The sequence below is a fragment of the Rhodococcus sp. GQ147 genome (assembly GCF_059759155.1).
Map to the genome: position 1 here is coordinate 56,366 of NZ_JCAXDU010000008.1, position 115,343 is coordinate 171,708.

Annotated in this window: 103 protein-coding genes, 1 tRNA gene and 2 pseudogenes (2 of these 106 running past the window's edge); 56 read left to right on the top strand and 50 right to left on the bottom strand. The window is 68.4% G+C overall.

The genetic code is table 11. The annotated features are described in order from the left end of the window. Both AC6CID_RS11390 and AC6CID_RS11395 read right to left on the bottom strand, forming a co-directional pair. A protein-coding gene (locus AC6CID_RS11390) for a sugar transferase (protein ID WP_019290937.1) crosses the window boundary here: on the bottom strand, positions 1-432 show its beginning. The gene continues 1,089 nt to the left of window position 1, outside the view; the window shows 432 of its 1,521 coding nt (coding positions 1-432); it begins with the start codon at positions 430-432; its stop codon lies beyond the left edge, outside the window. Positions 433-789: 357 nt separating this feature from the next. After that, on the bottom strand, positions 790-1,905 hold the full coding sequence (locus AC6CID_RS11395) for a glycosyltransferase (RefSeq protein WP_498353973.1): 1,116 nt from the start codon (positions 1,903-1,905) through the stop codon (positions 790-792). 177 nt (positions 1,906-2,082) lie between these two features. Here AC6CID_RS11395 and AC6CID_RS11400 point away from each other — a divergent pair, with 177 nt between their 5' ends. Genes AC6CID_RS11400 through AC6CID_RS11420 form a run of 5 tightly spaced genes read left to right on the top strand, consistent with a single transcriptional unit; the run spans position 2,083 to position 8,900 of the window. After that, the gene (locus AC6CID_RS11400) at positions 2,083-3,864 is read left to right on the top strand and encodes an alpha/beta fold hydrolase (RefSeq protein ID WP_498353974.1); all 1,782 of its coding nucleotides are present in this window, start codon (positions 2,083-2,085) and stop codon (positions 3,862-3,864) included. Next, positions 3,861-5,258 (top strand): O-antigen ligase family protein, encoded by a 1,398-nt coding sequence (locus AC6CID_RS11405; protein ID WP_139192937.1) that lies wholly within the window; start codon positions 3,861-3,863, stop codon positions 5,256-5,258. Before AC6CID_RS11400 ends, AC6CID_RS11405 begins: the two co-directional genes overlap by 4 nt. Further along, a complete protein-coding gene (locus AC6CID_RS11410; RefSeq protein ID WP_498353975.1) occupies positions 5,141-6,223 on the top strand; it encodes a glycosyltransferase family 4 protein in 1,083 nt (360 codons plus the stop codon). Before AC6CID_RS11405 ends, AC6CID_RS11410 begins: the two co-directional genes overlap by 118 nt. A gap of 12 nt (positions 6,224-6,235) precedes the next feature. After that, on the top strand, positions 6,236-7,783 hold the full coding sequence (locus AC6CID_RS11415; RefSeq protein ID WP_498353976.1) for a flippase: 1,548 nt from the start codon (positions 6,236-6,238) through the stop codon (positions 7,781-7,783). Between the two features lie 7 nt (positions 7,784-7,790). Then, entirely contained in the window at positions 7,791-8,900 is a 1,110-nt protein-coding gene (locus AC6CID_RS11420; RefSeq protein ID WP_498353977.1) for a GH39 family glycosyl hydrolase, read from the top strand. On the opposite strand, the gene AC6CID_RS11425 is transcribed toward AC6CID_RS11420, so the two are convergent. Continuing rightward, positions 8,901-9,983: a GNAT family N-acetyltransferase gene (locus AC6CID_RS11425; RefSeq protein ID WP_498353978.1), complete on the bottom strand. Its 1,083-nt coding sequence runs from the start codon at positions 9,981-9,983 to the stop codon at positions 8,901-8,903. Positions 9,984-10,148: 165 nt separating this feature from the next. Here AC6CID_RS11425 and AC6CID_RS11430 point away from each other — a divergent pair, with 165 nt between their 5' ends. After that, complete coding sequence (locus AC6CID_RS11430; RefSeq protein ID WP_498353979.1) at positions 10,149-11,270, top strand: GH39 family glycosyl hydrolase; 1,122 nt, start codon at positions 10,149-10,151, stop codon at positions 11,268-11,270. 16 nt (positions 11,271-11,286) lie between these two features. Here the strand turns inward: AC6CID_RS11430 and AC6CID_RS11435 are convergent, their stop codons facing one another. The 9 genes from AC6CID_RS11435 to AC6CID_RS11475 all read right to left on the bottom strand — a co-directional run bounded on the left by AC6CID_RS11435 (position 11,287) and on the right by AC6CID_RS11475 (position 18,733). Beyond that, a complete protein-coding gene (locus AC6CID_RS11435) occupies positions 11,287-12,486 on the bottom strand; it encodes a MalY/PatB family protein (protein WP_387396991.1) in 1,200 nt (399 codons plus the stop codon). A 42-nt stretch (positions 12,487-12,528) separates the two neighbouring features. Continuing rightward, on the bottom strand, positions 12,529-13,176 hold the full coding sequence (locus tag AC6CID_RS11440) for a phosphate signaling complex PhoU family protein (protein ID WP_006552625.1): 648 nt from the start codon (positions 13,174-13,176) through the stop codon (positions 12,529-12,531). Positions 13,177-13,249: 73 nt separating this feature from the next. Next, the gene (locus AC6CID_RS11445; protein ID WP_153811627.1) at positions 13,250-13,408 is read right to left on the bottom strand and encodes a hypothetical protein; all 159 of its coding nucleotides are present in this window, start codon (positions 13,406-13,408) and stop codon (positions 13,250-13,252) included. Between the two features lie 118 nt (positions 13,409-13,526). Further along, entirely contained in the window at positions 13,527-15,035 is a 1,509-nt protein-coding gene (locus tag AC6CID_RS11450) for a hypothetical protein (RefSeq protein ID WP_498353980.1), read from the bottom strand. Positions 15,036-15,127: 92 nt separating this feature from the next. Further along, complete coding sequence (locus AC6CID_RS11455; RefSeq protein ID WP_006552627.1) at positions 15,128-15,922, bottom strand: hypothetical protein; 795 nt, start codon at positions 15,920-15,922, stop codon at positions 15,128-15,130. 129 nt (positions 15,923-16,051) lie between these two features. After that, positions 16,052-16,708 carry a hypothetical protein gene (locus AC6CID_RS11460; RefSeq protein ID WP_039584983.1) on the bottom strand — a complete coding sequence of 219 codons (657 nt, stop codon included), beginning with the start codon at positions 16,706-16,708 and terminating at the stop codon, positions 16,052-16,054. 108 nt (positions 16,709-16,816) lie between these two features. Beyond that, entirely contained in the window at positions 16,817-17,143 is a 327-nt protein-coding gene (locus AC6CID_RS11465) for an Rdx family protein (protein ID WP_450150995.1), read from the bottom strand. Between the two features lie 217 nt (positions 17,144-17,360). Beyond that, on the bottom strand, positions 17,361-17,522 hold the full coding sequence (locus AC6CID_RS11470) for a hypothetical protein (RefSeq protein ID WP_019290926.1): 162 nt from the start codon (positions 17,520-17,522) through the stop codon (positions 17,361-17,363). An 83-nt stretch (positions 17,523-17,605) separates the two neighbouring features. Then, on the bottom strand, positions 17,606-18,733 hold the full coding sequence (locus tag AC6CID_RS11475; RefSeq protein ID WP_498353981.1) for a glycosyltransferase family 4 protein: 1,128 nt from the start codon (positions 18,731-18,733) through the stop codon (positions 17,606-17,608). 176 nt (positions 18,734-18,909) lie between these two features. On the opposite strand from AC6CID_RS11475, the gene AC6CID_RS11480 reads away from it, so the two are divergent. From AC6CID_RS11480 to AC6CID_RS11495, 4 genes are read left to right on the top strand one after another with little or no spacing between them, the layout of a single operon-like run. Then, entirely contained in the window at positions 18,910-20,901 is a 1,992-nt protein-coding gene (locus AC6CID_RS11480) for a hypothetical protein (RefSeq protein ID WP_498353982.1), read from the top strand. A gap of 5 nt (positions 20,902-20,906) precedes the next feature. Further along, positions 20,907-22,391 carry a hypothetical protein gene (locus tag AC6CID_RS11485; protein WP_498353983.1) on the top strand — a complete coding sequence of 495 codons (1,485 nt, stop codon included), beginning with the start codon at positions 20,907-20,909 and terminating at the stop codon, positions 22,389-22,391. Further along, the gene (locus AC6CID_RS11490; RefSeq protein WP_033096294.1) at positions 22,376-23,851 is read left to right on the top strand and encodes a glycosyltransferase; all 1,476 of its coding nucleotides are present in this window, start codon (positions 22,376-22,378) and stop codon (positions 23,849-23,851) included. Before AC6CID_RS11485 ends, AC6CID_RS11490 begins: the two co-directional genes overlap by 16 nt. Next, positions 23,848-25,494 (top strand): glycosyltransferase family protein, encoded by a 1,647-nt coding sequence (locus tag AC6CID_RS11495; protein ID WP_217579471.1) that lies wholly within the window; start codon positions 23,848-23,850, stop codon positions 25,492-25,494. The genes AC6CID_RS11490 and AC6CID_RS11495 overlap by 4 nt, the downstream gene beginning before the upstream one ends. Here the strand turns inward: AC6CID_RS11495 and AC6CID_RS11500 are convergent. The 3 genes from AC6CID_RS11500 to AC6CID_RS11510 form a co-directional block, all read right to left on the bottom strand. After that, the gene (locus tag AC6CID_RS11500; RefSeq protein ID WP_498353984.1) at positions 25,486-26,550 is read right to left on the bottom strand and encodes a beta-mannosidase; all 1,065 of its coding nucleotides are present in this window, start codon (positions 26,548-26,550) and stop codon (positions 25,486-25,488) included. The genes AC6CID_RS11495 and AC6CID_RS11500 overlap by 9 nt on opposite strands. Before the next feature lie 87 nt (positions 26,551-26,637). Then, positions 26,638-27,228 (bottom strand): dCTP deaminase, encoded by a 591-nt coding sequence (gene dcd / locus AC6CID_RS11505; protein WP_016696219.1) that lies wholly within the window; start codon positions 27,226-27,228, stop codon positions 26,638-26,640. 34 nt (positions 27,229-27,262) lie between these two features. After that, on the bottom strand, positions 27,263-27,898 hold the full coding sequence (locus tag AC6CID_RS11510) for a TetR/AcrR family transcriptional regulator (protein WP_006552639.1): 636 nt from the start codon (positions 27,896-27,898) through the stop codon (positions 27,263-27,265). A gap of 78 nt (positions 27,899-27,976) precedes the next feature. Between AC6CID_RS11510 and AC6CID_RS11515 the strand changes: the two genes are divergently transcribed. Next, positions 27,977-28,123: an oxygenase MpaB family protein gene (locus tag AC6CID_RS11515; RefSeq protein ID WP_465863238.1), complete on the top strand. Its 147-nt coding sequence runs from the start codon at positions 27,977-27,979 to the stop codon at positions 28,121-28,123. Positions 28,124-28,308: 185 nt separating this feature from the next. Then, a tRNA-Gly gene (locus AC6CID_RS11520) sits at positions 28,309-28,379 on the top strand. Between the two features lie 161 nt (positions 28,380-28,540). Here the strand turns inward: AC6CID_RS11520 and AC6CID_RS11525 are convergent. From AC6CID_RS11525 to ahpC, 3 genes are all read right to left on the bottom strand, one after another. Continuing rightward, the gene (locus tag AC6CID_RS11525) at positions 28,541-29,428 is read right to left on the bottom strand and encodes a hypothetical protein (protein WP_064060410.1); all 888 of its coding nucleotides are present in this window, start codon (positions 29,426-29,428) and stop codon (positions 28,541-28,543) included. 206 nt (positions 29,429-29,634) lie between these two features. Next, positions 29,635-31,230 carry an alkyl hydroperoxide reductase subunit F gene (gene ahpF, locus AC6CID_RS11530; RefSeq protein WP_033096297.1) on the bottom strand — a complete coding sequence of 532 codons (1,596 nt, stop codon included), beginning with the start codon at positions 31,228-31,230 and terminating at the stop codon, positions 29,635-29,637. Positions 31,231-31,376: 146 nt separating this feature from the next. Beyond that, positions 31,377-31,940 carry an alkyl hydroperoxide reductase subunit C gene (ahpC, locus tag AC6CID_RS11535; protein ID WP_006552642.1) on the bottom strand — a complete coding sequence of 188 codons (564 nt, stop codon included), beginning with the start codon at positions 31,938-31,940 and terminating at the stop codon, positions 31,377-31,379. 205 nt (positions 31,941-32,145) lie between these two features. Here ahpC and AC6CID_RS11540 point away from each other — a divergent pair. Further along, a pseudogene (locus AC6CID_RS11540) lies at positions 32,146-32,319 on the top strand (alpha/beta fold hydrolase); the annotation flags it as partial. A 27-nt stretch (positions 32,320-32,346) separates the two neighbouring features. On the opposite strand, the gene AC6CID_RS11545 reads toward AC6CID_RS11540, so the two are convergent. Beyond that, positions 32,347-32,589 carry a DUF2630 family protein gene (locus tag AC6CID_RS11545; RefSeq protein ID WP_217579469.1) on the bottom strand — a complete coding sequence of 81 codons (243 nt, stop codon included), beginning with the start codon at positions 32,587-32,589 and terminating at the stop codon, positions 32,347-32,349. 100 nt (positions 32,590-32,689) lie between these two features. Here AC6CID_RS11545 and AC6CID_RS11550 point away from each other — a divergent pair, with 100 nt between their 5' ends. Continuing rightward, positions 32,690-33,112 (top strand): hypothetical protein, encoded by a 423-nt coding sequence (locus AC6CID_RS11550; RefSeq protein WP_039584992.1) that lies wholly within the window; start codon positions 32,690-32,692, stop codon positions 33,110-33,112. Positions 33,113-33,204: 92 nt separating this feature from the next. Here AC6CID_RS11550 and AC6CID_RS11555 read toward each other — a convergent pair whose 3' ends face one another. Beyond that, positions 33,205-33,711, bottom strand: a complete 507-nt coding sequence (locus AC6CID_RS11555) for a VOC family protein (RefSeq protein WP_006552646.1) — start codon at positions 33,709-33,711, stop codon at positions 33,205-33,207. Positions 33,712-33,947: 236 nt separating this feature from the next. On the opposite strand from AC6CID_RS11555, the gene AC6CID_RS11560 reads away from it, so the two are divergent. Further along, on the top strand, positions 33,948-34,376 hold the full coding sequence (locus AC6CID_RS11560) for a hypothetical protein (protein WP_006552647.1): 429 nt from the start codon (positions 33,948-33,950) through the stop codon (positions 34,374-34,376). A 3-nt stretch (positions 34,377-34,379) separates the two neighbouring features. Here the strand turns inward: AC6CID_RS11560 and AC6CID_RS11565 are convergent, their stop codons facing one another. Beyond that, the gene (locus tag AC6CID_RS11565) at positions 34,380-35,165 is read right to left on the bottom strand and encodes a DUF1206 domain-containing protein (protein ID WP_498354001.1); all 786 of its coding nucleotides are present in this window, start codon (positions 35,163-35,165) and stop codon (positions 34,380-34,382) included. A gap of 180 nt (positions 35,166-35,345) precedes the next feature. Here AC6CID_RS11565 and AC6CID_RS11570 point away from each other — a divergent pair, with 180 nt between their 5' ends. Both AC6CID_RS11570 and AC6CID_RS11575 read left to right on the top strand, forming a co-directional pair. After that, on the top strand, positions 35,346-38,657 hold the full coding sequence (locus AC6CID_RS11570) for a bifunctional proline dehydrogenase/L-glutamate gamma-semialdehyde dehydrogenase (RefSeq protein ID WP_039584993.1): 3,312 nt from the start codon (positions 35,346-35,348) through the stop codon (positions 38,655-38,657). A gap of 66 nt (positions 38,658-38,723) precedes the next feature. Next, positions 38,724-39,104: a hypothetical protein gene (locus AC6CID_RS11575; protein WP_016696235.1), complete on the top strand. Its 381-nt coding sequence runs from the start codon at positions 38,724-38,726 to the stop codon at positions 39,102-39,104. A 4-nt stretch (positions 39,105-39,108) separates the two neighbouring features. Here the strand turns inward: AC6CID_RS11575 and AC6CID_RS11580 are convergent, their stop codons facing one another. Then, the gene (locus tag AC6CID_RS11580) at positions 39,109-40,683 is read right to left on the bottom strand and encodes an SGNH/GDSL hydrolase family protein (RefSeq protein WP_498353985.1); all 1,575 of its coding nucleotides are present in this window, start codon (positions 40,681-40,683) and stop codon (positions 39,109-39,111) included. 110 nt (positions 40,684-40,793) lie between these two features. Here AC6CID_RS11580 and AC6CID_RS11585 point away from each other — a divergent pair, with 110 nt between their 5' ends. The 3 genes from AC6CID_RS11585 to aroD all read left to right on the top strand — a co-directional run bounded on the left by AC6CID_RS11585 (position 40,794) and on the right by aroD (position 43,691). Then, positions 40,794-41,117, top strand: a complete 324-nt coding sequence (locus AC6CID_RS11585; RefSeq protein ID WP_064062075.1) for a hypothetical protein — start codon at positions 40,794-40,796, stop codon at positions 41,115-41,117. A gap of 117 nt (positions 41,118-41,234) precedes the next feature. Then, positions 41,235-42,878, top strand: coding sequence for an MDR family MFS transporter (locus AC6CID_RS11590; RefSeq protein WP_019290902.1), 1,644 nt, complete (start codon positions 41,235-41,237; stop codon positions 42,876-42,878). Between the two features lie 42 nt (positions 42,879-42,920). Next, on the top strand, positions 42,921-43,691 hold the full coding sequence (gene aroD / locus AC6CID_RS11595) for a type I 3-dehydroquinate dehydratase (protein WP_039584995.1): 771 nt from the start codon (positions 42,921-42,923) through the stop codon (positions 43,689-43,691). On the opposite strand, the gene crcB is transcribed toward aroD, so the two are convergent. From crcB to AC6CID_RS11610, 3 genes are read right to left on the bottom strand one after another with little or no spacing between them, the layout of a single operon-like run. Further along, on the bottom strand, positions 43,692-44,060 hold the full coding sequence (crcB, locus tag AC6CID_RS11600; RefSeq protein WP_064256207.1) for a fluoride efflux transporter CrcB: 369 nt from the start codon (positions 44,058-44,060) through the stop codon (positions 43,692-43,694). It abuts the gene before it with no gap. Next, the gene (locus AC6CID_RS11605; protein WP_019290899.1) at positions 44,057-44,518 is read right to left on the bottom strand and encodes a fluoride efflux transporter FluC; all 462 of its coding nucleotides are present in this window, start codon (positions 44,516-44,518) and stop codon (positions 44,057-44,059) included. Before AC6CID_RS11605 ends, crcB begins: the two co-directional genes overlap by 4 nt. Then, entirely contained in the window at positions 44,503-45,402 is a 900-nt protein-coding gene (locus AC6CID_RS11610; RefSeq protein ID WP_006552657.1) for an alpha/beta fold hydrolase, read from the bottom strand. The genes AC6CID_RS11605 and AC6CID_RS11610 overlap by 16 nt, the downstream gene beginning before the upstream one ends. Before the next feature lie 85 nt (positions 45,403-45,487). Between AC6CID_RS11610 and AC6CID_RS11615 the strand changes: the two are divergent. After that, positions 45,488-45,754, top strand: a pseudogene (locus AC6CID_RS11615) (cytochrome P450); the annotation flags it as partial. Continuing rightward, the gene (locus AC6CID_RS11620) at positions 45,751-47,871 is read left to right on the top strand and encodes a thiamine pyrophosphate-dependent enzyme (RefSeq protein WP_498353986.1); all 2,121 of its coding nucleotides are present in this window, start codon (positions 45,751-45,753) and stop codon (positions 47,869-47,871) included. The pseudogene AC6CID_RS11615 and the gene AC6CID_RS11620, both read left to right, overlap by 4 nt. Positions 47,872-47,887: 16 nt before the next feature. Here the strand turns inward: AC6CID_RS11620 and AC6CID_RS11625 are convergent, their stop codons facing one another. Beyond that, positions 47,888-48,595 (bottom strand): HNH endonuclease family protein, encoded by a 708-nt coding sequence (locus AC6CID_RS11625; protein ID WP_006552660.1) that lies wholly within the window; start codon positions 48,593-48,595, stop codon positions 47,888-47,890. Between the two features lie 41 nt (positions 48,596-48,636). Next, the gene (locus AC6CID_RS11630; RefSeq protein ID WP_006552661.1) at positions 48,637-49,659 is read right to left on the bottom strand and encodes a beta-ketoacyl-ACP synthase III; all 1,023 of its coding nucleotides are present in this window, start codon (positions 49,657-49,659) and stop codon (positions 48,637-48,639) included. A 163-nt stretch (positions 49,660-49,822) separates the two neighbouring features. On the opposite strand from AC6CID_RS11630, the gene AC6CID_RS11635 reads away from it, so the two are divergent. Next, a complete protein-coding gene (locus AC6CID_RS11635; protein WP_064062073.1) occupies positions 49,823-50,431 on the top strand; it encodes a class I SAM-dependent methyltransferase in 609 nt (202 codons plus the stop codon). 97 nt (positions 50,432-50,528) lie between these two features. After that, positions 50,529-52,364 (top strand): acyl-CoA dehydrogenase, encoded by a 1,836-nt coding sequence (locus tag AC6CID_RS11640; protein WP_006552663.1) that lies wholly within the window; start codon positions 50,529-50,531, stop codon positions 52,362-52,364. Positions 52,365-52,595: 231 nt separating this feature from the next. On the opposite strand, the gene AC6CID_RS11645 is transcribed toward AC6CID_RS11640, so the two are convergent. Then, on the bottom strand, positions 52,596-55,127 hold the full coding sequence (locus AC6CID_RS11645) for a VanW family protein (RefSeq protein WP_498353987.1): 2,532 nt from the start codon (positions 55,125-55,127) through the stop codon (positions 52,596-52,598). 230 nt (positions 55,128-55,357) lie between these two features. After that, positions 55,358-56,671 (bottom strand): acetyl-CoA C-acetyltransferase, encoded by a 1,314-nt coding sequence (locus AC6CID_RS11650; protein ID WP_006552665.1) that lies wholly within the window; start codon positions 56,669-56,671, stop codon positions 55,358-55,360. A 124-nt stretch (positions 56,672-56,795) separates the two neighbouring features. On the opposite strand from AC6CID_RS11650, the gene AC6CID_RS11655 reads away from it, so the two are divergent. Further along, on the top strand, positions 56,796-58,142 hold the full coding sequence (locus AC6CID_RS11655; protein WP_019290889.1) for a 3-oxoacyl-ACP reductase: 1,347 nt from the start codon (positions 56,796-56,798) through the stop codon (positions 58,140-58,142). Continuing rightward, positions 58,143-59,000, top strand: coding sequence for a MaoC/PaaZ C-terminal domain-containing protein (locus AC6CID_RS11660; protein ID WP_006552667.1), 858 nt, complete (start codon positions 58,143-58,145; stop codon positions 58,998-59,000). It begins immediately after the preceding gene. A 114-nt stretch (positions 59,001-59,114) separates the two neighbouring features. On the opposite strand, the gene AC6CID_RS11665 is transcribed toward AC6CID_RS11660, so the two are convergent. Next, positions 59,115-59,723 carry a TetR/AcrR family transcriptional regulator gene (locus AC6CID_RS11665; protein WP_006552668.1) on the bottom strand — a complete coding sequence of 203 codons (609 nt, stop codon included), beginning with the start codon at positions 59,721-59,723 and terminating at the stop codon, positions 59,115-59,117. A gap of 75 nt (positions 59,724-59,798) precedes the next feature. After that, positions 59,799-60,977 carry a glycoside hydrolase family 3 N-terminal domain-containing protein gene (locus AC6CID_RS11670; RefSeq protein WP_024102046.1) on the bottom strand — a complete coding sequence of 393 codons (1,179 nt, stop codon included), beginning with the start codon at positions 60,975-60,977 and terminating at the stop codon, positions 59,799-59,801. Between the two features lie 113 nt (positions 60,978-61,090). Here AC6CID_RS11670 and AC6CID_RS11675 point away from each other — a divergent pair, with 113 nt between their 5' ends. The 4 genes from AC6CID_RS11675 to AC6CID_RS11690 all read left to right on the top strand — a co-directional run bounded on the left by AC6CID_RS11675 (position 61,091) and on the right by AC6CID_RS11690 (position 67,277). Beyond that, positions 61,091-61,558 (top strand): universal stress protein, encoded by a 468-nt coding sequence (locus tag AC6CID_RS11675; protein WP_019290888.1) that lies wholly within the window; start codon positions 61,091-61,093, stop codon positions 61,556-61,558. 55 nt (positions 61,559-61,613) lie between these two features. Next, positions 61,614-62,696 (top strand): isochorismate synthase, encoded by a 1,083-nt coding sequence (locus AC6CID_RS11680; RefSeq protein WP_064061924.1) that lies wholly within the window; start codon positions 61,614-61,616, stop codon positions 62,694-62,696. A 140-nt stretch (positions 62,697-62,836) separates the two neighbouring features. Then, complete coding sequence (locus AC6CID_RS11685; protein ID WP_006552672.1) at positions 62,837-63,010, top strand: DUF2613 domain-containing protein; 174 nt, start codon at positions 62,837-62,839, stop codon at positions 63,008-63,010. After that, entirely contained in the window at positions 62,991-67,277 is a 4,287-nt protein-coding gene (locus AC6CID_RS11690; protein ID WP_498353988.1) for an alpha-(1->3)-arabinofuranosyltransferase, read from the top strand. Before AC6CID_RS11685 ends, AC6CID_RS11690 begins: the two co-directional genes overlap by 20 nt. On the opposite strand, the gene AC6CID_RS11695 is transcribed toward AC6CID_RS11690, so the two are convergent. After that, positions 67,166-68,338, bottom strand: coding sequence for an acyltransferase family protein (locus tag AC6CID_RS11695; RefSeq protein ID WP_397518082.1), 1,173 nt, complete (start codon positions 68,336-68,338; stop codon positions 67,166-67,168). The two genes, AC6CID_RS11690 and AC6CID_RS11695, sit on opposite strands and share 112 nt — an antisense overlap. A 246-nt stretch (positions 68,339-68,584) precedes the next feature. Between AC6CID_RS11695 and pgfA the strand changes: the two genes are divergently transcribed. Further along, positions 68,585-69,820 carry a cell envelope lipid trafficking protein PgfA gene (gene pgfA, locus AC6CID_RS11700; RefSeq protein WP_072740554.1) on the top strand — a complete coding sequence of 412 codons (1,236 nt, stop codon included), beginning with the start codon at positions 68,585-68,587 and terminating at the stop codon, positions 69,818-69,820. A 28-nt stretch (positions 69,821-69,848) separates the two neighbouring features. Here pgfA and AC6CID_RS11705 read toward each other — a convergent pair whose 3' ends face one another. After that, the gene (locus AC6CID_RS11705; RefSeq protein ID WP_019290885.1) at positions 69,849-71,150 is read right to left on the bottom strand and encodes a lipopolysaccharide biosynthesis protein; all 1,302 of its coding nucleotides are present in this window, start codon (positions 71,148-71,150) and stop codon (positions 69,849-69,851) included. Positions 71,151-71,192: 42 nt separating this feature from the next. Between AC6CID_RS11705 and AC6CID_RS11710 the strand changes: the two genes are divergently transcribed. Next, a complete protein-coding gene (locus AC6CID_RS11710; protein WP_039585005.1) occupies positions 71,193-72,944 on the top strand; it encodes an MmpA family trehalose lipid delivery protein in 1,752 nt (583 codons plus the stop codon). Here the strand turns inward: AC6CID_RS11710 and AC6CID_RS11715 are convergent. Further along, positions 72,855-74,084: a glycosyltransferase family 4 protein gene (locus AC6CID_RS11715; RefSeq protein ID WP_064061927.1), complete on the bottom strand. Its 1,230-nt coding sequence runs from the start codon at positions 74,082-74,084 to the stop codon at positions 72,855-72,857. The genes AC6CID_RS11710 and AC6CID_RS11715 overlap by 90 nt on opposite strands. Positions 74,085-74,249: 165 nt before the next feature. Between AC6CID_RS11715 and AC6CID_RS11720 the strand changes: the two genes are divergently transcribed. From AC6CID_RS11720 to AC6CID_RS11730, 3 genes are all read left to right on the top strand, one after another. Continuing rightward, positions 74,250-75,005 (top strand): class I SAM-dependent methyltransferase, encoded by a 756-nt coding sequence (locus AC6CID_RS11720; RefSeq protein ID WP_006552681.1) that lies wholly within the window; start codon positions 74,250-74,252, stop codon positions 75,003-75,005. 22 nt (positions 75,006-75,027) lie between these two features. Then, on the top strand, positions 75,028-75,930 hold the full coding sequence (locus AC6CID_RS11725) for an ROK family protein (RefSeq protein WP_006552682.1): 903 nt from the start codon (positions 75,028-75,030) through the stop codon (positions 75,928-75,930). Positions 75,931-76,036: 106 nt separating this feature from the next. Further along, entirely contained in the window at positions 76,037-76,468 is a 432-nt protein-coding gene (locus tag AC6CID_RS11730; RefSeq protein ID WP_024102052.1) for a CBS domain-containing protein, read from the top strand. A 6-nt stretch (positions 76,469-76,474) separates the two neighbouring features. Here the strand turns inward: AC6CID_RS11730 and AC6CID_RS11735 are convergent, their stop codons facing one another. Continuing rightward, positions 76,475-76,891 carry an Rv0313 family protein gene (locus AC6CID_RS11735; protein ID WP_006552684.1) on the bottom strand — a complete coding sequence of 139 codons (417 nt, stop codon included), beginning with the start codon at positions 76,889-76,891 and terminating at the stop codon, positions 76,475-76,477. Positions 76,892-77,001: 110 nt separating this feature from the next. On the opposite strand from AC6CID_RS11735, the gene AC6CID_RS11740 reads away from it, so the two are divergent. Together AC6CID_RS11740 and AC6CID_RS11745 are read left to right on the top strand one after the other, a co-directional pair. Further along, complete coding sequence (locus AC6CID_RS11740) at positions 77,002-77,523, top strand: nucleoside deaminase (protein WP_498353989.1); 522 nt, start codon at positions 77,002-77,004, stop codon at positions 77,521-77,523. A gap of 73 nt (positions 77,524-77,596) precedes the next feature. Next, the gene (locus tag AC6CID_RS11745; RefSeq protein ID WP_006552686.1) at positions 77,597-79,045 is read left to right on the top strand and encodes an aldehyde dehydrogenase; all 1,449 of its coding nucleotides are present in this window, start codon (positions 77,597-77,599) and stop codon (positions 79,043-79,045) included. An 86-nt stretch (positions 79,046-79,131) separates the two neighbouring features. Here AC6CID_RS11745 and epsC read toward each other — a convergent pair whose 3' ends face one another. Together epsC and cysK are read right to left on the bottom strand one after the other, a co-directional pair. After that, positions 79,132-79,710: a serine O-acetyltransferase EpsC gene (gene epsC / locus AC6CID_RS11750; RefSeq protein WP_006552687.1), complete on the bottom strand. Its 579-nt coding sequence runs from the start codon at positions 79,708-79,710 to the stop codon at positions 79,132-79,134. An 8-nt stretch (positions 79,711-79,718) separates the two neighbouring features. Continuing rightward, complete coding sequence (gene cysK / locus AC6CID_RS11755) at positions 79,719-80,654, bottom strand: cysteine synthase A (RefSeq protein WP_024102055.1); 936 nt, start codon at positions 80,652-80,654, stop codon at positions 79,719-79,721. Between the two features lie 469 nt (positions 80,655-81,123). On the opposite strand from cysK, the gene AC6CID_RS11760 reads away from it, so the two are divergent. The 3 genes from AC6CID_RS11760 to AC6CID_RS11770 are packed head-to-tail and all read left to right on the top strand — an operon-like array spanning position 81,124 to position 83,395. After that, on the top strand, positions 81,124-81,690 hold the full coding sequence (locus tag AC6CID_RS11760; protein WP_006552689.1) for an SRPBCC family protein: 567 nt from the start codon (positions 81,124-81,126) through the stop codon (positions 81,688-81,690). Continuing rightward, positions 81,690-82,859, top strand: coding sequence for a zinc-dependent alcohol dehydrogenase (locus AC6CID_RS11765; protein ID WP_498354002.1), 1,170 nt, complete (start codon positions 81,690-81,692; stop codon positions 82,857-82,859). Before AC6CID_RS11760 ends, AC6CID_RS11765 begins: the two co-directional genes overlap by 1 nt. A 59-nt stretch (positions 82,860-82,918) precedes the next feature. Next, positions 82,919-83,395 carry a VOC family protein gene (locus AC6CID_RS11770; RefSeq protein WP_039585008.1) on the top strand — a complete coding sequence of 159 codons (477 nt, stop codon included), beginning with the start codon at positions 82,919-82,921 and terminating at the stop codon, positions 83,393-83,395. A gap of 420 nt (positions 83,396-83,815) precedes the next feature. Here the strand turns inward: AC6CID_RS11770 and AC6CID_RS11775 are convergent, their stop codons facing one another. The 4 genes from AC6CID_RS11775 to AC6CID_RS11790 all read right to left on the bottom strand — a co-directional run bounded on the left by AC6CID_RS11775 (position 83,816) and on the right by AC6CID_RS11790 (position 88,371). After that, positions 83,816-85,648: a phosphoenolpyruvate carboxykinase (GTP) gene (locus AC6CID_RS11775; protein ID WP_006552694.1), complete on the bottom strand. Its 1,833-nt coding sequence runs from the start codon at positions 85,646-85,648 to the stop codon at positions 83,816-83,818. Between the two features lie 280 nt (positions 85,649-85,928). After that, the gene (locus AC6CID_RS11780; protein ID WP_006552695.1) at positions 85,929-86,306 is read right to left on the bottom strand and encodes a DUF6802 family protein; all 378 of its coding nucleotides are present in this window, start codon (positions 86,304-86,306) and stop codon (positions 85,929-85,931) included. 38 nt (positions 86,307-86,344) lie between these two features. After that, positions 86,345-87,730, bottom strand: a complete 1,386-nt coding sequence (locus AC6CID_RS11785; protein ID WP_064256134.1) for a hypothetical protein — start codon at positions 87,728-87,730, stop codon at positions 86,345-86,347. After that, complete coding sequence (locus AC6CID_RS11790; RefSeq protein WP_024102059.1) at positions 87,727-88,371, bottom strand: hypothetical protein; 645 nt, start codon at positions 88,369-88,371, stop codon at positions 87,727-87,729. Before AC6CID_RS11790 ends, AC6CID_RS11785 begins: the two co-directional genes overlap by 4 nt. 135 nt (positions 88,372-88,506) lie before the next feature. On the opposite strand from AC6CID_RS11790, the gene trmB reads away from it, so the two are divergent. The 3 genes from trmB to AC6CID_RS11805 are packed head-to-tail and all read left to right on the top strand — an operon-like array spanning position 88,507 to position 93,308. Next, complete coding sequence (gene trmB, locus AC6CID_RS11795; protein WP_006552698.1) at positions 88,507-89,253, top strand: tRNA (guanosine(46)-N7)-methyltransferase TrmB; 747 nt, start codon at positions 88,507-88,509, stop codon at positions 89,251-89,253. Beyond that, a complete protein-coding gene (locus AC6CID_RS11800) occupies positions 89,250-89,942 on the top strand; it encodes an NYN domain-containing protein (protein ID WP_006552699.1) in 693 nt (230 codons plus the stop codon). Before trmB ends, AC6CID_RS11800 begins: the two co-directional genes overlap by 4 nt. A 9-nt stretch (positions 89,943-89,951) precedes the next feature. Then, positions 89,952-93,308 carry an MMPL family transporter gene (locus AC6CID_RS11805; RefSeq protein WP_033096321.1) on the top strand — a complete coding sequence of 1,119 codons (3,357 nt, stop codon included), beginning with the start codon at positions 89,952-89,954 and terminating at the stop codon, positions 93,306-93,308. Positions 93,309-93,365: 57 nt separating this feature from the next. On the opposite strand, the gene AC6CID_RS11810 is transcribed toward AC6CID_RS11805, so the two are convergent. The 3 genes from AC6CID_RS11810 to macS form a co-directional block, all read right to left on the bottom strand. Further along, positions 93,366-94,040, bottom strand: a complete 675-nt coding sequence (locus tag AC6CID_RS11810; RefSeq protein WP_006552701.1) for a DUF1707 SHOCT-like domain-containing protein — start codon at positions 94,038-94,040, stop codon at positions 93,366-93,368. A 62-nt stretch (positions 94,041-94,102) separates the two neighbouring features. Next, positions 94,103-94,729 (bottom strand): response regulator, encoded by a 627-nt coding sequence (locus tag AC6CID_RS11815; RefSeq protein WP_006552702.1) that lies wholly within the window; start codon positions 94,727-94,729, stop codon positions 94,103-94,105. After that, positions 94,729-95,931 (bottom strand): MacS family sensor histidine kinase, encoded by a 1,203-nt coding sequence (gene macS, locus AC6CID_RS11820; protein ID WP_006552703.1) that lies wholly within the window; start codon positions 95,929-95,931, stop codon positions 94,729-94,731. The genes AC6CID_RS11815 and macS overlap by 1 nt, the downstream gene beginning before the upstream one ends. A gap of 174 nt (positions 95,932-96,105) precedes the next feature. Here macS and AC6CID_RS11825 point away from each other — a divergent pair, with 174 nt between their 5' ends. The 5 genes from AC6CID_RS11825 (at position 96,106) to AC6CID_RS11845 (ending at position 101,572) form a co-directional block, all read left to right on the top strand. Beyond that, a complete protein-coding gene (locus AC6CID_RS11825; protein ID WP_039585012.1) occupies positions 96,106-97,605 on the top strand; it encodes an adenylate/guanylate cyclase domain-containing protein in 1,500 nt (499 codons plus the stop codon). A gap of 84 nt (positions 97,606-97,689) precedes the next feature. Further along, positions 97,690-98,811 (top strand): lysylphosphatidylglycerol synthase transmembrane domain-containing protein, encoded by a 1,122-nt coding sequence (locus AC6CID_RS11830; RefSeq protein ID WP_498353990.1) that lies wholly within the window; start codon positions 97,690-97,692, stop codon positions 98,809-98,811. 89 nt (positions 98,812-98,900) lie between these two features. After that, positions 98,901-99,455, top strand: a complete 555-nt coding sequence (locus tag AC6CID_RS11835) for a YceI family protein (RefSeq protein WP_039585015.1) — start codon at positions 98,901-98,903, stop codon at positions 99,453-99,455. A 134-nt stretch (positions 99,456-99,589) separates the two neighbouring features. Continuing rightward, complete coding sequence (locus tag AC6CID_RS11840; RefSeq protein WP_006552707.1) at positions 99,590-99,970, top strand: DUF3054 domain-containing protein; 381 nt, start codon at positions 99,590-99,592, stop codon at positions 99,968-99,970. A 129-nt stretch (positions 99,971-100,099) separates the two neighbouring features. Next, positions 100,100-101,572, top strand: coding sequence for a peptide MFS transporter (locus AC6CID_RS11845; protein WP_033096407.1), 1,473 nt, complete (start codon positions 100,100-100,102; stop codon positions 101,570-101,572). A gap of 21 nt (positions 101,573-101,593) precedes the next feature. Here the strand turns inward: AC6CID_RS11845 and AC6CID_RS11850 are convergent, their stop codons facing one another. The 3 genes from AC6CID_RS11850 to AC6CID_RS11860 all read right to left on the bottom strand — a co-directional run bounded on the left by AC6CID_RS11850 (position 101,594) and on the right by AC6CID_RS11860 (position 105,993). Next, entirely contained in the window at positions 101,594-102,331 is a 738-nt protein-coding gene (locus AC6CID_RS11850) for a sulfite exporter TauE/SafE family protein (RefSeq protein WP_006552709.1), read from the bottom strand. 134 nt (positions 102,332-102,465) lie between these two features. Beyond that, positions 102,466-104,145, bottom strand: coding sequence for an NTF2-like N-terminal transpeptidase domain-containing protein (locus AC6CID_RS11855; protein WP_072740553.1), 1,680 nt, complete (start codon positions 104,143-104,145; stop codon positions 102,466-102,468). A 78-nt stretch (positions 104,146-104,223) separates the two neighbouring features. Further along, positions 104,224-105,993 (bottom strand): penicillin-binding transpeptidase domain-containing protein, encoded by a 1,770-nt coding sequence (locus tag AC6CID_RS11860; protein ID WP_064060500.1) that lies wholly within the window; start codon positions 105,991-105,993, stop codon positions 104,224-104,226. Between the two features lie 193 nt (positions 105,994-106,186). On the opposite strand from AC6CID_RS11860, the gene AC6CID_RS11865 reads away from it, so the two are divergent. Together AC6CID_RS11865 and AC6CID_RS11870 are read left to right on the top strand one after the other, a co-directional pair. Then, complete coding sequence (locus AC6CID_RS11865) at positions 106,187-107,722, top strand: ABC-F family ATP-binding cassette domain-containing protein (protein ID WP_039585018.1); 1,536 nt, start codon at positions 106,187-106,189, stop codon at positions 107,720-107,722. Between the two features lie 22 nt (positions 107,723-107,744). Further along, a complete protein-coding gene (locus AC6CID_RS11870) occupies positions 107,745-108,557 on the top strand; it encodes an alpha/beta fold hydrolase (RefSeq protein ID WP_064060499.1) in 813 nt (270 codons plus the stop codon). Between the two features lie 16 nt (positions 108,558-108,573). Here AC6CID_RS11870 and AC6CID_RS11875 read toward each other — a convergent pair whose 3' ends face one another. Beyond that, a complete protein-coding gene (locus tag AC6CID_RS11875; protein WP_041803855.1) occupies positions 108,574-109,164 on the bottom strand; it encodes a hypothetical protein in 591 nt (196 codons plus the stop codon). A 328-nt stretch (positions 109,165-109,492) separates the two neighbouring features. Beyond that, positions 109,493-110,719: an acyl-CoA dehydrogenase family protein gene (locus AC6CID_RS11880; RefSeq protein ID WP_033096324.1), complete on the bottom strand. Its 1,227-nt coding sequence runs from the start codon at positions 110,717-110,719 to the stop codon at positions 109,493-109,495. A gap of 134 nt (positions 110,720-110,853) precedes the next feature. Between AC6CID_RS11880 and AC6CID_RS11885 the strand changes: the two genes are divergently transcribed. Continuing rightward, on the top strand, positions 110,854-111,972 hold the full coding sequence (locus AC6CID_RS11885) for an energy-coupling factor ABC transporter permease (RefSeq protein ID WP_220666567.1): 1,119 nt from the start codon (positions 110,854-110,856) through the stop codon (positions 111,970-111,972). A gap of 26 nt (positions 111,973-111,998) precedes the next feature. Here the strand turns inward: AC6CID_RS11885 and AC6CID_RS11890 are convergent, their stop codons facing one another. After that, complete coding sequence (locus tag AC6CID_RS11890) at positions 111,999-112,634, bottom strand: TetR/AcrR family transcriptional regulator (protein WP_498353991.1); 636 nt, start codon at positions 112,632-112,634, stop codon at positions 111,999-112,001. A gap of 96 nt (positions 112,635-112,730) precedes the next feature. On the opposite strand from AC6CID_RS11890, the gene AC6CID_RS11895 reads away from it, so the two are divergent. The 5 genes from AC6CID_RS11895 to AC6CID_RS11915 all read left to right on the top strand — a co-directional run. After that, entirely contained in the window at positions 112,731-112,781 is a 51-nt protein-coding gene (locus tag AC6CID_RS11895) for a hypothetical protein (protein WP_367880875.1), read from the top strand. A 114-nt stretch (positions 112,782-112,895) separates the two neighbouring features. Next, entirely contained in the window at positions 112,896-113,411 is a 516-nt protein-coding gene (locus AC6CID_RS11900) for a DUF4242 domain-containing protein (protein WP_016694511.1), read from the top strand. Positions 113,412-113,418: 7 nt separating this feature from the next. Beyond that, on the top strand, positions 113,419-114,468 hold the full coding sequence (locus tag AC6CID_RS11905) for an acyl-CoA dehydrogenase family protein (protein WP_006553696.1): 1,050 nt from the start codon (positions 113,419-113,421) through the stop codon (positions 114,466-114,468). Beyond that, on the top strand, positions 114,444-115,184 hold the full coding sequence (locus AC6CID_RS11910) for an ABC transporter ATP-binding protein (RefSeq protein WP_039585024.1): 741 nt from the start codon (positions 114,444-114,446) through the stop codon (positions 115,182-115,184). Before AC6CID_RS11905 ends, AC6CID_RS11910 begins: the two co-directional genes overlap by 25 nt. Beyond that, positions 115,181-115,343: the start of an ABC transporter substrate-binding protein gene (locus AC6CID_RS11915; protein WP_006553698.1), read on the top strand. Its footprint extends 1,010 nt past the window's final position; only the first 163 of its 1,173 coding nucleotides appear in the window; it begins with the start codon at positions 115,181-115,183; its stop codon lies off the right edge, out of view. The genes AC6CID_RS11910 and AC6CID_RS11915 overlap by 4 nt, the downstream gene beginning before the upstream one ends.

Sequence of the window (115,343 nt, forward strand, 5' to 3'; positions counted from 1 at the left end):
CATGGCCAGCAACACGTAAACCCGGATCGTGTCGAGGTCGGTGGCGAACGAGTCGACGAGGAACGAGGCGATCGCGAGCAGACCGAAGGTCTGCAGGGTCGCCCTCGTGACGAGCCGGTACTCCTCCTCGCCGCTGCCCACGATCGGCTTCTTGCGAGTTCCGTTGAGTGCCAGAATCGCAAGCCACAGGCCGGCCACCACGATCGCCGAGGCGAGTCCCCGGGTCACCGAGGACCCCGGGTCGACCGGTCCACCGATCATCGTCCCGGCCCCCTGCGCCAGGACGACGGTCGTGACGACGATCGTCGTGTCGGTGATCGCCAGCGACCGGAGATAGGTGCGCTGCCATTGTCTGCGCGGGACACTTCCGTGACCGTCGCTCGTGTCGTGGGTCGGCGCGTTGCGGCGCGCCAACTCGGGTCCGATCCCCATACTTCTCCTGCTTGCCTACTCCACGCGAAGTGGCCCCGACAGCCAGATGAACGATTCGGTGATTATGTCCGTTTTCTCGAAGGAACGCGAATCCTGTTTCAGTGCAACGGATCACAGTGACGCGGGTGATTCCACCCTGAAGCGAAGAAGCTACGCGTAACTCGAATTACTTGTGCGCGTAGTTACTTCAGCAAAGAACACATTCATGAAGCGGCGACGAACGCAGCTCGGCCGGCGGCAGTGAGCCATGACGATCCCCCATCGAACCCCATCAGCAGGCCCCCGACCCGGGAGAAAGGTACAACAGAGACGAACCGGCGACAAGAGTTCGCCTACTCGTCGGTAGTATGATGTGAGTCACGCCGTTCCGATCCCCTCCCCGACCCAGTCGCGGATGTGCTGCCGGAAGTTTTCCGAGGACAGCGCGGCGACGGCCTCGTTACGGCCCTTCGGCACACCGTCGATCGCGGCGATGCACTCGGCGACCGCCTCCACCCTGTCCTCGCGGAAACACAACCCGTCGACCCCCTCGGCAACCGTCTCACCAGCACCTCCGAGCGCGTTGACGACCACACGCGCCCCTGCCGCACGTGCCTCGACGGGCATGATCCCGAAGTCCTCCACCGCAGGAAAGACGTAGACGTGGGCCTGCTGGTAGAGCGCGTAGAGCAGGGCGTCCGACGGTCGAGCGAGCACGTGGACCGGCACCGTCGCCTCGTCGGCGAGCTGCCGCAGCCGGCCCTCCTCCGGCCCCGATCCCGCGATCACCGCCGGCACCCCGGCGAGGTCGGCTGCCCGGATCACCCAATCCAGTCGCTTGTACGGCACGAACCTCGACGCCCCCAGCACGAAGGTCTCCGGAAGCCCCTCCAGCAGGGCGGATTCGGCGGCGGACAGTTCGTCACGCCAGTCGGGCACCGACGAGATGCGGGCCGTCTCGACGGGAGGGAAGATCACACGCGCCTCGACACCCCAGGCCTGCTCGATGCGGCGACGCACGAAATCGCTGTTCGCGGCGAAGTGTGCACCCTCCCGCGCGCGACGCCGATCGAGGGCACGCAACGGAGGTGCCGCGCACCGCACCGCGGCCGAGGCACCCCGATCGTCGAGTTCCGGATTCCACAGGTAGCGCGCCGGAGTGTGTACGTAGACGAACTTCTCGAATCCGCTCGGTGCGCCCCGGAAGGTCACGTGGTGGGCGAAACAATGCGAGCTGACCAGGGCGAAGTCGTACGAACCGGGTCGGCGACGCCAGACGTACGGCATGGCCGACAACGCCAGCGCCTTGCTCCTACGCAGGGGTGTGCGTGCCAGACCGCTCTCGTGCACCGTCCGCCCCGGATACCGGTCGGCGTCGTCCCACAGGCACAGGACGTCGGCGTCGGGAAAGGTGCGGACGAACTCGTCGAGAACCTTCTCCGAACCTCCGTCGCGTGCGATCCATTCGTGCACCAAGATTCCAGGCACAGCCATCCCTCCGAAGACCCCGAGCCGATCGGGAGGGTACTTTATGACCCTGCCGGCGCCGAGAGGTAACGGGTCGGCACAATCCCTCGATACGAATGCGTCCGAACGGCAAGACGATTCAGGGTCCGAGACGGGGCGGGAAATCACCCCCTCTTTCACCCCCTCGACAGTGGAGGTCACGGAGTGGATGTGCGACACGCGTCGTGGTTCGGCGACCCTGCGTCCCCGATCCTCGGGCACGTCCACCTTCCTGCCGACCGCCGCGCGCGCGGCGCGGTGGTGCTGTGCCCACCCCTCGGCAAGGAACACCTCGACACCTATCGAGGCGTCAAGGCTCTCGCCGAGCAACTCGCCGAGCGGGGACTGGCGGCAGTGCGCTTCGACTACACGGGCACCGGAGACTCGGCCGGCGATCAGGATTCGCCCGACGCGGTCGCGGCATGGCAGCGCAGCGTCGTCACCGCAGTGGAGACGGCCCGCGCGAGCGGCGCCGAGCACATCACCGTCGTCGGACTGCGCACCGGCGCACTGATCGCGGCGACGGCACTGCCCGAGTGCGGACCGGCCGACGCCGTCGTGCTGTGGGATCCGATCGTCTCGGGCCGAGCTATGTTGCGCGAACAACGCGCCCTCTACCGTCTCGCCCTCGGCGCCGACGATCCCGAAGACCCCCGGGTTTCGATCGTCGGCGGGGTTCTCGCCCCCGAAGCTGCCGACGCGCTCGGCGCCCTGAAGATCGATCCGAGGTCGCTGAACGGCACACGAACCCTGCTCGCGACCCGACCCACAGCCCGCGAGACCGCCGCGGTGTCGGCGCTCGCCACCGCACTCGGCGGTGACGAGCTCTCCCTCGACGCCCACGAATCCTTCGTCACCCCCAGCACACTCCACTCCGCGATCCCGACCGAGCAGCTCACCCGGATCGCCGATTGGGTAGTTGCGGGCGCGTCGGCCGCCACCCGCGAGGTCCACTTCCCCGAGTGCGGCCGCGCGGTCGTCGCGACCACCGACTCCGGGCTCCCGATCCACGAGAGCGTCGAATATCTCGGCCCGAACGAGATGTTCGCGCTGCGCACGCACGGGGTCGCCCCCGAATGGTTCGACACCGAGGGGTTCGGCACCGAGGGGTTCGGCACCGACAGGTTCGGCGCCCCGCGCCGGTCCATCCCGACGGTGTTGTTCTTCGGCACCGCCTACGAGCACCGACTCGGCCCGAGTCGTCTCTGGGTCGAGCTCGCACGCGAGTTCGCCGCGCACGGCATCTCCACTATCCGGTTCGACCGGACCGGGGTCGGCGATACCGGCACGGCACACGGGGCGACGCCCACGCCGCTGTACTCCGACGACTCCGACCGCGACGCCCTCGATGCTGTCGCCGCCCTCGGCATCGATCCGCAGGACCTCGTGGTGATCGGCCTGTGTTCGGGTGCGTGGTACTCGTCGTGGGTCACCCTCCGGGGTGCAGCACACTCCGCCGTGCTCGTGAACGTGATCCTGTGGTGCACCCACCGCCGGAAGTCGTTGCGCGCAGATCTCGGTCCGAACGCACCCGATGTTCCGGCGATCGCAACCCCGGCGGAACCGCAGACGATCTCCCTGCGAGCCCGCATCAAACCGTGGGCGCAGAAGTACCTGCCCTATCCATTGTGGCTGCTGCTGGGCCGAATCGGCGTGACCCAGGTTCCCGAGGTCGGGTTGGAGGCACTGCGTCGCGCGGGTGTGTCGACCACGGTCGTGCTGTCCGCCGAGGACCACCGGTGGTTCCTGACCCAGCGCGGAGAAGAAGGACTTCGCCGCCTGCGCCGACGGGGCTTCACCGGGGACATCCTCACCAGCGAGGTCGGTGAGCACAGCGGTCGGCAGCGGGACGGGCGCGAGTTCCTCCGCACGGCGGTCACCTCGACCGTGCTCTCCCGTTTCGGGTCCCGCACCGCGGATCCCGCTGCAGACGAGTACGTCTCATGACTCCTGTGCTGATACTCGCCGTTCCGGTCGTGCTCGTGCTGGGAGTGTTGCTCTGGCGACGACCCCAACGCGGGTTGCTGGCGATCGCCGCGCTCACGCCGTTCCACGGCCTGCTCGCGATCGTCCCCGGCGGTGAATCACTGTCGCCGTGGAAGGAGGGGCTGCTGCTCCTCACCCTCGCCGCGACCTTCGTCAGCCCCCACCGACGGCGGCTGCCGGCACCGTCCTATCCGTGGTGGCCGGCCGTGGTCGCATGGGTGGCAATCGGAGTCCTGTCGGCGTTGCTCGTCTCGGGGCTCGCCGGCATCATCGCCATCAAGATTACCTACTTCTACCTCGTCATCCCGGTGATCCTGTGGCGTGCACCGTTCGACGCCCGCGACCGCGACCACCTGGTGACGATCCTCATGGGCACGACGGCCGTCACCGCCGTCGTCGGACTCGCACAACAGGTGATCGGCGGTGAGCGACTCGCCGAACTCGGCTACCGCTGGGACGAGCATCTGCGCATCAGCGGCGGAATCCTGCGCAGTTTCAGCACGTTCACGACACCCTTCGCCTTCGGCCTGTTCGTGATGATCGGACTGATCGTGGGGTGCTCGGTCTCCTTCGCCGATCCGCACCGGCTCCGCAACAGACTGTTCCTGTGCGCGACACCGATCATGGTGCTGGGCATGGGTGTGACGATCGTGCGCGCCAGCTACATCGGTCTCGCCGTCGCATTGTTGTGGCTGGCGGTCCACCGCTACCGCACCCTGCTCCTCGGTTTCGGCGCCACCGCGGCGCTCGCACCGCTCGTCCTCTTCGCCGTGCCGAGTTCGATTCTCGCTCCACTGTTCTCCTCGTCGAGCCTCGGTGAGCGCGGGGACGGCTGGTCGCAGACCCTGTCGTCGCTGTGGGTGCACCCCTTCGGTCAGGGTCTCGGCGCGACCGGCTCGGCTGCCGCCGACACGGTGGCCCAGAGCAACCCGATGCTGTCGGAACTGTCGTACACGGCGGCCGTGCAGTTCGGGTTCATGCCCTATCAGCCCGACAACTACTACATGAAGCTCGCCGTGGAACTCGGCCCGATCGGCGTGTGGCTGTTCGTCCTCGTACTCGTGTGCGCCGCGGTCTCGACGCTGCGTGCATCCCGGGTGCTGAGCGGGCAGGACGCCGCACTCGCACTCGGGGTGAGCGGCACGATCGTCGCGGCGGCGGTCGCCTCCACCGTGGCGACCTATCTCGAGATCTTCCCTCTCGACGTCTATTTCTGGCTACTGTTAGGAACTGTCGGATGCGCACTGACGCAACACTGGTCACCTCACCGAAGCTCGCTCACCGCATCGGATTCGGCGCCCTCGCACTCCGTCCGTCCGGCAGTGGAGTCCAGACCTACGTCCGCGAGCTGCTGACCGCGCTCGACCCGTTGTTCCCCTCGGCTGCGCTGCGCGCGACGGTGCAGTGCGATGCCGTGGGTGAACTGCCCCCTCGCGTGACCCCGTCGGTACGACCGGTCGCCGACGGGGTGCGGCGGATGCTGTACGCCAAGATGCCCGTCCGCGGGGTCGACCTGTTCCACAGCCTCGACGTCGACCTGCCCGTCCTGTGTTCCGGTGTCACCGTCTCGACGTTCCACGATCTCGCCGTCTTCGACACCCCGTGGGCGTTCAGCAAGTACCGCGCCGCCGGTGAGCGCGCACTGCTGCGCGATGCCATGCGACGGGCCGACGTGCTCGTCGCGGTCTCGAACTTCACCGCCGAACGTCTCCACGCGCTGTGCGGCCGCGACGCGGCGGTCACCCCGCTCGCCCCCGCGGCGTGGGCGAAACCTCCCACTCCCGAGGAGATGCGGGACATCCACCGGGTCTACCGGCTGCCCGAACTGTTCGTCCTGCAGGTCGGCACCGTCGAACCCCGCAAGGACGTCGCGCTCGTCGCCGACGCGTGCCGTATCCTCGACGTCCCGCTGGTGCTCGCCGGAGCCGGATCCACCGGACCCCACGCACCGGCCGGTTCGATCGGTCTCGGTTACGTTCCCACCGCACACCTTCCCGCGCTGTACGCCGCAGCGACCGCCGTCGCATACGCCTCACGCTACGAGGGTTTCGGGTTACCGCCGCTCGAGGCGATGGCGTGTGGTGGGGCGGTGGTGACGAGCGCTGTCGGTGCACTGCCCGACGTCGTCGACGACGGAGCGCTGCTCGTCACCGAACACACCGTGACCTCGTGGACCGCGGCCCTGCGCGTCGTCGTCCACGACCGTGATACCGCGGATGCGCTGCGTACCCGTGGACGCGAGGTCGCCGCGACCTCGACATGGACGCGCACCGCCCAGCTCACGCGCGATGCCTACCGCTCCGCGGGCCTGAGAATCTGACGAGGCCGTCGCGTGGGTAGACATTCGCTGGCCGACCGGATGGCCGAAACCGTCGTGATGGAGCGGATCGTCGCGGCGCACGACCCCGGCGGTACTCTCCACGAACCGCAGACCCCGGAGCTCGACGGGCGGGCCGCGCGACGCAACACCGTCGTGATGCTCGGCAGCCGGTTGGCCGTCGCCTCGATGGGCTGGGCCGGTTCGATGATCGTCGCCCGCGCGTTGGCACCGGACGACTTCGGCAAGTTCTCCTTCGTCTTCGGCCTGCTCGGGTTGCTGTCCGTCGTCACCGATCTCGGCGTGGGCCGAGTGGTGCTCGCCAAGCTCGTCGAGTGCAATCCGTGGGAGGTCTCCTACGTCACCACCGCGTTCATCGCGTTGCGCGGTGTGCTCGGTCTGCTCGGGTACGCGCTGGCCATCGGGTACATGCTGCTGCTCGGATACTCGTCCGATGTCGTCTGGGCGACGGTGATCGCCGGTCTCGTCGTGGTGATCGCGACGCCCAACAACGCCCTGTCGGTGATGTACCAGAGTCGACTACGCATGGCGTCGGTCGCGGTCGCCGAGACCTTCGGCCAGCTCGCGCAGCTGATCGCCACCATCGCCGCGGTGCTGTGGAATCCGGTGCTGCTCGTGCTCGTCGTGCCGGCCGTGATCAACGAGGTCGTCGGCGCAGGCATCCTCGTGCGCGGCGTGCGAGCGGGCAAGGCCGGTCCCCTGCCCGCCGCACGTGCCCAGTTGTGGCGGTGGCGCGAGATGCTCGTCGAGGCCATCCCCCTCAGCATCGGTTTCGCTCTGCTCACCCTGCTGTCGAAGATCGACGTGCTGATGCTCGGGCGGATGGACACTTTCGACTCGGTAGGTCTCTACACCGTCGGATACAAGTTCGCCGACCTCCTGTCGATGGTGTCGTCGACCGTCGTGGGTCCGGTGACCACGCTGCTGGTCGCCACCTGGCCGGCGCAGAGCGAGATGTTCCGGCAGCGCACGCGGGAAGCGGCGATGCTCCTCGCGGTACTGGGCGCGACCGCTACCGCGGCCTTCTGGTCGTCGGCTGACGGCGTGCTGTCCCTCCTCTACGGCGAGCGGTTCGCCGAGGCGGCCGGCGCCTCGCGCATGCTGGTGCTCGGCAGCGCTCTGTCGATGCTCACCGAACTCGGTCTCATGGTGCTCATCGCGACCGGACGCCACCGCGTCTACCCGTGGGTGGCACTGGCCGCGCTCGCCGGGAACATCGGTGCGAACCTCGTCCTCATCCCCCGCATGTCGTTCGACGGGGCGGCGCTGGCGACGGTGCTCACCGAGGCTGCGATGCTCGTCGCGATCTGGATCGTGGTGGTCCGGAGCGTCCGGATCAGGGGTCTGTTCCCCTTCACCCAGACCATGGCGATCGCGATGCTGGGTGTTTCGGTGGCCGTGTGGATGTCGCTCTTCGCGGAACGCTACGATCTTCCCTGGCCCGTCACCGCTGTCCTCTCGGCTGTCTGTGTTCTGGCCGGAACCCATGTCCTTCCCATCACCGGCGGGCTCGGCCTCGCCGGTCTCGTCAAGTCCCGTTGAGGTTGCAGTGTCCCTTTCGCGGTCGATGCCGCGTCGCGTGTCGCGGTCCATGCCGCTCCGCGCCGTTCTCACCCTTGTCGGTGTGTTCGCTCTGTCGTGTACCCAGAGCACCGAGGCACGCGACTGCCGAACAGATCTGACCGCCGACAGTCTCGGGGTCGCGACGGGAGCCGGTCTCGACTCCCTCGACGCCGACGACCTCGACGCGTACATGTCGAAGGTCGCCGACAGCGGCGCCGGCTGGATCCGGTTCGACATGGACTGGTCGATCATCGAACCCGCGCGCGGACGCTTCGACTGGAGGGGCACCGACCGGGTCGTCGCCGCGGCCGACGCGCACGACCTGCAGGTGCTGGGCCTGCTCACCCACACTCCGCGCTGGGCGCGGACGTCGGAGGCCGACCCCGGCGATCCGCACGGGATGCCTGCCGACCCCGGCGAATTCGGGCGCTTCGCAGGCGACGTCGCCGATCGCTACTCGGACAGAGTCACGCACTGGGAGATCTGGAACGAGCCGAACCTGACGGCCTTCTTCACCCCGCAACCCGACGTCGGCGCGTACGCCGACCTGCTCGTGGCGGCGTCGGAGGCGATCCGCAACGTCGACCCCGGGGCGGTGGTGATCACCGGCGGCCTGTCCCCCGGCACCGACAACGGCTCCGATATCGCCCCGACGACCTTCCTCACGGAGTTGTACGATCAGGGCGTGTCGCCGGCCTTCGACGTGGTGGGCATGCATCCCTACAGCTATCCCGCTCTCCCGTCCGACGCCTCGACCTCCGACTGGAACTCCTTCTACCGCATGCGCGAGATGCGCACCGTCATGGTCGAGCACGGGGATTCCGACAAGCCCATCTGGGCAACGGAGTTCGGGGCACCGACGGGCACGGACACCGACGCGGTCGGGCCCACGGAGCAGGCCGACATCCTGCGCGACGGGATCACCGAGCAACGCGCGTTGGGCTTCGTCGACAAGCTGTTCGTCTACAGCCTCCTCGACCGGGGCACCGAGGTGGCCGATCGCGAACAGAACTTCGGGGTCCTCACACACGACGGGTCGCCCAAGCCGGCCTGGGACGTGCTGCGCACGGCCGCGGTCATTCCCGGCTGCCTCTGATCAGCAGCGGTTCGACGTGAGAGCATCGCGCGCCGCCAGGCGCAGGGGACGGACGAGGTCGGCTCCGAGATCCGCGGCGCGGAGGGTCCATCGGTGGTGCGGTCGCGAGGTGGGGACGGCGACGATCCGCCCCACCCGGTAGTCACCGTTCGACCACTGCTCCTTGAATTCCGATGTGCCGAGCAGATAGTCGAAGCGGTCGATGCCCAGCTCGTCGTGGCGGTCGGCGAGGTGGCGCTGCAGCAACTGGCCGGGCTGGTAGCGGCGTACCTCGGGATGGAAGCGGCTCAACCACATCTCGGCCGTGGTCCCGGTGCGGAACATGATCTCATGTGCCGTCCATCGGTCGCCGACGAGCAGGCCCACGATGAGCAGCCGGCCGGCGCGGGCCTCGGCGTCGAGCAGCGGCCGGGTGAACGCGGTGAACGGCGGCGCACAGAAGTTGTCGCGCCCGCTGTGTGCGTCGGCGGCCGCGGCGATCGCGGCGATATCGCGCCACCTCTGCGCGAGATGGTCCGGATCGCGCACCACTTCGACGGAGACCGGGGTGCCTTCGCGTTCCAGCGAGCGTTCGAGCCGAGACAGTGTTCTCAGTGTGCGCCGACCACGCAGCGATTCGGCGCCGGCACCGGTGGCGACATCGACGGTCAGGCACCGCTCGGTTCCGGCGATGTCGATGCTCCAGCGAGGCGAGGCATGCAGCATCTCGACGAGAGGGTCGGTGAGATCGACGTGGTCGAGTTGCAGTGCCATGTTCCGATCGGCGATGCCGTCGAGCAGGTCGGCGAGCGCGGCCTCGTCGGTCGCGAGGAAGGTTCCTATCGTGGCGAGGCCGTGAGCCGGGAGTCGTAGAGCGGTGACCCCGAGACGGGTGCGGGCGTGCAGGGGCGCGAGTCCGACGAGGCGCCCGTCGCGCCGGACGGTGCACACGGCCGATCGGCCGCGCCCCATCCGATTCCAGGCCAGTACGTAGGAGGGGCGGGTCGCGACGCGCCGACCCACCTCCTGGGCGAGATCGTCCCATTCCGCGGAGAGCCGGACTGCGGATGTTTCGTCGTGGATCTCGAAATTCACGGTGCGCATGCACCGGAACCTTCGGTCCACGAATCCCGCATCTTCCGGCCTCCTGCTCGTTACAGTGAATTCGCGGCGTCGGTCTGCCGCTCGCTCCACCGCAAGAATCGCAGGTCGGCGGCGCGACGTTACGACCGATGCCTGAATTGTCCGAATGATACATCAGGAGAGTCGATGGGTCGTCTCGCACACGTTGCACTGGCCACAGCCCTCTCGTGCACCCTCGCCGCACTCGCAGCGTGCGCTCCACCGCCCCAACCCCCTCCGCCGACCACCTGCGCGACCGACGACATCGGCATCGCCGCCGGCGCACCGCTGATGTATCTGCCGGACTCCGAACTCGACCGCGAACTCGACACGATCCGGGCGGTCGGCGCCCGGTGGCTGCGCGTGGACATCGACTGGTCGGTGATCGAACCGAACCGCGGACAACAGAACTGGTCGGTGCCCGACCGTGTGGTGGATCGTGCTCGGGCCCGCGGACTCGAGGTGGTCGGCATCGTCGCGTACACCCCGGCCTGGGCGCGCGTCGCGGGCGGCGGCGACACTCACGGATACCCCGCCGACCCGGCAGCCTTCGCCGGTTTCGCCCGGCAGGCGGCACAGCGCTATTCGACCCGCGTGACGCACTGGGAGATCTGGAACGAACCGAACCTGACGAACTTCTTCCGTCCCCGTCCCGACGTCGGCAAGTACGTCGAGTTGCTCGCCGCGGCCGCTCCGGCCGTCAAGTCCGTGCAACCGAATGCCCGGATCCTCAACGGCGGACTCGCACCGGCGGTGGACAACGGTTCCGACATCTCCCCCGTCACCTACGTGCAGCAGCTCTACGCGCGCGGGGCGCACCAGTACTTCGACATCCTCTCCGTCCACCCCTATAGTTATCCGGCACTGCCGTCCGATGTGAGCACGCAGAGCTGGAACACCTTCTACCGCATGCGTCTGATGCGCGACACCATGGTGCAGTACGGCGACGCCGCGACACCGGTGTGGGCCACCGAGTTCGGCGCCCCGACCGGCACCGCCTCGAACGCGGTGAGCACGCAACGGCAGGCCGACATCATCGCCGACGGTATCGCAGAGGCCCGCCGGCTCGGCTGGGTACAGAAGGTTTTCGTCTACTCGATGCGCGACCGCGGGACGAACCAGGGCGACGTCGAGCAGAACTTCGGGCTGCTCTACCAGAACTTCTCGGCCAAACCCTCACGCGCCGTGGTCGCTTCGGCGACCTCCGGATGCGCGGCCGCGAACGACACACTCGAGTCCACGAACACCCCGGCCGACGCGGTGTGGTGACGGGGTGTGCTGACGATCAGGCACCGAGCGCGTCGGTGATCCCGTCGAGGATGCGATCGAGGATCGGCCCCGACGTCGCGAAGTTGATGCGCAGGAAGTTGCGTGCGCCCGACCCGAACCGCACCCCACCGTCGGCGAGGACACGTCCCCGATCGCGGACGGTCGACACCGGATCGTCGATGCCGAGCGGCCCGGTGTTCAACCACGTCAGGTAGGTACCCTGCGGCAGGTGGTGCCGCAGATCCGGAATCCGTTCGCGCAGAACCTCGTCCACCCGTCGACGGTTCCGGTCGAGGACCTGCAGCAGGTCGCGCTGCCATGCACCGCCCTCGCGCCACGCGGCGAGCGTCGCGACCACGCCCGGCACCGAGACCGTCCCGTACAGGTCGAACGGCTCCGCGTCCCGGCGCTTCAACAGGGCCTCGGAGCCGTAGTGCACCACCGCGCACCGCATCCCCGCGAGATTGAACGCCTTGCTGGCGGAGGTGAGAGTCACCGTGCGGGCAGCGGTCTCCGGCCCGAGCGAGGCGAACGGGATATGCCGGTGCGGTTCGTAGATCAGTTCGGCATGGATCTCGTCGCTGACGACGAGCATGTCGAACCGTTCGGCGAGATCGGCGATCCGCTCGAGTTCCTCACGCGTGAGCACCCGTCCGGTGGGGTTGTGCGGGTTGACGAGCACCAGCACCCGCGGACGACGACGCGCCGCCAACGGCTCGAACACATCGAAGTCGAGCACCCACCCGTCGCCCCGGTCGACGAACGGAAAGTCGATCTGCTGCAGACCCATCCGTCGCACTGACGCGAGGAACGGCGGGTAGTTCGGTGTCTGGATCGCCACCGCATCGCCGCGCGTGGTGCTCAGGTGCAACACGAGCTGCAACGCCTGGATGAGATCCGTCTGCTCGCGCACGGCTCCGGGATCGGGTTCCCATCCGTAGCGCGTTCGCATGCGCTGTGCGAACTCCTCGCGCAGCGGCGTCCCGTGGGACCAGTCGGGATAGCCGAGATCGCTACGGTCGACCAGCTCGTGCAGCGCACGCGCGATCGGCGGTGCGACCGGGAAATCCATGTCGGCAACCCAGGCGGGGGCCAGCCCGTCGGCGGCCGCCCGTGCCCACTTGGCACCGGACCGCACCGACAGAGCATCGAAGTCGAGGTCGTCGAACCCGGGCACCCCAGGACCGCCGACCGAGAGGCGCTCGTCGCGGGTCATGGTGAGAGAATCGCACGGTTCGCGGCAGTACGCGCGGCGAAGTCAGGCAGCTGGTCGTTGGCCCGTGACGAAGAAGATCAACCGATCGGCGACGTCGACGGCCTGGTCGCCGAACCGCCCGTAGAAACGCGCGAGGAGTGCGGTGTCGACCGCGGTCCGGATGTCGCCGTCCCATTCGGGGCTCTCGAGCAGGGCGAGCAGTCGCGAGTGCACCGCATCGAGTTCGGTCTCGATGGCGTGTGTGCCCTTGATCGTCTCGAGGTCGAAGTCGGTGAACGCGTCGCGCAGGATCGCGACGATCTGCGCGGCGAGTTCGGCCATCCGGCGAAGATCGTCGCGCAGGAGGTCGTACACCAGCGACTCGGGATGGCGACGCCGTACGACCCGCGCGATGTGCAGGCTCAGTTCGCCCATCCTGGTGAGATCGCCCGTGATACGAACCGCGGAGAAGACCAACCGCAGGTCGGCGGCCACGGGACCCTGCAGGGCGAGGATCCGCACCGCTCGCTCGGCACAGTCGGTGTCGAGTTCGGCGATCCGTGCATCGAGATCGAGGGCGGCCTGGGCTGCGTCGAGATCGGTGTCGAACAGGGCGCGAGTGGCCAGGTCGAGCCCTTCGGCTGCGACCGCGGCGAGCTCACCGAGACGTTCGACCAGGTCGTCGAGCTGTCCTCGGAACAACTCCCTCATGTCTCGCTCCCTCCGTCGCCCGGTTCACGGCACGTGTACCCGGCTGGTCCTCTGTGCAGTCCTGGAGATGAGCCTAACGGCGCGCGTCGACGACACTCTCGGTGGCGACGTCCTCGGAGGGCGATGCGGAGCCCGCACCGTCGTCCATGCGGGCGAGATGAGCCTTGATCCATTCGGTGCTTCCCGGCGTCGCGGTGCTGTGCTGCGGTGTGCCGGCAATGCAGATAGACAAATCATTTTCCTCGTCGTGACGCCGATGTGCTCGGCTGCGCAGGCCAAACCCATCCCCTGGAGTGACCGCCATCACTATAGCCTGTCGGCGCGAAGCTTCAACTCGGGCGGGAACACGGTCAGTAGCGCGACGTCTCCCGAGATTCGCCGTAACCGTTCTGCTCGGGATGAGCGTGCCCGTCCCGGTAGCTCTGTTGGTCGGCGTATCCGTAGTCGTGCCCTTCGTCGTAGCGGTACTGCCGGTAGGCCGAATCCTGGGGCGGGACGAACAGCGACTCGGGTTGCGACGGCACCGGCTGCGGAGCCCGGTGACGGTCGTCGGGCACTGGTCGCGGTGCAGGCGCCGCAGGTGCAGGTGCAGGTGCGGGCTGAGGTGCGGCGGCCGGGACGGGAGCCGGGGGCTCGGGAACCGCCTTCACGGCCGTTTCGCGGCGCCGGGCCGGAAGCACGGGCACCAACTCGCGTCCTGCACCGAGCAGGACGAGACGCGTGGGCACCTCGATCTCGGCCAGGGCACGCAGTGTGTCCTCCGCCTGCGCTCGCTCCTCGGCCCCGGCCTGCAGCACGATCACGGCGAGCGCGAGCCCCTCGGTCTTCGCGCGGGTCCACCACTGTTCCCCGACTCCGCAGCACACGATCCGGTCGCGGGCATCGCCGAAGGCGTCGGTCTCGACGGTCACGCCCTCGCCGGTGAGGAGGAGGATGTGGTCGCCGAGCGAAGCGCGCTGTCCGAGCATGACGATCGTGTCGAGAGGAAGCGTCTCCCGATCGTCGCGCTCGATCTGCACAGCTGTCCGGTGGCGACGCGCGACCCGCCGGGCCCAGGCCGGGCTGTTCGACGCTCCGAAGCGTCCGTTCAGCGCGACCAGCAACTCGGCGACGAGGACGAACACGGCGAGAAAGGCGACCGCGGCCTCGGCGCGCGGCATCGGGGACACCTTCGTCCCGGTACCGGCGGGCATCGACAGCACCTGGAGGTATTCGAGGCTCGCGCCCGAGCGTGCCTGCCGGAGCTGCTCGAGCCGCGCATCGAGTTCGGCCTGCACCACCGGATCGGCTACGCCCTCCTCGTCGGTGGCGATACTCGCGGCGAGGTCGGCACGCAGACCGGCGACGACCGCGTCCAGCTCGGCGATGCGCGCGTCGAGGGCGACGCGATTGCGTTCGGTCTGCGCGCGGTCGAGCTGCGTGACGACCGTCTGCGCGAGCCGGTCGGCGTCGGCCTGCGAGTCGTCGCGGGCGGTCACGGTGAGCAGGGTGGGCGACGAGCCGTAGCCGACGTCGATCCTCGACGGCAGCTTCGCGGGGTCCTCGTTCGTCTCGGCTGCGATCGCGGCCACGACCGCCGAGTCCTGCGACAGCGCGACATAGGGAGCGATGAGCTGCCCGAGGGTCGCGTCGTTGCCGGACACGGATGCCGACGAGCGGATCTCCGCGACGAGCGACGACTCGTACACCCCGGGGCCGCTGTCACGGACGAAGAAGACCGCGACCGCGACGAGCGCGGCGACGAGTGCGGCGGGCACGGCCACGCGAGCGAGATCGCGGGCATGCCCCACAAGATCGACGGTGGGAGGAACACCGAGCTCACGACGCAGTTCGGCGTCGCGGATGCTTCGTTCGGACACGATGCACAGGCCTTTCGCTGTCGCCCCGGGGAGTGGGCACGTCGCCAGTGTGTCGCGACGAATCGGGCAAATGTTACCGACCCGAACGTCCGTCAGCTGCCGAGCAGCCAGCGCGGACGGGACCACATCTGCCAGGTCTCGGCGACGCGCGCTCCGGCCGCGAGATAGAGCGGGGTGACACGCGGCCTGGTGAGTCCGCACATCGCGACCGGGCCGCGCTGCGTGTGGGTGTGGGCGGCGCCGGCCCGGATCAGCCGGTTCGCGTATCCGCGACGTTGCCGGCCGGTGCGGGTGCCGAGCGACCACACCGTCCGGATCGGTCCGCTGTCGACGAGCAGGGTGCACGACTGCAGAGCTGCAGCCCCGTCGTCCGCATCCGCGTCGTCGAAGATCCCGATCACCTCGACGCCGGTGGTGCGGGCGACGACGTCGGCGTAGGCGACCGCGGCGGTCCCCGGGGCGATCCCGAAGGTCGCGGCGGCGAGTTCGCGGGCATGCACCATGTCGTCCTCGCCGAGAACCCGGAGGCCCGGATCGATCGGAGCGTCGTGGGCGACGAGGTAGGTCAGGTCCAGCGAACCTGCACACACCCAGCCGTGGTCGGCGAGAACCTGGGCGGCGCCGAGGCCGTCCCCGGCGAGCAGGACGATCGACGGGTGACCGGCCTCCGTCAGCGTCTCGTAGACATGCTGGGCGTGAGCGGTCACGTCGCCGCCGTGGACGAGCGCGAGGTTGTAGTCGGGGTCGGGGGCTGCGGTGATGCCGATCCACCAGCCGTCACCCTCGGACCAGTGGCCCCCGGACGTCAGCGGCCGCATACTCGCGCCGTACGCACGTCGCAGTTGCAGCGACGATGCGAGAACCGTCGCGATCGAGGCGGCGTCCACCCCTTCTCCTTCCACTGCCACAGAAATCGACCCCGGACCACATCTACAGGGTCGGCACGAAAACGGCATCGGCGGCACCCGATGGGTGCCGCCGATGCCGTCACGTGCGGATCGGAGTGTGGACTCCGATCAGAGGTAGGCGCCGATCAAGTCGCGCAGGAACTTGATCGCGAACTGGAGCGGGTCGACCGGCTCCGGCTGCGACTGGGGGGCCGGCGGAACATTGTCGGCCTGGGGCGCGGCCTCGCCCTGCGGTGCGGGCGCGGACTCGGCCTGCGGCGCGGACTGTGCCTGCGGAGCCGACTCGCCCTGCGGTGCGGACTCGCCGCCGCCGACCGTGACGGAGATGCCACCGGTGAAGGGGCGACCGGACGCGTCGAAGATGTTCTCGTACTGCGCACCCGAGGCGTCCTGGCAGCCCCAGAAGACGTTGTAGGTGCCGTCGGTGATCGACTCCGGGCCGGCCTGCGAGGGTGCGCCGTCCTTGATGTACAGCGCGCTCGAGGTGCTTGTGTTGGTCACCGAGAAGCTCGTGCCGGCGGGCTGCGCGTCGATGCGACCCGACGGATCGGCCGTGTCGACGGTGCCCGGCTTCAGGACGTAGGTGACGCAGGTGACGCCGCGGTCGACGTCGGCGCGCGTCAGATCGAAGTCGACGACGATGGCGCCGTTCTCCGCCTTCGCCGAGACGCTCGGACCCGCAGCGGACGAGACGCCCGGAACGACCAGTGCCAGCAGTGCGGCACCGGAGGCCGCGACTGCAGCCTTCTTCGCAACAGAATTCATCGATTTTCCTCCCCGTGTTTCGATGTCGGCGACCACTTTCGTGAGCGGCACGCCGTCGACCGTGCCCGACGCGCGTAGAACGCGGGCACATATACGAGAACGTTACCGCTAGATGTCGTTGCTGTCGCGACGAGGTGGGGCATCGGCCCGGGCGGCCCGATCCACATGCCCGAGATCACGATCCGGCTCCACGAGATCACGCACTCGCTGCTCGAGCACGACGGTCTCGGGAAAACCCTTGCCCTCCTTGCGGTCCCACACGACCGTGTTGTCGACAACGATGCGGAACACTCCCCCCGTCTCAGGAACGAGCGCGACCTCGCCGAGAGCGGTACCGAAGGTATTCAGCATTTCCTGCGCCATCCATCCGGCGCGCAGCAGCCACTTGCACTGCGTGCAATAGGTGATCGCGACGCAGGGAGCCTGCTCGGTCATGAGCGACAGGATATCTCCGCCGGAAACAGGCCCGAGAATAGGTGAAGCCCCGGCAATCGTGGTGGTGGATCAGCCGGGGCTTCTGCACGGACCGGCGATGGGGGGTAGCCGACCCGTGCGGCCGTCCTCACATGGGGGACAGGAGGACGACGCGGAACCGAGTCTAGACACGAGAAATTGTTACTCGCGAGTATCGCGCAGGCGGACGTCCGGCGTGTCAGGAAGCGACGGGAGGATTCGCAGGATCGCGCTGCTCCCGCTGCATCTCGACGAGCTGTTCCTCCCTCTCGGAGACGAACAGGAACCGACCGACCGCGAGCGCGCCGAGAGCCGAGAGGCCCAGCCACGCCGCCAGCGCCGATGCGATCCACACCCACATGGCTCACAGTGTGCGCGAATCCGCCGGGAACACCAAACATCGGCGATCACAACATGGTTGCAAAAGCAATACTCGAGGCCGCCTCACGATGTGACGCCCGTCGCCCACAAGGCGTTCACCATGGCCGGCAACGTGACTTCGATGTCGTGGCGCTCCTCCACCCGGCGACGCGCGGTGACGGCAATGTCGTTCCGCAGGTCGGGATCGGACATCAGTCGCCGCAACGCCTCTGCCAGAGCCTTCGCATCGCCGGGCGGAACGAGCAGTCCCGCGCCGTCGGCCAGATGCTCGGCGGTCCCTCCGTGATCGGTGCCGACGACGGGCACACCGTGCGCCATCGCCTCCAGTGCGACCAGCGGCCCCGCCTCCGGCGAGGTGCTCGCGGAGACCATCACGTCCCACACCGCGAAGACCTCGGCGGGATCGACCCGACCCAGGAACGACACTCGTCCGCGCAGGTCGGGGGCGTGTGCGCGACGCCGCAGTTCGTCGAGGAAGGCTTCGTCGCCGGGGAACGGTTCCCCCGCCACATCGAGACGGATCCCGGGCACCTCGGCCACCGCCTCGAGAAGGACGCGGTGTCCCTTCCATTCCGTCACCGACGCGAGGATGCCCACCCGCACGGTCGAGGCATCGGGAGTCGAGTCCTCGGGAGATGTCGACCGGGACGGAACAGGCGGGATCGGGACGCCGTGCGGTGCGACGACCACCGGATATCCGCATTCACGGACCGGCACGGCCGAGGCCCGCGAGACGGCGACCGCTCCACCCACGGCACCCCTGCCCATCCGGGCGACGATGCGCTGCTTACGGGAGGACAGAGTGTCGTGCACCAGCCACCCGGTACGTTCACGGTGGGACGTGCCGAGCACGGCGAGCCGCAGGGACGGCAATGCGAACAACGAGTTGCACACGACCCGCGGCCGCTCCGCGGAGAGCACGCGACGGAGCCTGCGCGCTCCCACCAGCCACCGCACCGGAAGACCCGCCAGGCCCGCGATCCGCCCGACTCCCCTCTGACCCCACATGCCCAGCCGGGGCAACCGGACACGGACGCATCCGGCCGGGAGGGCTTCGGCGAGCGGCCCGTCAGGGCACGCCACCACGACCCGACGCCCCTGCGCGAGAGCGACGTCGACGAGCATCAACATGACCTTCTCGGCACCCGACCGCTCACCGGTGTGCGCGACGAACAACAGCGGATCGCTCACGGCGCCGCAACCGTCCGATCCCTCGCTGCTTCCGCCACGGGGCCTCCTGATTCGTCCGCTTCGAGTCGTCGGCTGAAATCGAGGCCGGCCGTCGTTCCGTTACAACAGCGCAACGTCACACCGAATTGTCGCCGCGTCTGCAATATTCTCGTGATCGGACGCAATACGCTGCTCGAGTGACATCGCCCAGAACCGGTCGCCGTTCCCGTCGCACCCTCGTGCTGGCTCTTGCCGCCTCGATGACGTTGTGCGCGAACCCGCTTACCGCTGCAGCACAGGATCTCGAACCGATGGAACCGACTCCTCCGGGCGAGGTCGCATTCCCGACCCGCAATCTCGGGCTCGGGCCGAACATCGAATTCCGTGGCAATTCCGATGTCGTCACACTCGCATTTCCTGTCCCGGCCGGAAATACTCCCGCCTTCCTGGACACCACCGCCGAACTGCCCACGAATGTCGCGCGCGGATGGATCGACGTCGTCTCGGACGGGCGCCTGCTCACCCGCGTGGAACTGCCGCCCGGTGGCGCCATCGTGCCCCTGACGATTCCGCTCGCCGGGGCGAAGGTGGAGAACGGCGCCGCGGTGGTCTCGCTCGATCTGCACCTGGTCGCCGTCGACAACATCTGCCCCGACGACTGGACGCTGGGTTCGGTACGTCTGCGCGACGGTCTGGTCCGGTACGCGGGCACACCCGCGGCGCCGCAAGCGGTCGCCGACTACCTCCCGCCGGTCCTCGATCGCCTCGAGTTGTATCTGGCCGAGGACCCCACGGACGCCGAAGCGGGCGTCGCCCTCGACCTCGCAGCGACCGTGAGCGCCCGGTATCCCGGGCGGCAGGTGCCCGTGGACGTACGTGAACTCCCGGCGAACGGCGTACCCCCCGCAGCCGACACCCCGCTCGTCCGGCAGATCGTCGTCAGCGAGGGCGACCAGACGGGTGCGGAGGTCGTGCCGGTGCCCGACGGGCCGCCCGCCCTGTACGTCCGAGGCGACGCCCAGACCCTCCTCGACCAGGTAGGCCTGGTGAACAGCATCCTGTCCGGTCTTGCCGTCGGTTCCGACGTCGCCGTCGGCACCTTCGACGTCCCGCCCATCCTCGCTCCGGACTCGACCACCCTGTACGACCTACGAGTGTCCGACCTCGAGACGAGCGGTCTCGGCCTCGCCGACGTACACCTCTTCCTCGACCAGACCGAATTCGGGCGGCCGGTGCGCGATGTGCGCATCGACCTACAGGGCACCTACACCCCGCTCCCCGCCACCCAGGGCGGGTCGATCACCGTCTCCGTCGGCGACATCATGCTCGATTCGTGGGCCGCCGACGCGAGCGGCGTCATCGACCGTGTCGTCACGGTTCCGAACTCGGCCCTCGGGCGGCTCACCGACATCAGTGTCGAACTCCGCACCACCGGCGCGCAGCAGCAGTGCGGTCTGCAGCAACCCGTCACCCTGCGCATCGACGGCGGCAGTCGTGTCTTCAGCACCCTCGCGGATCCGCCGCTGCCCGTCGGCTTCCCGTCGCTGCCCCAGACGCTGATGCCGAAGGTCGACGTCGCCACCTCCGATCGCAGCCTCGTCGACGTCGCCCGTGCCGTCGAGCTCGTCGCCGGGCTCCAGTCGCTCACCAGCCGTCCGCTCGACCCCGAATGGGTGACGATCGACGAAGCGCTCGCCTCGTCGGGACCGGCAGTGATCGTAGCCGCGAACGGTCTCCTGCCCGAAGATCTGCAGTCGCAGCTGCCGCTCGTCCGCACCGAGGACCGCCGATTCGAGGTCCGCAACGCCGACGGCGAGAGCACCAGCCTCACTTTCGGCACCGAGGTGGACTTCGCCTCGTTGCAGGTCGTGCGGGACGACGGACGCACCGTGCTGGTCGCCACGTCGACCGGTGCTCCCGAGGAACTCGATCGGACGCTCGACTGGCTCTCCGCCGAGCCCGGTCGCTGGTTCGAACTCGAGGGCAGCGTGCTGTTCACCGCGCCCGACCGCGAACCGATCACCCTCATCGATCCCCACACCCGGGACGACGACGTCGACGCGGCGTCGTCGGAATCGGACAGCACGGTGACCGCAGTGGTCGTCGCGGGGGTCGTCCTGCTCGTCGTCGGTGCGGCGGGCGCCGCGGTGTGGTCGCTCACCCGTCGGCGCCGTCCGCAGTCGCGGTGAACACGATGACCACGACAACCGAGCATCCGTCGTTCATCGAGCGGTTCTTCACGAACGCGATGCTGCACACCACCAATCGGTGGATCGCGATAGTCGCCGCAACCCTGATCGGCTTCCACTCCACCTGGCTGCAGCTGCTCGACGAGATCCGCACCGGCACCACGGGTGGTTACGTCCTCATCGTGCCGCCTCTCGTCGCGATCGTTGCGATCGGCATCACGCGGCAGCGGAAGAACGAACTGCCGATCCACGACCGGCAGACCGACATCATCACGTCGGTGCTCCTGCTGCTGATCGCGCTCGCGATCAAGGGGCTGCTGATGCCGCGCTACGCGACGAACTATCAGGTGATGCACCTCGACGTGCTCGCCGCGTGGGTGTTCGTGTGCGGGGCGTGCGTCGCGATGTTCGGCCTGCGCGTGACCGCGGCGTACTGGCAGGCGTGGGCGATGCTCTTCCTGAGCTCGTCCGTGCTCTACCGGATCGTGCTCGTCGAGGCCGGGGGCACGAAGCTCGCGGCGGGACAGGTCACGCTCGTGCTCGCCGCCACGGCTGTCGGACTCGCGACGCGGCGCACCCGGGCCCGCGGATTCTTCTACGGCTCCGCAACATTCGTGACCGGTCTGGTGGTGCTCGTCCTGGTCGATCAGCGGTGGCCGGACGCACCCATCGCCGTGTCGCAGTACGTGCCGGCGGTGGTCGCGACGGTGGTCGTCGGGGCCGGTGCCTATCTGTGGACCTACCGCGGGCTCGCGCCACGCACGCTGCCACCGAATCCGGTGTCGGTTCCCCAGGCCGTGCGCGGAGCGATGTGCGTCGCGGTGGCCACCCTGCTCGCCGCACTCCTGCCGCTTCCCGACCAGCGCCTGACGCCGGTCTCGGTCGGGCCCCCTTACTCGGGCACCGCCACCCAGATCGTCCCATCCGGATGGGTGCAGTTGTCGTCCGTCGACTACGACTGGCCCCGCGCATACTTCCGTCAGGGATCGGTGCTGCGCCGGCAGATGCTCCGGGCGGAGGAACCGAACCCGGAGTGGGATCGGCTGCTGCGTCCCCGCACCGTCGCCGTGCAGACCCTGCAGGTGCGTCGTGTCGGTTCGTTCGCGGTGTACCCCACCGAATCGATGTACGCACTGGGCAAATCACGGGTGAGCCCGAAGGAATATGTCGATCTGGGTCGCGGCGTCACCGCCGAGTACTTCACCGTCGTCGACGACAACTTGCTCCTGACGTGGAGCCTGCTCAGCTTCGTGTGGACCCGCAGCGACACCGTCGCCCAGCGGGTGAGCCTGCTGACGGTGGACAACCACGAACTCGATGCGCCGTTCCCGCAGCCCGAGCCGAACACCGTCGCCAACGCACGCACTCTGATGCGAGTGTTGCTGCGCGGCAACGGCACCGTCGAGGACACCGATCCCGAGTACAAGGACCGTTCCATGCTCATCGAGGTGGGTCGCGAACTCGTGGAGGCGCAATGGCAGGGCGAGTGAACGTCGGCTCGGGACACGATGTTCCGCCCGAAGACACCGTCGAGTTCGACGCCTACCGGACCGCGGCCCTGCACGAAGCGGTGCACGGACTGCGCGAACGCAGCCCCGTCTCGTCGGCGTCGGTCGCGTTCGTGCCGTGGCAGAAATACCTCGGATTCGCACTCGCGGGGGCCTTCGTGCTCGCGCTCGTCGTGGCGACGAAACCGACCCTGATCGTCTTCACCGTGCTGTGCACCTTCGGGTACATCGCGACCCTCGCCGACCGGCTGCTGCTGTTCACCCGCGGCATGGCACGCGACGCGCAGTTCATCGTCGACGACGAGGAAGCTCTCGCCCTCACCGACGACCAGTTGCCGCCGTACACGGTGCTCGTCCCCGCTTACAACGAACCCGAGGTGGTGGGCGATCTGCTCGCCGCGATGGCCGCGCTCGATTATCCGGCCGACAAGCTCCAGGTGTTGTTGCTGCTCGAGGAGGACGACACCGTCACGATCGAGGCCGCGGAGAAGGCCGGGCTCGGCGAGAGCGTCGAGATCCTGCTCGTCCCGGCCGCCGACCCACGGACGAAACCGAAGGCGTGCAATTACGGACTGCACTTCACGACGGGCGAGATCGTGACGATCTTCGACGCCGAGGACCTCCCCGAGCCCTTGCAGTTGCGCCGGGTGGTCGTCGTCTTCGACCGTCTCGGCGACGACGTGGCATGTGTGCAGGCGAAGCTGGCTTTCCACAACGGAACCCAGAATCTGCTGACCGGCTGGTTCACCGCCGACTACGCGCTGTGGTTCAACTTCATCCTGCCCGGACTGATGAAGTCGCACTCGCCGATCCCGCTCGGCGGGACGTCGAACCATATCCGCCGATCGGTGTTCGACGAGATCGGTGCGTGGGATCCGTACAACGTCACCGAGGACGCCGACCTCGGCGTCCGGATCGCCGAATCCGGCTACTCCACTGCGGTTCTCGACTCGACCACGCTGGAGGAGGCGAACAGCGATCCGATCAACTGGGTGCGGCAGCGATCCCGGTGGTACAAGGGCTATCTGCAGACCTGGCTGGTCCACATGCGCCGGCCCGTCCGGTTGTGGCGGGTGATCGGCACCGCGGGGATGCTGCGTTTCACGACCCTGCTCGCGGGCACGCCGATCATCGCGTGCCTGAACATGGTGTTCTGGATGACAACGCTCGCGTGGCTGCTCGGCCAGGCGGAACTGATCGAGGAGATCTTCCCCTGGTACGCCTACTTCCCCGCGCTGATCTCGCTCGTGTTCGGCAACGTCGCCGTGATGTACATGAACTTCGTGGCGTGCCGCGAGACGGGCCACTCGAACCTGTGGTGGCCGTGCCTGACCGTGCCGTTCTACTGGGTCCTCATGTCGATCGCGGCGATCAAAGGCACCTATCAGCTCATCCGTAATCCTTCCTACTGGGAGAAGACCTTCCACGGGTTGTCGTCGTGAGGACCCGCAGCACGTGGGTGTTCTGGACCGCCTGCCTGATCTATCTGGTGGTAGGACTGTGGCTCGCGCTGGACGTGCAGTACTACCAGGGTGATTCGCTCAGCCGTGTCAGCGCTGCGCGGTCGGTGCTGCTCAGCCGCGACCCGCACCTCGCCGCCATCGGTTTCGTGTTCACACCCCTCACCGCGCTCGTCCAGGTGCCCCTCACAGGACTGTCGGCGTGGTTCCCGGGACTGTCGGCCTATGCGGTAACGGCCGTGCTCATGTCGGCGCCGTTCATGGCCGGCGCGGCGGTGCAGATCCACCGCATCGCGTGCGATCGCGGCTGCACGCCGTGGTTCGTGTGGACGGTGACGGCGGTGTTCGCCCTGAACCCGATGATCGTCTACTACGGCGCGAACGGGATGAGCGAGGCGCCGTTCCTGTTCGCCTTGTGCTGGGCCGCGCGTCGCCTGATCCGCTGGTGCAGCACCGACGACATCCACGACCTGGCGCTGGCCGGAATCGCCCTGGCACTGGCGTATCTCGCGCGGTACGACGCGCTGGCCGTCGGCGGGGCGGTGACGGTCTTCGTCGCACTGCTCGTCCGGTACCGATCGCGACGGTACGCTCCCGGCTCGGGATGGCAGCCGGCGATCATGGACGCGATCCTCGTCGCCGCTCCCCTCGCTCTGGCCTTCGTCGCGTTCGTCGTGACGAGCTGGCTCGTCACCGGTGAATGGCTCGCGCAGTTCACCTCGGCCTACGGCAACGCCGCCATCCTCGAGCAGAGCGGTGGCGGGTCGTCGGGCGGGCTCGGTGCGATCGCCTTCTCGCTCGCCGAGACCGTCGTGCTCGGGCCGGCGCTTCCGCTGCTGATCCCGGTCGTGGCGGTGCTCGCATGGCGACGACGCGATCTCGAACCGCTCGTGCCGTTCGTCGTCTTCGGCGCGGTCCTGGGCTTCGCGGCCCTGTCCTATGCACGCGGAATGACCTTCCCGTTCCTGCGCTTCTACATTTGCGCGATCCCGCTGCTCGCGGTGTGGGTCGTACAACTGGCTCCGCGACGTGGACTGCTCACGGCACGACGCCCCGGGCCGCATGCCGTTCCGAGGACGGAGGACCCCAGCGGCGCAGCACCCTTGGGTGCGGTGCTCCTGGTGTGCAGCCTGCCCGTCACGTTCGTCGCGATGGGCTCGCCCACCCTGTCGCAGGAACAGCACGCGCTGCGCACGGTCCTGTTCCCGGACGACAACGATCCGTCCGAGGTGCGTGAGAAGCAGCGACAGGTGATCGCGGCATTCTCCACGGAACGACGCATCGCCGAATACCTCGACGCGATGGACCTACCGCCGGGCTCGGTGCTGATGGACACGGTCTACGGGTTCGCGATCTTCTCGGCCACCGAACGCCCCGAGACGTTCGTCATCCCTTCGGACTCCGACTTCACGGCCGTGCTCAACCGCCCTTCCGCCTCCGGGGTCGAGTACATCCTGACCGTCCCCAACGAGGGCCGCGGAACATCGGACGCCGTCAACCGCCGCTACCCCACCATCTACGAGACCGGCAGCGACATCGCGGTACTCGAACTCGAAATCCCCAACGACGGTGCCGACCAACCAGATTGGCGACTCTTCCGGGTACTCGACCGGACGTCACCCTGAGCCGTGGTGACGCCGTAGGACGTAGTGGACCGGGTCGTCCGGGCCGATGTCGTAGGTGCACTCGTCCGGTCGCGGGTCGGGGACGAACGACCACATCAGTGCGCCGTCGGCCCCGAGATCGCGGTACCGCGTGAGCGTGCGGTCGACGATATCGGCACGTTCGCTCACCGCGCGGCACGAACCGGCCCGGACACCGAGTTCGGCGACGAGCATCGGCTTCGACAATCCGTCGAGCCGCCGTTCGAGGAACTGTGCGTCGTCGTAGTCGTGGTACTGCACCACGTCGAGCTGCTCGGCGTCGGTGACGGTCGCGAAATCGTCGCCGGCGGAACCGCACTGGTCGCCTCCGATGGTGCCGACGGTGACGAGCCGGTCGGGGTCGTGCTCGCGGACTATGCCGGCTGCTTCGTCGATCCAGTTGCGGAGCAGCCGAGCACCGCCGGGCAAGCACTCGCGTTGTTCGAGGGTGCACTCGTCGTCGGTGCAGGTCGCGGTCTCGGGTTCGCCGATCAGCTCCCACATCGCGACCGCCGGTGACGAACCCCACCGTTCGACGGCGGTCGCGACCCAGTCGTCGTAGGCGAGCACATGACCCGGCAGCGGGTCGCGCCAAGCGGCGTCGTACCAGTCCGCCTGCTTGTATCCACCCGCGTCACAATCACTGTCCTGCGGGGCAAGCACCGGGATCAGGTACACCCTGTGCCGCTCGGCGGCGTCGAAGACGGCATCGAGCGCCGTGAAGTCGAGCGTGCCGCCGATCCGGTGGACAGCGTGGGACTGGAAGGCGTCGAAACGCACGATCGAACGCGGCGCCAGCGTGCCGAAGAAGTCGTCGAGGTCCACCTCGGCACCGCATCCGTGGTTGACCTCCCAGCGGGTACCGAGCTGGTATGCGTTGAGTCCGGCGGGCCACCACGTCCGGCCGTCGAGGACGAGCCGGTCACCGTCGGCACGCACTACCGGGAGATCCTCGGGAGGCGAGGGGCGCGACGAGGTGTCCTGCGCGCAGGCCGCGAGCAGGAGCAGCAGTGTGGTGGCGACCGCAGCGACGCGCACATGCAGAGATTAACCCGGGCGAGAGGGTGCCCGACCCGCACGGACGAGATTCACCCCGGGGTTCGTCTGCGACGTGCGCAGGACGAACTAGCTGGGACGCGCGTCGGGATGCTTGTGCACGAAGTTCAGGTACGCCTTCGACGGCGTAGGCCCGCGCTGGCCCTGGTACTTGGACCCGACCTTCGCGCTGCCGTACGGGTGCTCGGCGGGGCTCGTCAGCCGGAACAGGCACAGCTGACCGATCTTCATGCCCGGCCACAGCGTGATCGGCAGGTTAGCGACATTGGACAGCTCGAGGGTGATGTGCCCGTCGAAACCCGGGTCGATGAACCCGGCCGTCGAGTGCGTGAGCAGACCGAGCCGGCCCAGCGACGACTTGCCTTCGAGGCGACCGGCGAGGTCGGCCGGCAGGGTGCACCGCTCCATCGTCGACCCGAGCACGAACTCGCCGGGGTGCAGCACGAACGGCTCACCCTCGGGAACCTGCACCAGCGACGTCAGTTCGTCCTGCTGCTTCGCCGGGTCGATGTGCGTGTAACGCGTGTTGTTGAAGACGCGGAACAGGCTGTCGAGTTTGACGTCGACACTCGAGGGCTGCACCAGCTCCGGATCGAACGGGTCGATGCCCAGATGCCCGGAGGCGATCTGGGCGCGGATGTCGCGATCGGAGAGCAGCACGCGTAGAGGTTAACAATCGCGCGGCCGCGGGGTTCTACGTGGCCGAGTCGCGTCGCAATTGGGCCGACATCGTGATCAGCAGTTCGGTGCACTCCTCGACGACGTCGTCGTGGCTCAGCGGCACGGTGCCGTCGAGCCAGGCCGTCAGCGCCTGGGCGAGTCCGCCGACGACGTAGTGCGCCGCCAGGTCGAGCCGGGGGCTCGGGGTGATGGCGTAGATGTTCTCGGCCTGGGCGGTGACCAGCCCGGCGAACATGCGGGTCGAGTCGAGGCGCCGCTTCGCGAGCTGCGTGTTGGCCTGGCTGACGGAGAACAGCATGCGGCCGAGCCGCGGGTCCTCGTCGATCTCGCGGACGATGTTCTCGACGCAGGCCCGCACGATCGCGCGGTCGTCGTCGGCCGGTGCCGAGGCCACGGCGGCGAGCGTGCTCTCGGCGATGCGCTGGACGACGTGGTCGTAGACGGCACCGGTGAGCTCGTCGCGGTCGGCGAAGCTCTCGTAGAAGTAGCGCGAGGCCAGACTTGCGCGCTTGCAGACACCGCGCACCGACAGGGTGGCTTCGCCGTCGGCAGCTCCGAGGAGATCGAGACCGGCCTCGATCAGCTGCGCTCGCCGATCGGCCTGTCGTTCCTCGCCTGCGCGTCCACCGTAGAGCCGTCCAGTCGCCATGCCTCTATCTTCGCAGCGTCCGCTTCCGTGCCGCGCAACCTCCGGTCTTTACCGTCGGCGCGCATCTGGGTGACAGTCGTGGTCACTTCTGACGATGCGGGACATTCGATGACGACGCCCGTCGACAAGGCACACGCGCAGGTGCGCGCCACCGAGTCGAGCCCGGCCGAATACAACGCGATGGACCCGGAAAGCAGTACTTGGAGGACAACCTCCACAAGATGAAGATCGACGACACGATTTTCGAGCAGATGCTGCTGCCGTGGACGCCGCGCGACCAGCGTCGCTTCGACCGCGTCATGCGGGCTCTCGGTGTGGTCCAGGGGTCCCGCGATCGACCCGGAGAGTCTGCTACAGTTTGCTCCGAAAGCTCGGGCCGGAGTCGACGAGAATCGGCAAAAGCCCAGCGTGCCGATGTAGTTCAATGGTAGAACATCAGCTTCCCAAGCTGAATACGCGGGTTCGATTCCCGTCATCGGCTCTCACACGAAGCCCCGACCACATGGTCGGGGCTTCGTCGTATGCGGGGCGTTCGTCGTATCGGGGCCGACGTTGTTGTCGATTTTCCCGCGTTCTTCGACAACAACACCTACCTCGACAGCCCTACCCGCAGCCTTCGAGGTACGCGCGGCTCCCCGAAGTTCACTGGAGGTACGACGCGTAATCGGCGTAGGGCACCTGACCCGTGGGGCTCGCCTCGATGGCCTCGGCAACCTCGGGCGGGATGGGAGCCCAGTAGGCCGGCATCGCGGCCGCGAGGGAAGGGCTCACGGCGTAGATGAGAGCGAAGTTCACGATCCACAGCGGTGGCGCCATCGACATGCCGACGGTCGAGACGACGTCGCCCTTCGTATTGGTGACCAGCTGTGCGGCGCCGGATATCTGTTGCGCCGCGAAACCGAAGGTCGCTTCGATCGGGTACGCCGACCGGTACAGCGCCACCAGCGTGTCCGTCGCGTCGTTGTTCCGCAGCCAGGTGTCGACGTACCCGCCGGGCGCGATGAGCGTGTTCACCTGCCTCGTCGGCGCCGACGCGTTGGCCGGGCTCTGCAGCATCCCGTCGGGCGTCACGTAGAGGCCGTAACTGCCCAGCACCGTCGGGGTGGAGACACCGTTCACGTCGGAGTACAGGGGGTGGCCGGTCGTATTGATGAGGATGTCGATGGAACCCTGGATGATCTCGGCGGCCTCCTTGCTGCCGCCCACTCCCCCGCCGGTGGTGAAATCACGGGCCTGCTGCTCGGACAACGCATCTTCCGGCTTCAGCCCGATCTGCCGGGCGATGTCCTCGGCCCATTCCCGACCGAGCGGAGCGTGCAACCGGGACGGGTCGGTGACCTGCGTCGGCGCCAGATGCTCGTAGGCCGGTGCTCCGGAGAAGGGAAGCGAGAATCCCGTGGACTCGTCCGCCGACGCCGCGGGATTCACCCACAGGGCGACCAGTCCCATGAGCGCCACCGCCGTGGCGGCTCTGCGATACAGGCGTCCTTCGCGTCTGCGCCGCCGTTCGGACTTCCGTGTGCTGCGCATAGGTCGACCTCCTGGGACACCGTCGCGATGGGGACACACGTACGCATTTCAGTGAAGCGCCGGGGTAAAGAGCGCGTCAATGCCTGTGCTGGGTGAATTGGGGGAGGATATGGGCGATTTCCGCAGAATCTTCGACAACAACCTCCCCGAGGAAGCAACGTGGCCGCCACCCGGAAGGGGTGACGGCCACAGGGCTGCAGTGACGCCTAGACGGTCGCGGCGACCGCTTCCTCGGCCTGGGCCGGGGCGCTCGTGCGGATGAGGTGGTCGAACGCGCCGAGCGCGGCCGTCGCACCCGCACCTGCGGAGACGATGATCTGCTTGTACGGGACGGTCGTGCAGTCGCCGGCGGCGAACACGCCGGGCACCGAGGTGCGGCCGTGGTCGTCGACGACGATCTCGCCGCGCGGGCTGAGTTCGACCGTGCCGGTGAGCCATTCGGTGTTCGGCAGCAGACCGATCTGGACGAACACGCCGTCGAGCTCGAGGGTGCGCGACTCGTCGGTGGTGCGGTCGGTGTAGGTCAGGCCGGTGACCTTCGAACCGTCGCCGAGGACCTCGGTGGTGAGGGCGCTGACGATGATGTCGACGTTGGGCAGGCTGCGGAGCTTGCGCTGCAGCACCTCGTCGGCGCGCAGGACCGAGTCGAACTCGATGAGGGTCACGTGGGCGACGACGCCGGCGAGGTCGATCGCGGCCTCCACACCGGAGTTACCGCCACCGATGACCGCGACGCGCTTGCCCTTGAACAGCGGGCCGTCGCAGTGCGGGCAGTAGGTGACGCCCTTGTTGCGGTACTCCTGCTCGCCCGGCACGTTCATCGCGCGCCAGCGGGCACCGGTCGCGAGAACGACGCTGCGCGAAAGCAACCGGGCGCCGCTCTCGAGCTCGACCTCGACGAGGCCGCCCTCGGTGGGGGCCGGGGTGAGCTTCGAGGCCTTCTGGACGTTCATGATGTCGACGTCGTACTGGCGGACGTGGTTCTCGAGCTCGGCAGCGAACTTCGGGCCCTCCGTGTAGGGGACGGAGGAGAAGTTCTCGATGGCCATGGTGTCGAGCACCTGGCCACCGAAGCGCTCGGCGAGAACGCCGGTGCGGATTCCCTTGCGGGAGGCGTAGATCGCGGCAGTCGCGCCGGCGGGGCCGCCACCGACGACGAGGACGTCGAAGGGATCCTTCTCGCTGATCGCGGCGGCGGTGCGCTCGGCGGAACCGCTGTCGAGCTTGCCGACGATCTGCTCGAGGTTCATGCGTCCGGAGCCGAACAGCTCACCGTTGAGGAAGACGGTCGGCACTGCCATCACCTGGCGTGCGTCGACTTCGTCCTGGAAGAGCGAGCCTTCGATCGCGGTGTGCTTGATGCGCGAGTTGGTCACACACATCACGTTCAGGGCCTGCACCACGTCGGGGCAGTTCTGGCACGACAGTGAGAAGTAGGTCTCGAAGTGGAAGTCGCCCTCGAGGTCGCGCACCTGCTCGAGCAGCTCCACGGCCTCCTTCGAGGGGTGGCCGCCGACCTGCAGCAGGGCGAGCACGAGGGAGGTGAACTCGTGGCCGAGCGGGATGCCCGCGAACTCGACCGCGATGTCGGTGCCGACCCGGCGGATCAGGAAGGAGGGGCGACGGGTGGCTTCACCGTCGCGCACATGGGTGACCAGATCGGACATGCCGGCGATCTGATCGAGGAGATCGGCGAGTTCCTTCGACTTCGGCCGGTCGTCGAGGGACGACACGAGCTCGATCGGCTGGGTGACCTTTTCGAGAAGGGACTTCAACTGGGCGGCGAGGGAGGCGTCGAGCATGAGGATTCACTCCAGAGGTGGAAGAACTGTGACCGGAAGAGATGGGAGTCGGCGAACTTCTCAGCTCGAGCCGAGCGGACCCGGACGGTGCCCGGTGGCACGGGACGTTCGATCCCGTGCCACCGGAACGAGTTTCCGTCGACGAATCAGATCTTGCCGACGAGCTCCAGCGACGGAGCGAGGGTGTCGTCGCCCTCTTCCCACTTGGCCGGGCAGACCTCGCCCGGGTGGCTGCGGACGTACTGAGCGGCCTTGACCTTGCGAACGAGCTCGGCGGCGTTGCGGCCGATGCCTTCAGCGGTGACCTCGGTGAACTGGACGACGCCGTCCGGGTCGACCAGGAAGGTGCCGCGATCGGCAAGGCCCTGGTCCTCACGGAGGACCTCGAAGTCGGTGCTGATCTGCAGGGTCGGGTCACCGATCATGGCGTACTTGATCTTGCCGATGGTCTCGGACGAGCCGTGCCATGCCTTGTGCGTGAAGTGCGTGTCGGTCGAGACGGAGAAGACCTCGACGCCGAGCTTCTGCAGCTCCTCGTAGTGGTCCGCGAGGTCGCCGAGCTCCGTCGGGCAGACGAACGTGAAGTCTGCGGGGTAGAAGAAGAAGATCGCCCACTTGCCCTTGATGTCCTCGTCGGACACGGTCACGAAGGCGCCGTCCTTGAAAGCCTCGGCCTTGAAGGGCTTGATCTTCTTGTTGATCAGCGACATGTAGAAACCTCACTCGTCTCGATGGGGTTGACGGCTTCGACGTTATCCGCGAACTATTAATTGTGCCAATCGATAGTTTCTAGAAATTCAATAAGCAAGGGCTATAACACGGCATTCGGCCAGGTCGTTGCTTTTCCTTCCTCACGAATGTGACAGAACACACAGCCTTTGCGACAGAGCACTCCGGCCCGTCCGGAAGGGAAAGATGGAACCGATACACTCACGACCGAGCTACCGCCGCACCGGATCCGGTGAACCCCTACCCCTCCTGCACGGGATCGGCGCCACGATGGACGACTTCTCCACCCTCGTCCCGCACCTCGCCGAGCACTTCGACGTGCTGAACGCCGAACTACCCGGCTACGGTTCGTCGCCGAAGCAGAACGGTCGACCCACCGTCGGCGCCCTACTGTCGGTAGGACTCGACCTCGTCGACCGGCCGCGCCTGGGCGTCGTCCGGGTCGTCGCCGAACTCGGCCTTCGCGCGACGCTGCCGCAGCAGGTCCCAGTACTGGTCGAGCCTCTTCTCGACAGCGGCCAGCCGCTGCAGGTCCTCGTCGCTCGGACCGTCCGCGCCGGTTCGTGAGCGCAGTGTCTTCTCTTCGTCCACCAGCTTCTCGATGTGCTGGAAGAGTTCGTTCTCGTCCATGGGAAACTCCCTCGATGTGGTGTTCCGTCGGCATAGCCTCATCCGGCAGGAGTGAAACCGCCGCCGGTTTCGCACCGGGCCGGCCGGGTATCTCCTCGACATGAGCATCGAAGACGGTCCCGGCGACACCCTCAGCCCCAGCGAAGGCCTCGACGCCGACGAAGTGCGGAACGACGACGGCGACGAGGTCGTCGACCCGCCCGAGGACTGGAGCGGCGCCGACAAGTTCGGAACGACCCAGCGTGAAGAGCAAGAAGGCGAGTCGCTGGACCAGCGCCTCGCCGAGGAGGAACCCGACGTCGAACCCGCCGAGCCGCTGGACAAGCCTATCGCGGCGACACCGGCGGACGAGCTCACCGAGGACGTCGACGAGGTGATCGACGACGCCACCACCGGCGCCCCCGAGGACTCGAAACTCGCCGACGAGGTCGACGGGGTGATCGTGCAGGATTCGCGCGTCGACCGCGGTCAGATCAGCGGCGCCCCCGAGGACGGGGAGTCGATCTTCCCGATCGTCGAGTAGGAGTTCGGCGAACAGACGAAGGGGAGGTTGTGTGCGTGTCCGGTAGACGGACACGCACACAACCTCCCCTTACCCCGTGCTAGCGCTTCGCGCTAGAGCACCTTCGAGCCGTACATCTCGCCGAGCGGGTCGGCGATGAGTTCGAGGCGGGCTCCGTCTGGGTCGCGGAAGTACAACGAGACGTCGCTGTGTTCGACGAGCTCGACACCTGCGTCGATCAGCTTGTCGCGCAAGCGCTCCCAGGCGGGAAGGGCGACGCTGATCGCGATGTGGTGCAGACCGCCGAAGACCTCCTGATAGGGGCCGACGTCGAGACCGGGGAAGTCGAAGAAGGCCAGCAGATTGCCGTTGCCGATGTCGAAGAAGAAGTGCGAAGAGCCGGGATAGTCGCGGTTCTCGATCAGCTCCGTCAGCGGGAACTCGAGGAGATCCTGGTAGAAGCGCACGGTCCGTTCGACGTCGCTGCTGATCAGCGCAGTGTGGTGCAGCCCCCGCGCCGACGACTGCGGGCGCGCGTCGGCAGGCTTCAGGTGTGCGTCGCGGATGAGTGCACGCCGACGCTCGAATTCTTCGTAGCGCTGCTGCTCGTCGGCGATCATCGATCCACCTTCTTTCCGATGTGGTTGCTTTCTCAACCAGGATGATCCCAACTAGTTGCGTTGTCAACTAGTTGGGTCGAGGCGGTAGCTCTTCGTGACCCGGGGAGTCACGGACCGGGTACGACGATCTCGTCGCCGTCACGTCTTCTTCACGAACATCCGATTCGCCCGTTCCCCGGATGTCGAGTGCGGACGATGAATATGTCGGGGACTCACCGCGGTTCCGAGGAGATCCCATGAACCATCGCAGGACCCTGCGTGCGACGGTCTCGTTGCTCGCACCGCTCGCACTGCTCGCCGGTTTCGCACCTGCCGCGAGCGCAGCGGCGGATACGGACACCCGAGGATTGTGGACGGTCAGCACCCGCGGAGACACCGTGCTGGTGAAGCTGATGTACACGTCCCCACCGGACGAGGACCACCCCTTCATCTGCGTCGCGGCGCTCGGCACCGGCGAGTCCGGAATCGCGGAGATCTTCGGAGCGAACTACCAGACCCTCGAGTTCACCGGGATCGCCGCAGGACTCAACATCGCGACCGCCAGTTGCGAAGACAACGACGGGGAGCTGCGGCCGGTGGGCGCGATCGAGTTCGAGTTGCCCGGCCCACCGACCCTCCACTACGTCGCGACCGAGTCGTTCTGGTTCGACGACGCAGACGACTGAGCGTCACATCTTCGCGTCGCGGGCCATGACGAAGCTGTAGAGGCCGTAGACCGCGATGCCGAGGCCCATGAGAACGAGCAGCACCGTACCGAAAGGCTGCGAGCCCAACGTCTTCAGAGCACCGTCGAGGCCCGCTGCCTTCTGCGGGTCGGCCTGGAAGACCGCGACGATCACCAGAACACCGACGAGACCGAGCGCGAGACCCTTCGCGACGTAACCGACAAGCCCGAGACGTTTCACGAACGTGCTCGGGTGGCTCTTCAGATCGTCGACGAAGTTCTTCGACGCGCCCTTGTAGACGTGGTAGGCGCCCACACCGAGGATGACGAGTCCCGCGACGACGAGGACGAACTTGCCGGCACCGGACTGCAGCAGCTTCGCCGTCAGACCCGCGTTCTGTTCACCACTGGACTTGCCGCTGCCGCGGGCGAACCCGAACGCGGTGTACGCGAAGGCGAGATAGACGACACCGACGCAGGCGGCCTTGAACCGGTCGAACGCTTTGTCCTTCATGTCGGCGTCGGGTTGTTCCGGTTCGGACGCCTTGCCGAAGGTAGCCTCGGCGAACCGCCACAGGCCCATCATCACGAAGACGACGACGGCGATCCACAACGCGATCTTCCCGCCGGGCTGCTCGTCCAGTTCCGCCATCGCACCGGACTGCGACGCCTCCTGCTCGCCGCGACCGAACGCGACCCTGATCGCGAGGTAGCCGATGAGCAGGTGCACGATGCCACTGCCGACGTAGCCGGCACGTGCGAACTTCTCGAATACACCGTTCTGCGCCATGCGCTCGGCGGATGACGCCGCGCCACGTGACGCGGGGGCCTGACGGTTCACTCTCGTCTCCTCATCGGTCGGGACTGTCCCCTTCGCGCTGTATTCCCGGCACCGCGGACCGCAAACGCGAACCGGCTCCGGTGGGTAGATTGGCGTCAGGTTCGAAACGCCGTCGATCGGAGGCGCATCGTGCGGATCGTCGAGGATGCTGTCGCTCTGGCCCGCCGGTGGGTGGAGGAATCGTCGAAGGTCGCACCCGACCGTGCGGCCCGCCACCTCGCCGACGTTCTGAAGGATCCCCACGGACTCGAGTTCACCGTGCGCTTCGTCGACGAGGTCATCCGCCCCGAGGATCCGGCGACCGCAGCGCATGCCCTTGCCGAATTGTCGCGGAACATACCGGATTTCCTTCCCGTCCACCTCCGCGCGGCCGTGCGGGCGGGCGGCGCGATCGGTCCCCGCTTCCCGCACCTCGTCGTCCCCGCCGCGCGTCGCGCGCTCCGGACGATGGTCGGGCACCTCGTCGTCGACACCGACGATGCCGCGCTGGGCCGGGCCATCGCACGACTGCAACGCCCCGGCATCCGGCTCAACCTCAACCTGCTGGGCGAAGCCGTCCTCGGCGAGGCCGAGGCGCGTCGCCGTTTCGAGGGCACCCATGCGTTGCTGGCACGTGACGACGTCGACTACGTCTCGCTCAAGGTCTCGGCGGCCGTCGCGCCGCACTCGCCATGGGCGTTCGACGAGACCGTCGCGGACATCGTCGAGCGGCTCACCCCGCTGTACCGTCTCGCCGCGACCTCGCCGACGCCGAAGTTCGTCAATCTCGACATGGAGGAGTACCACGACCTGGACGTGACGGTCGCGGCGTTCACGACGCTGCTCGACCGTCCCGAGTTCCTCCATCTCGAGGCCGGAATCGTGCTACAGGCGTATCTGCCCGACGCCCTGACCGCCATGATCGAACTGCAGCGGTGGGCGGCGGCGCGACGCGCAGGCGGCGGCGCCGCGATCAAGATCCGGGTGGTCAAGGGCGCCAACCTGCCGATGGAACGGGTCGACGCGTCGCTGCACGGATGGCCGCTCGCGACGTGGAGCACCAAGCAGGAGACCGATACGAACTACAAGCGGCTGCTGCACTACGCGTTCACGCCCGAGCGGATCGAGAACGTGCGGATCGGGGTGGCCGGGCACAATCTCTTCGACATCGCCTACGCGTGGGAGCTCGCCGGTCGCCGGCAGGTGCGCAACGGGATCGACTTCGAGATGCTCCTCGGCATGGCGCAGAGCCAGGCCGAGGTGATCCGTCGACACGTCGGCAGCCTGTTGCTCTACACACCCGTCGTCCGCCCCGACGAGTTCGACGTCGCGATCTCGTATCTGGTGCGTCGGCTCGACGAGGGTTCGGGGCAGGAGAATTTCATGTCGGCGGTGTTCGATCTGGCCGACGATCCCGCCCTGTTCGGACGCGAGGAGCAGCGGTTCCGTGCGTCGGTGGCGGCGCTCGACGACAGCGTCCCCTCCCCCAACCGCACGCAGAACCGGCAGGGTCCTCCCACCCCTGCGCCGCCGGTGTTCACGAACACACCGGACACCGATCCGTCCCTGCCGCAGAACCGGGAGTGGGGGCGCCGCATCCTCGAGCGGGTGCCGTCGTCGAAACTCGGTATCGACACCGTGCGCGCCCACACCCTCTCCTCCGAGGACGACCTCGAGCGCGTGCTGGTCGACGCGAACGCGGCCGGTCGTGTCTGGGGTGCCCGCAGCGGTGCCGAACGCGCACGGATCCTCGAACAGGTGGCCGATGTGCTCGAGGCGCGGCGCGCCGATCTGCTCGAGGTGATGGCGGCCGAGGGCGGTAAGACGCTCGACCAGTCCGATCCGGAGGTCTCGGAAGCGATCGACTTCGCGCGGTACTACGCCGAGCTGGCCCGCGCGCTCGACGAGATCGACGGTGCGCGGTTCGTGCCGTCGACCCTCACCGTCGTGACGCCGCCGTGGAACTTCCCGGTCGCGATCCCGGCGGGGTCGACGCTCGGGGCGTTGGCGTCCGGTTCGGCGGTGGTCCTCAAGCCCGCGACGCTCACGGCTCGGTGCGGGTCGGTGCTCGCCGAGGCGATGTGGGATGCCGGCGTGCCCCGCGACGTCCTGCACCTCGTCCACGCCGACGAACGGTCGCTGGGCACGAAGCTCGTCTCCGACCCGCGCGTCGACCGGGTGGTGCTCACCGGTGCCTACGAGACCGCCGAACTCTTCCGTTCGCTGCGTCCGGGGATGCGACTGCTCGCCGAGACGAGCGGCAAGAACGCGATCGTCGTGACGCCGAGCGCCGATCCGGATCTGGCGGTGCGCGACATCGCGCAGTCGGCGTTCGGGCATGCCGGGCAGAAGTGCTCGGCGTCGTCGCTCGTGATCCTCGTCGGCTCCGTGGCGACCTCCCGCCGGTTCCGCGACCAGCTCGTCGACGCGGTGCGGTCACTGCCGGTCGGGCCTGCGCACGATCCGCGAACACGTATGGGGCCGTTGATCGGACCGGCGCAGGGCAAACTGCTCACCGCGCTCACCGAACTCGACGACGGCGAGTCGTGGCTCGTCGAACCGCGCCGGCTCGACGAGGAGGGCCGGCTGTGGACGCCAGGTGTGCGCACCGGGGTGCGAGGCGGGTCGCGCACGCATCTCGTCGAGTTCTTCGGTCCGGTGCTGGGGGTGATGACCGCGGCCGATCTGGACGAGGCGATCGCGATCCAGAACGAGGTGGACTACGGGCTCACGGCGGGTCTGCACTCGCTGGATTCGGACGAGATCGCCCGCTGGCTCGATCGGGTGCAGGCCGGGAATGTGTACGTCAATCGCGGTATCACCGGTGCCATCGTGCGACGGCAACCCTTCGGGGGTTGGAAGAAGTCGTCGGTGGGAGCGGGCTTCAAGGCGGGCGGGCCGAACTATCTCTTCGGCTTCGGTTCCTGGGAACCGTGCGCCTGGGACGAGGACACGCTGCGCCGGGCGTTCGAGGACGACGAGCGAGCATGGACGTCGGAATTCGCTGTGGCACAAGATGTCACAGGACTCTCGGCAGAGCGGAACCTGTTCCGGTACCGGCCCGTTCGCACACACGTACGCCTCGGTGAGGCCGGGCGGCCCGACGAACTCGTGCGCGTGCTCGGTGCCGCGGCCCGGGCGGGCGCGCCGGTGGAAATCTCTTCGGCTTTCGCCGTCGATCTCGTAAGATGCTCGAATACAGCACGTTTCGGCGGTCGCGTGCGCGTGGAGAGTGATGTGGAATGGGAGGAACGGATCGTCGACACGACCCCGGCGCGTGTCCGCCTGATCGGCGCAGCGCCGCCCGCCGAATGGAACACCCGATGCGACATCGCGGTGTTCGACCATCCGGTGACCGGATCCGGACGAATCGAAATGCTGCCGTTCCTGGCCGAACAGTCCGTCACGATCACCGCTCATCGATTCGGCACACCGCACCGGCTCACCGACGAGATCATCTGAAAACAAACCCCGAAGCGGTTCTGCCGAAGCCCTGTGAACCCCGACACTGTGAGGTGGAATAGGAAAATGGATATCGCCACGACACCCCCGACCGAACGTCGCAAGCTCGCACTCGCCGCAGTGAAGGAACTCGGACCCCAGCGGACCGAGAAGGCCGTCCTCAAGGTTCGTTGTCCCAAGGGCCACACCGTAGCGGCGGTGTACAACACCACCGAGGGGCAGGTCGTGGTCTCCCGCAGCGGTCCCGGCGGCCGCGGCAACCGCGACCGCGAAGCGACACCGCACAACGGCACATCACTCAATTCGGAGTATGTGGACACCCTGGAGGTGACGCAGTTCGAGGACGACGCCATTCCGTCGGGATGCGCGTGCGGTCCGCGCTCGCTGTCGCGGAAGAAGATGCAGGACGCCGTGGCGACACACGCTCACGTCATCAACCTGACCTGATCCCTCACAGACCGAAACGCAACTGCACCCGGAACACGTCGAGCACCTCGTCGACCCACCCCAGGATCGACAGCGTCGAATCGATGTTCTGCGGTGGCGTACGCACAAGGGTGTCGTGCCGGAGCAGACGCTCGAAATCCACGGCGACAGGACCGTTTCGCACCGTTCCGTTCGGCGACCGGAATTCGACGCCGGCACGCACCATCACGTCGATGATCTCCTGGGCGAGGATCCCGTAGGCGACCGTCGTCGGGTGCACACCGTCGAGGGAGAACAATCCCCCGCTGTCGCGACCGCCGTGACCGTCGGCCGACAGGAAACGCGTGTCCGGTACCGGGTCGAGCGCGGCGAGCGTCGGCGGTAGCGGGTACGGCTGCCACCACGCGGGTCGCGCATCGAGGTCGTCGACGTAGCGGCGCGCGGCCAGGCGGTCGAGGATGCCCGCGGTGTCGAGCAGATACCAGTCCAGTCCGGCACGTCGCGCGTCGGCGACCGCTTCGGTGATCGTCTCGTCGAACAGGTCGATCGCGGCGTCGACCATGCGGGCCTGCGCACCGGTGATGTGTTCGTCGCGGCTCGCATCGAAGCGGCGCGCGTCCACCCACGGCCGGGTGTAGTAGGGGAAGTACGGCGAGCCGTTCTTCGTCCCGATCCCCCGGGCGATCGGGGCGATGGTGACGTGCGGGACGGTGCACAGCACCACGTGCCGCGCGTCGATGTCGCGGAGCTTCGCGACGACCGCCGCGAACTCGCTGTCGAAATGTTCGGGCCGCCAGATCGTGTAGGCCTGTTTCGCGTCGAGGTCGCGGAAGTCGTCGCCGCTCCACACGACCTGCAATTCGGTGACGGTCTGCAGCGCGTTGTTCGAACCGAGGAAGACGACGAGTGTCTCGATGCCCGCCTCGGTGTCGCCGTCGTGCTCGGCACCGAGTTCGGCCGCGACGTCGAACAGTGTCCTCTCGCGGCGCCGGTCGTCGGTGTTCGGATAGACGTACAGCGCCGCCCGCTCCCCGTTGTTCTCGACGAGTTGCCGCACGAGATCGTCGCGGGGTGTTGCGATGCGTTCGGCGCAGACGCGGGCGGTCTTCTGCAGCGCGTCGCGCAGATCCCAGCCGAAACACGACAGGTTGTGGAGATATCCGACGAGCGGTGGTGTCGCGCCGGGTCCGCGTTCCCAGTAGTCCTCGACCTCGTCCATGAAGCCGCGCGCCGTGAACAGCGCCGTCGGCAGCTCCCACGGTTGCAGCGTCGATCCGTGCCGCTCCTCGATCCGGCGCAACAGCACTTCGACGTTCAACGGCAGTCCGCCCGGTCCACCGAAGCGCGGGTATCGGAGATCGGCGCCGAGCTCGTGGGCGACGATCGCCGGGACGGAGACGTCGGTGTTGTAGATCGCGCCGCTCTGGAAGCCCTGCAGCAGGGAGTCGCCGAGCGCCACCAATCGGTGTGGCGGTGTGCCGCGGAAGGACCGGGGAACGTCGATGCCGAGGGTCGGGTCGAACACCGGCACCCGCGGCGGCCGGGCGGCACGGGCCACGACCGTGTCGGGTGTGCCCTCCGGGATCTCGTCGGCCGTCATCACGCCTCCTCGGCCCCCTCATCGAGGGTAGACAAACGGCAGCACCGTCGTGGCCGGATCCGGGATCGTCGACGGTGAACCCGATCCGGGCCGGCGCGTACCTTCGGAGCATGAGCGACGCCGACTTCGCCCACACCGATCGCGCCGAGAAGAACCGGCGGGACAAGGCCGTGACCCTGGCCCGGTATGCATGGAACCGCGGCATCTCGGGAGCCGAACTGCTCGCCATGACCGACGAGACGCGACGCAAGCTGGCGCGGGCCGCGGATGCGCATCCGCCGCGCACGATGGAGACCTGGGAACTCGCCGCGAGATTGATGGACGAGAAGACGGCGTGGGCGCAGAAGCACCCGGATCATCCGGCAGCGGTCCGCATCGACGAGGACGAGAAGATCATGTGGGTCAAACCGCCCGTGCGGTCCTGGTTCGAGTGACCCGGAGGAAATTGCCTTGCAGCAGAAGTTACCGAGTGCAACAATTTCCGATCGCCTCACCTCTGTGCAGGCCACCTTCGCCTGACAGCTCGATATTCCTATTCCGACAGGAACACCGTGACCACCACTTCGGAACCTCTGGTTCTCACCCAGCGACGGATCTGGATCATCTTCTCCGCGCTCATCGCGGGCATGATGCTCGCCAGCCTGGACCAGACGATCGTCTCCACTGCCATGCCCACGATCGTCGGGCAACTCGGCGGCGTCGAACACCAGGCGTGGATCACCACCGCCTACCTGCTCGCGGTGACCATCGTGATGCCGATCTACGGCAAGTTCGGCGACGTCTTCGGGCGCCGGTACCTGTTCCTCATCGCGATCGGCGTGTTCACCCTCGCCTCCGCGGCGTGCTCGATGACCGACGACTTCTGGACCTTCGTGGTCTTCCGCGCGATCCAGGGCTTCGGGGGTGGCGGTCTGATGATCCTGTCGCAGGCGATCATCGCCGACATCGTGCCCGCGAGCGAACGCGGTAAGTACATGGGCCCGCTCGGCGCGATCTTCGGTCTGTCGGCCGTCGGTGGCCCGCTGATCGGCGGCTTCTTCGTCGACCACTTGACGTGGGAGTGGTGCTTCTACATCAACGTGCCGGTCGGCATCATCGCGTTCGTCATCACCTGGTTCGCGCTGCGCCTGCCGGTGAAGAAGCCGACGAAGCGGATCGACATCCTCGGCGTGCTCACGCTCTCCCTCGCCACGACCTGCCTGATCTTCTTCACGGATTTCGGTGGCGACGCCGATCGCGGCTGGACCGCTCCGCTCACGTGGATGTTCGGCGCCGGACTCGTGGTGTTCGTGTGCCTGTTCGTGCTCGTCGAGTCGCGGGCGCAGGATCCGATCATCCCGCTGTCGCTGTTCCGCAACTCGATCTTCGTCAACGCCACGGCCATCGGTTTCGTCCTCGGCCTCGGCATGTTCTCGGCGATCGCGTTCATGCCGACCTTCCTGCAGATGTCGTCGGGCACCTCGGCCGCGGTCTCGGGTCTGTTGCTGCTGCCGATGATGGCCGGTCTGATGATCACCTCGATCGGCTCGGGTCTGGCCATCACCAAGACCCAGCGCTACAAGATCTATCCGATCGTCGGTTCGCTCATCACCGCGGCGGGCATGCTGTGGCTGACCACCCTCGAGGGCGACACCCCGCTGTGGGTGATCTGCTCGATGCTGTTCGTCTTCGGTCTGGGTCTCGGCCTGATCATGCAGGTCGTCATCCTGATCGTGCAGAACGCGGTGCCCGCCGACGAGATCGGCACCGCGACGAGCTCGAACAACTACTTCCGTGAGGTCGGTGCGGCGCTCGGTGTCGCGATCTTCGGCACCATCTTCACCAACCGCCTGGCGGAGAAGCTCGTCGAGGTCTTCACCGCGGCCGGTGCGACACCGGAGCAGGCCGGCCAGGCCACCGCGACCGTCGATCCGGCGGCGATGAAGCTGCTGCCCGATCCCGTCCGCGAAGGCATCGTCGACGCCTACGCCGACTCGCTGGCGCCGGTGTTCTGGTACCTCATCCCGTTCCTGCTCATCGCATTCGTCCTGGCGTGCTTCATCAAGGAGATCCCGCTCTCCGACGAAGCACTCATGGTCGCGCGTGGCGAGGCGATCGCCGACCCGTCGAAGGCGGCGAAGGACGACGCCGTCGTGGTCGTCGAGGGGACCGAGGCCGGTGCGGACACTGCGGACAGCGGTTCGAAGCGGTCGTGATCGAATAGGGCCGATCATCGGACGAGGGAACGGAGACGGCACGTGGGACGAACGATCACACCGGTTCGCGTCAAGGACGTGGTGATCGGTGAAGGCGCACCCACGATCCTCGTCCCCGTCACCGGCCGCACCCCCGAGGTGCTGCGCGAACAGATCGCGGCCGTCGCCGAGCGGGCCGACGTCGTCGAATGGCGCGTGGACTTCTTCCACACCGTCGACGACGTCGCCTCGGTGGTCGCGCAGGCCGGCTCGTTGTCCGAGCAGTTGCAGGGCACTCCCCTGCTCGCGACCTGCCGCACCGCCGACGAGGGCGGCGAGATCGCGATCGGCGACGAGGCGTACGCCGATCTGACGGTCGCACTCGCCGAGAGCGGCGCGGTGGATCTGGTGGACGTCGAGTACCGCCGCGACCGTGCCGCCGTCGAGCGGATCGTCGCGGCGGCCCACGCCTGCGGTGTTGCGGTGGTGGCGTCGAACCACGACTTCGACGCCACTCCGCCGAAGGACGAGATCGTCGCGCGGCTACGCGAGATGCAGGAACTCGGCGCCGACATCTGCAAGATCGCCGTCATGCCGCAGTCGACGGCCGACGTGCTCACCCTGCTCGACGCGACCCGCACCATGCACGAGGACCACGCCGACCGCCCGTTGATCACCATGTCGATGGGCGGCCTCGGCGTGGTGTCGCGGATCGCCGGGCAGGTCTTCGGATCGGCGGCGACGTTCGGGATGGTCGGCACCGCCTCGGCACCCGGGCAGGTCGACGCCGACGAACTGCGCTCGGTGCTCGGCCTCATCGACCGCGCTCGCTGATCACCACACGGCGGCGAGAGCGAGTCCGGCGGCCGCCGCGATGAGCGTGGTCGCCAGGGTGCCCAGCGCGATCGCGCAGGCGGCACCGTAGCGGCGCGCCACGATCAGGCGGACGGAGTCGACGCTGGTCGTGCTGAAGGTGGTGAACCCGCCGCAGAACCCCACCCCGACGACGGCGAGCAACTCCGCGGCGGCGTCGTGGAACAGCACCGCACCGGTGAGCAGCCCCAGCAGCAACGAACCGATGACGTTGATCAGCACGGTCGGCCACGGGAGGGACGATCCGGAGCGGGCACGCAGAGCACTGTCGACGACGAACCGCGTCACCGCACCGGCGCTGCCTGCCAACGCCACCCACACCGCGATCATCGCCGTGCCGCTCGGCGACTCCCGAACCACGCGCCCAACGCGACACCGATGCCGGTCGCGAGAAGGCCGACGAGCACCGTGCCGAGCGCATAGGTTGCCGCGGCGACGAGTTCACCGTCGCGCAGCAGCAGGTCGGTGTCGACCGCGAGCGCGCTGTAGGTGGTGAACGAGCCCAGCGCACCGGTGCCCACCCCGAGCCGGACCACCTGACGCCAGGAGGTGTCGGGACCGATGCGGATCAGTGCCTCGAGCAGGAATCCGAGCAGCAGCGCACCGAGGACGTTGATCGCGAAGGTCGTGACCGGCCAGCCCCCGGACTCGACGGGGAACCACCGGCCGAGGCCGTAGCGGGCACTCGTCCCGAGCAGACCGCCCACGGCGACCGCCGCCAGCGCCGACGGTCGCAGGTGCAGCGCTCTCGGCAGCGGGCGTTCGCCCTCGGTCAGTCCTGGTCCCACAACTTCAGAACCGTAGTGAGGATCTCCTCCGACGCACCGAGACCCCCGAGATGACTCTCGCCGGGCAGGTGGTGGAACTGGGCGTCGGGCAGCAGGTCCACCATGTGCAGGCCGTGTTCGATCGGGATGATGTGGTCGGTGTCGCCGTGCCACCACCGCACGGGCACCTTCACGTCGGAGACGCGGAAACCCCAGTCGCGGGTGAATACGACGATGTCGGCGAACGGCGCGGAGATCTGACGTCGGCTGCCATTGAGCAGGTCGTCGAGGAACATCGTCTTGAACTCGGGACGGGCGAGCAGGCGGCGGTCGGCCTCGGGTGAGAACCGTCCGTACAGGTCGATGATCGGCGACGCGAACGGGCGCACCACGCGGATCGCCGCGCTCATCGCCACGCCGATGGGGACGCCCGCGGTCTGCAGTGCCGGCGCGACGAAGGCGCCCAGCTTCATCAGGTTGCTGTCGATCGACTCGGGACCGACGACCGGTGCCACACCGCCGAGGACCGCAGCCGCGACGACCCGTTCGCGCAGTGCATAGGCCGCGGCGAGGGTGTAGGGGCCGCCGCCGGACAGTCCGACGAGGGCCATGCGGTCGACCCCGAGGGTGTCGGCGACGATGCGCAGGTCGTCGCTGAACGCGAGGACGTTCTCGTAGATGTGCGGTGTCGACGAGCCGATCCCCGGGCGGTCGATCCCGATGAGGCGGATGTGGTTCCGTTCGGCGAAGGCGCGGGCCTCGATGGGAACCTGGCGGCGCGCACCCGGCGTGCCGTGCAGCCAGAACACCGTGCGGCCCTGGGCCGACCCGAACTCGGCGAAACCGAGCCGGCGGCCCTCCCCGACCGCGACGGTGCCTTCGAGCTTGGGGCGTTCGACGTCCATGGCGCCAGCATGGCACGCACCCGCACGCCCGACCAGCGACCGTCCCGTGGGACGAATCGACGCAACCGAGATGTGATGCACGCTTCCCGAGCGGTTCTCGCCGGAGCGCCGCGAGGACAAGGTGCACAAGTACGCGTGGGCGCCCTTCGGCGGTGGCGCGCATCGGTGCCTGGGCATGCATTTCTCGGGAGCGGAGATCAAGACGGTGCTGCACCATCTGCTGTTGCGTTTCCGCTGGCACGTGCCGGCCGACTACGTCGCGCCGATGAACTTCACGTCGTTGCCGTTCCCGAACGACGGGGGGGCCGATCCACCTCCTTCCGAGGTGATCGGGCGTAGAAAGAAGGAGTGACCGCCGCCGACGAACTCGACGAACGTTTCGTCACCGCGGTGCGCGCTCTGCCCGGGCACGCACCGCCGACGCGTCCGGTCGACCGGCAGGTCGACGACGACCTGTTGGCGCGGTACTTCGACGCCCAGGTGCAGTCGCGGCACCTCGATGTCGCGGCCCGCACCCTGCAGGGACGCGGCGAAGGCTTCTACACCATCGCATCGGCGGGCCACGAATCGAACGCCGCGCTGGGCCTGTGCACGCGGGTGACGGATCCCGCTCTGCTGCACTACCGTTCGGGCGGTTTCTACGCGGCTCGCGCGTCGCTCGTCGAGGACAGCACCCCGATCCGCGACGTGCTCGCCGGATGTGCGGCGTCCACGCTCGATCCGATCTCGGCGGGCCGGCACAAGGTGTTCGGCAACGCCGGCCTGAACATCCTGCCGCAGACGTCGACCATCGCCTCGCACATGCCGCGGGCCGTCGGTCTCGCCCTCGCGCTACCGCGGATGCAGCGACTCGGGCTCGACGCGGCGTGGCCGTGGGATTCGGTGGTGGTGTGCAGTTTCGGTGATGCCTCGGCGAACCATTCGACGGCCGTCGGCGCCCTGAACGCGGCCGCCTACTGCCGGCACCGCGGGTTGCCGTTGCCGTTGCTGCTGGTGTGTGAGGACAACAGACTCGGCATCAGTGTGCCCACCCCGCCCGGCTGGCTCGAGCGGTCGCTGTCGTCGTATCCGGGGATCGAGTACCGGTCGGTGGACGGCGCCGATGCGGTGGAGATGCTCGCTGCCGCAACCGATGCTGCGGAGACGGTGCGCACGACCCGGGCTCCGGTCCTGTTGCACGTGCGGGCAGTGCGTTTCCTCGGCCATGCCGGTTCCGACGTCGAGTCGGCCTACCGCAGCCCGTCGGATCTTGCCGCGGACCACGAGCGGGACCCACTGGTGGGTACGGCCCGTGAACTCGTCGCACGCGGAATGCTCGATGTGGCAGGGGTTCTCGACCGGTACGAGCGGATACGGGTCGAGGTCGGCTCCGTCGCGGACTCACTGACCCGGCCGCCGCGACTGGCGACCGCCGCCGACGTGATGCGCCCGCTCGAATCCGGGCTCGTGCTCGTCGACGACGATCCGCATCCTGCCGGTGAACCGCTCACGCTCGCCCGGGCCGTCACCCGCACGCTCGGACAGCTCCTCGAGGAGGATCCCCACGCCTGCGTGTTCGGCGAGGACGTCGGCCTCAAAGGCGGGGTCTACGGCGTCACCCGAGGGCTGCAGGAGCGCTTCGGGCGCCTGCGCGTGTTCGACACCCTGCTCGACGAGCAGACGATCCTCGGCACCGCGCTGGGCTTCGCCGTCGCGGGCATGCTGCCGATCCCGGAGATCCAGTACCTGGCTTACCTGCACAACGCCGAGGACCAGTTGCGCGGGGAGGCGGCGAGTCTGGCGTTCTTCTCCGACGGGCGGTACCGCAATCCGATGGTCGTGCGCATCGCTGGCCTGCCCTACCAGCGCGGCTTCGGCGGGCACTTCCACAACGACGATTCCGTCGCCGTGCTGCGCGACATCCCCGGTCTCGTGCTGGCCGTGCCGAGTTCACCCGCCACGGCCGGCGCCCTGCTGCGCACGTGCGTCGAGCTGGCTCGTCAGGAGGGCCGGGTGTGCGTCTACCTGGAACCGATCGCGCTGTACCACCGGCGCGACCTCTACGACGAGGGCGACGGACTGTGGCAGCAGATCCCCGACACCGCCGGGCTTCCACCGGGATCGGTGTGCGTCTACGGCGACGGGCGCGACGTGCTGGTGGTGACTTTCGGGAACGGGGTGCCGATGAGTCTGCGTGCCGTCCGTCGCGCGGGAGTCGCGGCAACCGTCCTCGACCTGCAGTGGTTGTCGCCGCTGCCGACGACCGCGCTGCTCGAACACGTCCGCCGCTTCGAGCGCGTGGTGGTGGTCGACGAGACGCGCCGCAGCGGAGGTGTCGCGGAATCGGTCGTCGCGACGCTCGTCGACGATGCGTGGCAGGGCCGGATCACGCGGGTCACCTCCCACGACAGCTACGTGCCCCTCGGGCCGGCCGCGGCGCACGTACTGATGTCGGAGGACGACATCGCGCGGGCCCTGCTGGAGGCGTGATCAGCAGGAAGCGGTATCAGCAGGAGGAGAGGATCCGCGACATCGCGTCGTGTTCAGCCTGGGTGACCCACAGTTCGTAGGTCGTCTTCACCTCGATCTGCCGCACGACGTACTCGCAATGGAAGGCGGTATTCGGCGGCAGCCACTCCGACGCGTCGGAGTCGCCCTTGCCCTGGTTGGTGGGGCCGTCGACGGCAATCAGGTTGCGCGGATCGTTCGCAAGATTCCGCTTCTGCTGGTCGTCCAGATGGCGGGCGCCCTTCTTCCACGCATCCGACAGGGCGACGACGTGGTCGATCTGCACGGCGGACGAGGTCTCGACCCCGCGACGGAAGGAAATCGTCTTCCCCGTGTACGGGTCCTCGAGCGTGCCGGCAGTGACCGTGCACTGCTTCTTCCCGGGCTCGAAGGAGACGTCGACGAGATCGCGCTGCAGGATGTCGTTACGAGTGTCGCAGCCGTTGCGCCCCAGGTCGACGGTCACTTCGTCGGTCCACGCCGAGCCGAACAGTGAGCGGTCGTAGCCGCTCTGCGATTCGGCGGGCCGGACGGGCAGTGCCTCCAGCGCCTCGAGGGCTTCGGAGGGGTTCTCGACCGTGCCCCCGCCGGTACCGCCCGGCTCGTCGTCCCCTATCGGTTCGAGGAGGACGACGGCCACGGAGACCACGACGAAGCACAGGATCCAGACCCAACGGGGAACGGACGACGTGCGAATACTCGCCATATGTCGATACTGCTACGAAGTCGTATTGCTACCGCTGCTTCCTACTTCGCGAGCGGGGGCATCTTCACGACCTGGCCCGCATAGGACAGGCCGGCACCGAACGCGAGGAGCAGCGCGGTGGATCCGACCCCGACCTGGCCGGTACGCAGCATCTTCTCCATCGCCAGCGGGATGGACGCGGCGGAGGTGTTGCCGGTCTCGATGATGTCGTCGGCGACCGCGACGGTCTCGGGCAGTTCGAGCTGCTTGACGATGACGTCGTTGATGCGCAGGTTGGCCTGGTGCGGGACGAAGGCGTCGAGGTCCGCGAGGGCCACGCCGGCCTTGTCGGCGATCTGCCGGGCGAACTTGCTCATCTCGAAGGCGGCCCAGCGGAAGACCGCGGTGCCCTCCATGATGATCCAGGGACGCTTCTGGTCCGGGTTGGTGGCGAAATCGACCCAGTCGGGTTCCTGACGGATCGCGTTGGCCTGCGAACCGTCGGAGCCCCAGACGGTGGGACCGACGCCGACCTCGTCGGACGGGCCGACGACCACGGCACCGGCACCGTCGCCGAAGATGAAGCGCACCGAGCGATCGGTGGGCTCGGTGGTGTCGCTCATGCGCTCGACACCGACGACGAGCACGTGCTCGGCCGTTCCGGCGCGCACGAGATCGGAGGCGACACCGAGGGCGTAGCAGAAGCCCGCGCAGCCGGCCTGGATGTCGAGCGCCGCGGCGCCGCCGGTGCCGATGCGGTCGGCGACGAGAGCCGCGGCCTGCGGGGTCTGGAAGGGGTAGGTGGAGGTCGCGACGATCACGGTGTCGATCTGCGCACCCGTGAGGCCGGCGGCCACGAGGGCCTGCTCGGCGGAGCTCGTCGCCATGTCGACGACCGACTCCTCCGGATGCTGCTTCGCGAAGCGGCGCTCCTTGATGCCGGACCGCGACTGGATCCATTCGTCGCTCGAGTCGATCTGCTGGCAGATCTCGTCGTTGGTGACGATGCGCTCGGGGCGGTGCACACCCAGACCGAGCAGCGCGCTGTTCCTCAGCGGGGCAGGGACAGCGATCTGTGCACCCATCAGACGAACTCCTCCTCCTCGACGTACCGCGTGTCGGCACATCGCATCCGGTCAACGATATCGCAGGTCACGATTTCGTCACAGCGCTACCCCGACGATGCGCTTCCGTAACCCTCACCGCAAGCGGGGGTCCCAATCGCCACGCGAGGCTAGCGTCGCGGTCATGGATGCACAGGCCTGGAACGAGAAGTACGCGGCGTCGGAACTGATCTGGGGCGCGCCGCCCAATCCGGTGATCGTCGAACACGTGACGTCGCTACCGCACGGTCGCGCCCTCGATCTCGGCTGCGGTGAAGGTCGTCACTCCCTGTGGTTGGCGACGCGCGGATGGGAAGTCGTGGGCGTCGACTTCTCCGAGGTCGCCCTCGACAAGGCCCGGCAGGTCGCTGCGCAGGCGCCGTCCCGCTCACGAGACCGGCTCCGCTACGTCCGCGCGGATGTGACGACCGACTCGTTCGACGGAGAGTATGACCTGATCCTCTCGGTCTTCCTGCATTTTCCTCCGCCACAGCGGAAGGCGCTTCTCGACCACGCGATCAATTCACTGAAACCTGAAGGAATCCTCATATTCCTGGGGCACGACGCAATAAATCCCCACGAAGGAGTGGGCGGACCCCAGGACAAGGAAATCCTCTACACACCAACCGATCTCGTCGAGGAAATCGACAGCAGATTGGACATCAGGATTGCCGAACGGCGATATCGGGAAACCGATGCGGGAACCGCGATCGACGCGCTCGTCGTGGCGAGCAAACCACCTCTTGGCAGTTAGTTGCCCGACGAGTAACATGGAGATGTTACCGACGAGTAATAACTTGGGCGGTACTTGAAGCCAGCTGGACCGCACCACACTGGGAGACACCGACGACATGGGCCATTACAAGAGCAACCTCCGCGACCTCGAGTTCAACCTCTTCGAGTTCCTGAAGATTCAGAAGGTCCTCGAAGCAGGCAAGTTCGGCGACCTGGACGAGGACACCGCGCGCGGCATCCTCGCCGAGGTCAAGACACTGACCGAGGGGCCGGCAGCCGAAGGCTTCGCCGACGCCGACCGCAACCCGCCGGTCTTCGACCCCGAGACCCATTCGGTGTCGCTTCCCGAGCCGTTCAAGAAGTCGTTCCGCGCCTGGTGGGACGCCGGTTACTGGTCCATGGGCATCCCCGAGGAGCTCGGCGGCACCGACTCACCGCGCAGCCTCCTGTGGGCCGTCAACGAGATGATGCTCGGCGCCCAGCCCGCGGCCTTCATGTACGCGGCCGGCCCCGCCTTCGCAGGCGTGCTCTACGACAACGGCACCGATGAGCAGAAGAAGTGGGCCGCCACCTGCGTCGAGCGCGGCTGGGGCGCCACCATGGTCCTCACCGAGCCCGACGCCGGTTCCGACGTCGGCGCCGGTCGCACCAAGGCGATCAAGCAGGACGACGGCTCCTGGCACATCGAAGGTGTCAAGCGGTTCATCACCTCGGCCGACTCCGACGACCTGTTCGAGAACATCTTCCACCTCGTCCTCGCCCGCCCCGAGGGCGCCGGCCCCGGCACCAAGGGCCTGTCGCTGTTCTTCGTCCCGAAGTTCCACTTCGACTTCGAGAAGGACGAGTTGGGCGAGCGCAACGGCGTGTTCGTCACCAACGTCGAACACAAGATGGGCCTCAATGCCTCCGCGACCTGCGAGGTCACCTTCGGTGGCCACGGCGTTCCGGCCAAGGGCTGGCTCGTCGGCGAGGTCCACAACGGCATCGCACAGATGTTCGACGTCATCGAGCACGCCCGCATGATGGTCGGCACGAAGGCCATCGCGACCCTGTCGACCGGCTACCTCAATGCCCTCGACTACGCCAAGGAGCGCATCCAGGGCGCCGACCTGACCCAGATGTCCGACAAGACCGCCCCGCGCGTGTCGATCATGCACCACCCGGACGTGCGGCGTTCGCTGGCGATGCAGAAGGCCTACTCCGAGGGCCTGCGCGCCGTGTACCTGTACACCGCGGCGCACCAGGACGACGTCGTCGCCGAGCAGGTCTCGGGTGCCGACGCCGCTCTCGCGCACCGCATCAACGACCTGCTGCTGCCGGTCGTCAAGGGTTGCGGCTCCGAGCGGGCCTACCAGTACCTGAAGGATTCGCTCCAGACCCTCGGCGGTTCGGGCTTCCTGCAGGACTACCCGATCGAGCAGTACATCCGCGACTCGAAGATCGACTCGCTGTACGAGGGCACCACGGCCATCCAGGCGCAGGACTTCTTCTTCCGCAAGATCGCCCGCGACCGTGGCGTGGCGCTCGCCCACATCGCCGGTGAGATCAAGAAGTTCGTCGAGCGCGACGACGCCGACCAGCGTCTGAAGAAGGAGCGCACGCTCCTGGCCACCGCGCTCGGCGAGACCCAGACGATGGTCGCGACGCTCACCCAGTACCTCATGGGTGCGCAGGAACAGCCCACCGAGCTGTACAAGGTCGGCCTCGGTTCGGTCCGTTTCCTCGAGGCGTTCGGCGACCTGATGATCGGCTGGCTGCTGCTCGAGCACGCCGAGATCGCTCTCTCCGCGCTCGACGCCGGCGTCGATGCCTCGGACAAGGCGTTCTACGAAGGCAAGGTCGCGGCCGCGTCCTTCTTCGCCAAGAACGTCCTGCCGGAGCTGAGCGTCGCGCGTCAGATCATCACCGACGTCGACCTCGACATCATGGAGCTCGACGAAGCAGCGTTCTGATCGAACCGCTCACGGCGGTAGCGCGATAGACGAGACCGACGTTGTGCGCGATTTCCCCCACGGATTTCGCACACGACGTCGGTCTCGTCGTTTCTCGGGAGCAGCTCCGCCTCCTCGACGGCCAGATCCCCGACGTGGTGCCGCTTCCGGAGTGACGAAGTAAGGGGAGGTTGTGTGCGTGTTCCTTCACCGGAACCGCACACAACCTCCCCGAAGTTTCGAGGACGTCCGCTACTCCTCTTCGGTTCCACCCGCTGCAGGTGCCTCGACTGCCGGCGCTTCGGCCGCAGGCGATTCGGGTGCGGGCGCCGGTGCGTCCTCGGCCTCGGCGTCCTCCGATCCGGTGTCGCCGGAGGTCGCGTCGCCGCCGCCCGAGGGCTCGTCGCTCGGTTCCGGTTCGGGGCTGATGCACTTCACGATCGGGACCGGGTCGTACCGGACCGTGCGGGTCGCGCTCGAGATCTGCGCGCCCGTCCGTGCGTCGGTGACGATCCGGGTGTCGGTGACGGTGAAGCCCTGCGCGCCGCTCGACGGAATGCAGGCCGAACCGGCGGGCAACGTGATCGTGTTGGGCGAGGTGAAGTTCGTGCGGTTGCCGGTGACCGACTGGACGTCGACGGTCTTGGTGCCCCAGATGCGCACCGTGATGTCCGAGCTCGTGCCGATCGTCTGGATCAGGACGCCCGTGTCGAACGGGTTGCGGAACTTCAGGTCGATGGCGCCGTCGTAGATCGTGGCCTCGCGGGCCGCCGGGTACCGGGAGATGTAGTAACTGTGCTCGGTGTGCTCGACGTCTTCCATCCCGGCGAAGTAGGTCGCGTTGTAGAGGGTGGTCGCGAGCTGGCTGATGCCACCGCCCACGGCCTTACCGGGACGTCCGGCCTCGATGATGCCCGACTCGATGTACCCCTGCGCCGCACCGCGCGGACCGGTGTAGTCGTTGAAGGAGAAGGTCTCCCCCGGCTTCACGATGGCGCCGTTGATCTCCTGCGCGGCCAGCCGGATGTTGACGCCGGAAGCGTATTCGAAGCCGCTGGTGGTGAACTCCGAGACCACCTCCCTGATGCCGAGCTTCTCGGCGCCTTCGGTGGTGAGTTCGGGTTCGGCCTTCCTGTACACCGCGTCGGTGCTGCGGTCGCCCGCTTCCTTCAGCAGGTCGGGCAACCTCTCGAGGGTGACGGGCCAGTCGACCATCTCGCCGGTCTCGCTGGGCACGATCGTCGGACGACCACCGTCGAGGACGATCCGCGCATCCTTCGGTTCGGTCTCCGACGGGGCGAGCTGCGGCGCCAGGATGCCGATCGCGGCCTCGGTGTCGTACTGCGGTTCGAGTCCGCCCGAACCGTCCGGCACGAACGACAGGACAGCGCCCACCGCATCGCGCGGCAGCACACCGACGGCCCCGTCGAGTCCCCGGACGACCAGATCCTGTGCCACGGCCGGAACGGCGACCTCCGCCAGCGCCCGGTCGAGGCCCTCGCGGGTGACGGTGACGTCGACGCTCTCGACGGGCAGCGAGACATCACCGTACGGCCAGCGCTCGGCGAAGACGTCGCCCGCGACTGCGACGTCGAGCTGCTGGCCGGGCTGCGGCGTCACCGGAACGGGTGTGCCGTCCTCGAAGACGATGTTGCCCTCGCGCGGTTCGTGCGCGGCGGCAGCGGCGGCCTTTTCGATGGCTGCGGACAGGGCGACCTCGTCGCGTGTGGAGACCACGCCGACTTCGTCGTTCCCGAAGAACGACGCGAGTCGCGTGAACGGATTGAGCGGCTGCGAACCCACCTGGTCGAGGGTCGCGGGCCAGTCGATCCCGATCCCGGCCTCCGAGGGCACGATCTGCCCCTGAGTGTCGCCGGCGGTGACGTCGACGGGCATGTCGAGCCGCGGCGTCAGTTGTTCGGTGAGCTCTGCCTCCGCCGCGTCGAGCGACATGCCGCCGATCTCGACACCTGCGACGGTGACACCGCGCGGCACCTTGCCCGACGACAACGCCAGATCGGCCACGTAGAACACGGCGAACAGTGCGACGACGCCACCGACGACGAGCGCGATCGTGCGCCGGGGCAGATTCGATCCAGGCTTGCCCGGTTCGTCGCCGTCTCCGCCGGAACCTCGCGGTCCGCCGGTGGGCGGAGGAGTGACAGGAGGCGGTCCCTGCGGCGGCGGACCCGCCTGCATCTGCTGGGTCGGCTGGTCGCCCTGCGGTGGGTGGGCGGCCGAGGGCATTGCCGTCGACGTGGGTGGGATGGGAGCCCCCGCCTGTTCGGGACCGGGCTGTGCCGGGTTCTGTTCCCCCTGCAAACGGAGGAGCCGATCGGTGGCGGCGGACGATCCGTCACCCGGTGCCCGGTTTCCCGGCGCGACGACCGGGATGACCGCGGTGGGCTCCTCCGAGGGATGGACCTTCTGGGTCGGGGGTTCGTCAGCACCGGTGGGAGCCGCCTGGTTCGTGCCATCGGCTCGGACCTCTGTGGAAGCCTGCGAGGCAGCCGGGGCCTCGGTTTGCGACTCGGTCACATCACTCGCCTGCGACTCGGTGACACTGCTCGCCTGCGACTCGGTGACACTGCTCGCCTGCGACTCGGTCACATCACTCGCCTGCGACTCGGCCACCTCCCGGTGAGGATCGACCGCTTCGAACCGCTCGGTAGGAGCCGACGCGCCTTCACCCTCACGAGCGGATTCCGGCGACGAACCGATGTTCTCGGTCCGTGCGTCGTCGTGCTCGTGAGGGGACTCGTCGGTCCCGTTGCTGCCGCTCACCCAGATCCCTTCGCAAAGCTGGGCACGCCTTCGAATTCGCGCGCCGACTACCTGCTTTCAAGGGTAGTGCCCCGGTTCAGAGCGGCTGCGCCCGGAATGCGAAGACCCCGCGTTGCTACCAGGTCGGGGGTCAGGCAGCAGCGCGGGGTCGATGGGTCTATCGCTGTCCGTCGCGGAGCGTTACACACCGAACGGAACTTTTTCTCTCAACGACTTCCGAGGGGTGTCGATCAGGCCTCGAGAATCGCCGTCACACCCTGTCCACCTGCGGCGCAGATGGAGATCAGGCCGCGGACGGGCTTGCCGGTCTCCTGCTTCTTCTCGTGCAGCATCTTGGCCAGCGAGGCCACGATCCGGCCGCCGGTCGCGGCGAACGGGTGGCCGGCCGCGAGCGACGAGCCGTTGACGTTGAGCTTGCTGCGGTCGATCGAGCCGAGCGGGGCGTCGAGGCCCAGCTTGCCCTTGCAGTACTCCTCCGATTCGAACGCCTGGAGGGTGGCGAGCACCACGGAAGCGAACGCCTCGTGGATCTCGTAGAAGTCGAAATCCTGCAGGGTCAGGCCGTTGCGCTGCAGCAGGCGCGGGATGGCGTAGGTGGGTGCCATGAGCAGCCCGTCGCCACCGTGGATGTAGTCGACCGCGGCGGTCTCGGAGTCGACGAGGTAGGCAAGCACGGGGAGCTTGCGCTCGGCGGCCCACTCCTCGCTCGCCAGCAACGCGGCCGACGCGCCGTCGGTGAGCGGCGTCGAGTTACCGGCAGTCATGGTGGCGTCGCCCAGCTTGGTGCCGAAGACCGGCTTCAGCGTCGACAGCTTCTCGACCGACGAGTCGGGACGCAGGTTGTCGTCGCGGGTCAGCCCGAGGAACGGGGTGACGAGGTCGTCGAAGAAGCCCCGGTCGTAGGCGGCGGCCATGTTGCGGTGGCTCGCCACGGCCAGTTCGTCCTGCGCCTCGCGGGAGACACCGAATTCCTTGGCGGTGATCGCGGCGTGCTCACCCATCGACAGGCCGGTGCGCGGCTCGCCGTTGCGCGGGATCTCGATGCCGAGCATCGACGGGCGGACGTTACCGAGCAGCTTGACCCGGTCGGCCGTGGTGCGGGCCCGGTTCAGGGAGAGCAAGAACTCGCGGAGCTGGTTGTTCACGGCGATCGGGGCGTCGGAGGTGGTGTCGACGCCGCCGCCGATACCCGCCTCGATCCGTCCGGCGGCGATGGCGTCGCCGACCGCGATGATCGACTGCAGGCCGGTGCCGCAGGCCTGCTGCAGATCCCAGGCCGGGGTGTAGGGGCTCAGCGCGCTGCCGAGCACGCTCTCGCGGACGAGGTTGAAGTCGCGGGCGTGCTTGAGGACCGCACCGCCGACGACGGCACCGAGGCGCTCACCCTGCAGATTGAAGCGGCCGACGAGACCGTCGAGGGTGGCGGTGAACATGTCCTGGTTGGACGCGCGGGCGTACTTGCGGTCGGACCGGGCGAACGGGATCCGGTTGCCTCCGAGAACGGCGACACGGCGCTGCTGCGTGGAACGGGCTTTGGTGGTCACTGGTGTCTCCCGGTTTCGGACGGATTCGAATTCTGGCTACTATTCTTACTCACGGGTAAGTTTGTTGTCGAACACGCTTGCTGTCGAACACTGCACCGACGACCGAATCGAAGAAGGTGGAATCGTGGCCGAAGCCAAGGGCGCACCCAAGCTCTACGCCCAGCTCATCTCGTCCGCACCCGGAGCGTTCCTCGCCAAGCAGTTCGGTCTGCCACAGCCCGAGAAGCTCCGGCGCTACCAGCCCGGCGAGCCCCCGCTCCCCGGCCCCGTCCTGCTCGGCGGCAACGGCCGCCTGGTCGAACCGATCCGCAACCTCCTGAGCGACTACACGTTCGCCGAGCCGTCCGACACGAAGTTCGGCGCACTCGTCTTCGACGCTACCGGCATCACCGACCCCGCGGGGCTCGAACAGCTCTTCACATTCTTCCAGCCCACCTTGCGCAATCTCGCCCCGAGCGGCCGCGTCGTCGTACTCGGCACCACGCCCGAGGAGGCCGGGTCGGTCGACGAGCGCATCGCCCAGCGCGCCCTCGAGGGCTTCACGCGCAGCGTCGGCAAGGAACTGCGTCGCGGTGCCACCGTGCAACTCGTCTACGTCTCCCCGAAGGCCGCGACCGGCCTGTCCGGCGTGGAGTCGACGCTGCGCTTCCTGCTCTCGGCGAAGTCGGCCTTCGTCGACGCCCAGGTGATCCGCATCGGTGAGGGTGACGCCACCGCCCCCGAGTCCTGGGAGCGCCCGCTTGCCGGCAAGGTCGCGGTCGTCACCGGCGCGGCCCGCGGCATCGGCGCGACGATCGCCGAGGTCCTCGCCCGCGACGGCGCGACCGTCGTCGCCGCCGACGTCCCCGCTGCAGGCGACGCGCTGACCCAGACCGCCAACAAGGTCGGCGGCACCGCCTTCGCGCTCGACGTCACCGCCCCCGACGCCGGCGAGAAGCTCGCCGCTCACCTGCTCGAGCGTCACGGCGGCGCCGACATCATCGTCCACAACGCCGGCATCACCCGCGACAAGCTGCTCGTCAACATGGACGCCGCTCGCTGGAATTCCGTGATGGGCGTGAATCTGATCGCCCCGCGGAAGATCACCGACGTGCTCGTCGAGAAGGGCGCGCTGAAGGAGGGTGGCCGGGTCATCGACGTGTCGTCGATCGCCGGTATCGCCGGTAACCGCGGCCAGACCAACTACGGCGCCTCGAAGGCCGGTGTCATCGGCCTCGTCCAGGCGACCAGCGAGGCGCTCGCCGACAAGAAGATCACCGTCAACGCCGTCGCTCCGGGCTTCATCGAGACCGCCATGACGGCCGCGATCCCGGTTGCCACCCGCGAGGCCGGTCGTCTGATGAGCTCGCTGCAGCAGGGCGGTGAGACCGTCGACGTCGCCGAGACCGTCGCGTGGTTCGCGAACCCCGCGTCGAGCGCCGTGACCGGGCAGGTCGTGCGCGTGTGCGGCCAGTCCATGCTGGGGGCCTAGATGGCACGGATCGAACTGTCCTCGCTGCCGTCGACCTTCGACATCTACAGCCGGGCCGTGCTCGGGGCGCTGCCCGTGGTGGGCGCGTCGGGCGACAGTCTGCCCGACGACGTCCTGGTCCTGCGGTCGCTGAAGGTCGATCCCGACGATCTCGCCGAGTACACCAAGGTGTGCGGGTTGCGGTTCGGCGACAGCCTGCCGCTGACCTATCCGTTCATCCTCACGTTCCCGCTCGTGATGAAACTGATGGTGTCGAAGGGCTTTCCGTTCGCCGCCGTCGGTTCCGTGCACGCCGAGAACGTGATCGAGCAGTTCCGGCCGATCTCGGTCACCGAGCCGCTCGACATCGCGGTGCACGCGGAGAACATGCGCGAACACCGTAAGGGCCTGCTCGTCGATCTCGTCAGCGAGGTCAACGTCGGACGCGAGTTGGTGTGGCGGCAGACGTCGACCTTCCTGCACCAGCAGCGCACGTCGCTGTCGGGTCAGCCCAAGCCGGAGCCGAAGGAGGAGGAGATCCCCCCGGTCCCCACCTCCACACTGCGGGTCGACCAGAAGGTCATCGACCGCTATGCGGCGGTCTCCGGTGACCGCAACCCGATCCACGTGTCGACCCTGGGCGCCAAGGCCTTCGGATTCCCGAAGACCATCGCCCACGGCATGTGGAGCGCGGCGGCCACCCTCTCGGCCGTCGAGGGACGGATCCCCGGCAAGGTGACCTACGCGGTGCGATTCGGGAAGCCGGTCCTGCTGCCGTCGTCGCTGAGCCTGTACGCGCAGCACGTCGCCGACGGATGGGATCTCGCACTGCGGCATCCGAAGAAGCAGTACCCGCACCTGACCGCCACCCTGCGGTAGGGCGGGGAATCACCGAGATTTCGGGCGGGGCGGGACGCGATGGGGGCGTCCCGCCCCGCCCGAACCCTCGTGCGGTGAATATCCTTGTGGCCGAGGTGTTCCCGGCGGGACGGATCAGTGCATCTGATCGGAGCGCTTGCGTCCCGCGAGACCGCGCCATGCGAGGTTCTCGAGCAGATCCGCTGCCTGCTGCACATCGATCTCACCGCCGGCGATGCGGTCGGCGACGGCCTCACCGGCACCGACGAGCGCGACGGCCATGATCGTGAAGTTCGTGTCGGGTTCCGGATCGCGCGTGCTCGATTCGAGCAAGTGCGCGGTGAGTTCGATCAGCCGGTCGCGGCTGCCCTGCACCTGGGGCGCGAAGGCCTGCTGCGACAGCGCCTGACGATAGAGGACCATCCACGACGGCCGGTGCTCGTCGACGAAGCCGAGGAACGACTCGAGCGCGACCCGCAGTTGTTCACGCGGGGCGAGGGTGGGGTCGCCCGCCGGTGTGAGTGCCTCGACGAACCGCTGCCCTTCGCGGGCGATACACGCCGCGAACAACTCGTCCTTCGACCCGTAGTACAGGTAGAGCATCGGCTTGGAGATCGACGCCCGCGCCGCGATGGCGTCCATGGATGTGTTGTGGAAACCGTGCTCGGAGAACACTTCGACGGCGGCGTCCAGCATCTGTTGCTCGCGGACCGCACGCGGCAGTCGCTTGGTTCCGCCCGCCATGACTCCTCCCGGACTCCTCGAATGAAGTTCTTACTCTACGGTAGGAAGCCTGTGGTCGAAGCAACCTGCGACATTTCAGCAGTCCAGAGCGCCCTTCGCGCGTGTCACGGTCCGTACCGACTCGTCGACCCATTCCGGTGAGAGCGTGCCCTCCGCGACGACCTGCTCGAGATGGTCGAGCACGGCGGGCACCTCGTCGGTGGTCAGCCACAGTGCCTGGTTCACGCCCGCCACCATCGCGGCCTCGACGGCCTCGGTGATGCCGTAGGTGTCGGTGATCGCGCGCATCCCCGACAGATCGTCGGTGAAGATCACGCCACCGAAGGCGGGGCCGCCGTAGGCACCCGAGCGGAGCAGGTCCACCGCTGCCGGGCTGATGCTCGCGGGCAGCCCGCCGGTCAGACCCGGCACGTCGAGGTGGCCGAGCATGACGCCCACCTCGGGCGAGACCAGGCTGCGGTACGGCACGAGATCGCTCTGCTGCAGTTGCTCGATCGGTGGGGTGGTCACGGCACCGGTGTGCGAATCACCGGAGGCCGAGCCGTGTCCCGGGAAGTGCTTGAGCACCGGCATGATGCCCGCGTCGATCAGTCCCCGCGCATAGGCGCCGGCGTACTGCGTGACGACCTCGGGATCGTCGGAGAACGAGCGGTCGCCGATGACGGAGTCGTCGGGCTGGCTGCTCACGTCGACGTCCGGCGCGAAGTCGACCGTGATGCCCAGCGACTTCAGTTCCTGTCCACGTTCGAACGCCATTCGGTAGGTCTCGTCGACCGTCATCGTCTGCGCCGTCACCCGCGCGGACGGATCGGGCCCGAACAGGTCGCCCACGCGCGACACGCGGCCGCCCTCCTCGTCGATCGTGACCATGAGCGGCAATGCGCTCCGCGCGGCCACCTGCGGCACGAGACGGTCGGTGAGCATCGACGCGTCGGTCCAGCTGCCGATGAAGATGCCACCGATCTGCTCGGATTCGACGACGGCCTGCGCGTCGGCGGCTCCGGTGACCCCGACGTTGAGCAACTGGGCGAGCTTCTGCCGCAGCGTCAACCGGGCGAGCAGATCGTCGCCGCAGGTCGCCGACGTCGCGGCCGCGGTCGCCTCGGTGGTCGTGGCGGTCGCTGTGGTGGACGAGGCGGGCGCGGTGTCGGACGTCGTCTCGACCGGGTCGTCGCCGCCCGAATCGGACGAACCGCATCCCGCGGTGGTGAGGGCGACCGCGAGAACGGCGGCGACAGTGTGACGGATCCGCATGGTGCCGACGGTAGCGGACGAACCTCGCGGATCCACAGCTCGAACCTCCCCCGGGGACGCTCCGGCGGGTTAAGGTGCACCCGAGCATCCGAATCCGACCCAGGGGGTACGCGGTGGGCGCAGATCTGATCCTCATCGCCTACGACGGTTCCGAGAACTCGAAGCGTGCCGTGCAGTATGCGGGTCGTTTCCTCGAGTCGTGCCGTGCCGTCGTCGTCACCGCCTGGGAGCCGATGGTCCGGCAGGCCGCCCGCATGTCCGGCCTGTCCGGTGTCATGCAACCCGACTGGGTGCCCGACGAGGACAGCGAGGACGTCGCCCTCTCCGACGCGCGCATCACCAACGACGAGGGGCTCGAGATGGCCCGCTCGGTGGGTCTGCACGCCGAGGGCCGCACCGTCGAGGTCGTCAACGCGGTGTGGTCGGCGATCATCGAGGCCGCCGACGAGCTGGACGTCGACATCATCGTCACCGGCACCCGCGGCACCACCGGTCTGCGGTCCCTGTTGCAGTCGTCGGTGGCCGATCACGTGCTCCGGCACAGTCACCGGCCGGTCCTGATCGTGCCGCCGGGTCGCTGACGCCCCGCACCGGGTCACCGGCGCCGGGTGCGGGCAGGGATATTGTCGATCCACCATGGACGGATTCCTGCTCTCGCGCACCGAACGCTCGGTGCACGCCACCGGCACCCGCCGGTTCTTCGACGACGTCCACTCCGCCACGCAGGCACTCCGCAGCGGTAAGGCGACGATCGTCGTCGGTGCACTGCCGTTCTCGCGGCACCGTCCGGTGGCCCTCGCGCAGCCCGACGACGTCGAGATCCTCGACGGCCCGTGGCAGGCCCCGCCCGACCTGTCGGACCTGCCGCCGGTGCGGATCTCCGCCGAACTGCCACTGCCCCGCGTGCACGTCGAGCGGGTGCGCCGGCTCGTGGAGCAGATGTCCCTCGGGGAGATGGAGAAGGTCGTCGCCGCCCGGCGGGTCGCCCTCGAGGCCGACGCACCGCTCGACCCGCTCGCTCTCGCGGCCCGCATGATCGAACGCCATCCCGACGCGGCGACGTACGCGCTGGATCTGAGCGCGGCGGGCGAACGCTATTGGGGTCACACGCTGGTCGGGGCGACGCCCGAACTGCTCGTGAGCCGCCGTGGCGAGACCGTCACGTGCCGTCCCCTCGCCGGGACCGCCGCGCGCCGGGCCGATCCGGACGAGGACCGCCGCGCCGGTGAGGATCTGCTGACCTCGGACAAGAACCTCACCGAGCACGGTTACGTCGTCGACTGGATCCGCACGCGACTGGCCCCGCTGTGCAGCGACCTCGACATCCCCGACAAGCCCGAGCTCACCGCGACACCCGATGTCTGGCATCTCGCCACGCCGGTCACCGGCACCCTCCGCGACCCCGACACCGACGCGCTCACCCTCGCCCACGTTCTGCACCCCACCCCGGCCGTGGCGGGCACCCCCACCGAGGCCGCGCTGGACGTCATCTCCCGGGTCGAGGGCGACCGGCGCTTCTACGGCGGCGCGGTGGGCTGGTGCGACGAACAAGGCGACGGCGACTGGTTCGTCGCCATCCGGTGCGCGGAGCTCAGTTCCGACGGCCGACGCGCCGTGGCCTGGGCAGGAGGCGGCATCGTGGCCGACTCCGACCCCCTCGCCGAACTCGACGAGACCACCGCGAAACTGCGCACACTGCTCGGCGCACTGGGCGTCTAGCGCACCGCGGCGACGGTAAAGATCGACTCGGAGGCTCGCACCGTCCACCACCGCCTTCCGGGGTGATAGTTTGGCGCGGACCGATAGACAGCGTGGCGGCCGGCGATGACTGCCTGCGTCACTGGAGATGGGGAGACGGAATGGGGAAGTTCCTGGGACCGGGCCTGGGTAGCGTGGTCGTCGGTGCCGTACTCGGCGCCGTGGCGGTCTTCGGCGTAACGGCCGCTGTGCAGGAGAATTCGCGCCCTCAGATCGATCGCAGTGGCAACGCCGATTCGTCCCTCCTGAACCAGGTTGAGTACGGCAGCCGCTGACGGCGCCGGCAACGCTTCGAGTTCACGCACGTACCGAGGCGAGACGGAGCTCCCGTCCGCCGAACCGCTGTCCCGCCGGTGGCTGTACGCAGTCACCGCGGTGGCGGTGGTCCTGTCCTTCGCCCAGGTTCCGGGCCTGGTCGTCGCCGACACCAAGTACGACCTGACGCAGAACCCGATCGGATTCCTCACGCGCGCCGCTCACCAGTGGAGCAGTGTGGCGCCGCTCGGGCAGGTGCAGAACCAGGCGTACGGCTACTTCTTCCCGCACGGCTCGTTCTTCGCCGCGGGTCAACTGCTGCACATCCCCCCGTGGATCACCCAGCGGGTGTGGTGGGTGCTGCTGCTCGTCGCCGGATTCTGGGGTCTCGTCCGCCTCGCCGAAGCCCTCGGTATCGGGAGCCGTAGCTCCCGTCTGATCGCGGCGACGGTGTTCGTGCTGTCCCCGCGCGTCCTCACGACGCTCGGTTCCATCTCGTCGGAAGCACATCCGATGATGTTGGCGCCGTGGGTGCTGCTGCCGCTGGTGCGGTATCTGAACACGCAGAATCCGGGCTCGGCCCGCCGGCTCGCCGCGCAGTCCGCCGTGGCGGTGGCGCTCATGGGCGCGATCAACGCGGTCGCGACCGCCGCGGCCTGTCTCGTCGCGGCGCTGTGGTGGGCCGCGCACCGTCCGAACCGGCGCTGGTGGCGCTTCACCCTGTGGTGGCTGCCGCTGTGCGTCGTCGCGGTGACCTGGTGGATGGTGCCGCTGCTGCTGCTCGGTCGCGTCAGTCCGCCCTTCCTCGACTTCATCGAATCGTCCGGTGTCACCACCGAATGGACGTCGCTCGCCGAGGTGCTGCGCGGCACCAGCAGCTGGACGCCCTTCGTCTCCCCCGAACGCATCGCGGGCGCCGTGCTCGTCACGCAACCGGCCGCGGTCCTCGTCACCGGCGCCCTGGCCGCGGTCGGTCTCGCCGGTCTCGCGATGCGGTCGATGCCCGCGCGCGGTCGTTTCACCCTGATCCTCGTGGTGGGTCTCGTCGGCATGGGCGTCGGTTACGTCGGCCAGCTCGACTCGCCGTTCGCCGAGCAGGTCCGGTTGTTCCTCGACACCGCCGGTGCGCCGCTGCGCAACGTCCACAAGCTCGAGCCGCTCGTGCGACTGCCGATCGTGCTCGGGATCGCGCACCTACTGCGCGCCGTTCCTCTGCCCGGATCGGTGCCGTGGACGCGTGCCCGGAACGCCTTCGCGCATCCCGAACGCAATCCGATGGTCGCGGTGACGACGCTGATCCTCGTCGCGATGACGCTCGCGACCTCACTCGCGTGGACCGGGCGGCTCGCTCCGCGCGGCGCTTTCGACGAGGTCCCCGAGCACTGGCACGCCACGGCGGCCTGGCTCGAGGACAACACGAGCGAGCGCGGCGAACGCGCCCTCATCGTTCCCGGCGCGCCGTTCGGCAGCCAGATGTGGGGGCTCACCCGCGACGAACCGCTGCAGGCACTCGCATCGACGCCGTGGGCGGTGCGCGACGCCGTCCCGCTCGTGCCACCCGGCGCCATCCGTGCCCTCGACGCCGTGCAACGCGACATCGCCGAGGGCCGCCCGTCCGACGGTCTCGCCGCGACCCTGCGCGGTCAGGGCATCGGCTTCCTGGTGGTGCGCAACGACCTCGATCCCGACACCTCTCCCGCCGCGCGACCGGCACTCGTGCATCGCGCGCTCGACGGTTCGCCGGGCATCGAGCGGGTCGCCGAGTTCGGTGACGACATCGTCTTCGACAACCCCGACGACTTCGTCACCGACGCCGACCTGCGACCTGCCTATCCGGCCGTGGAGATCTACCGCGTCGCCGAACCCGCCGCGGCACCCGTCGGTCCCTACGTCGTGGACATCGCCGACGTGCCGGTCGTGCAGGGCGGCCCCGAAGCGCTGCTGCGCCGCAACACCGCGCAGCCCGAGTTCGTCGGTCCCACGCTCCTCGCCGCCGACGCGGCCCGCGCGGGTCTGCCCGTCGACGAGGTGACGGTCACCGACACCCCGACGGACCGCGAGACGGACTACGGGCAGGTCGACCATCATTCGTCGACGATCCGGACCGCCGACGACCCGCGTCGCACCCACAACGCCGTCCCCGACTATCCGGTGCCCGACACCGAACTCGTCCGGGCCGAATGGGAAGGCGCCCGCATCAGCGTGTCCAGCGCGGCGTCGGATGCCACCCAGCTCGGTGGCACGTCGGTCGCAAGCAGCCCGGCCGCGGTGGTCGACGGCGATCCGACGACCGGCTGGCACAGCAACGGACTCGAATCGGCGATCGGCCAGTGGCTGCAGCTCGACCTCGACCGGCCGATCGAAGCGGGTCTGCTGCACCTGACGACCAGCTCCGGTGCTCTCGGCGATCCCGTCAAGTGGCTCGAGGTGTCCACCGACCGGGGCAGCACGGCGGTGCGCGTCGACGAACCGGGACGCGAACAGACGGTCGCGCTGCCGCTGGGCACCACCTCGTGGATCCGCATCACGTCCGTGCACACCGAACGCGGCACGGTCGGCAACCAGTTCGGTCTCACCGAGGTGGTCGTCGAGGACTTCACCGACCGGAACGAACCACGCCCGATCGACATCCGTCGCCGCATCGTGGTGCCGGGCCCGGTCGAGGACGCCGCGGTACGCGGATGGCAGCTCGGCCAGGAATTCCCCGGCCGCGGCAGCTGCGTCGACACCGACGACCGTGTCCGTTGCGCGCGGGGACTCGCCACCTCCGCCGAGGAACCCGGCATGTTCACCCGCACCCTGGACGTGCCGCAGGAGACCTGGGTCCGCCCGGAACTGCTCCTGCGCGCGCGCCCCGGGCCGGCGCTCGAGGACCTCGCGGACCGTTCGGATCGGGTCGTCGCGCGCGGTGACGCCGACGTCGTCGACCTGCATGGCTCGGCGTTCGCCCTCACCGACGGCGACCCGCGGACGTCGTGGACCGCGGAGGAGAGCTCGCTCGAAGCGGGTGCGCCGCGGCCGTCGCTCACGCTGGAGCTTCCTGAGGAACAACGCGTCACGGGATTGGAGATCAGGACGGCGCTGGGAGCGCTGCCGGTCGCGCCGTCGCGGGTCGCGGTGAATCTCGGCAACGGACCGCAGGTGCGCGAACTCGACGGTGACGACACGATCGTCGATCTGACCCCGCACCTCACGGACCGGATCGAACTCACCGTGGTGCACTGGCGCGACACCCTCGATCGCACAGTGCTGGGTTTCTCGAAACTCACCCCGCCCGGGCTCGCCGAGGTGTCGGTGCTCGGCGACGACGGGCCGATCGGGGCACAGGGATCCGTCTACGACGAGACGGTGACCGTCGACTGCGAGCGCGGACCCGTCGTGGAGATCGACGGACGCAGCTACCGCACGTCGCTCACCGCGCGGGTCGCCGATCTCGCGGCGGGCGTGGAGGTCCCCGCGACACTGTGCGGCACCGACGTCGTCGGCATGAACCCGGGCCGGGTCGACATCGACGTCGATCCCGGTGCGGCCTTCGTCGTCTCGGGCCTTCGGCTCGACGTCCCCGGTCCCGACGCGCCCGTCGCGGAGCCGACGGAACTCGACAAGGGCCGCTGGACGGAGAACCTGCGCGAAGTGATGGTTCCGGCGGGCGACGAGGACCGGCTCGTGGTGGTGCCCGAGAGCACCAACGTCGGCTGGGTGGCGCGCACCCCGGACGGTGCCGTGGCGACGCCGGTCGTCGTGGACGGCTGGCAGCAGGGCTGGATCGTGCCGGCCGGGCCGGAGCAGACGCTGACACTCGAGTTCGCGACCGACCGCTGGTACCGGCTCGGGATCTTCGGCGGGTTGCTGTTGCTCGTCCCGTTGTTCGCGGCGGCCGTGTGGCCGCGGCGGCGGGTCGAGGATCCGGGTCCGATGCCGCGCACCTGGGGTTCGTCGGTTCTCGCGCTGACCGGTGTGCTGGTCGCCGCGACGCTCCTCGCGGGATGGGCCGGTGCCGCCGTCGCGGTCGCCGGCGCGGTGGGGATCGGTGCGCTCGCGGTGCGCCACGGCCCCGTCCTGGCGTCGCGTGTGCTCGTAGGCACCGCGGGTGGCGCGACGATGCTGGCGATGGCGCTGCTGTCCACCGGGCCGTGGCGATCACCCGACGGATATGTCGGGCACTCGTTCCTGATTCAGTTCGCGGCGCTCGTCGGCGTGGTCACGGTGGGCCTGGCGGCGGTACCGCGCCGGGCCTTGTCCCAGCGGTGGAAGGCGGCCCGCGCCGGCTCCTCGACGAGGGCGTAGCTGACGGACGCGACGGCCAGACTCAGCACGACCGTCACCGTCAGGACGAACCAGAAGTGCCCCGCAAAAGCCGGGATCCCGAAGACGGGGAAGACGATCGACAGCACCGCGAGATGCCAGATGAACACGCCGTACGACCAGCGTCCGACGGCCAGTGCGGCCGGGCTCGCCAGGACGCGGTGCTGCCGGCGCGGTGCGAGGGTCAGCGGGGCGAGCAGGGCGAAGCTCATGATCGCGCCCAGGGCGATCTTGGCGAGATATTCGGTGGGTGCGAGATCGGTGAGCGTCTCCGGTCCGGCCAGCGGGGTGGTGGCGGCAGCGAAGGCGGCGACGGCGATCGCTCCCATCACCGTGCGCCGCGCCGCGAAGCGGTGCATCCACGTCTCGGGGCCGGTGACGAGTTCGGCGAGGATCATTCCCGCCGCGAACCAGGGCAGGTAGCCGGGCAGCCAGTTGGTGTGGTTGATGTGGTCGGGGGTGCCGACCGGTAGCCACGCCCACAGCAGCGACAGTGCGCTCACGGCGAGCAGCAGCGGGACGCGGTAACGGGCGGCGTCCCCGCGCAGCCCGCTCACCGCCAGCGCCAGCAGCGGCAGCACGAGATAGAAGGCCACCTCCACCGACAGACTCCACATCTGGGTGAGGCCCTCGGTGAGGGTCAGTGGGACGAACACTTGCACGAGCGCGAGATTCGACCACCACACCGTCGCGCCGCCGCCCGCGCCGGGCAGCAACCACAGCACCAGGATCACGACGGTCCAGTAGGCGGGGAGGATGCGGGTCGCGCGGGAGAGGAAGTAGCGGGTCGTCGAGGGGGACGGACCGAGCGCGCGGGCCGCGGCGGCGTGCGGTCGCCACAGCAGGAAACCGGACAGGGCGAAGAACAGGGCGACGGCGAGGTCGAACCGCGCCCACACCAGGCCGATCACTGAGTCGTGCACCGCGCCGGTCTGGAACGCGACGTGGGTGATCAACACGCCCACTGCGGCGAAACCGCGCATTCCTTCGAGTGCCGGAAGGAATCCGCTCATGCTGCGGTTCCGGTCGGTGGTAGTGGTCATCGGGCACCAGTGTGCCGTGTCGCGGGAGCGGTGGACAGAGCAGGATCACCCGGAACGGGACGATCCCGGCAGCGACGAAGATCGACTACCGATCCATCCCAGCGGCGAGCGGGCGCGCATATTGCCATACCGGGCTGTTAGTGTCTGAGCTCACGTGGTGTTCGCGGGCCGGATGCCAGGCGATCCGTGCAGCCCTGCTGCTGCCGGTGGGGGTACTCGATGACGACCGTTGAGTGAGGAGAAAGCATGGCTGAGCGTTCGAGCTCCGGCCGGATACTGGCAATGATTCTGGTGGGCCTGGGGGCCTTCCTCCTGGTGATCGCGATTCTCGTGCCGACGTACACGCTCGGGAAGCTGAGAACGACACCGCTCGATCTCGAGGTGACCACGGTCGCCGAAGGCACGGGCGACATCCTCAATTCCCGTCAGCTGCTCGCCGGCAACGCGCAGGTCGATCGCGACGTGCCGATCGTCGCGCAGCGCTTCGTCACCGTCGAGGATCCCTCGAACGCCGAGGTCATGACGCTGCAGGCAGGCCAGACCGTGCGACGACTCGACATGCAAGGGGACACGGGCCTGGTCTCGGCCGTCGTCGACCGTCTCACGATCGACCGGAAGACCTCCATGCCCGTCTCGGAGGAGGAGTTCCCGGAGCGCGTGAGCACGATCCAGGTGAGCGCCGACAAGCCGCCGGTGGAGATCGACAACCGCGCCGGACTGCAGTACAAGTTCCCGTTCGACGTCCAGCAGGAGTCGTACCCGTACTACGACATCAACGCTCGCGAGAACTTCCCCATCGACTTCGTCGGTGAGGAGGAGATCAACGGCATGAAGGTCTACCACTTCAGCCAGGAGATCGGGCCGGTCGACCTCTCGAAGGCCGACCCCGAGGTCCCGACCTACAAGCTCAGCCTGCCCGCCTCCACCTGGGGTGTCGGTGAGGGCGACGAGCCGATCACGATGACCCGCTGGTACAACAACATCCGCGACCTGTGGGTCGACCCGGTCACCGGTGTCGTCGTCAAGGGCCAGGAGCAGCAGGACCAGTACTACGCCCGCGAGGCCGACAAGCCCGAGGTGACGGTCCTCAACGTGACGCTGCCGTTCGACGAGGAGACGATCGAGTACCAGATCGGCCAGGCCAAGGACGGCCAGGACACCATCTCGCTGTTCGGCCGCACCCTGCCGATCATCCTCGGCATCCTCGGCGTCATCCTGCTGATCGTCGGCTTCGTGCTCGGCATCCGCGGTGGCGGCAACCGTCGTCCGGCCACCGCGACCGGCGGTCCCGCCCCGGCAGGTCCGGCCACGACCACGGTCGGCCCGGCGCATTCGGGCGGCGCGCAGCGCGATCACACCGAGGACCGCACCGAGGTCATCCCGCGCCAGACCGATCCGAACGCGCAGCAGCGTGATTGGACGACGGATCGAACGCAGGAGATCCCGCGCACCGATCTGCGGAAGCCTCCGACGCAGGAGTGATCGTCCGGTAGACGAACCGAGCCGCCCCTCACCGATCCCGGTGGGGGGCGGTGTCGTTCGCGGGTGACTCGTCGGTGGACGGGGTCACCGCGTCGTCCGTGGACGACCGGGCCACTGCAGCACCGCGCAGAGCGAGCACCGCGACCACCGCGGCCGTCGCGGCGGCCACACCGACAGCGACGGCGATGAACTGCCGCAGGGTCGACGCCACCGTGAACATCAGCACCGCCTCGAGGGCGAGGCCCACCCACGCGACGAGCGCGAGATGGGTACGTTCCCCGGCGATCGCCGACAGCAGCGCGCCCTGCAGGACGGCCAGACACGCGCCCTGCAGTGCGAACAGCCACAGCAGCGACTGCACCGGCCCGTAGGCGTCGCCGACCAGCATCGGGACGATCGGTGCGCAGATCGCCGCGCCGGCGACGAGCACCGCGCCGATCGCGACGAGGACGGTGAGCGCCGACCGCACCGCGGCCGCCGACTGGGCGGGATTCGCCATCCGCGGATAGAGCACCACACCGACCGCCTGCGGCAACCAGAAGGCGACCTTCGTCGCCACCGCCCCCAGCGCGTACAACCCGGCGGAATCGGGATCGAGCAGCATGCGGGCGAGCAGCAGGTCGAGCGACGTGAGCGCGATGAGGGCCAGCTGCACCTGGGAGGCACGCAGCACCGCCCCGGCGGTCGGGACCGGTTCCGTCCGTCCACCCGACGTCCGGCCCACGAGCACACTCGCGGCCAGCGCGACCGCACCCGTGCCGAGCGCCCCGGCGAACAGCGCGGCACCGGGGCCGCCTCCGACGGCGAGCACCGCCACGGCCGGCACCACCTTCGCGACGCCCGCGGCGGACAGGACGACGCTGAGCGCTGCGAACCTGCCCCGGCCCTGCAGCAGGCCCTGTTCGGCGGCGAGGAGGACGAGCAGCGGCGCGGTGACGAGCGACCCGAACGCCCCGCCGACACTCGTGTCGAGCGCCCACGCCACGACGGGCACGAGGAGCATCGCGACGACGATGGCGAGCACGGCGCAGCGGTAACCGAGACGACGCAGCGCCGCGGCGCCGGTGCCGTGCACGGCCTCCCGGGCGACGACCGTCTGCAACGCCAGTGCCGGCACGGCGAGGACGAGCTGCGCGGCGAGCAGGCTCGCGAACTCGCCGTATCCGGCGGGCCCGAGCCAGCGTCCCGCCGGCAGGTGCAACAGATAGGACGCGAGGTTCGCGGTCATCGCGCCGACCGTCACCAGTGTCATGCCGGTGACGGCGGTTCCCGTCGTCGAACCACGAGTGGTCTCGGTTCCCTCCGACGCGGGTCGGGGTGTTCGCGGCATCCGCTCATCCTCCCATCCGGAACGACACCGTATTCTGCCGCCATGTCCCGCCCGGAGTCGTCCCGCATGTCCACGACGGCGGCTCTCCCGGCGGTCTGGTCCCTCGTCCTGACGGTCGCGGTGCTCGGTCCGTTCCTCGTCTCCCCCGGCTACCTGCTCTTCCGCGACGCGGTGAGCACTCCCCGATCGTTCCTCACCGATTCTGCGCTCGGTCTGTCCGACGCCGCCGCCCGCGCGGTGCCGCAGGACGCCCTGCTGGCGTGGGTGAGCACCGTCGTCGACGGTGGTGTCGCGGTCACGGCGCTGCTCGTCGCGTCGTTGTGGGCGGCGGGATGGGGTGCGGCACGGCTGGTCGCGGTGGTGCTGCCGACGAGCGGAACCGGCGCCCGGCTCGTCGCGGCGACGGTCGCGATCTGGAATCCCTATGTCGCCGAGCGGCTGTTGCAGGGCCACTGGAGTCTGCTCGCCGGGTACGCCGCGCTGCCGTGGACGATCTGTGCGGTCGTCGCGATCCGGCGACGGAGACGCGGCGGCTGGGCGTCGCTGGCGGTCTGCCTGGCCGCTGCGGGGCTGACCCCGACCGGTGCCCTGCTGGCGATCGTGACGGCCTGCGCCGTCCTCGTCGCGCCCGGTGGGCGGACGCGGGTGCTGCCGCGCGTGGGCGGCGCACTCGCGCTGGGTGTCGCGGTGTCGTTGCCGTGGCTGATCGCGACGGCGCTCGCCGGTGGCGGCACCGAAGCGGACCCGGCCGGTGTGCGCGCCTTCGCCGCCCGGGCCGAACCACTGCTCGGCACGATCGGTTCGGTGGCAGGGCTCGGCGGGATCTGGAACGCCGAATCCGTCCCCACCTCGCGCACTACCGCATGGGCGCTGATGGGCACCCTGCTGCTGCTCACGGTGGTGGCGTGCGGGGTGCCGGCACTGTGGCGGCGACGTAGGAACTCCGTGATCGTCGCGGTCGCGGTGCCTGCCGTCCTTGCGGTGCTCGTCATCGCCCTCGCCGCGACCGGCCCGGGACTCGCCGTCGGCGAATGGGCGATGGTGAACGTGCCCGGCGCGGGACTGCTGCGCGACACCCAGAAGTGGGTCGCGTGGGCGATGCCCGCCTACGCGCTCGCCGCGGCGGCCGGCACGACCGTCCTCGCCCGGCGCTTCGTGGCGCCCGAACCGGTGTGGGCGGCGGCCGCGATCGCCGCCGTGCTGGTCGCGCTGCCCGACCTGGTGTGGGGTGTGGGCGGGCAACTGCAGCCCGTGCGCTATCCGTTGGGCTGGGAGAAGGTGTCGCAGATCGCCACGGCCGACGACGGCGACGTGGCGGTGCTGCCCGTGGGCATGTTCCGGGTCTTCGACTTCTCCGGGCCCGTACCGGTGCTCGATCCGTCCCCGCGCATGCTGCGCGCCGACGTCCTGCAGACCGGAACCCTGATCGTCGCCGAGGGCAGTGTCGCCGGGGAGGGTCGTCGCGCGGAGGACGTCGAAGCCCTGCTGCTGTCCGGCGCGGATCCGAGTGCGCTCGCCGCCCGCGGGGTGGGCTGGGTGCTCGTCGAGCACGGCACGCCGGGCGAACTCGGTGACGCGCAGAGCACGCTCGGAGCCCTCGAGACCGCTTATCAGGACGAGGATCTGAGCCTGTACCGGGTGGAGGGAGTCACTTCGACCCCGTCACCCCATCGCGCCCTGGCGATCGGGGCGCACGTCGTGTGGCTACTGGTACTGGCCGGCGGCGCTGGCTGCGCGCTCGGGCAGCGGGTCGGCGAGCGTCGACGGCTCGTCGGCGCGCGGGAACAGTCCTGAGACGGTGTGCCCGAAGGTCGTGACGGACAGGACCTCGTGCACGCCCTCTCCCGTGGCCTCCCACGAGAACTCGCCCGCGCGGATGCGGGCCTTGGTGCCGAGCTGACGACGACGGTCGGCGTCGGCGATCAGATCGGCGACGGCGGCGGTCAGTTCGGCGGGCGAGTCCACGAGCACACCGGTCACGCCGTCGATGATCGAGTCGGTCAATCCCTTGGAGCTGCGGTAACCGATGGTGGGCACACCGTGCTGGGCGGCCTCGACCACCGCCAGTCCCCACCCCTCCTTGCGCGAGGGCATCACGTGAATCCAGGTGCGGGAGAGCAATTCGTGCTTGCGCTGCTCGTCGACATGGCCGTGGAAGGTGACGGCGTCGCCGATGCCGAGTTCGGCGGCCGCATCGCGGAGGTTCTGCTCCCACCAGCCGCCGCCGATGACGTCGAGATGCAGACCCGGGACGGTGCCGCGCAGCGCCGCGACCGCGGCGAGGGCGTCCTCGATCTGCTTGTGCGGCACCAGCCTCGAGAGCACACACACGCTCGGGTGGGCCGTGCGCGTGTCGTCGCCACCCACCGCGACACCGGCGGGAACGGCGTCGACACCGTTGCGGACCACCGCGATCCGCTCCCGGTCGACCCCGAGAGCGCGCAGTTCGTCGGCGGACGGAAGGGAGACGGTGAGGTACTGGTTGCGGTGGTGCACGCGCGGCGAGAGCGACGACTCGATCCACCAGCCGAGCTTGGCCATCAGCCTGCCCGCGACCGGCCACTGTTCGCGGTGGCAGTGGTGCACGAGCACCGTGACGGGCGCACCGGCGACGAGCCGGGCGAAGAACGGAATGCCGTTCTGGGTGTCGATGACGGCGTCGGGACGGATACCGGCGAGGGGGCCGACACCGAATCTGCCTGCGAGGATCGCGGCGAGCGCGCGCGGATAGACGGTGAGCCGTCCCCCGCCGCGGCTGACGGTGATGCCGTCGATCCGGTCTCGCTCGGCGGCTCCGGGATAGGAGGCAGTCCGCAGGACGACGCGGACGCCGCGCGCCGCGAGCTGCGCCCCGACCTGTTCGAGATACCGCTCGCTGCCACCACCCTGCGGATGTCCGCTATCGCGCCAGCAAAGCAGCAGAACCTCCCGCACGCGGTGACCCCCTGTATGTCGACTCGACCACCCGGCCGGGCAGATGTGACTCGGACGATGACAGGGACACAGTAGCGGGTGCCGGGCGGCAACAGGTGAGGGACGAGTGTGAGGCCCGCACTAAGGTGACTGGACGTGCCATCGACGACCCGACCCCGCACCGACGTGACCCGGCTGTTCGCCCGCCGCGCCACACTGCGCCGCTCCGTGGGGTTGCTCGGCAGCTTCCGGTTCGAGCAGACAGCACCCGAGAAGTTCTACGGCGGTCTCGCGCGCGACACCGTCGACCTCATCGGCGATCTCTACACGGGTCTGACCGGCGCCGATCTGACGGGCACCACGGTCGTCGACGTCGGCGGCGGACCGGGCTACTTCGCCGACGTGTTCACCGAGGTGGGTTCGCGCTACGTGCCGATCGAGCCCGACCCGTCGGAGATGCACGCCGCCGGCCTGCAGGTGGGCGGCGCGATCCGCGGCTCCGGCCTGGCGCTGCCGTTGCGCACCGGGTCGGTGGACGTGTGCTTCTCGTCGAACGTCGCCGAACACGTCGCGACGCCGTGGGTGATGGCCGACGAGATGCTGCGCGTCACGCGGCCCGGCGGACTGATGGTGCTGTCGTACACCCTGTGGTGGGGACCGTTCGGCGGGCACGAGACCGGTCCGTGGCACGCCTTCGGCGGCGAGTACGCGGCCCGGCGCTACGCGCGCAAGCACGGCAGGGAGCCGAAGAACCGGTACGGGGTGTCGCTGTTCGACGTGGGCGCGAGCGACGGTCTGCGCTGGGCACGTTCGACACCCGATGGCGAACTGCTCGCGGCCTTCCCCCGCTACCACCCGAGTTGGGCGTGGTGGCTCGTGGACGTGCCCGGCGTCCGGGAGTTCCTCGCCAGCAACCTCGTACTGGTCCTGCGCCGACGCTGACCCGTCGCTTAGTGTCGTCGCCATGACCGCATTGGCCCTGGACGTCGGCGGCACCAAGCTCGCCGCGGCCGTCGCCGCCGACGACGGCACCCCGCTCGAAGCCCGATCCGTGCCGGTCCCCCGGAAGGACGTGTGGGGCGCGTGCGCGGGACTGTTGCGGGAGGTCGCGGAGATCGGCGAGGGACCGGTGACCGCCGTGGGTATCGCTGCGGCAGGACCGGTCGACACGAACGCCGGGACGATCGGCCCGATCAACATCTCCGAGTGGAGCTCCGGCTTCGCACTCGTCGACGCCGTGCGTTCGGTGTTCCCCGACGCCCGCGTCGATCCGGTGATGGACGGCGCGGCCGCGACCCTCGCCGAACAGCGCTTCGGTGCCGGACGCGATGTCGCCGACCTGCTCGGGGTCGTGCTCGGCACCGGCATCGGCGGCGGTCTCGTGCTCGGCGGCCGGATCGTGCGCGGCCGCACCGGAAACGCCGGCCACATCGGGCACGTCGTCTCGCCCTACGGCACGACGGTGTGCGCGTGCGGAGGCGTCGGCTGCATCGAGACCGTGGCGAGCGGCCCGTCGGCGGTGCGCTGGGCCCGTGCCCACGGCTGGGAAGGCCCCGACGGTGTCGCGCTGGCCACGGACGCCGAGGCCGGGGTCGGCGTCGCCGCCGCGGCCCTCGAACGGGCCGGGACGGCACTGGGCCAGGTCATCGCGTCGGCAGCAGCACTGACGGATGTGGGACGCGTGGTCGTCGGCGGCGGCTTCGCGCAATCGGGCGGGCACCTGTGGCGGCCGATGCTCGCGTCGGCGGCCCGGCACGCCCGCCTACGGTTCGTGCAGGACCTGCAGATCGTCCCCGCCGAACTCGGCGCACTGGGCACCCTCACCGGCGCATCGATCGTCGCCGCAGGTCACGACTGGATAACCTGATCGGGCACACCCGGTTTTCCGGCCTACCCTGAGGACCACATCGGAGTCCCGGCGGAAACCGGTGAGGTGCCGCCGGGATGCTCTGCGAGCAGATCGGCGGTACCGGATGCGGATTGCTGACATTGTGCGGAACAAGGGCTCGGCGGTGCACACGGTCGAGCCCGACACCACGGTGTGCGAGCTCATCGGCGACTTCGCGCGGTTCAACATCGGCGCGATGGTGGTGTGCGAGGGCAAGACCGTCGCCGGGATCGTCACCGAACGCGACGTCGTACGCGCCCTGCACGAACGCGGACCGTCGATCCTCGCCGCCCCGGCACACGAACTGATGTCGCGGACGGTGACGACCTGCCTGCCCACCGATTCGGTCGACAGCCTCGCTGAGACCATGACCGAACAACGGATCCGGCACCTACCGGTCGTGGTGGACGCTCGGCTGGTGGGGATCGTCAGTATCGGCGACGTGGTCAAGAGCCGCATCGACGAACTACAGACCGAACGCGACCAGCTCGCCTCCTACATCCACGATGGTGGCTAGAACTGATCAGTTCTCGCCGGTCGCGGCGTCGTCGGGAGCGGTGTCGCCGGTGGCACTCTCCTCTGCGGCACCGCCCTCGGTGGCGCTCGGGCGATCGAGGATGCTCACGCTCATCCCGTAGGGCAGGAACCGCACCGAGCGTCGCGGGTCGGTGTTGCCCTTGAGCGTGCGCAGCGCGTCGAGTTCGGTGCGATGGACCTGGTCGACGCGGGCCACGCCGTCGTCCTCGGTGGTGTAGACGACCCAGACGCCGTCGCCCTTCTCACCGGTGGTCTCGGGCCGCGGCTGCGTGCGCGTCGGCGCCACCGGCGGTTCGAGGAAGGAGAAGATACGGTCCTTCAGTTCCCGCAGTTCCTCACCGGCTTCCCGCACCACGCGGTCGAGATCTTCGGGGTCGAACCCGAACGGATTGTTCTCCGCCATGACATGTCTCCTGACCGTTGGGCACCCTCCAGTGTGGTGACGGTCGCCGATTCGCGCCACCCGGCTCCTCCCCCGCCCTACGGTGCAGTCGAGGGAGGAAGGAGACGTCCATGGTGAACGACACGGATCTGCAGCATCTGCGGCGGTGCGTCGAACTCGCGGAGGAGGCGGTCGCGGCAGGTGACGAGCCGTTCGGGTCGGTGCTCGTCGACGCGGACGGCACGGTCCTGGCCGAGAACCGCAACCGCATCGCCGGCGGCGACCGCACCCGGCATCCCGAGTTCGCGCTCGCGCGGTGGGCGGCCGAACATCTCGAACCCGACCGGCGTGCCGCCGCCACCGTCTACACCTCCGGTGAGCACTGCCCGATGTGCGCGGCCGCGCACGGCTGGGTGGGCCTGGGGCGGATCGTCTACGCGGCGTCCTCCGAGCAACTGGTCCGGTGGCTCGGCGAGATGGGCGTGCCGCCGGCACCGGTCCGTCCGCTGCCGATCCGCGAGGTCGTGCCGGAGGCCGTCGTCGACGGGCCCGTTCCCGAGTTCGAGCAGGAGATTCGGCTCCTGCACCGTCGCTGCCATCTCGGGGATCGAGCCTTCCCATCCCGTCCGGTCTGGTCACCCCCTGGTCAATAGTTGTAACGTGTTCTAGTGTTCGAGGTCACACGAATGCGGCCGATACACGAGCACAGCCAGGTGAGGAAGCGACATGACCGACTACGACAAGTTGTTCATCGGCGGCCGATGGGTGGCACCGTCGACCGACGAGAGACTCGAGGTGTTCTCCCCCGCCACGGAAGAGCGCGTCGGTTCCGTGCCCGTCGCGGGACCGCAGGACATCGATGCCGCGGTGTCCGCCGCCCGCACGGCCTTCGACGAAGGCCCGTGGTCGCGCACCACCCCGAGCGAGCGCGCCGAGATCCTCGGCAAGGCAGCAAAGCTCATCGAGGAGCGTCGTGCGGAGATCGGCGCCTCGCTCACCGCGGAGATGGGCCAGCCGCCGGCCTCGGTCGAGATGATGCAGCTGACGTCGGGCCTGGCCACACTCGACTACTATGCGGGGCTTGCCGATTCGTTCCCATGGACCGAGGAGCGCACCGGCCTGTTCGGTCGCAGCCGCGTCAGCCGCGAACCCGTCGGCGTCGTCGCCGCCGTCATCGCGTGGAACGTGCCGCTGTTCCTGATGCTCAACAAACTCGGACCCGCCCTGCTCGCCGGATGCACGGTGGTCCTCAAGCCCGCTCCCGAATCGCCGCTGACGACGAACGTCCTCGCCGAGATCTTCACGGAGGCAGGACTTCCCGAGGGCGTCCTCTCACTCGTGCCCGGCGGCGCCGAGACCGGCGAGTACCTGGTCTCGCACCCCGACGTCGACAAGATCACCTTCACCGGTTCGACGGCCGTGGGTCGTCACATCGGGGAGATCGCCGCGCGCGGACTCAAGCGCTGCTCACTCGAACTCGGCGGCAAATCGGCAGCGATCATCCTCGAGGACGCCGACCTCGACTCGACGATGCCGATGCTGGTGATGTCCGGCCTGATGAACACCGGTCAGGCCTGCGTCGGGCAGACCCGCGTCCTCGCGCCGCGGTCGCGCTACGACGAGGTGATCGAGAAGATGACCGCGACCGCGGCCTTCTTCCCCGTCGGACTGCCCGATACCGAAGGCGCACAACTCGGTCCGCTGATCTCCGCGAAGCAGCGCGATCGCGTCGAGTCCTACATCGCCAAGGGCAAGGAGGAAGGCGCGCGTCTCGTGCTCGGCGGTGGTCGCCCCGAGGGCATCGAGACGGGCTACTTCGTCGAACCGACGATCTTCGCCGACGTCGACAACTCCATGACCATCGCCCGCGAGGAGATCTTCGGACCCGTCATCTGCGTGATTCCCTACGACAGCGTCGACGAGGCCGTGAAGATCGCCAACGATTCCGACTACGGCCTGGCCGGTTCGGTGTACACCACCGACGTCGAGAAGGGCCTCGAGATCGCCTCGCGCGTGCGCACCGGCACGTACGGAATCAACTGGTACGCATTCGATCCGGGTTCACCGTTCGGCGGCTACAAGAACTCCGGTATCGGCCGCGAGAACGGTCCCGAGGGCGTCGAGGCGTACTGCGAAACCAAGTCGGTGCTGTACCCGCTCGGTTACGAGGGCTGATCCCGGAAAAAGGGGAGGATATGTGCGTTCTCGACGGAGAACTCGCACATATCCTCCCCTCTTTCGTGTTTCGGGAGGACGCGACCTCAGATGTACATCGCGGGATCGATGTACGTCGTCGGATCCACGAGCGGTTCGTGCTTCTTGCGGGACCGGACGGTCGCGGGGATACCCGTGGCGATCGAATCCGCCGGCACGTCGTGGGTGACCACGGCGTTGGCGCCGATCGCGCTGTCGTCCCCGATCACCACCGGGCCGAGGACCTTCGCCCCCGCCCCGACGGTGACCCGGTTGCCCAGCGTCGGATGACGCTTCTCCTTCGCCAGCGACCGGCCGCCGAGCGTCACGCCGTGGTAGAGCATCACGTCGTCGCCGATCTCGGCCGTCTCTCCGATGACCACGCCCATGCCGTGGTCGATGAAGAAGCGCCGGCCGATGGTCGCACCGGGGTGGATCTCGATGCCGGTGAGGAACCGGGTGAACTGCGCGAGGATCCGCGCAGGTCCCTTCAGGGCGGGCACCTGCCACATCCGGTGCGCGATGCGGTGCGACCAGATCGCGTGCAGCCCCGAATAGACGATGGCGTTCTCCGCGTCGCTGCGCGCGGCCGGATCGTGGCCGCGCGCCGACTGCAGATCCTCCCGGAGAGTGTGCAGGATACCCACGACGGCGATCAGTCCCGGATGTGCTCGAAGAGCGGGGTGGAGATGTAGCGCTCGCCGAAGTCGGGAACGACGACGACGATCAGCTTGCCGACGTTCTCCGGACGCTTCGCGATCTCGAGTGCAGCCCACACGTTGGCGCCGGCCGAGATGCCTCCGAGGATGCCCTCGTCGGTGCCCAGGCGGCGGGCGACCTCGATGGCGTCGTCGAACTTCACGTCGACGATCTCATCGTAGATCTCGCGGTCGAGGACCTCGGGCACGAAGTTCGCGCCGATGCCCTGGATCTTGTGGGGGCCGGGCTCACCGCCGGTGAGGATCGGCGAGTCGGCGGGCTCGACACCGACGACCTTCACGTCGGGCTTGCGGTCCTTGAGGGTGCGGCCGACACCGGTGAGCGTGCCACCCGTGCCGATGCCCGCGACGAAGATGTCGACGGCACCGTCGGTGTCGTTCCAGACCTCTTCACCGGTGGTGCGCTCGTGGATCTCCGGGTTGGCCGGGTTGCCGAACTGGCGGGCCAGGATGGCGTTCTCGGTGTTCGCGACGATCTCCTCGGCCTTCGCGACGGCACCCTTCATGCCCTCGGAGCCGGGGGTGAGGACGATCTCGGCGCCGTAGGCGCGGAGCATCACGCGACGCTCGGTCGACATCGTCTCGGGCATCGTGAGGATGACCTTGTAGCCGCGCGCAGCGCCGACCATGGCGAGCGCGATACCGGTGTTGCCGGAGGTGCCCTCGACGATGGTGCCGCCGGGCTTCAGCTCACCGGACTTCTCGGCGGCGTCGACGATCGCGACACCGATGCGGTCCTTGACGCTGTTGGCCGGGTTGTAGAACTCGAGCTTCGCGGCGACGGTGGCGCCGGCTCCCTCGGTCAGACGGTTGAGCTTGACGATCGGGGTCCGTCCGACCAGCTCGGTGACGTTGTCGTAGATCCTGCTCATGCTCGATCCTCCTCATGGCCACACACGGCGGCTCGGGTCGCGGTCTCGGTCTATTGCACCATTTCGCCGTCATCGGACGACTCGGCGGGCCCATCGATGTACGAACGTATCCGTACGCCGTCGTTATTCCCCGGCGAGTCGGCGTGTCGTCGCCCGGCCCGGCCTCGACGGGTTCGTGCCCCGCGAGATTTCGGACCGGCTCGACCGGGTTTGCCCGGCCACCGAGCACGGGTAGCCGACCATATGAGTCGTCACGATCTTCCCGTCCCCGATTACGACGAACTGGCGCCGGGCACGCTCGCGCCGAGGATCCGTGCACTCGACGAAGCACAGTGGACGATCACCCCCGCTACGGCACGGTGTCGCCGAACAGACGCCGAAACGCGGAAGATCCTGACTAGACCGAACACCGAACACCGAACACCGAACACCGACCCGAGCATCGGAGCATCCGAGCAAGGAGACGACCGTGGTCGACTTCAACAGAGTCGTGCAGAACGCGAGCCGAGTCGTGGAGAACGCGAACAGGGCGATCGACGACGCCGGTCGCTCGGTGGGCGGATTCGTCCGGCGCGCCGTCGACCGGCCCGTCGACGCTCGGAAACCGCAGACGGTGACCGTCGCGGCTCCGCGCGCACAGGTCATGCAGTTCTGGCGCGATCCCGAGAACCTGAGCAGAGTCTTCGGCGACCACGTCCGGGTGGAGACGGTCGAAGCGAACCGGCTGCGCTGGACCTGGGAGAGCCCCGGCGGGACGACGACCTGGGACACCCGCGTCGACGTCACCTCGGAAGGACTCGCGTTCGTCGGCGAGGACGACGCGGACACCCCGGGTCCGCGCGTAGTGCTCGCGGTGTCCGACGCGCCCCGGGGCGGCACCGAGATGACCCTGCGCGCCGAGGTTCCCGTCCCCGATCTCGTCACCGGCGCCCTGACCTTCACTGCGCTCTACCGTGCGCGGGCTCTCATGCAGACCGGTGAGATCCCCACCCTGCAGGGCAGTCCGAGTGCCCGTGCATCGGAAGGAGACGCGTGATGCGAGCCCTGTGCTGGATGGGGGCGAACGAGTTGTCGGTGGAGACGGTCGACGATCCCGGCCTGGTCAACCCGCACGACGTGATCGTGGCGGTCCGCCTCACCACGACCTGCGGGTCCGATCTGCACTTCCTCGGCGGGTACCTGCCGGGGATGCGGGAGGGCGACGTGATCGGCCACGAGTTCATGGGCGAGATCGTCGACACCGGCCCGGAGGTGACGAACGTGCGGGTCGGCGACCGGGTGGTCGTGCCGTCGTTCATCGGATGCGGGAAGTGCCCGTACTGCGCCGACGGCCTGCACGCGGTGTGCGACACCACCAACCCGAACGCCGCGATGCAGCAACCCGTGCTGGGCTATCCCACCGGCGGAATCTACGGCTACACCCATCCCTTCGGCGGGTACCAAGGTTCGCACGCCGAGTACATCCGCGTGCCCTTCGGCGACGTCAACTGCTTCCAGATCCCCGACGGTGTCGGCGACGAACAGGCCCTGTTCCTGTCGGACGCGGTACCGACGGGCTACATGGGCGCCGACTTCTGCGACATCACCCCGGGCGACACCGTGGCGGTCTGGGGCGCCGGCGCCGTCGGTCTCATGGCCGCGGCAAGCGCGAAGATCATGGGCGCCGACAGGGTGATCGTGATCGACCGTTTCCGAGACCGCCTCGACCGCGCCGCGAAGAAGGTCGGCGCCGAAACCGTGGACTACGCCGAGGTCGACAGCGTCTACGAGACGCTCCGCGAGAGCACCGGCGGACGCGGACCGGACGCCTGCATCGACGCTGTGGGCATGGAGGGTCACGGAACCGGCGTCATGCAGGCCTACGACAAGGTCAAGCAGGCGCTGCGGATGGAGAGCGACCGCGCGACCTCTCTGCGCGAGGCGATCCTGTCCTGCGGCAAGGGCGGAGTCGTGTCGGTGCTCGGCATCTACGGTGTCACCGACAAGTTCCCGATGGCGGTGCTGACGAACAAGAGCTTGACCCTGCGGACGGCGCAGCAACATGGCCAGCGGTACGTGCCCACCCTGTTCGAACACGTCCTCGAGAGCAGGTTGGACCCGAGTTGGCTCATGACGCACGACCTTCCGCTCACCGACGCGGTACGCGGCTACGAGATGTTCAAGAACAAGGAGGACGACTGCCTGCGCGCGGTCTTCCGCCCCTAGGTCGTCACCGGTCGGATTTCTTCAATACGAGCGCACGGTCGGCGTCCGACACTGGCGCCATGACGAATTCGGTGAACCCCATCCCCGAGGGATACACCTCCCTCACCCCCTTCCTCGTCGTCGACGGTGCCTCCCGCGCGATCGACTTCTACTGCGACGCGTTCGGAGCGACCGTCGTCGAGCGGATGGACGGCCCCGACGGGACGGTGATGCACGCAGAGCTCGACTTCGACTACGGCCGACTGCAATTGAGCGATCCCCATCTCGGCATCGGCCTGCACGCGCCGAGCGGAACGAACGACGTCGACCATTCGTACGTGCTGTACTGCGCGGACGCCGACGCCGTGTTCGCGCGGGCCGTCGCCCTCGGTGCCCGGGTGTTCGAGGAACCGTCGACCTTCGTCACCGGCGACCGGTTCGCGTCGATCCTCGATCCGTTCGGTCATCGGTGGGCCGTGATGACGCGGGTCGAGAACGTGCCCGCGGAGGAAGCAAAGCGACGGCTCGACGAGTGGGCGGCAACGCAGAACGCGTGAGGTGTAAAGCAGTTGCCCACGGAGCACCCTTCGGTGCACGCTGACTAGGATCTTCCTCCCGGATGTTCCGTACGAGAGCCGGGGGGATCAGTGTTCGACAAGAGGCGTGCGCAGAAGCGATTCGACGACGGCGTGATGGCCCTGGGCTATTTCGTCAAGGGAAGGTGACAGCGCACGGACTGCGCCGTCGCCCGGCAATGCCCCCACCAGTGCCGCACACTTCCGACCGATACGACTCGAACCACGCACGAGACGACCCGCTCGCCGACGGAAGTAGTTGCAGTGCATCGTGGAACTACGTCACCGGTCGGCGTGGCACAACCGAGATATCCGCTGTGAACGATTTCCCGGATTTCACCCCACAGACGGCGAATGCCGCCCCCGGGAAACCGGGAACGGCATTCGTCGTCGTGTACGGACTCAGCCGAGGCGCTGCTTGAGGGCCTCGAACTCGTCGCGGATGCCCGAGGGCACCTTCTCACCGAGGAACTCGAACCACTCGGCGATGCCGTCGATCTCGGACTTCCACTCCTCGACGTCGACCTTCAGGGCCTCGTCGACGTCGGCGGGATCGACATCGAGACCGTCGAGCGTGAGGTCGGCGGCGCTGGGCACGTAGCCGATCGGCGTGGACTGCGCGCCGGCCTTGTGCTCGATGCGGTCGACGATCCACTTGAGCACGCGCGAGTTCTCGCCGAAGCCGGGCCACAGGAAGCGGCCGTCGTCGCCGCGACGGAACCAGTTGACGTAGAAGATCTTCGGCAGCTTGTCCTCGTCGGCGTTCTTGCCGAGCGTGATCCAGTGGTTCAGGTAGTCGCCGGCGTTGTAGCCGAGGAAGGGCAGCATCGCCATCGGGTCGCGACGGACGCTACCGACCTTGCCCTCTGCCGCGGCGGTCTGTTCGGACGACAGGGTCGCGCCGAGGAAGGTGCCGTGCTGCCAGTCGAAGGACTCGCTGACGAGGGGCACCGTCGTCTTGCGGCGGCCACCGAACAGGATCGCGGAGATCGGCACACCCTGCGGGTCGTCCCACTCGGGGGCGAGGATCGGGCACTGCGACATCGGGGTGCAGTAACGCGAGTTCGGGTGCGCGGCGTTGGTGCCGGACTCGGGGGTCCAGTCGTTGCCCAGCCAGTCGGTGAGGTGCGCCGGGGTCTCGCCGCCGATGCCCTCCCACCAGATGTCGCCGTCGTCGGTCTTCGCGACGTTGGTGTAGATGGTGTTGCCGGCCTCGATGGTCGCCATCGCGTTCGGGTTCGAGTCGGCGCTGGTGCCCGGCGCGACGCCGAAGAAGCCGAACTCGGGGTTCACGGCGTAGAGGCGGCCGTCCTTGCCGAAACGCATCCACGCGATGTCGTCGCCGAGGGTCTCGGCACGCCAGCCCGGAATGGTCGGCTGGATCATCGCGAGGTTGGTCTTGCCACAGGCCGACGGGAACGCCGCGGCGATGTAGTAGGCCTTCTCCTCGGGCGAGATCAGCTTGAGGATCAGCATGTGCTCGGCCAGCCAGCCCTCGTCGTGCGCCATGGCCGACGCGATGCGCAGCGAGTAGCACTTCTTGCCGAGCAGGGCGTTGCCGCCGTAGCCGGAGCCGAAGCTCCAGATCTCACGGGTCTCGGGGAAGTGGGTGATGTACTTCGTGTCGTTGCACGGCCACGGGACATCCTGCTGACCGGCCTCGAGCGGCGCACCCACGGAGTGCAGCGCCTTGACGAACGGACGGTCGGTGCCGAGCTTCTCGAGAGCCGCGCTGCCCATGCGGGTCATGATGCGCATCGAGACGACGACGTACTCCGAGTCGGTCAGCTCGACGCCGAGCTTCGGGTCCTCGGCTCCGAGCGGGCCCATGCAGAAGGGCACGACGAAGAGGGTGCGTCCGCGCATGCTGCCGCGGTACAGCTCGGTCATCGTGGCACGCATCTCGTCGGGGTCGACCCAGTTGTTGGTCGGGCCCGCGTCGATCTCGTTCTTCGAGCAGATGAAGGTGCGCGACTCGACGCGTGCGACGTCCGACGGATCGGAATTGGCCAGGAACGAGTTCGGCTTCTTCTCGTCGTTCAGACGCGTGAAGGTGCCTGCCTCGACCAGCTGAGAGGTCAGACGGTCCCATTCCTCATCGGATCCGTCGGCCCATACGACACGATCGGGCTGGGTGAGCTCGGCAATCTCCTGGACCCAGGCAAGCAACTCGGCATGCTGGGTCGGGAGCTTGTCGTCGGTACCGTTCAAACCGGGAATGGTCGCTGAGGTCATCAAAACTCTCCTGGGGTGTGCCCGGAACCGGGATCCCACCTCCGACCTGCACGTTCTTCTGTGCGGACGAGGGCAGACCCGGGCTTGCCCCTCTCGGCAGGGGTACCACCTACTTCGTCCGTGGCCGAACAGGCGAAGTAGGCGCCGGATGTCCTTTTCATAGAGGTTAACGTCGGAATGCCGACCGGCGGCACTCGGGGCCGGTCGGAAATCTCACAGAAACGATTCAGAACTTGCGCACAATACCGTCCCCTCCCCCTGCTGCGCAGCCGGATATGAATCACTTCGACTCTTCTCCGTGGTGTACGTCGTATTCAAGGCTACCTGTGTCCAGTCGACTCCACCGACCCGATCCGTCGAGCTCGCGACAGTATTCCCACACGCCGTAACGGCCGTCGTCCGCGATCACCGAGAGGCGATCGCTGCTGCCGTCGAGATCGGTGTCGGTGGCCACCACCAGACCGTCGCCCCAGTCGCCACCGACTCCCCAGTGCTCGGTATCGGCGACGACCGTCTCGGCGGCGCCGTCTCCGTCGAGGTCGGTCGTCGGGGCGAGCTCGTCGGCCCAGGCGGCCAACTCGGACGGATCGAACCCGGACGGATCGAAGGGATCGGTGAACGGCTGGGGTGTGCCACCCGAGCCGGCGAATTCGGCCATCGTCTCCCCTTTCCGACCCGGCACGCGCCGGATCGCTCCTATCCGGTTGGACGCACCCCGGCACCTTGCGGTTCCGGGATGTGTCCGAGTGCCGCCAGGTCGCGTTCGCACGCGGCGGTGCGGGCACGCCGCTCGCCCCGGCGACGGGTGATCTCCGCGTCGATCGCGGCGACGCGTTCCCGCACGCGGGTCGCGTGCCGGTCGCGCGCAGCGACCGCGAGCGCGGTGGACTGCAGTTCCGTCTCGTGGATGCGGGTGCGGATCCAGGTGTCGAGTTCCGCCCGTACGGTCGCGAGCTCGTCGGCGATCCACCGCCGCATCCGGTCGCGGTAGGCGATTCGCCTACGGATCCGCATCAGCCATCCGGCGGCCGGAACCGCGCACGCGATCGCGACCACCAGCGACATCCAGCCCGGCAGGTCCCCGAACGGGGTGAGGAGCAGTCTGCCGAGACCCGCGCCTGCCGACGCACCGAAGACCACCGTCAGCGTGTCCTCCATCGACCGCGCGGTCTGCGGTGGGCGGGCGGTGCGCGTGGGTTCCGGCGCCGGAGTGCCCGGCGCGATCCGGGCCGTTTCGTCGGTGAGCCGCGCACACAGGTCGTCGACGTGGGTGTCGATCGTCGTGACCACCGCATCCGCGTCCGCGGTCTCGAGCACCTCGCCCGCGGCGGTGGACGCCGCCCGCACGCGCATCGCGACCTCCTGCAACAGCGTCACCTGCAGCCGGCGCAGGTCGGGGCCGGAGGTCGCGGGTGGTGCTGCGGCTGTGAGGCGGGAGCGCTCCGCACGCAGGCCCCCTTCCTCGTCCTCCGCGCTCAGTCGTCCGATCTCCTCCTCGATCATCGGCCGGGTGGCGGCGACGACCGCGGCGCGTGCTCGTCGCGGGTCGTGTGACGACCGGACCGTGGCGGCCAGGACGTCCCGCAGTTCGACGAGTCCGGACGCGGTGAGCAGGGTCTGCCGGACCGCCTCGCTCGCGTCGTCCTCGAGTTCGCGTGCCCGCCGAGCGGCCGCGGCGCTCACGGGCAGGACCACGACCCTCGGCAGCCAGGATGCGTGCCGCTGCAGGATCTCGACGTCGGCGTCGCGGACCGCACGCCAGTCGGGAAAGCGGTCGATGCCCGTCAGTGCGCAGACGACCTCGATCGACTCGGCTGCCGCCGAGCGGACGAGGTCGAGTTCGGTGCGGCCGATCGTCGCCGACGGGTCGAACACCACGAGGGTGACGGCGCGGCCGTCGTCCGTGATGTCCAGCCCGCCCAGAGGTCGTAGCTCCGCTGCCAGCGTGCCGGCGCCGGAACCGGGCACTCCGACGACCCGCACGCCGGTCGCGGCCGGCCGGTGCAGTCCCATCCATCCGCGCGGGTTCCATCGGCGCAGGACGTCGTCGGCCGGATCCACGAGTCCGCTCGGCGGTGTCACCGTAGTCCCGCGGCGACGGACTCCATCGGGTCCAGCCCGACCAGGTCGAGTGTCTGTTCGACGAGTTCGCGCACCTGCGGTGCCGCCGGGACACCCGCCACGACCCGGGCGAGCTCCTCGTCACGTAGGCGGCGCGCCACGACCGCACGCGCGGCGAGCCGTTCCCCGAGCAGTTCCTCATCGCGGACCGCGACCACCTGATCCGGCGGCACCCCCGTCGCACGCGCGACGAGAGCGCACTCGCTGTCATCCGTCCCACCCGTCACCACGAGGACGAGGCGACAAGGATCCACGGCCGTCAGCGCGGCGCGGTCGGCCGGATGGGCGACGGCCGGGTCGAGACGACGCGGCACGACGTAGACGACGACGTCACCGTCGAGGACCGGGTCGGGACCGTCCGGCGTGTCCACTGCCACTCCGCCCACGGCCGCGTCTACTTGCCCACCCTCGATATCGACCCTGCGGAGCAGCAGTTCGCGTACCTGCGTCTCGACGCTCTCCCGGCCGGTCCCGGCCCGCCCCGCGACCTGCACCCGCAGCGCGGCCGTATGCTCGGTCAGCGCCCTGCGAATCAACCGCCCTGCCTGCGCATCCAGTTGTTCGACCTGCGCGGCGAGGTGGTGCCACAACTCCCCCGTCATGATCCCCCGATCGTCGGCGGAAATTGTCGCAGAGAGATCGCTGACAGGCAGCCGAACGAATGCTTCCCTGAGAAAACACTGTGGCCACTCAGGTCACTCCCGCCACACACTCTCGGAATACGCGACAATGGACCGGTGAACGAAGCCGATCAGCACACCACCGAGACGCTCGAGGAGCGCCCGACCCGCGGGAACCGCCTATACCCCAGGGTGACGAGTTTCCGGTCCCGCCGTGGATCGCTGACCGACCCCCAGCAGCAGTGCTGGGACCGTCGTTGGCCCGAACTCGGCAAGGAAGTCGGCGACGAACCGCTCGACGTCGACGCCTGGTTCGGTCGCTCCGCGCCCCTCGTCCTCGAGATCGGATCCGGAACAGGAACCGCCGCGGTCGCTATGGCCCAAGCCGAGCCCGAGGTGAACCTCATCGCCGTGGAGGTCTACAAGCCCGGCATCGCCCAGACACTGCAGAACATCGAACGCAGCTGCAACACCGACGCGCCGATCCGGAACCTGCGGATCCTGCGCGGCGACGCCGTCGAGGTGCTCGAGAAGATGCTGACCACCGCGTCACTCACCGGCGTGCGGGTGTTCTTCCCGGATCCGTGGCCCAAGGCCCGCCACCACAAGCGCCGACTCCTGCAGGCCCCGACGTTCGCCCTGATCGCCGACCGATTGAAGCCCGGTGGAGTGCTGCACGTGGCCACCGACCACGCCGATTACGCCGAGGCCATCGCCGAGGTGGGCGATGCCGAACCGCGCCTCGCCCGCTTCACCGGCACCTCCCCGATCAGCCTCGAACGCCCCGTCACCAAGTTCGAGGACAAGGCACACCAGGTGGGTAGCGCTATCAACGAGTTCGTCTGGGGGAAGATCGGAGCATGAGTGTCCATGAAGAGCTTCCCGGCGTGACCGACCCCTCCGCGATCGACGGTGTCGAGCCGGTCCGAAAGGTCCTGCTCGTCTGGGACGCACCCAACCTCGACATGGGCCTCGGCGCGATCCTCGGCGGCCGGCCCACCGCGGCCTACCGCCCGCGCTTCGACGCTCTCGGCCGGTGGCTGCTCGGACGCACCGCCGAACTGTCGCGTCTGCACTCCGCGACCCTCGAACCCGAAGCCACGGTGTTCACCAATATCGCCCCCGGCAGCGCGGACGTCGTCCGCCCCTGGGTCGAGGCCTTGCGTAATGTGGGCTTCGCGGTGTTCGCCAAGCCGAAGATCGACGAGGACAGCGATGTCGACTCCGACATGCTGGACCACATCGAGCTGAGGCACCGGGAAGGTCTCGCGGGTGTCATGGTGGCCTCCGCCGACGGGCAGGCGTTCCGTGAACCCCTCGAGCGGCTCGCACAGGAGGGCATCGCGACCCAGGTGCTCGGTTTCCGCGAGCACGCCAGCTGGGCGGTGACCTCCGAGATCATCCAGTTCCTCGATCTCGAGGACATTCCCGGTGTGTTCCGCGAACCGCTGCCCCGCGTCAGCCTGGAATCGCTGCCCGACGAGGGTGCCTGGCTGCAGCCGTTCCGACCGCTTTCTGCTCTCCTGGTGGGGCGCAAGAGCGTCGCCGAATAGGAGACTTACGTGTTCGACCGTTGGGGAGAGCTCGTCTACCGCGCGCGCTTCACCGTCATTGCGGTGATGGTCGCGGGGTTGCTCGCGCTCGCAGGGTACGGGCTGAGCCTGAACGATCACCTCAGCCAGAGCGGCTGGGACGATCCCGGTTCGGAGTCCGTCGCCGCTGCCAAGCTCGCCGACGGCACCTTCGGCCGCGACACCGCGGGCGACGTGCTGGTGCTGTACACGGCACCCGAGGGCAGCACGGTCGACGATCCCGAGTTCGCGGCGAAGGTCACCGACAGCCTGAACTCGCTGGTCGCCGAGCATCCCGACGAAATCCTCAAGATCAACGGTGCGTACTGGCCCACCGACGACGCGCCGTCGCTGCCGTCGCTGGCCGATCCGTCGCGTCAGCACGCGATCGCGTCGGTCGCGATCGCCGGCGAGGACGACACGGAGCTGACCGGCAACTTCCGCGAGATCAAGGACGCCTTCTACATCGACGGCGTCGACGTGCAGCTCGCCGGTCTGCAGCCGATCTCCGGCGCACTGAACGACACGATGGCCAACGACATCAAGCGCATGGAGATCCTCGCGATCCCGGCCGTCGGCATCCTGTTGTTCTTCGTCTTCGGTGGCGTCGTCGCGGCCGCTCTCCCGCTGATCACCGGTGGTCTCACGATCGTCGCGGCGAACGGCATCGTCCGGTTGATCACCAACTTCACCGAGGTCAACTCGTTCGTCGCACCGGTCGTCTCACTGATCGGCCTGGGCCTGGCGATCGACTACGGCCTGTTCATGGTGTCGCGGTTCCGTGAGGAACTCGCCGAGGGTTACGACACCCCGGCGGCGGTGCGACGCACCGTCGTCACCGCAGGTCGCACGGTGGTGTTCTCGGCGACGATGGTCGTCACCAGCCTCGGTGGTCTCGTGCTGTTCCCGCAGGGCTTCCTCAAGTCGGTCGCCTACGGCGCGATCTCGGCGGTCTCACTGGCTGCCCTGCTGTCGATCACGATCCTGCCCGCCATCCTGAGCATCCTCGGCAGGCGCATCGACAAGTTCGGCATGAAACGCTTCGGGCAGATCCAGTCGAACGAGCAGGTCGAGAACAGTTTCCTCGGCCGCCTGTGCCGCTGGGTGATGGTCAACCCGATGAAGGTGACCATCCCGACGGTCATCGGCCTGCTGCTGCTCATCATGCCGCTGACCGGCATCAAGTTCGGCGGCATCAACGAGACCTACCTGCCGCCCGAGCACCCCACGCGCGTCGCGCAGGAGACCTTCGACGAACTGTTCCCCGGCCAGCGCGCCGAGCCGGTCAAGCTCGTGGTCCGCGGCGCCGAGGGCGGCGACCTCAACAAGATCATCACGACGGCGAGCGAAGCTCCCGGCCTCGTCGAGAAGTTCCAGATCACCGGCCCCGCGAAGGACGGCGTCCGTGTGCTCAAGGCCGGTCTGACCGACCGCAACGAGTCCGCCGACACCGTCGAGTACCTGCACGCAGCCGAATGGCCCGAGGGTGTCGAAGTGCTCGTCGGCGGCACCCCGGCGATCGAGCAGGACTCCATCGGGGCCCTGCTCGAGACCCTGCCGCTGATGGTCGTGGTCGTCGTGCTGTTGACGACATTGCTGATGTTCCTGGCGTTCGGCTCGCTCGTGCTGCCGGTCAAGGCCGTGTTGATGAGCGCCCTGGGTCTCGGCTCGACGCTGGGCATCCTCACCTGGATCTTCATCGACGGCAACGGCGCCGACCTGCTCAACTTCACCCCGGGGCCGATCATGTCGCCGGTGCTCGTGCTGATCATCGCGATCGTGTACGGCCTGTCGACCGACTACGAGGTGTTCCTGCTCTCCAGAATGGTCGAGGCGAGATCGATGGGGGCGAGCACCACCGAGTCGATCCGTATCGGTACCGCCCACACCGGTCGCATCATCACCGCGGCCGCCCTGATCCTTATCGTCGTCACCGGTGCCTTCGGGTTCTCGGAGCTGGTGATGATGAAGTACATCGCGTTCGGCATGATCGCCGCGCTGATCATCGACGCGACCGTCATCCGCATGTTCCTCGTGCCCGCCGTGATGAAGCTGCTCGGCGACGACTGCTGGTGGGCTCCGGCGTGGATGAAGCGGATCCAGGAGAAGATCGGCTTGGGCGAGCCGATCCTCGCCGACGAACTGATGCCCGAGGACGTTCCCGAGCTCATCACCGTCGGCATGTTCGGGCCGGCGACGGTCGCGGCCACGGGCGCGCACCGCTTCCCGGCAGGTGCCTTCGAGGGCGGCTCCGACCTCACGCAGCCGCTGCCCAAGATCGCTCCGCCGAGGCCGGCCGCCGAACAGCGCAAGCTCCGCGATCTCACGCCGCCGCCGGTGCGACGGCAGGCCCCGGGCCGCCCCCCGGTCCGTCCGGCCGCGCCCGCGTCCGGTCGTCCCCCTGCTGCTCCGCGGAACGGCGAACGGGTGCCGCCCGCAGCCGGGCGTCCGATGCCGGCGAGCCGTCCGGTGCAGCCCGGTACGGGTCCGGGGCGTCCGTCGCGTCCGATCCCGGAGCCGCGTCGTCGCCCGGAGGGTCGGCCGCCGGTGGACGAGCGCAACGGCTCGGCTCTTCCGGGGCTCGGAGGCCCGGAGAAGGGTGTCCCGGAGAAGCCCGAACGTCGTGCCCCCGAGATGCCGCAGCGCGATGTCACGCAGCGCGGTGCGCTCGATCAGACACAGCGCGGTGCGCTCGATCAGACACAGCGCGGTGCGCTCGATGCCACACAGCGCGGTGCGTCCGACCCGTCGTCGCCGTCGTCGGTGCCTCCGCTCCCCCGCCGTCAGCGCGGGGAGGTTCCGCCGCCGCTGCCGCAGTCCTTCATCCGACCGCCCGCTGTCCCGGGCGATGCGGAAGCTCTGCCCGGTGCCCCGGCTCCGCGTCCGAGCGAACCCGGCACCGGTCGTGGACGGGATCCGCAGGCGATCGAGAACTGGCTGTCGCAGTTGCGCCGTACGTCGCCCGGCGGGGAGTCTTCGGCCCAGCGACCGAGGCCCACTTCCGACGCACCGCGCCCCTCGGCGCCGGACTCGCAACGTCCCCCGACATCGGAGGCCCAGCGACCTCCGGCGCAGGGACCTGCCCGACCGCCCGTGCCGGGCACTCAGCAGCCGCCGACGCAGGGCATGCAGCCGCCGACACAGAACGGTCCCCGTCCGCCTCTGCCCTCCCGGTCCCGTGGTCCGGAGCAGCCGCCCCGCCCGGCCGGCGAGCGGCCGGAAGCGCGAGCGGACGAATCGCAGCCGGAGCAGAACGACGCGGAGTCGCGGAGGCGTGGACGCCACGGTCCCGACAGCGGCCGTTCGATCAGCGTCAGTGAGCTGATCGCCCGGCAGCGTCGCGACTGATCTGACGAACGAACTCGAGGCGACCCGCAGAGCGGGTCGCCTCGGGTGTTTCCGGGGTCAGCTGCCGTTGAAGAACTTCCGCAGCCGCGTGGACAGCGGATGGGTGACGTTGAAGCTCCCGCCGCGGACCTTGCCTGTCACCACGACGTGCAGCGGTCCGTACGGCGCTCCGCCGCGCACCTTCGACGACACGCTCGACGCGACGTTCTCGACGCCGTTGACGTCGGCCGTGGCCTCGGCGGGGAGCACGATGTTGATCGAGCTGAGGTAGTCGCTCACGTCGATCCGCACGACCTGCGTCTGCATCACCGCTTCGGTGAAATCGAGGGTCACGGAGGACGCGACGGTGTCGAGAACGACGGCGGGCGGCACGTGCCAGCGACCCTTGCGTTCGATGCCGGAGACGCGGCCCTTGATCACGAGAGGAGCGCCCTGGCCGGTCGCGGGGAAAGCAGCTGCACTCGGCGCGGGGTAGCCGGCCGCACTCGGCGCCGGATAGTGCGCCTGCGACATGCCCGGCAGATTCTGCTCCTGGAACTCGGGCCGGATCTGGATACCGGGCAGGTCGACGAGCACCTGGTTCAGGTCGCCTCGGGTCTTGGCCGCGAGGACGGTGTCCATCCGTTCGGTGAACTCCCCGAGCGAGAGCATTCCCTGCCCGACCGCCCGCTGCAGAAGTTCGCCGACGTGCTCGCGCTCGGCGTCCGACACCCGCAGATCCTTCGGTTCCATGCCCTGAGCTTAACGGGACGAACGGTATGCCTCCGAAGTCGTCGGAGCCACTGTGCGGGGCGCTATTCGAGGCCCTGTTCGATGACGTAGCGGGTGAGTTCGACGCGGTTGGCGAGCTGCAGTTTGCGTAGCGCCGCTTGGACGTGGTTCTCCACCGTGCGGTGGCTGAGCGTCAGTCGCGCTGCGATCTGTTTCGCCGACAACCCTTTCGCGACGAGACGCAACACTTCGGTCTCCCGGCCGGTCAGGGTCGGTGGGGGTCTCCGGTCGGCGACGTCGTTCGACATCCGGCGGTACTCGCCGAGCACGAGCCCGGCCAGTCCGGGGGTGAAGACGGCCTGTCCCCGCGCGGTCGCGAGGACGGCGTCGACGAGTTCGTGCACCGAGGCGCTCTTCACGAGATAGCCGGACGCGCCCGCCTTGACCGCGCCGAGGACGTCGTCGCGTTCGGAGGACGCCGACAGGACCAGCACCCGGCTGTCCGGGGAGACCTCGAGGACCGCGCGGGTCGCCTCGGTGCCGGTGCCGTCGGGCATCGCCATGTCCATGAGCACGACGTCGGGGCGGACGACGGCGGCACGGCGCGCGGCGCTCGCGACACCGTCGGCCTCGGCGACGACGGTGAACCCGGCCTCCTCGAGGTCACGTCCGACGGCGTTGCGCCAGATCGGGTGGTCGTCGACCACCATCACGCTGACGGTGCTGCGTTCCTCTGTGCTGTTCTCGTGTGTTTCCGCGCTGAGCTCGGCCACTCATTCCCCTTCGGTACCCGGATCTCCCATTCGGTTCCTTCGCCTACATCGCTGTCGAGCAGTGCGACGCCGCCGAGCCATTCCGCTCGCCCGACGATCGACTTGGACACCCCCATGCGTCCCTGTTCGCGAGCTTCGTCGAGTCTGCCCGGTTCGATCCCGACGCCGTCGTCCCGGATGCTGAGTACGATCTCGTCGCCGAGATCCTCGAGGAGGATGTAGGCGGCGGCACCGGCGCCGGCGTGCAGTTGCGTGTTCGACAGCGCCGCTGTCGTGAGCGCCGCGAGTTCCTCCGCTCGATCCCGCGGGATCATGATCGGGCCGGCGGGCGCGGACACCGTCGCACCGGTCCCGGCCCTGGCCCGGACGAGGGCGGTGAGGTCGGCATGCTCACCGCCGCGGTCGACGTCGGTGTCCTGTTCGGAGATCAGCTGGCGCAGCGCGGTCTCCTGTTCGCGGGCCAACTCGGCGAGTTCCGTCGCATCACCGCCCAGCTCGAGTCCGCGCCGCTGCACGAGCGCGAGCACCTGCAGCACGCCGTCGTGCACCTGCCGGGCGAGCCGGTCCCGTTCCTCGGTGGCCGCTGCCACGCGCACGGCCTGCTCGAGTTGCCGGTGCGCACTACGCGCGGTGGTGGTGGCGAAACCCATTGCCACACCGCACGCGACGAGCACCGGCGCCGTCGCGTCGCGCCACAGGTCGAGGTTGATCTGGTCGCGCACCACCGCGCTGACGACGGACATCAGCAGCGCCGAGCCGATGCCCGTGAGCGGACCGCCGAGGATCGCGGCCGACAGCACGGCGTTGGCGACCCACAGCGTGGTGGGCATGGTCTGGTGGTTGCTGTACCAGTCGTGGTCGGCGACCAGCCGGGTCGCCGCCATCAACGCGACGGCGAGGATCTGGTCCACCACGGTGACCGTGCGGCGCAGTCGTGCCTCGCGGGAGAGCAACACCGCCGAGACGAGCGACCACGTCACGAGCACCCCGGTGAAGAACCACGACAAGCCCGGACGGGTGTAGTTCACGACGGTCGAGAACTGCGATCCCACCGCATATGCGACGGTCACGAGCCGGAAGACCTGGGCGGCCCGCCACAGGGGTGCATCCGCGTCGGGACCGGTCGGAGGCGGCCTCATGTGTACGTTTCGCACCTTTCGTCACAGTAGGTGGGGCGAGTGAATCCAACCACTCCGCGCCTCCAACAGTGACCGCCCCATCCTGTGACCGTCCGCACAGTGGTTTGATTTGAAGTCGTGCTGAGGTCGTACCGAGCTGTCGCCGCCACCTTGCGGAGTCGTTGGCCGCTCTACATGGTCTCCATGGGCGCGTCGAACCTGTTCGGTGCGATGCTCGTGTTCGCCTTCGTCCGGTACGGCATCCCCATCGCCGAGACCGACGCCATCATCGCGGATCGGGTCCGCAACTTCGCGGTCTTCGCGGTGTACCTGGTCTTCGCCGGCATCGTGAGCCTCGGCGCCGCAGCGATCACGCTGCGCTCTGTCGTCCGGTGGCAGCTCCGCGGCGGCCCGCCCACCCGGGCCGAACAGATGGCGGCCCTGCACGCCCCGCTGCGACAGGCGATCGTGCACCTCGGTCTGTGGCTGCTCGGCGGCGTGCTCTTCGTCTTCCTCACCGCCGAGGAGATGCCGTCGCTCGCGGTGGCGGTCTCGGTCACCGTCGCAATGGCCGCGACCAGCACCTTCGGTTTCACCTACATGCTCGGTGAACGCATCCTGCGGCCGGTCGCCGCGCGGGCGCTGAGCGAGGGAAACTTCGACCGGACGATGGCTCCCGGCGTCGGCACGCGCCTGGCCATGACCTGGGGCCTGGGCACGCTCATGCCGGTCGCCGGGATCGTGCTGCTGTGCGTGACGCAGTTGAGCGCCAACACCGACTTCGACGCCGACGCGCTCGCCCTGTCCGTGCTCGCTCTCGCGGTGACGTCGATCGGTCTCGCGCTCGTGTTGTCGCTGCTGACGTCGGCGCAGATCTCCGACCCGATCAAGCAGTTGCGCTGGGCGATCGAACGCGTGCAACGCGGCGCCTCGGGAGTGCAGGTCGAGGTGTTCGACGGCAGTGAGATCGGACGCCTACAGGTCGGCTTCAACCGCATGATGGCCGAGTCCGACGAACGCCGGCGTCTGCGGGAGTTGTTCGGTCAGCACGTCGGTGAGGACGTCGCGCGCCGGGCCCTGCAGTACGGCACCGAGCTCGGTGGTGAGACGCGCTACGTCGCGGTGCTGTTCGTCGACATGGTGGGTTCGACGGCGACGGCCGCCGAGCGCCCACCGAGCGAGGTCGTCGAACTGCTCAACGAGTTCTTCCGTGTCGTCGTCGAGGTGGTCGACCATCATCACGGCTTCGTCAACAAGTTCATGGGCGACGCGGCATTGGTGATCTTCGGCGCTCCCCTCGACCGGCCGGACGCCCCCACGGCGGCGCTCGCGGCGGCCCGCGAACTGCGTTTCGCTCTGGACGAGATCACCGGACTCGATGTCGGGATCGGCGTGTCGGCGGGACTCGCGGTGGCCGGCAACATCGGCGCGGCGGAGCGCTTCGAGTACACGGTGATCGGCGACCCGGTCAACGAGGCCTCGCGCCTGACCGAGCTGGCGAAACTGCGTCCGAGTAGGGTTCTCGCGTCGTCGAGCGCGTTGTACTTCGCGGACGACGAGGAGCGCAGCCACTGGGAACTCGGCGACGAGGTGCAGCTTCGCGGCCGGCGGCGGATGACCCATCTCGCATGGCCGGTTCGCTATCCCGGAGCCCCCGGAGAAGCGAACGGGACGGACACTTCGACGGACGAGTGACGGTCCGTCCCGCGACACCCGCGAACGACGCGGAACGGCCACAGCGCCCTCTTCGTGACCCGACGGTCGGTTACGGTGAACAGCGTGGCGCAGCCGCACGACGATCCTCCATGCCCCGACGCCACGCCGCGTCGGGGCTCGTTCCGGTGGATCAAGTGGGTGTCGGCGATCGCCCTCGTGGCTCTGCTGACGGTCGAGGCGATCTACCTGTGGCCGACGATGAGCGACTCGTGGCGCGCGGTCACGGAGATGCACTGGGGCTGGTTCGCGGCGGCCGTGCTGGCGCAGATGATCTCCCTCAGCGGCTTCGCGGGAGTGCAGCAGCGACTGCTCCGCGCCGGCGGGGTGCGCGTCGGGCACTGGCGTTCGGCGTCGGTGATCTACGGCAGCACGGCGATGGCGGTGACCCTACCCGCAGGTCCGGTCTTCTCCACGGCCTTCACCTACAAGCAGACCCGCAAGTGGGGTGCGACCCCCGTGGTCGCCTCGTGGCAACTCGCGGTTTCCGGCGTCATCGCGGCCGTGACCCTGGCGTCGGTGGGCATGATCGGTGCGTTCGCGGTCGGCAGCCGGATCAGCCCCGTCACTCTCGTGTTGTCGCTCGCGGGCGCGATCGCGTTGATCTTCGGCCTGCGGTACGTCGCGAAGAACCCCACGTCGATCGAGGCGGCGGGCACGTGGGTGCTCCGTCGGGTCAACCGCATCACGAGCAAGCCGAGGGACACCGGCTTCGACGTCTTCGAACGCACCCTCGCGCAGCTCGAGTCCGTCGAACTCGCGCGTCGCGACGGTGTGGCCGCGGTGGCGTGGTCGGCCGTGCACCGTGCAGCCGATGTCGCGTGCCTCGGACTGGCGTGTTGGGCTGTCGGCGGCTCCCCGTCGGTGGCGGGGTTGTTCATCGCGTTCGCGGCGGCGAAGGCCGTGGGCAGCGTGCCGCTCGCACCGGGCGGCCTCGGATTCGTGGACGGCACCCTCATCGCGACGCTCACCGCTGCCGGGCTGAGCGCGTCGCAGTCGCTGGCAGCGGTCTTCGTGTATCGGATGGTGAGCTTCGCGTTCGTGGCCCTGGCGGGCTGGGCCACCGTCGCCGCGATGTACCGGGGCAACGGACCCGACGAGATCGATCCGATCGCCGAGCGCGCAGAACACGAGCGCAGCGCCCTGGAGCGGCGGCGTCGTCCGGTCGAGAATCCCGAGCCGGCGTGATCCACCTCACGATGTAGTTGCGCATGCAACTATTTGGTGGCATGCTTGTCGACAAGCAGTTGAAAGTTTGACCATCGAGGAGGACCACCATGACGACCGCCACCACCACCTTCCCCGGCCTGACCACCGGCACCTGGGCCATCGATCCCGTCCACTCGAACGTGGGCTTCACCGTCCGGCACCTCGTCGTCAGCAAGGTTCGCGGCACCTTCGAGAACTTCTCCGGCGCCATCACCGTCGCCGAGGACGGCACCGCATCGGTGAACGCCGAGATCGACGTCAAGTCGATCAACACCAAGAACGCCGACCGCGACGCGCACGTCCGCTCCGCCGACTTCTTCGACGCCGAGCAGTTCCCCGTCGCCACCTTCACCTCGACCGACGTGCGTGCCGACGGTGATAACTACATCGTCACGGGCGACTTCACGCTCCACGGCGTCACCCGCCCGGTCGACCTGAAGCTCGAGTTCAACGGCGTCAACCCCGGCATGGGCCAGGGCCCGGTCGCCGGCTTCGAGGCCACCACCGTCATCAACCGCAAGGATTTCGGCATCAGCATCGAAATGCCGCTCGAAGGCGGCGGAGCCGTCGTCGGCGACAAGATCACCATCACCCTCGAGATCGAGGCCGGCCTGCAGGCCTGACCCCTCTCGCACAGACAGCGCCCCTGCTCCGGCAGGGGCGCTGCCGCGTTCCACCCGCTCTACCGGTCCGGATCGTGCTCGAGAGCACGCGCCGGAGATTCCGACGCGCCCCGCGCCGCCGCTACTCTGGACCCGTGAAGAAGTACATCCCGGCGTTGGCGATCGACGTCGTTCTCGTCGTCGTATTCGCCGTGCTCGGTCGTTCCAGTCACGACGAAGTGCTCGATCTCGTGGGGCTCGCAGGAACGGCGTGGCCGTTCCTCGGCGGCCTCACCGTCGGATGGTTCTTCACCGCGTGGCTCTACCGCGACAAGTTCGACGCCTTCGCGGCCGTTCCCACCGGACTGCTCGTGTGGGTGAGCACCCTCGTCGTGGGGATGCTGCTGCGGGCCGTCACCGGTCAGGGCACCGCAACCGCCTTCATCATCGTCGCGACGATCTTCTTGGGCCTGTTCCTGGTGGGCTGGCGCGTGGTCGTCGGACTGCTCCAGCACCGCAAGGTCGACGCTCACTGACCTCGCCGAGGTCGACCAGTACCGACCCTCCGGTCGCAGCTCTCGCACTCGCACGCGAAGTGTGATCTGCGACCGCGGGATACGCGAATTTTTCGCGCTCGCGCCCCGTGCGGTGGAACAGTGGAGATCATGTCCACGCTGGAACCACCTACTCTGACCGGGTCGCGATCCGACCATCGGTTCTTCGGTCAGCCACTACCCCTGGCCAACCTGTTCGGTGTCGAGATGTGGGAGCGATTCTCCTTCTACGGCATGCAGGGCATCCTGATCTACTACCTGTACTACTCGGCATCCGAGGGCGGGCTGGGGATCAGCCAGGGGGCTGCGACCTCCATCGTCGGCGCCTACGGCGGCACGGTCTACCTGTCGACGATTCTCGGGGCGTGGATCGCCGACCGGCTGCTGGGTTCCGAACGGACCCTGTTCTACAGCGCCGTGCTCATCATGTTCGGCCACATCGCGCTCGCGGTGCTGCCCGGTTTCGTCGGGGTGGGTATCGGCCTGGTGCTGGTCGCGTTCGGTAGCGGTGGTCTGAAGGCCACGGCGACGTCGATCGTCGGCGATCTCTACGACGAGCAGGACCCGCGACGCGACGCCGGTTTCTCCATCTTCTACATGGGCGTGAACATCGGCGCGCTCGTCGGCCCGCTGCTCACCGGCTTCCTACAGACGCGTTACGGCTTCCACTGGGGCTTCGGTCTCGCCGCGGTCGGCATGTTCCTCGGCCTGCTGCAGTACACGATCTATCGCAAGCATCTCGGCGACATCGGCAAGGTGCCACCCCATCCGCTTCCCGCCGAGACGCGCACGAAAGCCGCCGGGATCGGTCTGGTCGCCGTGGTCCTCATCGCGGTCGCCGCGCTGACCGGCCTCGTCACGACGAGCAACATGTCCGACATCGTCGTCGCCCTGACCATCATCGCGACGATCACCTACTTCGTCCTCATGCTGTCGAGCAAGCAGATCACGCCGGTCGAGCGCAGCCGGGTGCTGTCGTTCATCCCGATGTTCATCGCGAGCGCGGTGTTCTGGTCGCTCTTCCAGCAACAGTTCACGATGGTCGCCGTCTACGCCGACACACGCCTGGACCGTAATCTGTTCGGGTGGGAGTTCCCGCCGTCCTGGGTGCAGTCGATCAACCCGGTCTTCATCATCCTGTTCGCGGGTGTCTTCGCCGCCGTGTGGACCAAACTCGGACCGCGTCAGCCCTCGTCGCCCATCAAGTTCGCCGCAGGCACGATCATCATGGGCATCGCCTTCCTGTGCTTCATCCCCATGGCCGGTGGCGGCCCCAACAGCGCTCCGCTGCTCGGACTGGTCTTCATCCTGCTGCTGTTCACCTTCGCCGAGCTGTTCCTGTCCCCCGTCGGACTGTCGCTGTCGACGAAGCTCGCGCCGAAGAACTTCCACACGCAGATGGTCGCGTTGTTCTACCTGTCCGTCGCATGCGGTACGGCCATGGCCGGCACCCTCGCGGGGTTCTACGACGAGAACAACGAGGTGCCGTACTACCTGTGGATCGGCGGAGCGTCGATCGCAGTGGGCATCGTGCTGGCCCTCTTCGCGCCGCACATCAAGAAGCTCATGCACGGCGTGCAGTAGCACCACTGCACAGGACGCTGCTCAGCGGAGAGCGAGCCATACCGCCAACCCGAACCCTGCGAGCGCGACACCCACGCGCAGCAGGTTCGGGGGTATGCGCCGCACGAGCGGCGGACCGCAGTAGCCACCCGCGAACGCGCCGACGGCCATGGCGGCCGCCGCACCCCAGTGCACGGGTCCGAAGACTGCGAACCCGATCGCCGCGACCAGGTTGGCGACGCCGAGCAGGTAGCTCTTGAGGATGCTCGCGCGCCAAATCTGCTCGGACGTGCAGATAAGCACCAGCGCGTAGAAGACGACGCCGGCGCCGGCACCGAAGTATCCGCCGTAGACCGCGACGACGAAGACCGCCACGGAGAACACCCGCGGCAGGTCGCGACCGCCGGCCAGGGTGCGGATGCGTGGTTGGAGCAGCAGCGCGAGAGCGGCGAGCGCGACGAAACCCGGAACGATCGCCTCGAACGAGTCGGGCGGCGCGACGAGCAGGACAGCCGCACCGACCACGCCGCCGAGCGCGGCGTAGAGCGTCCACCACCACACGCGGGGGCCGGTGTCGACGACCTCCCGCGCCGAATTGGTCAGCGCCCCGACACCCACACCGACCATCGCGACGGTGTTGGTGACGTTCGCCGCGACCGGCGGGAGGCCGACGGCGAGCAACGCCGGATACGAGACGATCGACGCCAGGCCGGTGACGAACCCGACGACACCCGCGAAGAATCCGGCAACCACGAGCAGTGCCAGGTCGAGGACGGTCACGGTCGCTCAACGTACCTGTACGCCGCGGACCGGCCTCCGGCGGATCAGCGCACCATGGACCGGCCTCCGGCCGATCAGCGCACCATGGACCGGCCTCCGGCCGATCAGCGCACCATGGACCGGCCTCCGGCCGATCACTCCCCGAGCAGGGGTTCTCCGAGCTTGCGCAGGAAGGTGTCGGCCATCTTGATCGCGCGGTCGCCGCCGTCGGCATCGGCGACGAAGACCGCGAAGGCCAGGTCGCCGCCGGTGTAGCCGAAGAACCAGCGGTCCTCACCGCTCGCCGCGGCGATACCCGCGAGACCGGCGTGTCCGCGGAGGAAGGACGCCGGACCGTTCTGCACGTTGTCGATCATCATGCCGCGCAGGGCGTCGATCACAGAACCGGGCAGCGCCTCGGGGGCGTCGTGGACGACCGTCTCCTGGCCCTGCACGATCGTCGGGGCAGCGACGCTGCCCCGTGCGACCGAGGCGGCCAGCACCGCGGCGCCGAGCGGCGTGATCAGGTTCTCGTCGGAATCCGATCCGGCGAACTGGACAACTCCGGAGCGGTTGTGCCCGATCTGCGAGGTCTCGAACTCGAAGCCCGGCACGTCGTAGTCGACGCCGAGGCCGAGGCGACGGGCGGTCGAGGCGACGTCATCGGATCCCACGTCGTTCGGATCGACGCCGCGCTCGAGGCCGGCCGCGAGCCGGACCGGATCGAGAACGCCGCCGGCCGGGTAGAGACCGTGGGTGATGACGGGACCGAGTTCCATGGCCCAGTTGTTGACGTCGGCGGCGAGGATGCCACCGGTCGAGGGCTGGATGGCGACCACCGCGGCCGGGGTACCTGCGGTGACGACCGCTTCCTTCGCGGCGAGCTGCACCTGGGAGTCGACGGTCGCCTGCAGGTCCGGAGGCGGCGGGCCCTGGAAGCCCGCCACCTGGATCGGGCCCTCCTCGGGATCCTCGAGGGTGACCGCCCAGCCTGCCGTCCGGTCGCGTTCGAGCTGCCAGGCCGAGCGCAGCGAGTCGAGCAGCGGCGTGGAGATCCGCCGATCGGCGCTGATCAGGGTGGGTGTCGTGAGCACCTCGACCCCGGGGATCGACACGATGCCGCCCTCGAGGAACTGGTAGTCCTGGTCGCGGAGCTTGACCGCGGTGATCCGGTTTCCGGGGTTCTCCGCCATCCGCTCCTGCATCAGCTGGGCGGTGATGACGGGTGCGACCGGCTCGAGAACCGCCGCGAGACGAGTGGTGGTGTCGACGGGGTCGGGCATCGCCGCCGGGTCGAGCACCACGGCGTTGATGGTCTGTTCCTCCATGAGGAGGCGGCCCGTGCGGTCGAAGATCTTCGGCGGCGCGGCGTCGGTGCGCACGTGGTGGACGGTGCGTCCGCCGGACAGGTCGGGGACGACGACCTCCGGGTCCCAGGACACACGCCAGCCGACGGCGAGCTTCCGCACCGAACCGGTGACCTGATACGACCAGTCCTTGCCCTCACCGAAATTCCAGCCGGCGGAGAGCGTGAAGTATCCCGAGTCGTCGTTGAGTTCGACCAGCTGGGTGACGTCGTAGTCGACGGTGCCGTCGGACAGACCGTCGTACATCTGCGAGATCGTTTCCTCCGCCGCGTTCGGGTAGGAGGTCAGGGCCGCCGCTGCGCCCGCATCACGATCGTCGAGGGCGGCAACGAAGTCGTCGACGAGGCGTTGCGCCTCGCTTCGAGAATCCGAGAACACAACCGTCGTCAGAGCGACGACAGCCACGACGAGGCACACGGTCAGCGCGACGATGCGCCCCCGCTTCCCCCGCCAATCACGAAATCTCATATGTAACAACCTTCACTTCAGTCACACGAGATACCAGCACGCGTTGTGCACGAACACATCACAATTGCGCCACGCGTCCTACCCCCTCAGCCATCGACCCGCCGCCTCGACGGCAGGGGCGGAGCCGTCCGCCCCCGACACGAACACCGCAAAGGCAAGATTATCCTGTGATCCGATAAACCAGCCGTGCGCCCCGACGTTGTCACCGTACTCCGCCGTCCCCGTCTTCCCCGTCAGATCGGGAATGTCGCGCAACGTGCCGGCTGTACCCTCGATCACAGTCTCGCGCATCATCTCTCGCAGTGCCGTCAGCACGTTCTCGGGCATCGGTTCGGCCTCCCGATCCGCGGTCGCCGGCTGCCCCTCCACGATCGTCGGAACCGGCGTGCGGCCGTTCGCCGCCGAGGCTGCGACCAGCGCCATCCCGAAAGGCGACGCCGTCACCCGACCCTGTCCGATCGCTGCCTCCACGCGGGCAGCATCGGTGTCTGCGACCGGCACGTTACCCGTGACCGTGACGAGACCGGGCGTGACGTAATCGATGCCGAGACCGAAGCGTTCCGCGGTGGCGCGCAGGGCGTCGGGCGGCAGGTCCAGAGCGAGCTGCCCCATGGTCGTATTGCACGAGAACGCGAACGCGGTGTGCAGCGGCACGGGGCCGAGATCGAAGTTCTCGTCGTTCGGGATCGTTCGTGAGCCGACCGAGGCGATGCCCGGGCACGGCAGCACGGTGTCGGGTTCGGCGAGCCCGGCATCGAGCGCCGCCGCCGTCGTCACCACCTTGAACGTCGACCCCGGCGGATAGAGGCCGGTCGCGGCGATCGGCCCCTCGGCGTCGGCCGCGTCGTTCTGGGCCATCGTGCGGATCGCGCCCGTCGAGGGTTCGATCCCGACGATCACCGCGGGCGTGTCGAAACCCGCGAGGACCTCCTCGGCCCGTCGCTGCAGGTCGAGGTCGATCGTGCTGGTCAGGTCGGGTGCCTCCGGTCCGGCTTCGCCGGCGACCTGGCTCGTCGTGCCGTCCGCCGCGACCCGCCGGATCACCCAGCCGGCCGAGGCGTCCTGCCCCTCCTGCCACAGTTCGGCGAGGCCGGACCACACGGGCGAGGCGAGGTCGCGCTCGGTGGTGAGCAGACGGGTCTGCGGCACGAGCGTCACGCCGGGCAGCGCGGCGAGGCGATCCTCGATCGGTGCGAGGTCCTCCTCACGCAGTGTGATCACTCCCGCAGCGCCGCCGGCGGCCACCGCGACCTGCTCGGCGAGACTCTCCGCCGTGATCGTCGGGACGACCGTGGCCAGCACGGGAGCGACCGCGGCGGGATCGGCGGTGGCATCCAGGTTCACGACGGTGACGACCTGCTCCCCCATGAGCGGCCGCCCGGCCCGGTCGAAGATCGTCGGCGGGGCGCCGACGGTGGTCAGATACTCCAGCGACGCGCCGCCCGCCAGTTCCGGTGACAGCACCGTGGGGTCCCAGCGGACCCGCCACGCGTCGGCCTCGGGGTCCTCCGTCGCGCTGCCGGTGGTGCGGTACGACCAGTCGCGGCCCTCCCCGAAGTTCCACGTCACGTCGAGGTCGAAGGTGTCGCCGTCGCCCGTCCCCGCGACACTCACGGTCGGGTCGTCGTGGCCGAGGCCGGCGAAGAGGACATCGATCGCGGACTCCGCGGCTACCGGATCGGTGGTCAGCGCTGCCGCTCCGGAGACGTCGCCGGCGTCGAGAGCGGCAGCGAACTCCTCCGCGATCGTCTCGGGCTGATCGGGGCCGAGGGCACACGCCGACAGCGACAGCACCGTGACTGTCGCGACTCCCATACCGATCAGTCGGATCCACACGGTCCCGATCATGCCTGCACTTTCGAGCCCGTGCCTGTTATCGCAGGTAGGAGTCGGGGTGAAATATTCGGTTGCATCCCGGACGGTGCGGGCTCACCATGGTGTTCGCATCCCGTACCCGTCGATCGGAGAAGTCCGTTGCTCCTGTGAGAGGTCCCGTCCCCCGCGCACTCGCGCAATCGACCCTCACCCTTCGGGAGCCATCATGTCTTCATCCGGTATCACGCTGTCCGCACTCTCCTACGCCCATCCGGACGGCACCGTCGCCGTGCAGGATCTCGACGCCGTCGTCCCGGCGGGGCGGATCGGCCTGGTGGGACGCAACGGAAGCGGGAAGACCACCCTGCTCCGGTTGATCGCGGGTGAACTCCGCCCGACCTCCGGTTCGTCGACGGTGCGGGGACGGGTCGCCTACCTCCCTCAGGACGTGACCCTCGATCCGACGGTGCCGGTCGATTCCGTCCTCGGCATCGGAGATATCCGAAAGTCCCTGCGCCGCATCGAATCAGGATCGTTCGACGATCGGGACTTCGAGGTCGTAGCCGATCGGTGGGACATCGAGGACCGCGCTCTTGCGCTCATGCATCGCGTCGGCCTCGACCGGATCCTGCACGACGTCGGGGATTTCGACCGCACCGTCGGTCAGCTCTCCGGCGGGGAGACGGTGCTGCTCGCCTTCACCGCACGCCTGCTCGACGAGCCGGACGCGCTGTTGCTCGACGAGCCGACGAACAATCTCGACGCCGACGGACGTGCGCGCCTGCAGGATGCGCTCGACCGGTTCCCCGGCACGGTGCTCGTCGCCGGGCACGACCGGGAACTGCTCGACCGCATGGACTCGATCGCCGAACTGCGCAACGGGGCTCTGCGCCTGTTCGGCGGCGGATTCGGCGAGTACGAACGGATCGTCGCGGAGGAGCAGGAGGCGGCACGGGCCGCAGTGCGGGACGCCCGTAACGACGTGCGGCGCCAGGCACGCGAATTGGCGGCGGCGCACGTCACGCTCGCCCGGCGGCAACGCTACGGGCAGAAGATGTACGAGCAGAAGCGCGAACCCAAGATCGTCATGGGCGCGCGCAAACGGCAGGCGCAGGAATCCGCCGGGCGATTCCGCCGTGAGCACGAGGAGGATCTGACCACTGCACGGGAGAACCTCGATCGCGCGAAGGACGCCGTGCGCGACGATCCGGAGATCCGCATCGACCTGCCCGGAACCGCGGTTCCACCCGGCCGGCGTGTGGCGGACGCACCGCTCGAGATCGTCGGGCCGGAACGGATCGCGCTGCGCGGCCCCAACGGGTCGGGGAAGACGACCCTGCTGCACCGCATCGTCGAGGCGGAACCCCACGTTCCCTTCGCGTTGCTCCCGCAGCGGCTCGACATCTTCGACGACGATCGTTCGGTCGCGGAGAACGCCGAGGATCGTGCGCCGCACCTGACTCCGCAGCAGGTGCGGGCACGTCTGGCGCGCTTCCTGTTCCGCGGCCGGCACGCCGAGGTCGCCGTGGGGGCACTGTCGGGTGGGGAACGACTGCGGGCCGCGCTCGCGATCGTGCTCGCGGCCGATCCCGCTCCGCAGTTGTTGCTGCTGGACGAGCCCACCAACAACCTCGACCTGGCCGGTCTCGCGCACTTGACCCAGGCCCTGCGTGCCTACAGCGGTGCGCTCGTGGTGGTCTCGCACGACGAACGATTCCTGGAGGAGGTGGAGGTGGATCGGTCGGTCGAGCTCGGGCGGTGAGCCGTTCGGCGATACTGCTGGGATGAGCCACGCGACGAATCCCGCCGACGGCACCCGGATCCGGTTCACCACGGCAGGTCCCGAGGGGGCACCGGTCGTGCTGCTGGTCCACGGCAGTGCCCTGTCGTCGGCGGTGTGGCGGGCCTTCGGCTACGTGAAGGCACTCAGCGGGGATTTCCGGCTGGTCATGCCCGACCTGCGTGGGCACGGCCGCAGCGACACCCCTCACGACGAGGACGCCTACGCGATGGACGCGATCGTCGGGGACCTGCTGGCCGTCCTGGATGCGGCCGGGGTCGACCGGGTGCACTACGTCGGCTATTCGTTCGGCGCCCGTGCGGGACTCGCGCTCGCCGTCGACGCTCCGGACAGACTGTCGAGTCTGACGCTGCTCGGCGGGAGCGCACGCCCCCAGGCGGGATCGATGGACGCGATGTTCTTCCCCGGCACCGTCGACGTGCTCGAGCGCGAGGGCATGGACGGTTTCGTCCGTGCCTGGGAGGAGCGGCGTCGCACGCCGGTCGATCCCGCGACGCGCTCGGCCTTCCTGAAGAACGACGCGCAGGCTCTCGCCGCCTATTTCCGCCGGTCGGATCGGGAACCGGGGATCGACGACGAGATGCTCGCCGACATCGACGTGCCCGTGCTCGCCGTCGTCGGGTCGGACGATCGCCTGCGCGTGGAGGACACCCGCGCGTTGTCGCGCACCGTCCCCGGTGCGCGACTCGCGATCCTGCGCGGGGTGGACCATGCCGAGACGGTCTCGGCCGCGCTGCCTGCGGTCGAGACCTTTCTCTCGGCACGCGCCGGTCGGAAACCGACCGACACGCTCTGATGCTCAGGCCGGGCGCTCAGGCCGGGACGACGACCTGTTCCCGCGGTGTCATCGCCGGCACCGGCCGGGACTGCTGCGCCCTCCGGTGCGGTGCGACCGCGGCCTTCTCCTGCGCAACACGGGCCACCGCCTGCTGCCGGCCGGCTCCGGATGCCTCCGCGAGCAGCGCCGACACCGACCGCTTCATGACCTCGACGGCTTCGGGCACCGGCAAACGCAGTACGTCCCGCAGCGACACCCAGGTGGGCCAGGTCGTCGACACACCCAGCAGGTTCTCGATGTGGGTGCGGACGGTGCCGTCGACGCCCTCGAACTGGTCGGAGAACAACGCCCCGATCTCGTATCGCGCCCGGTCGAGATAACGCACGCGGTTGCGCTGCAACTCGCGCGAGAACGGCACCCGGATCTCGGACGACCGTGCGAACGGCGCGATGTATTCGAGCATCTCCGCCCGCTGCCTGCAGTAGGCGTCGATCCGCTCCTCGAGCGGCAGCGACGGATCGATCGGCTCGTAGGCGTCGACCTGGCGCCGCATCAGCTCGGCGCCGGTGACGGCGAACAATGTCTCGAGGTCGCCGAAGTGTCCCCACAACGATCGCAGGGACACCCCGGCCCGCGAGGCGATCTGCGCCCCTGTGGGTTTGAGCTCTCCCGCCCTGATGAGCGCGATATGAGCCTCTATGACGGCCTGCCGGGTGCGCTCTGCGCGAGCGCTCCTGCCGTCCGTCGTGACCGACGGCTTTTCGCCGTCCCTTCGTTCCGCGTACATCGCTCCCCCGATTTCCGCTCGGACTCCCCTCCGGACCGGTCGCTCCCCTCGTCGGCGACCGGCATAACTTTTCTCATGGCGAACAATAGTCGACACAGTGGGGGAATTGTCATCCCCCCTCCGAAAATTGTCCTTTTTGCTAATTTCGAGCGGTCGTATTCAGGGCTTACTGTGCGAGCAATCCCTTCGCGATATGTGTTACTTGAATTTCGTTACTACCGGCGTAGATCATCAACGATTTCGCATCACGCGCAAGTTGTTCGACGCGATATTCGGCCATGTATCCGTTTCCTCCGAACAGCTGCACGGCCTCCATCGCCACCTCGGTCGCAGCCCGCGACGAGTACAGCTTCATCGCCGACGCCTCCGACAGGCTCACCGGCTTCCCCGCCTGCGTGCGTTCGATCGCGCTGAAGACCATGTTGCGGACGTTCACCCGCGCGATCTCCATCTCGGCGAGCTTGAGCTGGATCAACTGGAACTGTGCGATCTCCTTGCCCCACAGCTTCCGCGACTTCGCGTACTCGGTGCACAGCTTCAGACACTGCTCGATGATGCCCAGGGCCAGATAGGCGATGCCGATACGTTCGGTGGCGAAGGATTCGCGCGCGCTGTCCTTGCCGTCGCTGCGACCGCCGTCCTCGGTCTCACCCAGCAGCCGGTCGCGGGTCAGGCGCACGTTATCGAAGAACAGCTCGCCCGTCGGCGAGGAGTTCATGCCCATCTTCTTGAAGGGCGGGCTCTGGGTGAGCCCTTCCATGCCCTTGTCCAGCACGAATGCGAGCACCTTGCGGTCGCGGCGATCCACCGAGGAGTCGCCCTCGTCGAGCTTCGCGTACACGATGATCACGTCGGCGTACGGACCGTTGGTGATGAAGGTCTTCTGGCCGTTGAGGACGTAGTCCTCCCCGTCGCGGCGCACCGTCGTCTTCATCCCGCCGAAGGCGTCCGAACCCGAATCGGGTTCGGTGATCGCCCACGCTCCGACCTTCTCGAAGGTCACCAACTCGGGCAGCCATCGCTTCTTCTGCGCGAGGGTGCCGCGGCTGCGGATCGTGCCCGCGGTCAGGCCCAGGCTGACGCCCAGCGAGGCGATGAGCCCGAGGCTCACCCCGGCGATCTCGATATTGAGCAACGCCGCCATCCCCGGCGACCCGCCGGTACCACCGGACGACCCCGAAGGCTTCTCTCCGCGTTCCTCTTTCGCGAGGGCGCGTTCGAGCGACTCACGGGCCATCTCGTCGATGCCGAAAGTCGCGTACAACTTCCGGATGATGTCGTACGGCGGCAGTTCTCCCGATTCGAGACTGTCGACGTGCGGGCGGATTTCCTTCTCGATGAAACCGCGAAGCGCATCGCGGAACATGAGGTCTGTGTCGGACCACTCGTACATGACGCAAATATAGAACGGGTTTCACTTTTTGCCCAGGCTCCCGTCCCGCCGAGCTCTCGAAAACGCTCCGCCTCCCCCGATGCCGGTACTAGCCTTCGCCGCAGAGCACTCCGTCGGTGGGAGGGACATCGGAGATGGTCGATACGAGTGGGTTCGCCGGCACGGACGTCCTCGCCCTGCACATGGGCGACGGCCTGATCGCCGACCGCGCGTCCGCGTGGTTCTTCGTCATCGCCGTGATCGGGGTCAGCATCGCCGCCTGGTACGCACGCAGCGACCTGAGCAAGAGGTCGGTGCCTACTGCGGCGGTGGTCTGCGCCCTGTTGTTCGCCCTGCAGGTGGTCGACGTTCCGGTGCTGCCGGACGTGAGCGGCCACGTCGTGGGCGGCGCGCTCGCGGCGATCCTGCTCGGCCCGTTCGTGGGTGCGGTCGCATTGACGATCGTCCTCGTGGTGCAGGCCTTCGTCTTCGCCGACGGCGGCCTGTCGGCACTGGGCGCCAACGTCACGAACATGGTGCTCGTCGCCATCGCCGCCGGTTTCCTCGCCGCGACGGCGCTGCGCGCACTGTGCGAACACCACGGGGTGCGGCGGTTCGTCATGCTCGGTCTGGTCTCGTTCGTCGCAGGGTTCGTCTCGGTCCTCGCGGCGGTGACGGGTTTCGTCGTCGAATACGCACTCGGTGGCACCTCCACGGTGCCGGTGTCGAACATCGGATTCCTGTATGCGACCCACGTTCCGGTCGGGGTTGTCGAAGGGCTGGTGACGGCCGCCGTCGTGCTCGCCGTTGCGCGGATCTCCCCGGAATCCGTCCATCTCACCCGGCTTCCGGTCAATCCTCTCGACGCGACCGCCTCGCCGCCCCCGCCTCCGCGTCCGCGCGCTCGCGGGACGCTGTTCATCGGCCTGGCGTTCACCTCGCTCGTCGTCGCGGGGATCCTCGCGCCGCTCGCCGTCGACACCCCCGGCGCTCTCGAGGTCGCCACCTCACGCGGCTGCGAGATCGACTCGCTCGCCGAGGATCTCACAGGCGACTGCATGGCACGGGACGTCGAGGAACATCGGCTCGCCGACAGCGCACTGGCCGACTACACCATCGACGACCGTCCCGGTTCGACGGGTGTGGCCGCGGTGCTGGGGACGCTCGGCACCTTCGTCCTGGCCAGCGTGTGTTTCCGCGCTCTCGTGCCGCGGCCGGCAATCTCCGCGACCACGGAGCGCCGCACACAGCAGCGGAGCAACTCGGCAGGCTGAGTCCACGGGTCGACGCGGACCCCGGGTCAGCGGGGGAGATGCGTCTCGATGATCGCTGCAGCCATGTCGCGGCCGAGCCGGATCGGTTCGACGGAGTGCTCGAACTTGCTGCCGGACAAGGCACCGTCGTAGATCAGTTGCACGCTCCCGGCCACCACCTCGGATTCGGTCGCCCCGGCGAGATTCAGCAGGTCGACGAGCGTCGAATTCAGCCATTCCCGGTGCGCGAGCACCGGTTCGAGAGGCTCCTGGGGGAATTCCGTCGCGGCGTTGGCGTACTGGCATCCCCGGAAGTTCTTCTTCGGCGCCGACTGCATCGCGAGATCGAAGAAGGTGAGGATCTTCGCGATCGGATCGTCGAGCGGTTCGGCGGCGGCGTGCCACCGCTGCCGGTCGCGCTGGTCGAGATCCTCCAGATAGGCGAGCACCAGTGCATCCTTCGACCCGTACGACGAGTAGAGGCTCGCGCGGGCGACGCCGGCCTCGGCGAGGATGCGGTCGATGCCCACCGCACGGATGCCGTGCTCGGCGAAGAGCGTGCTCGCGGTGTCGAGCAGACGTGTGGAGGGTGAGGGCTTGGACGGCGATCGCTCGGCTTTCCCCTTCGGACCGGCCGTGCCCTTCGGAGTGCCGATCGATTCACTCTCGACGAACGTACGCACGTACCCAGAGTAACGGACAGGGCGCGATAGACAGACCGTTCTATTCACAGTACGGTGGAGCACGTGACACACAGCCTTCTGACTCGCCGCCTGCACGTGGATCTCGTGCGGGTGTCGACTGCTGCGTGTTGTCGCTCCTCTCTCTGACCGGCCTCGTCTGCGTGCGCCGCATGCCGTAGTCGCCCCGTCCGAAGACGAAACGGCGCCCCGCCGTGCCCGGACCGGTCACAGTTCCAACCCGCTTTCCCGGAAGGTGACCCCATGTCGCTGTATCTCTACGAACTCGTCCCCACCGAGGGCCAGGCCGAAGCTGCCATCAAGGCCTTCGACGATGCTGTCGTCGCCGCCGGCGGCGAACTGATCGAATCGCAGGTCACCACTGGCGGCACGCGCGTCTTCGCGATCGCCGAGTTCGACGCCTGCCGCCCCGCCCAGCTCGAGTCGGCCTCCCTCGATGTCGCCGAGATCGTCGGCCCGAACGAGGTCCGTCTGGTCGGCGCCGAGCTCGACCAGATCAAGGCCACCCGCCCCGAGGCCGGTTACCTCGTCGAGTGGGACATCCCCGACACCATCGACATGGAGACCTACCTCGCGCGCAAGAAGGCGAATTCACCGAAGTACGCCGACGTCCCCGAGGTGAGCTTCCTGCGCACCTACGTCCGCGAGGACATGGACAAGTGCCTGTGCTTCTACAACGCCCCCGACGAGGCCGCCGTCGTGCGCGCCCGCGAGGTCGTCAGCACGCCCATCGACCGTCTCCACTCCCTCGAAGGATAAGCATCCGATGACCGCGGCCATTGACCGGACGAGCGAGGAACAGCGCGCGGCGATCGCAGAGTTCGTACGCGATCGCGCAGCTGCTCTCGATCGCGGAGAAACCGACATCCGCACCGACATCGCCCGTACAGGCGAGCTCGGCCTGCTCCGCAAGGGGCTGAGCGGGGAGTGTCTCTCCGAGATGGTCGCGGTCATCGACGAGGTCGCCGCCGAATCGCTCACCGTCGGCTTCTCGCTGTGGGCGCAGCGCATGGCGCTCGAATACATCGATCGCGCACCGCAGTTCCTGCGCGATCGTTACCGGGACGACCTCGCGTCCGGCCGCACGATCGGCGTCACCGCCATGGCCGCGGCGCTCAAGCATCTTGCCGGTCTCGGCGAGCTCCCCCTCGTCGCCGAACGAACGGACGACGGCATCACCGTCACCGGCCCGATCCACTGGGCGTCCAACGTCTTTCCCGACTCGGTGATCGTCTTCCCGGCCCGCACCGCCGACGGTGACCGCCTCGTCGCCGTCGTCCGCGCCGACGCCGAGGGCATCACCATCGCGGATTCACCCGAACTGCTCGCGCTCGGCGCCACGTCGTCGACCTCGCTGAAGCTCGATGGTGTGCGGATTCCGCAGTCGCACATCCTCACCGAGGATCTCGCAAACTTCTGCGGTTCGATCCGGCCCACCTTCATGATGCTGCAGACCTCGTTCTGCGTCGGCATGGCACGCGCATCGCTCACTGAGGCCGTCGGCCGTCTGCACGGACTGGGCGAGCAGTTCACCGGTGAGTACGAAGAGCTTTCGGCGCAGTACGAGTCACTGCGCGAACGGCTGTACCGCTTCGCCACCGATCCCACCTCGATCGCTCCTGCGGAGTTCATCCGCCTGCGTCTCGACGGTTCGGTCGTCGCCGTCGCCGCGACCCGCCTCGAAGCGACACTGCGCGGCGGTGCCGGATACGCGACGGCCAGCGCCACCAACCGCCGATTCCGTGAGGCGGCCTTCCTGCCCATTCAATCGCCGTCGGAAGGACAGCTGCGGTGGGAACTGTCGCAGTACGAATAGCGAACGGATACAAGAGTTTCGCCGGTCGTCGTAGCCCGGTTCTCCAGGGGGTGGATCTGGATATCGCGACCGGCGAGTTCCTCGTGGTGCTCGGCAGCAGCGGTAGCGGCAAGTCGACGCTGCTGCGGATCGTCGCGGGTCTCGATCACCTCGATCGCGGTTCCGTCGACTGGCCCGACACCGAGGGCGACAACCGTCCGCACACCGGGATGGTCTTCCAGCAGCCCTTCCTGATGCCGTGGCTCACCGTGCGCGAGAACATCGCCTTCGGTGGACGGTTCGCCGCGCACCGCGAGCGGTTCGACACCGCCTACGCCGATTCGCTCCTCGAGCGTTTCGGCCTCTCCGCGCTCGCCGGCTACTACCCCGACCAGCTGTCCGGTGGTCAGGCCCAGCGCATCGCCGTCATCCGCGCCGTCGCGGTGCGTCCGCGACTGCTGCTGCTCGACGAACCGTTCAGCGCCCTCGACCCGGCCACCCGCTCCGATTTGCGGTCGTGGCTCGGCGAACTCGCGCGCGATCTCGGTTTCACGACGGTCCTCGTCACCCACGACATCGACGAGGCGCTCGAACTCGCCGACCGCATCGCACTGTTCGGGAGTTCGGGTGTGGTGCAGCAGGAATGGGCGCTCGGCGGCATGTCGGCGCTCGACCGCGACGCGCTGCGTCCGGCCATCCTGGCGCACTACCGCGATTCGTCGCTGTCCGCGACATGACCGATCCGGGTCTGTTCAGCCGTCGCACCCTCATGCGCGGTGCGCTCGGCCTCGCGGCAGCCGGGGGTATTGCCGGCACGATCGACCTCGCGCGCACCGCGACCACCGACCGCGCCAATCGCACGGGGCAACTGCGCATCGGCTACCTGCCGATCACCG

Bases quoted from the DNA above. Each gene is read 5' to 3' on its own strand.
- AC6CID_RS11630 (WP_006552661.1), bottom strand. From the start codon at position 49,659: ATGGGTGCACAGATCGCTGTCCCTGCCCCGCTGAGGAACAGCGCGCTG.
- AC6CID_RS11780 (WP_006552695.1), bottom strand. From the start codon at position 86,306: ATGGCCGAATTCGCCGGCTCGGGTGGCACACCCCAGCCGTTCACCGAT.
- AC6CID_RS11610 (WP_006552657.1), bottom strand. From the start codon at position 45,402: ATGGACGTCGAACGCCCCAAGCTCGAAGGCACCGTCGCGGTCGGGGAG.
- AC6CID_RS11680 (WP_064061924.1), top strand. From the start codon at position 61,614: ATGGACGGATTCCTGCTCTCGCGCACCGAACGCTCGGTGCACGCCACC.
- AC6CID_RS11865 (WP_039585018.1), top strand. From the start codon at position 106,187: ATGTCTTCATCCGGTATCACGCTGTCCGCACTCTCCTACGCCCATCCG.
- AC6CID_RS11585 (WP_064062075.1), top strand. From the start codon at position 40,794: ATGAGCGACGCCGACTTCGCCCACACCGATCGCGCCGAGAAGAACCGG.
- pgfA (WP_072740554.1), top strand. From the start codon at position 68,585: ATGGCTGAGCGTTCGAGCTCCGGCCGGATACTGGCAATGATTCTGGTG.
- AC6CID_RS11635 (WP_064062073.1), top strand. From the start codon at position 49,823: ATGGATGCACAGGCCTGGAACGAGAAGTACGCGGCGTCGGAACTGATC.
- AC6CID_RS11430 (WP_498353979.1), top strand. From the start codon at position 10,149: ATGGGTCGTCTCGCACACGTTGCACTGGCCACAGCCCTCTCGTGCACC.
- AC6CID_RS11835 (WP_039585015.1), top strand. From the start codon at position 98,901: ATGACGACCGCCACCACCACCTTCCCCGGCCTGACCACCGGCACCTGG.
- AC6CID_RS11800 (WP_006552699.1), top strand. From the start codon at position 89,250: ATGAGTGTCCATGAAGAGCTTCCCGGCGTGACCGACCCCTCCGCGATC.
- AC6CID_RS11810 (WP_006552701.1), bottom strand. From the start codon at position 94,040: ATGGAACCGAAGGATCTGCGGGTGTCGGACGCCGAGCGCGAGCACGTC.
- AC6CID_RS11710 (WP_039585005.1), top strand. From the start codon at position 71,193: ATGTCCCGCCCGGAGTCGTCCCGCATGTCCACGACGGCGGCTCTCCCG.
- AC6CID_RS11705 (WP_019290885.1), bottom strand. From the start codon at position 71,150: ATGCCGCGAACACCCCGACCCGCGTCGGAGGGAACCGAGACCACTCGT.
- ahpC (WP_006552642.1), bottom strand. From the start codon at position 31,940: ATGTCGCTGATCAACAAGAAGATCAAGCCCTTCAAGGCCGAGGCTTTC.
- AC6CID_RS11405 (WP_139192937.1), top strand. From the start codon at position 3,861: ATGACTCCTGTGCTGATACTCGCCGTTCCGGTCGTGCTCGTGCTGGGA.
- AC6CID_RS11730 (WP_024102052.1), top strand. From the start codon at position 76,037: ATGCGGATTGCTGACATTGTGCGGAACAAGGGCTCGGCGGTGCACACG.
- AC6CID_RS11395 (WP_498353973.1), bottom strand. From the start codon at position 1,905: ATGGCTGTGCCTGGAATCTTGGTGCACGAATGGATCGCACGCGACGGA.
- AC6CID_RS11880 (WP_033096324.1), bottom strand. From the start codon at position 110,719: ATGTACGAGTGGTCCGACACAGACCTCATGTTCCGCGATGCGCTTCGC.
- AC6CID_RS11695 (WP_397518082.1), bottom strand. From the start codon at position 68,338: ATGACCACTACCACCGACCGGAACCGCAGCATGAGCGGATTCCTTCCG.
- AC6CID_RS11685 (WP_006552672.1), top strand. From the start codon at position 62,837: ATGGGGAAGTTCCTGGGACCGGGCCTGGGTAGCGTGGTCGTCGGTGCC.
- AC6CID_RS11775 (WP_006552694.1), bottom strand. From the start codon at position 85,648: ATGACCTCAGCGACCATTCCCGGTTTGAACGGTACCGACGACAAGCTC.
- AC6CID_RS11525 (WP_064060410.1), bottom strand. From the start codon at position 29,428: ATGCGCAGCACACGGAAGTCCGAACGGCGGCGCAGACGCGAAGGACGC.
- AC6CID_RS11670 (WP_024102046.1), bottom strand. From the start codon at position 60,977: ATGCGGATCCGTCACACTGTCGCCGCCGTTCTCGCGGTCGCCCTCACC.
- AC6CID_RS11435 (WP_387396991.1), bottom strand. From the start codon at position 12,486: ATGACCCGCGACGAGCGCCTCTCGGTCGGCGGTCCTGGGGTGCCCGGG.
- AC6CID_RS11825 (WP_039585012.1), top strand. From the start codon at position 96,106: ATGGTCTCCATGGGCGCGTCGAACCTGTTCGGTGCGATGCTCGTGTTC.
- AC6CID_RS11845 (WP_033096407.1), top strand. From the start codon at position 100,100: ATGTCCACGCTGGAACCACCTACTCTGACCGGGTCGCGATCCGACCAT.
- AC6CID_RS11860 (WP_064060500.1), bottom strand. From the start codon at position 105,993: ATGATCGGGACCGTGTGGATCCGACTGATCGGTATGGGAGTCGCGACA.
- AC6CID_RS11815 (WP_006552702.1), bottom strand. From the start codon at position 94,729: ATGGTGGTCGACGACCACCCGATCTGGCGCAACGCCGTCGGACGTGAC.
- AC6CID_RS11640 (WP_006552663.1), top strand. From the start codon at position 50,529: ATGGGCCATTACAAGAGCAACCTCCGCGACCTCGAGTTCAACCTCTTC.
- AC6CID_RS11510 (WP_006552639.1), bottom strand. From the start codon at position 27,898: ATGGCGACTGGACGGCTCTACGGTGGACGCGCAGGCGAGGAACGACAG.
- AC6CID_RS11565 (WP_498354001.1), bottom strand. From the start codon at position 35,165: ATGGCGCAGAACGGTGTATTCGAGAAGTTCGCACGTGCCGGCTACGTC.
- AC6CID_RS11735 (WP_006552684.1), bottom strand. From the start codon at position 76,891: ATGGCGGAGAACAATCCGTTCGGGTTCGACCCCGAAGATCTCGACCGC.
- AC6CID_RS11410 (WP_498353975.1), top strand. From the start codon at position 5,141: ATGCGCACTGACGCAACACTGGTCACCTCACCGAAGCTCGCTCACCGC.
- AC6CID_RS11560 (WP_006552647.1), top strand. From the start codon at position 33,948: ATGAACCATCGCAGGACCCTGCGTGCGACGGTCTCGTTGCTCGCACCG.
- AC6CID_RS11770 (WP_039585008.1), top strand. From the start codon at position 82,919: ATGACGAATTCGGTGAACCCCATCCCCGAGGGATACACCTCCCTCACC.
- AC6CID_RS11465 (WP_450150995.1), bottom strand. From the start codon at position 17,143: ATGACCGAGCAGGCTCCCTGCGTCGCGATCACCTATTGCACGCAGTGC.
- AC6CID_RS11460 (WP_039584983.1), bottom strand. From the start codon at position 16,708: ATGAATTCTGTTGCGAAGAAGGCTGCAGTCGCGGCCTCCGGTGCCGCA.
- AC6CID_RS11440 (WP_006552625.1), bottom strand. From the start codon at position 13,176: ATGAGGGAGTTGTTCCGAGGACAGCTCGACGACCTGGTCGAACGTCTC.
- AC6CID_RS11665 (WP_006552668.1), bottom strand. From the start codon at position 59,723: ATGGCGGGCGGAACCAAGCGACTGCCGCGTGCGGTCCGCGAGCAACAG.
- AC6CID_RS11660 (WP_006552667.1), top strand. From the start codon at position 58,143: ATGGCACGGATCGAACTGTCCTCGCTGCCGTCGACCTTCGACATCTAC.
- AC6CID_RS11905 (WP_006553696.1), top strand. From the start codon at position 113,419: ATGACCGCGGCCATTGACCGGACGAGCGAGGAACAGCGCGCGGCGATC.
- AC6CID_RS11740 (WP_498353989.1), top strand. From the start codon at position 77,002: ATGGTGAACGACACGGATCTGCAGCATCTGCGGCGGTGCGTCGAACTC.
- AC6CID_RS11575 (WP_016696235.1), top strand. From the start codon at position 38,724: ATGGATATCGCCACGACACCCCCGACCGAACGTCGCAAGCTCGCACTC.
- AC6CID_RS11855 (WP_072740553.1), bottom strand. From the start codon at position 104,145: ATGAGATTTCGTGATTGGCGGGGGAAGCGGGGGCGCATCGTCGCGCTG.
- AC6CID_RS11425 (WP_498353978.1), bottom strand. From the start codon at position 9,983: ATGCGCACCGTGAATTTCGAGATCCACGACGAAACATCCGCAGTCCGG.
- AC6CID_RS11900 (WP_016694511.1), top strand. From the start codon at position 112,896: ATGTCGCTGTATCTCTACGAACTCGTCCCCACCGAGGGCCAGGCCGAA.
- AC6CID_RS11485 (WP_498353983.1), top strand. From the start codon at position 20,907: ATGACCACGACAACCGAGCATCCGTCGTTCATCGAGCGGTTCTTCACG.
- AC6CID_RS11885 (WP_220666567.1), top strand. From the start codon at position 110,854: ATGGTCGATACGAGTGGGTTCGCCGGCACGGACGTCCTCGCCCTGCAC.
- AC6CID_RS11625 (WP_006552660.1), bottom strand. From the start codon at position 48,595: ATGGCGAGTATTCGCACGTCGTCCGTTCCCCGTTGGGTCTGGATCCTG.
- crcB (WP_064256207.1), bottom strand. From the start codon at position 44,060: ATGATCGCGGTGTGGGTGGCGTTGGCAGGCAGCGCCGGTGCGGTGACG.
- AC6CID_RS11550 (WP_039584992.1), top strand. From the start codon at position 32,690: ATGAGCATCGAAGACGGTCCCGGCGACACCCTCAGCCCCAGCGAAGGC.
- AC6CID_RS11555 (WP_006552646.1), bottom strand. From the start codon at position 33,711: ATGATCGCCGACGAGCAGCAGCGCTACGAAGAATTCGAGCGTCGGCGT.
- AC6CID_RS11790 (WP_024102059.1), bottom strand. From the start codon at position 88,371: ATGACGGGGGAGTTGTGGCACCACCTCGCCGCGCAGGTCGAACAACTG.
- macS (WP_006552703.1), bottom strand. From the start codon at position 95,931: ATGAGGCCGCCTCCGACCGGTCCCGACGCGGATGCACCCCTGTGGCGG.
- AC6CID_RS11470 (WP_019290926.1), bottom strand. From the start codon at position 17,522: ATGTGGGTGTGGATCGCATCGGCGCTGGCGGCGTGGCTGGGCCTCTCG.
- AC6CID_RS11490 (WP_033096294.1), top strand. From the start codon at position 22,376: ATGGCAGGGCGAGTGAACGTCGGCTCGGGACACGATGTTCCGCCCGAA.
- AC6CID_RS11545 (WP_217579469.1), bottom strand. From the start codon at position 32,589: ATGGACGAGAACGAACTCTTCCAGCACATCGAGAAGCTGGTGGACGAA.
- cysK (WP_024102055.1), bottom strand. From the start codon at position 80,654: ATGAGCAGGATCTACGACAACGTCACCGAGCTGGTCGGACGGACCCCG.
- AC6CID_RS11580 (WP_498353985.1), bottom strand. From the start codon at position 40,683: ATGACGGCCGACGAGATCCCGGAGGGCACACCCGACACGGTCGTGGCC.
- AC6CID_RS11765 (WP_498354002.1), top strand. From the start codon at position 81,690: ATGCGAGCCCTGTGCTGGATGGGGGCGAACGAGTTGTCGGTGGAGACG.
- AC6CID_RS11870 (WP_064060499.1), top strand. From the start codon at position 107,745: ATGAGCCACGCGACGAATCCCGCCGACGGCACCCGGATCCGGTTCACC.
- AC6CID_RS11745 (WP_006552686.1), top strand. From the start codon at position 77,597: ATGACCGACTACGACAAGTTGTTCATCGGCGGCCGATGGGTGGCACCG.
- AC6CID_RS11725 (WP_006552682.1), top strand. From the start codon at position 75,028: ATGACCGCATTGGCCCTGGACGTCGGCGGCACCAAGCTCGCCGCGGCC.
- ahpF (WP_033096297.1), bottom strand. From the start codon at position 31,230: ATGCTCGACGCCTCCCTCGCCGCCCAGTTGAAGTCCCTTCTCGAAAAG.